Raw genomic sequence first — 115343 nt, forward strand, 5'->3', positions numbered from 1 at the left:
TATTTATTACAAACTGGCAGAAGGCTGTCCCAACAAAGAATTATTCTTTAAGGTACTGGATAATATACAGGGTTTGGGATTTATCTGAACCTGAATACTAAACTACCTTAACATATAGGGCCTGTAAAGTTTTAAAGACAAAAAGGAAGAACAGGGGATATCTATACCCGATTTTAATAGTAATTTTTACCATAATACCAAAAACAGATCTTTTTTAAGAATTCAACTCAAAAAAATATTTTTAAGTTCTTAAATCAGATGATTTTAGAGTTAAATAAAAGGAAAAATTTATTTTGTGGTTGCTATGAATAATTCAGGTTTATTGTTGTTTTGTGGTAAACTCATATCAGAATCTCCTTTTTGGTTTTGGTATGGTTTTTTGTCCTAAAAACATTTTACCATAAAACCAAGAGGAGATTCTATTTTTTTATTCAAAAAAATTTGAACTAGATTTACTGTTTAAAGACTATCATAACTGGATTCGGTATTTTTACTTGCCGAATTCAAGTTTAATATATATTATTAACATTAAAGTATTTTATTTATAATTAAAGTTTAATTTAAAATTTTTACTATTAATTAAACTCTCGATAAAAGAACCAAGAATTTAATTAATAGGGAGAAGCTTAAGCCTCTCCCTAAATGTATCTATTTATTCACCCATATAAAATTCAACATTGTCCTGAGTTACTAAGTTTACACCAGTATCAACATAATCAGGTAGTGGGTTAATTCCAGCTTCCTGCCAGTTTCCATTTTCAATTGGATTTAAAAGTCCTTCTTTTAAGTGGAAGAGGAACATTTGTCCCCAGTAACCCATATTCCAGGTTCCCTGAGCTAATGTTGCATCAATAACTCCTGATTCAACAAAATCAAGTGTACCAGGATCAGTATCAAAGCTTACAATGTCAATGTTATCTACCATATTAGCTTCTTCTACTGCAGTTGCTGCACCTACACCTGTAGAAGCTTCAGTTGTAAATACTCCTACTAAATCAGGATTAGCCTGAATCATTGAACCCATTGCTCTAGCAGAAGCAGCCTGATCTGATTGACCATCCTGTACTGAAACAACTTCCATGTTAGGATAATCATTAGCTATTGTTTCCTGGAAACCACGAGCTCTTTCTTCGTGATTTAACTGACCAGGGATAGTTATTAAACCAAGGTTACCTTCTTCATCATTAAGATCAGCTAGATAATTAGCTGCTTTTACACCAGCTTCATAGTTTGAAGTAGCTAAGAAAGAATAACGATTAGAATTAGGAGAATCAGCATCAAATGTTACTACAGGAATTCCCGCTTCCATTGCTCTGTTAATTGGACCTACAAGAGCATCAGGATTAATTGCTGTTAGAAGAATACCAGCTGGCTGCTGAGAAATAACCTGTTCTAAAACTGTAACCTGCTGATTAATATCATAATCAGTGGCACCAGTATAACGAGTGGATACTCCCAGATTTGCAGCTGCTTCTTCCATACCTCTGTAAGCAGGTTTCCAGTATTCAATACCAGAAACAAAAGTAACCATTACATACTCATCTTCCATACTACCCTGTAGTGGAGAATCGCCCTGTGCGGCTGCCATACCAACAAAACTGAGTGTTAAAGCAAAAACCATAACTAAAACTAATAATTTTTTCAAACTAAATCCCTCCATATTTTTATTTTATTTAAAATGTGTTTAAACACATTTAAATAATCTTATTTATTTACTGCCATGGACCTTCATATCTATTATTACAGCACTTAGAAGTACTAAACCAACAACTAACTGCTGCCAGTAAACAGATACACCTAAAAGAACCAGAGCATTATTAACCAGACCAACAAGTATAATCCCTAAAAAAGCACCAAGAACAGTTCCTTCTCCACCAGTAAGACTAGCTCCACCAATTACAGCACCAGCAATAGCTCTTAATTCAGCGCCAGTACCAACAGTAGGTGTAGCTACTCCAAAACGAGCCAGATTTAAAATCCCGGCAAAACCAGCTAAAGAAGAACATAAAATATAAACCATTATTTTAGTTTTATTTACATTTATTCCAGAAAATTTAGCTGCTTCTTCATTTGAACCTACATAATAAATTTTTCTAAAAGTTTTAGAATTCCTCATTAAGAAGTCCATTACTATAACTAAGAGTATTAAAATTAAGCCAGGATTTGGAATTCCAAAAGTCTTCCCCCCACCGATAAAATCAAAAGTTTCCGAAATCTGACCGATACTAACAGGTGAACCTTTGGTGATAATATAGGCCAAACCACGCCCAATAGACATCATACTTAAAGTTGTAATAAATGGGCTTAATTTTATTTTAGTAATAAATTGCGAAATACTGAAACCAATCAAAACGGATAAAACCATTGAAATTAAAACTGATAACCAGATATTCAAACCCAGAGTTACCATTGTCATTCCGGCAAGTACATTGGCAAAAGCCATAACAGAACCAACTGAAAGGTCAATTCCGCCAACAACTAAAACTAAAGTCATTCCTACTGCCAGGATTCCATCCATTGATAAACCAATCAAAGTAGTATTTATATTATAAGTACTTAAAAAACCTGGGGCCATGAAGCTTAATAAAGCCGCAAAAACTATAATTATAAGTGCAAGTGAAGCTTCTCGTAAACCAAATAACTTTTTTAGAACACTAGAATTCTGTGTGTTTTCCATTCCCTTATATCCCTCCATTTTTTAGTTTTCAAAATCATTTTTTCTACCAGAAGCATACATCATAACTTCTTCTTCGGTTGCTGTGTCAGCATCTAATTCTCCAACTAATTTACCTTGATGCATAATTAAAATTCTATCACTCAAACCTAAAATCTCAGGTAATTCAGAAGATATAAACATAACTGCATGACCATTATTAGACAACTCTCTTAAAGTTGTATGAATTTCAAATTTAGCTCCCACATCAATACCTCTGGTAGGTTCATCTAAAATTAAAACTCTTGGATCTACAGCTAACCATTTAGCAAGCAATACCTTTTGCTGATTCCCACCACTTAAACTCTTAACTGGCTGATCTAAACTTGCGTATTTTGTATTCATTATATCAACAAATTTACCACCAATATCTTTAACTTTTTTCTTTTTTACCAGTGAATTTTCAGATACCTGTTCTAAATCAGCAGCTACAACATTTGCATTCAAATCCATATCTAAAAATAGTCCCTGCTCTTTTCTGTCTTCGGTAATATAAATTAAACCCTGATCAATATTTTCGCGGGTATTATTAGCAGTTATATCTTTATCAAATAATTTAATCTTTCCACTGTCAGGCTGATTGATCCCAAAAACAGTCTGCATTGCTTCAGATCTTCCTGCACCAATCAAACCAAACAAACCAACAATTTCTTTTTCATTAACTTCAAAACTAATATTTTCAAATTCATCTTTTCTACTAATATTTTCAACAGTTAGAATATTTTGACCAACTTCAGTTCCTTTATCTGGATAAGCCTGGTCAAGCTCTCTCCCCACCATCATCCGAACAATATCATCAGGATCAACATCTGCTACTCTGCCATCTCCAACATGAACTCCATCTCGCAAAACAGTAAAGCTATCACATATCTGAAAAATTTCTTTAAGTCTATGACTTATAAAAAAGATTGCAATACCTTCTTTTTTCAATCTTAATAAATTATCAAATAAAATCTGCGACTCAGATTCTGTTAAAGAAGATGTTGGCTCATCAAGAATTAAAATTTTTGCATTGATTGATAATGCTTTAGCTATCTCAACCATTTGCTGTTCTGAAATTCCCAATTTACCCAGAGGCTGCTTAACATCGATATCAAGATTTAATCTTTTTAATACTTTTTCAGCCTCCTTACGCATTTCCTTAAAATTAACCATGCCTCTTTTTTTCTCCGGCACACGTCCCATAAAAATATTCTCGGCAACACTTACTTCTGGACAGAGACTCAATTCCTGGTGAACAATACTTATTCCTTTTTCCTGCGCTGTACGAGGGTCCAGGTTAGTTAATTTCTCACCTTCAAATATAATTTCTCCTTCATTTGGCTGCAAAATCCCGGTCATAATATTCATTAAAGTTGATTTACCGGCACCGTTTTCTCCACAAACTGCCTGAATCTCTCCGGGCTCAATTTTTATATTCACATCTTTTAGAGCCTGAGTTCCATAAAATGACTTACTAATTCCCTTCATTTCTAAAAGTTTGTCCATTTGAATTTAACTACCTCCTTCTTAGCTCTTTACATGAATCTCTAACTACCAGTTCTGGATCATATAAAAATCTTGGTTTTTCAACTCCAATTTCTATCATATTAAATAATAGTCTGGCTGCATGTCTACCTAAATCTTCTTTAGGATGTCGGACTGAAGTAAGCCTGACATTTGTTGCCGTGGCCAGAATTGAATCATCAAAAGAAACTACAGAGATGTCTTCCGGAACCTTTAGTCCTTTATCAATTATCGCCTTAACTACATCTACAGCAATCTCGTCATTATAACAGACAACCGCTGTTGGCTGATCCTGATGAGATAACATTTTATCCATCCAGTGATAGGGATAAGATGAAATTTGACTTGTTATATATGTTCCAACATCTGCTGATTCTGAATCAATACCATAATCATTTAAAGCCTTTTTAAAACCTTTAAGCCTAAAAACTCCCTGTAAATCATCCTCCTTAAAAATCCCAGCAATATTTTTATGCCCAAGCTGCAATAAATACTGAGTTGCTTTATAGCCACCCTTATAATCATTGACAATTGCGTAAGATGGGTTTAATTCTCTGTAATAAGCATTTAGCATAACAAATGGGATATTTTTTTCTTTTAATTCTCGATAGAGGTCCATGTTGTGAGTATCTATTGCACTTTTGGTGGGTTCAATAATTAATCCATCTACACCGTTGTCAATAACTTTTCTTAAGTGCTTTCTTTCTTTATTTGGATCATTATCAGTATTAGCAAGTGTCATCGTATAATATTTTGAACTTACTACCTCTTCAATACCTGAAATTATATTTGGAAAAATATAATTGGAAAGATAAGTAGTTATCACTGCAATCTTTTTCTCTTTAACTTTATTTTTAGAATCTTTATAAAAAGTACCTCGTCCCCGCTGACGGTAGACAACATCATCTTTTTCAAGCTGATCTAAAGCCCTTCTAACAGTATCTCTACTAAAATCAAATTTATTAGCAACTTTTGATTCTGATGGCAATAATTCTCCATCAGATAATTTATTTTCAGTAATATACTTTTTATAAAAATCCACAATTTGTTTATACTTTGCTCTAGCCATAGTACCACAACTTTCCCTACAATTAGTTTATTTGTATGTACCTTTAAATTTATTATATATTAATATTCTGAAAAAATCAATAATATTTTTAAAAAATATTAAATAATTTAATAAGGGAGCAGAATAAATATCCTACCCCCTTATATATTAGCAAACTTTAGTTATATGGAAGCTCATCATAGTTATATTCATCTACTATCATAGTTGGTGTCACAGTTAATTGTGGAAGTTCTTCTCCTTCCATATATTTTTTAATTGATCTCATTGTTATTCTTCCCATTTCTGTTGGGAATACTGCTAAAGTACCTGTTAAGTCCCCTTCACCAACATCTTCGATTGCATCTGGGTTTCCATCAATACCTATAGTAAACACCTTTTTATTCATGGACTTTGCGGCCTGAGAAGCTCCCTGAGCCATGGCATCACTCATGCCAAAAAATAGATCTACATTTGGTCTAGCCTGCAGTAAATTTTCTGCAACATTCATTCCCTTTTCTCTCTCCCAATCTGCTGGTTGAGAAGCAACAATTTCTATTTCTGGGAATTTATCTAGTATTTCCATAAATCCACCTTTACGTTCTGTATTGTGGAATCCAGGAACTCCTTCTAAAATGGCTATCTGTCCATCAAGTTCTCCATACTTTTCATGTAATAGTTCTACTGCTCTCATACCAACCTTACGGCCACCAGCGCGCTGATCATAACCAACATATGTTACAACATCTCCACTGGGGAGTTCTGTTAACGAGTTAAAAATAAATACTGGAATACCTGCTTCATTAGCTTTTTCTACAGCAGGAGCAACAGCTTTATTGTTAATAGCACATAGAGCAATTGCATCAACTTCACGCTGAATCATATCTTCTACCATACTAACCTGCTTCTGGAAATTAGTTTCTCGATCTGGAGCCATTTTATACAATTTCCAACCATATTCCTCCGCCATTTGAGTGGCGCCTTCATTTGTCGCTTTATAAAAAGTACTTGTTAAAGCTGGAGAAATCATAGCTACCTCAAAATCATCCTGGGCATAAACAGCAAAACTGAATAACATCACAAATAATAATGAAATTACTAATGTTTTTTTAATCAATTTAATTTCCTCCCTTTTTAATTTGAGTCAAACTAATAAAGAAAACACGCCAATATTTATTTATCACCCCCTTTTTCTAAATTAATTTATTTAAGATTTTAGACCAGCAAAAAATGAACTTAAAGTCCCATCTTGATCTTCAGAACTTTGTTTTCTCACAACATCTACCGTAACAGCCAATAAAATGATTAAACCAAGTATAACTCTCTGCCAGTGTGATGAAACAAGCAATAAATTCAGCCCATTTCGTACAACACCCATTATAAGAGCACCAATTAGAGAACCAATAATTTTACCTCTACCCCCACTTAGACTTGTTCCTCCAATTACGACAGCTGCAATAACATCAAGTTCAAAACCATCTCCTGCAACTGAAGTGGCAGCATCAAGACGAGCAGATAAAATCATGCCGGAAATAGAAGCAAATAAACCTGTAAGTGCATAAACAATAGTCTTATATTTTTTCGTATTAATCCCCGATAAAATAGCTGCTTCTTCATTTCCACCTAAGGCATATGCATAACGACCTACTTTTGTTTTATTTAAAAGAAAATAACTAATTAAATATATAATAACCATTAAAATAGCGGGGAATGGTATTGGCCCAATCATTCCAGCACCAAGATATTTAAATGACTCTGGCAACCCATAAATTGGGGCTCCATCAGTATAAACAAAGGATAAGCCACGGGCAACACCCATCATACCTAAAGTAGAAATGAATGGTGGTAGAGGAACTCGAGTAATTAAAACTCCATTTACAATACCTAAAATACCACCTGCAATTAAGCCTAAAAAAACTGCCAGCCAGACATTCCAACCTAAACTAACCATCATTCCAGCAGTTAAACAACTGGAAAGACTTAAAACTGAGCCAACAGATAAATCTATTCCTCCCGTAATTATAACAAAAGTCATACCGGCTGCTGCTATAGCAATTAGTGATGACTGTCTTAAAATATTCATTAAATTTGTTAAAGTTAAAAAATATGGAGTTGCAAAAGTCATTATAGCACCTAATAAAATTAAACCTGTTAAAGCTCCTAATTCTTTCCCTAATGAATCTTTTAATTTTTTTATTATATTCATCTACATCACTCCCTGGTAGCAAGACTTAATATATTTTCCTGGTTAGCATCTTCAATATCCATTTGACCAGCTATTTCACCATGGTTCATTACTATAATACGATCACTCATCCCTAAAATTTCTGGCAGCTCAGAAGACACCATTATTATACCTACACCCTCTTCTGCCAGCTGATTAATAAGTGAATAAACTTCTTTTTTAGCTCCAACATCAATTCCTCTGGTGGGTTCATCAAAAATTAAAATTTTAGTATTTCTAATTAGCCATTTAGCTAAAACAACTTTCTGTTGATTTCCCCCACTTAAAAATTGAACTTCCTGTTCTTCTCCAGGTGTTTTAATATTTAACTTTTCAATATACTCCTGTGCTAATTTCTTATCTTTATCATCTTTTAATATCATACCATTCATTACCTGAGATAAATCAGTTAATGATATGTTTTCTTTAACTGATCTAACTAAAACCAATCCCTGTTTTTTTCTATCTTCAGTAATAAATCCTATTCCAGATTCTATAGCACTGCGTGGATTCTCAATTTTCGCTTCTTTTTGATCAATTAATATTTTACCCGAATCCATTTTATCAGCCCCAAATATACAGCGCATCAGTTCAGTTCTACCCGATCCAACTAAACCAGCAAAACCAAGAACTTCTCCTTTTTTTAATGAAAATGAAATATCTTTTAATAGGTCGCCTCGATTTAGATTTTCTACTGCCAGAATTTCTTCGCCAATTTCCGCATCTCTTTCTGGAAATTGTTCTTTTAACTCTCTTCCGACCATTTCTGTGATCAGTAAATCCTTGTCTGTTTCAGAAATCGGATGAGTTGCAATATACTGGCCATCTCTAAAAACCGTTACTCTATCAGCTACCTGCCAGAGTTCTTTTAATCTATGAGATATATAAATAACTGAAATACCCTTTTCCTTTAAATTATCAATAGTTTTGAATAGTTCTTCTATCTCATTATCACCAAGAGCTGCTGTGGGTTCATCCATTATAATAATATCAGAATCCATAGATATTGCTTTAGCTATCTCAACCATCTGCTGCATCGCTACTCCAAGATCAGCAATCTGAGTATTTGGATCTATGTCTATCCCAAGATCTTGCAATATCTTTTTACTTTTTTGATACATCTCTTTTTTATCAATTATGGTCTGACCTTTCATATCTTCTCTACCTAAAAATATGTTTTCTGAAATCGAAAGATAAGGAACTAAATTAAATTCCTGATAAATAACACTAATTCCCAGTTTCCGAGAATGTTTAGGACCTTTTATATCAACACTCTGACCTTTAAATTTTATTTCCCCACCATCTTTTTTATGAACTCCAGATATAATTTTAATTAAAGTCGATTTCCCAGCACCATTTTCCCCAACAAGAGCATGTACCTCACCCTCTTTTAAATTAAAATCAACCTGGTCTAAAGCTAATACCCCAGGAAACTTTTTAGTTATTGAGGATAATTCAAGGATACTTTGATTACTACTCACTTTTAACCACCCCTTTAAATACCTCCTTTTTTAATAACATTTAATAATGACTTATAATCTTTAAATCATTATATACAATTTAACATACATTAGTTACAACTTGTATGTACCTTTATCAAATAAATTATACTACAATATTCTGAAAAAATCAAATATTTAATTAATACAATAGCTTAGATTTTTATTAATTTACAATCAAATTTTACCCATAAAAAAACCAGCACCTCTTTAAAATTAAAAAGGAACTGGTATTTTAAAAAAAAATTAACTTAAGTTAAATTATTTTAATTTTTAAGACTCTGCAGAGGGGCGGGAATTCTTCCACCTCGAGCAATAAAGTCAGTACTTGAATATTCACTTACTTTCATAATTGGAGCTCTTCCAAATAAACCTCCATAAACTACTTCTTCACCAACATCCTTACCAGGGACAGGAATTACCCTCACTGCTGTTGTTTTATGATTAACCATACCAATAGCTGCTTCATCAGCAATGATTGCAGAAATTGTTTCTGCAGTAGTTTTTCCGGGAACAGCAATCATATCAAGTCCAACCGAACAGACTGCTGTCATGGCTTCCAGTTTTTCCAGACTTAATGAACCTTTTTCAACAGCTTCAATCATACCTGCATCTTCACTAACAGGAATAAAGGCTCCACTTAATCCACCAACATGAGAAGAAGCCATTACACCACCTTTTTTTACTGCGTCATTTAGCAAGGCCAGAGCAGCTGTAGTTCCATGAGAACCAGCAACTTCTATTCCCATTTCTTCTAAAATACGAGCAACACTATCACCTACTGCTGGAGTTGGAGCCAGCGAAAGATCAACAATTCCTGCAGTAACTCCCAGCATTTCTGAAGCCTCTTTTGCAACTAACTGGCCCATCCTGGTAATTTTAAAAGCCGTCTTTTTAATAGTTTCTGCAACTAGATCAAAGGGTTCTCCTTTAACTTTAGTTAAAGCTGCTTTTACGGCCCCCGGGCCAGAAATACCTACATTTATCATACATTCACCTTCACCAACCCCGTGAAAAGCACCAGCCATAAAAGGATTATCCTCCGGCGCATTAGCAAAAACAACCAGTTTACTGGCTGCCACTCCACCATTATCGGCTGTAAGTTCGGCACATTTTTTTACTACTTCACCCATCTGAGCAACTGCATCCATATTCAAACCAGCTCTGGTAGTACCAATATTAACGGAAGAACAGACTCTTTCTGTCTGAGCCAGGGCCTCCGGAATTGAAGAAATCAACTTTTTATCAGCCTCTGTCATTCCCTTATGTACCAGGGCTGAAAAACCTCCAATAAAGTCAACTCCAACCTCTTTGGCTGCCCGGTCAAGAGTTTTAGCAAACTCTATATAATCCTGATCATTACTGGCAGCTGCCACAAGTGAAATTGGAGTCACTGAAATTCTTTTATTGATGATTGGAATATCATATTTCAGCTCAATTTCCTCTGCTGTTTTAACTAAATCACCCGCATATTTGACAATTTTATTATAAATTTTTTCTCTTGCTTTTGCTCCATCACTATCTGCACAGTCACTTAAGGAAATCCCCATAGTCACTGTCCTAATATCCAATTTTTCTTCCTCTAACATCCTAATTGTTTCCATGATCTCATATGTATTTATCATTTACTCACTTCCTCTCAAACTTAAATATTACTCTAATTTTAGCTACACTTAAATTCGATGCATAGAGCGAAAAATATCTTCATGCTGTAATTTAATTGAAACCCCTAATTTTTCGCCTTTTTGCTTTAATTTCTTTTTTAATTCCTCTAACGGGATTTCTAAAGAATCCAGCTCTACAAGCATAGTCATAGTAAAATAATCGTCCAGTATTGTCTGACTGATATCAAGAATATTTACTTTTTCTTCAGCCAGAAGTGTACTCACCTCAGCAATAATCCCAATTTGATCAACACCAATTACACTAATAATTGCTTTCACAAAAATCTTCCTTTCTCTTCTAGAATAATACTCCCAAACTCTCCTGCTCTAATTTAATAGCTTATAATTCTTATCACTTATCTTATCATTTATTTAATTTCTTTACAACAAAAACCACCGGCATAATTACCGGTGGCACCAATATCTCATATTATTTTTATATTTAGAATATAAATTATTTTAAGTCTTTAAATCTATCTTTTAAATCTCCATATAAATTCTGATAAATTTTATAGTTCTGATTATATTTATCAACATTTTCTGCTATTGGTTCAACTGTCTTAACTACATCCACTAAATCCTCTACAATTGATTCGAAATCAGAAAATACTCCTGCTCCTACCCCTGCTATTATTGCTGCTCCAAAAGCCGGTCCCTGTTCAATATTTAGAAGACTAATTGTTTCGCCAAAAATATCTGCTGTTATCTGCTGCCAGAGTTCACTTTTAGCTCCTCCACCAATTAAGCGAATCTCTTCAATTTCAACTCCACGTGCCTTGATCAACTCTAAAGAATCTCTTAAAGCAAAACTTACTCCTTCCATTACACTGCGGATAAAGTGGCCTCTTTTGTGTTTACCCGATATACCAAAGAATACTCCTCTCGCATCTGCATCAGCATGAGGTGTACGCTCACCATATAAATAGGGAAGAAATGTAAGTCCTTCACTGCCAGCTGCCACTGACTCAGCTTCTTGATTTAACTGCTCAAAACTAAGTTCATCATTAAAAAGCTCTTCTTTCATCCACTTAAATGACATTCCAGCCGAAAGCACAACCCCCATCATATAGTAACTTTCGGGCACTGCATGATTAAAGAGATGAATTCTGCCTTCTGGATCTGCTTCCGCCTGATCGGTCTGGGCTACAACTACCCCTGAGGACCCCAAACTGGCCATCACTCGCCCAGCTTTAATGATACCACTACCAACTGAACCACAGGCATTATCAGCTCCCCCAGCTACTATCTTAGTTGAAGTTGACAGGCCAGTCTTTTCTGCTGCTTCTGTTGTTACAGAACCAACTATATCAATCGATTTTAAAACAGGTGGCATAATGGAAGGGTTTAACTCCAGTCTATTTAAAATTTCTTCTGACCAGTCCTCTGCTTTAACATCACAGAGAAGTGTCCCAGCTGCATCAGATAAATCCATTCCCAGTTTGCCACTCAATTTATATCTTATGTAATCTTTGGGCAGCAATACTTTTTCCAATTTTTTATAGTTTTCCGGCTCATTGTTGCGAAGCCATAATATCTTTGGAGCTGTAAATCCTTCTAAAGCTGGATTGGAAACTAAACTGGCTAACTCTTTAATTCCACCAACCCGCTCATAAATTTCTTCACATTCAGCTGATGTTCTGGTATCACTCCAGAGTATTGCCGGTCTAATCACTTCCATATTTTCATCCAAAAAAACTGAACTGTGCATCTGACCAGAAAAACTAAGTGCTTTAATTTTTTTAGCTTTGATTTCGTTTTCTAAAATTAAATCTCTAATCACTTTTTGACTCGCCTGCCACCAGTCCTCCGGATTCTGTTCTGCCCAACCTGCCTGTGGGGTTGACAGAGGATATCCCTCACTGTTTTCGGCAATAATTTCACCATTTTGATTCATTAAAAGTGCCTTAACTGCACTGGTTCCAATATCTAAACCTAAAGTATACTGCAAAATAAACACCCCTCATTAAATATCCAAAAAAATCCTTTTTATCCTAATAAAATTAAGTCACAATCTCTACACTAAGATTAAATATCTGAGCTGCCAGACCATAAACAGTTGCCAAACCTTCCAACTCGGTAAACTTGAGATCTGCAAACTCACGTGAGATTTTCAAAGATTTTTGATCCACAATTTGATTAATATTTTCCATCAAATAACCTTCAGCCCTAATAATTCCTCCTCCAATTACTATGTGTTCAGGACTCAAACTATTGATTATATTTACCAGACCTATTCCGATATTGCAGCCGCTTCTTTTAATAATGCTTTTTAACTTTTCGTCTTTTTCAAAATCAAGCTGGTAAATCTGATCAATACTTAAATCTTTGCCCAAGTATCTGTTAACTTCATCACGTAAAAACGACTCAGAAGCCAGAGTTTCCCAGCAGCCATCATTTCCACAGTGACATTTGGGCCCATCACTATCAATGATTAAGTGACCAAATTCACCGGCATTACCACTGGCACCTGTATAAAGCTTTCCGTCAAGCAAAATTCCACAACCAATACCTTCATTAATTGAAACAAAGACTAAATTTTCAATATCTGGATAAACAAATTCCTTTTCTCCGATCACAGCTGCTTTTGCCTCATTTTCCAGCAGCACCGGAAAGTCAAAATAACGGGCATAAAATTTAGGTATCTCTAAATTATTCCAGCCCAAATTAGGAGCAAATTCCAGACTTTTATCTTCTCTATTAATTAAAGCTGGGACACCAACGCCTAAACCCAGAATTTTATCACGCTTAATCTGATGTTTTTCCAGTAAATTTTCAATTTCATCTTTAATTTTTAAAAGATTAGATTCTGCATCCTTTTGATGATCTATGGCAATATTCTTTCCTTCTAGAATTTCAAATGCCAGATCAAATAAATATAATTGACTGTGATTAACACCTATATTTAACGATATCATATAACCTTTTTTCGGATTCACTTTAATATAAACAGGCTTGCGCCCCCCATTAGAACTTCCCTTTTCAGTTTCAATGACATACTCGTCTGCAATTAATTTTTTCACATGATTGGTAATTGTAGCAGCACTATAACTAGTATTCTCTGCTAACTCTTTGCGAGTTATAGGTCCATGGCGATGGATAATTTTAAATATTGAACCCTGATTTAAATTGTGAATAAAAGTTGAATTTCCTACACGCTGTTTGTTCATAAATATCAATCCTTATCTCCTTATTAATTTAAGTTTTAATTTAAAGCTTAAATTATCTTCTGTATTATATATTCTCGCTTTTAAATAATATTCCTGCTTTTTAAGAAAATTTTTTAAAATTTAATTCAAATTAGTCCAAAAAATCTTCCCTTTGAGGCGTAAAAACATCAAGAATAACTGAATCTTTAAGCGCTTTAACTCCATGTTCCACATTTTCTCCTGCATAAAAGCTATCACCAGCAGTCAAAACTTTTTTCTCATCACCAACTTCTACTTCAAACTCACCTTCTAAAATATAACTGATCTGTTGATGCTTACTATGACTATGTTTTTCACCAATTCCACCTTTATTAAAATGAACTTCTACAGCCATCATTGAGCCACCACGACTCAGTATTTTTCTCTTAACTTTAGCTTCCAGCTCTTCAAATTCAATTTCACTATTTTTAACAATTATTTTTTCCACTCTTTCCTCTCCTCACCTTAAGCATTTAGTAATTACAATTATTATCTATATAATATTTTCTCATAAAATTTATTTTAAAGCAATATTTTAGCAGACATTAGTCTAATTATTTTAAGACTTAAATTTTTTTATTTAATTGAGTTGAATTAAAGGAGAAAAATAACTGATAGTGAATATATTAAATAAGAGAAAACTAATAACTTAATCACAAAAAGTGAAATTTGAAAAGGGAGTGAATAATAAATGAAAGTTTTATTTATTGGAGGTACAGGAACTATTAGTAAAGCAGTGTCAGAACTGGCTGTTAAAAAAGGAATAGACTTATATTTATTCAATCGAGGTAATAGTAATCATCTGGCTCCAGCAGAGGCAAATATTATTGAAGGGAATATCAGGAACCCGGAAGAAGCAAAACGAAAACTGCAAAATCACCACTTTGATGCTGTGGTTGACTGGGTTGCTTTTACTCCTGAACATATTAAAAATGATATTGAAATTTTTAGAAATAAGACAGATCAATATATTTTTATTAGCTCAGCATCTGCCTATCAAAAACCTCAGACAAGTTATTTAATCGATGAATCAACTCCACTTGCTAATCCATACTGGGAATATTCGCAGAATAAAATTGCCTGTGAAAATATTTTAATGGCTGAATACCGGAAACACGATTTTCCCATTACTATTATCCGGCCCTCTCATACTTACGGCAAACGCTCAATTCCGGCAGCTTTAAACAGTCATCAGGCTCCCTGGTCACTGGTTGACAGAATGCGCCGCGGTAAAAAAATTCTGGTTCATGGAGACGGCAGCTCACTCTGGACAATGACTCATAATACTGATTTTGCTAAAGCTTTTGTTCCCTTACTGGGAAATATGCAAACTCTTGGTCATGCTTTCCAGATTACTTCAGATGAAACACTAAATTGGAACCAGATATTTAAAGCTATTGCCAGAGCAGCAGGTGTAGATAATCTCGAGCTGGTTCATGTTGCTTCTGAAAAAATTGCAGAATATGATCAAAGCTTCAGAGGATCACTGCTTGGAGATAAGGCAGTGAGTGTTGTATTTGACAACTCTAAAATAAAACGTTTTGTACCCCAATTTAAAGCAACCGTACCGTTTGCAAAGGGAGTAAAAAAATCAATTAATTGGTTTGATAATCATCCAGAAGCACAACAGATTGATCAGGACTGGAATATATTAATGGATAAAATAATTACTGAAAATAGGAGGTAATATGCTTAAAAATAAGCTAATTAAAGAACTTGAGCAGTATTTTGCAGATGATCAAAAAAGAATCCAGCATGCTCTCAAAGTAACTGATTATGCAGAAAAACTAATAAAAGCTTTTAAGGAAAAGTATCCAGATAAAAATATAAATGAACAGGTAATTATCTATACTGCAGTTTTACATGATATTGGAATTAAAAATTCAGAAGTTAAATATGGAAGTAGTTCCGGGCACTATCAGGAAATTGAAGGGCCCCCGGTTGCCAGAAAGATAATGAAATCACATAATATTGATTTTGAAACGATGGATGAAGTTGCTGAAATTATTGCTCATCACCATACACCAGGTAAAGTAAGCAGCAATAATTTTAAATTACTTTACGATGCTGACTGGCTGGTCAATTTGCCAGAAGTTTATAATTTAAATAAAAAAAATACAACTGAAAAAGAAAATTTGATCGAGAAAATCTTTCTGACTTCGACAGGAAAAAAGATTGCCAGAAAAGAATTTTTAAATAATTACTAAACTGGTCCATAAGTAAAGCTCCCTGACTCAGGATTAAACCCGGGTGGGGAGCTTTTTTGATGGGTCAAAATCAGAATTTTGACTACTTCTTTATACTTGTAAAATTTTAAATATTACTGGATATCAATTAATACTAAAGAATAAAAAAAGACACTCCCGGGATAAGGAGCATCTTTTCTGCAAATATTAAACTAATAAGGAGATATTTGCTTTTAGTATCATCTAATACTTTGTATTACTTTATATTAAATATTATCCTTTTTTGGCTTATCCCATCAAAAAGTTGGGAAGCCAGAGGGTTAAAGCAGGGACAAAGGATAATAGTAATACCATAATTACGAGTACTGCATAAAATGGCATTAGTGACTTTGCTATTTTTTCTATTGGAGCATTTCCAATTGAACAACCCACAAATAAAGTTGAACCTACTGGAGGTGTTAAAAGACCTACCCCAAGATTAAGCATCATCACAACACCAAAGGTAATGGGATCCATTCCAATACTTTTTACAACCGGTAATAAAATAGGGGTTGCAATTAAGATCAGTGGAGCCATATCCATTATTGTACCAAGGAATAATAAAATTAAATTAACTAATAACATTATGATAATTGGATTATTTGATAAATTTAATAATGCATCTGTAATCATGCCAGGCACCTGTAGATAAGACATCATCCAGGCAAAGGCACTCGAAGTCGCAATAATTGCTACAACCATAGCTAGAGTACTCAATGAACTTCTTAAAATATCAACAAATCTGGAAATCGGTATATCTTTATAAACAAAGAAAGTTATAATAAAAGCATAAACTGCAGCTATAGCTGCTGATTCAGTGGCTGTAAAAATACCGGTAGTTACTCCACCAATGATGATAACAGCTGTTAAAAGACCAAGTACACTATCCCGAGTTATCCGTAATGCTTCTTTAAAAGAAACAGTTTCTTCTCTCGGATAATCTCTCTTAACGGCAATTGCATAACTTAAAATCATCAAAGCAATTCCCAGGAGAACTCCAGGAACTATACCTCCCAGAAACAATTTAGCTACTGAGATTCCACCGCCAGCGGCCAGAGAATAAATAATCATGTTGTGGCTGGGTGGAATAATAATACCCTGAACAGAAGAAGTAATGGTCACATTGATAGAATAATCTTTATCAAAACCTTTTTGCTCCATCATAGGAATCATAATTGAACCAATAGATGAAACATCAGCTACAGAAGAACCAGAAATTCCTCCAAAAAACATACTGGCCAGAATATTAACCATAGCCAGTCCACCGCGCATCCAGCCAATAATTACATTAGAAAATTTAATTAATCGATCTGAAATACCACCTTGACCCATTATTTCACCTGCAATAATGAAAAATGGAATTGCCATCAGGGAAAAGGAATTAATTCCTTTAACCATCTGCTGCATGACTACCATTGGTGGTAATCCAACATAAAAAGCTGTAAACATTGTTGAAAGTCCTAAACTGAAAGCAATGGGGATACGAATAAAAAGCATAAATAAAAAAGAACCTAATAATATTATTACCGCTGGATCCATTAATTTTCCCCCTTTGCTTTTTTATTTTTTTCTGTTTCAGACTGAATTGTAAGATGTTCCTCTCTCAAAATACCAAAAAATTTAGCAGCAGAATAAAGAATAATTAAAATTCCGGAAAGAGGTAACATAATGAACAAAAGCCCTCTTGTCCATTGTGTAGCGGGCAAAACTGTAGTTTTAGTAGCATTATAAAGTTCCCAGCCGTATTTTAACATAAAAAAACCAAAAATACCTACTAGAATATCCTCAATCTTATAAATATATTTTTGATATTTTTCTGGAAACAAACTCATAAAAAATTCAATACTTAAATGAACTGAATTTTTTACCCCCAGTGCCATACCTAAAAATCCAAACCAGATCATCATTAACAAGGCAACTTCGTCTGACCAGCGAAAAGTAAAATTAATTGTATATCTTGTAAAAACAGTTGTACTGACAATAACTATCATTGCAACCAAAAAAATCATAGCAATATAGCTGATGAATTTCTCAGTATTATCTAAAATTTTATTTAGAAACCCCTGTTTTTCTTTTTTTTCTTCCATAAAACTCACCCTTTTTTAAGAGGTGGAAGGAAAATTCCTTCCACCTTCATTTACAAATATTATTTAACTTAATTTAGTTTAAGTTAGATTAATATCAGTTTATTCTTCCATTTCAAAGTTTAAAATACTATTTAATAAATCTTCATATCCTTCACTGTACTTAGGATAAAGACCTTTAACTTTGTCCTGGAAAGCCTGCTTTTGTTCAGGAGTTAAAGTAGTAATTGTAGCGCCTTCTTCTACAGCTAATTTTTTAGCTTCTTCAGTACGCTTATCCCAGGCTTCACGCTGTACTTCAGTAGAATCTACAGCAGCCTGCTTAATAATTTTCTGATCTTCAGCACTTAACTTATCCCAGGTAATCTTACTCATGATTATTAATTCTGGAATACGGTTATGTTCATCTTCAACAAAATTAGGTGCAACTTCATGGTGACTGTTGTAATACCAACCAGGATAATTATTTTCACCAGCATCTACTACACCAGTCTGCAGTGCACTGTAAACCTCACCCCAGGCAATTGGAGTAGGTGAAGCACCAAGAGCCTCTACCATATCCATCATTAACTGACTTTCCTGAACACGAATTCTTAAACCTTCTAAATCTTCAGGACTTGTAACTTTTTTGTCAGCAGTATAAAAACTACGAGCACCAGCATCATACCATGTTAAACCTACAATACCAGCGTCTTTTAAACCTTCCAGGATACCTTCGCCAATTTCGCTCTGTAATACCTGGAACATATATTCTTCACTTGGATATAAATCTGGAAGAGATAAAACGTTCATCGCAGGCTCAAAGTTAGCCATAGGAGTAATTGATGTTCTAACAAAATCAATCGCACCAAACTGAACCTGTTCAATTGTAGAACTTTCGTCTCCTAAAATTCCACCAGGATAAACCTCAATCTTAATTCTGCCATCTGTTCTTTCTTCAACCAGACGAGCAAATTCTTTTGCACCAACAACTGTAGGATAACCTTCGGGCTGATTATCTGCCAGACGTAAGGTCATTTCCTGAGCTGAAACTGCAAATGAGAAAATCAAAAGACTAGCTAAAACTAACACTAAAACTTTTTTCATTGTTTTTCTTCCCCCTTAATTTATTTTCTATATTAATTGTATCAGGAGATATAGACAGAAACTATAGACTAACTTGTTATCTTATTCATTTCTTTGTTTGTTTTCAGAAAATTAAAGACATCAAATTAAATTATTGAAATTTGCCGGGAGAAATACCTGTATATTTTTTAAATGCACGACTAAAATAATTACGATCTGAATATCCAACTTCACAGGCAACAACTTTAATTTTTTCTCCTTCTTTTAATCTTTTCTTGGCCTCTTCCATTCTAACTTTGATTAAATAATCCTTATAATTAATTCCTTCCACTTCTTTAAACAACTTACTTAAATAATATTTGCTAAAAGAAATATAATCAGCTACATCATCCAAACTAATATCTTCTTTATAATTTTCGTCAATATAATCTTTGACAGTTTCTATAATCTGTACTTTCTGTTCTTTTGCATTATTACAAAGATCATCTACCAAATTTTCTATAATCTGCTCAAAATATATTTTTAATCCTTCCAGATTATCGATCAGTTCAATTTCATTTTCTAAACTCTGCATTTCTAAAAATGGCTGTTGTTCATTATAATATTCCATCAATCTTCGGTTTAAGAAAATTAAAAATCTCCTTAAAAATGATTTAATCCGGCTTAGATTATTTTTTTCTTCCTTTAATAAATAATTATATATTTTATTAAATTCTTTTCGAGCCAGTTTATAATTTTTATCAATTATCTTAGCAAAAACTTTCTTTTCACTCTGATAGGGGTAATTATTAATTGAAAATTGAGCATCAGCAGTAGATTCTTTTGTCTGATTGTAAATTTCACTAATTCTATTAAAATCCGAAGAAATACTGCTCTTATTTATCAGTATCTTTTCTTCTCTATTTTTAATCGAATTCTCAATTTTTTTATATGCAATTGATTTTAATTTTTTTTCCAGCTGATTATCAATAATTAAAAAGATGCTGTTAATTAATCCATTATAAGAAATAATAGCATCAAAATAATTTTTTAATTTTTTTCGAATGTAATTATATAAATCTGTATTAATTTTATGTTGATCCTGATAATTAAAAGTTATAAAAAGATAATTTTCAGCCTTAATACCAAGCAATCTGGTGTGTTTTAAAAAGTTATTTATGGAAGATTCTGTATTATAAATTATATTTAAAATTATTTCTTTTTCTAAAACTGGAGAAATATTTTTGATTTTTTCCAGCAGTTCTTTTTCTTTCTCATTTTCTTTTTTCTTAGCTTTAATTTTATTAAGAGCACTGTCAATAACTTCTTTAAAATCTGCTTCTACATATGGCTTAACAAGATAATCACTAACTCCGATTTTAATTGATTTTTGTGCATAATCAAACTCACTGTGAGCAGTTAATATAATAATCTCAATTCCTGGTATTTTTTCTTTTAGTTTTTCAGCTGCTTCCAGACCATTTAGTTTGGGCATTTTTATATCCATCAAAACCAGATCAACATCTTTTTCTAAAGCTTGAAAAAAAGCTTCTTCTCCATTACTAACCTCAGCAACTATTCTAATCTCTTCTTTATAAAGTTTATTTATAAAGAATTTTATTGCTTTTCTTTCCAGATGTTCATCTTCTGCTATCAATAACTTTATCATCTTTCCCTCCTTTTAAACTTAAAAAATCTTAATTAAAGTAAGTTATTTATGAATTTTTAATCGGTATCTCAATAACTACTTCAGTCCCCTGGTTAATTTTAGAATTTATTTTTAATAAATTTTTCCCATAATGAAGTTTTAATCTTTTAATTACATTTAAAATGCCCAGACTCTCTCTTTCCTCTTTTTTACTGTTCTGAGGCTCTTCATTTAATATTTTGCTTAGTTCTTCACTCTCTATACCAATTCCGTTATCTCTAATCTTAATTTCTACCTTTTTTGCAAATCTTTTAATTTCTATTAAAACTCTACCTTCCGAAGCTGTATCAGCAAGTCCATGAATAATTGAATTTTCGACAATAGGCTGAATTATCATCGGAGGTATTTTAATCTGTTCTAAATCCCCATCTGTATATATCTCAAAATCCATCTGTTCCTTAAATCTTGTTTCCTGAATAGTAAGATAAGCTTTTAAAACCTCGATTTCTTTTTCTAATTCAACTAACTTACCTTTGTGATCAAGGTTATAACGCATTATTTTAGAAATTGCAATTATTAAATTCTGTGTTTCTGCCGCATTTTCAAACATTGCAGTTCTGGAGACTGTATTTAAAGTGTTAAATAAAAAATGGGGATCCATCTGCATCTGCAGATTTAAAAGTTGGGATTCTTTTAACAGCCTCTCTTTTTCTATATTATCCATTTTTTCCTGATTTAATTTATTCTCAAGTTCTGATTTTTCCTTTAATTCTTTAATATAATTTCTAATATTGTTTTTCATCAAATTGAAAGTTTGTCCTAAAATATTAAGTTCCCGATAATTAATTTCTTTAATATCTTCAATCTCCCAGTGCCCTAGCGAAAGATAACGAGCAGCTGAGGATAATTTTTCAATTGTATTGAGAATACTATTTGACATTAAAACAGCAAAAATAAATACAGCTATACTAATTAAAATAACGACTGCATAAATAGTTTTTGTCCTGTTCTGAGTATCTACCAGCAAATTGACATAATTACTACTATGATAAGCAAGATAAGAATTTATTAAATTCTGAGTATGACTGCTCATATAAGAATATAGTGTATCAATATCAGTAAGCTTTTGATAGGTACTCTGATTTAAAACACGACTGTTAAATAAATCTGCAGCCAATTGATCATGATAATCAAGCATATTATTTAAGTTTCTATAAAAAGTCCTGCTTTTTGGATCACGACTAATTTCATCTTTTATTTCTTTCATCAGAGCTGTTATTTCATTCCGCGAATTTTGATATAACTCTCGATTTTCTTCATTTCTCTCCTGAAAAAATAGATCAAAATGACGCGAGTTTTCGGTGATTTTAAGTGAAAGTTGATTCAGTTTAAAATTAACATCAACGTTATTTTGATAAATCTCTATTTCCCTATCCCGTCTTATAAAGGAAAGAAAAAAAACTATATTTAAAATGACAATAATAATCATAAAAATACTTATTATTCTACTTCTTATTGATCTTTTTGGTTTTTTTACAAATTCAATAAATCTGGAAATTATAACTAACACCTCCCATATACAAAAATACATCAGCAAAAATCTTTCCCGAACTAACATTATAATACTACTTTAATAACCTGAGTGTCAAAACATAATTTTGCTAAAGAAAAAGACCAGCCAAATTAATGGTTGGTCCTATCATAATCATTCTATATAATAAATTATAAATGGTGAGGTTAGGCGGATTTGAACCGCCGGCCTACAGATTAGGAATCTGTTGCTCTATCCAGCTGAGCTATAACCCCGAAAGCTATTTCTATTTTATAATTAATTATTTGAAATATCAAGTTAAATTTTTACCAAAAAGAAGTTTAAAATTTTCTCTTAACCTGAACTTCAATGAGCTTTTTTAATTTATTTTTTGCCTTATTATCAGGCAATTGGGTCAGATATTTATTTACACGATCAATAAAAACCATTAAAATCTGACGACTCTCTGTAAGCACACCCGAATTTTTGACGTCAACAATAATCTCATTAACAATCTTATCATCAAGTACGGTTTTGTTATAATCAGCATACTTACTCCGATAGTGATCTTTATTTAACAATAAGATAACAGGTAGAGTAATAACTCCCTCTTTTAAGTCCTGGGCCAGCATTTTACCAGTAGCTTCCTCATCACCTTCAAAATCTAAGAGATCATCCTGTATCTGAAAAGCCATTCCTATTTCTAAGCCCAACTTATATAAAAGGTTAAGCTTTTTTCCTCTAATTCCACTTTCATGAGCTCCCAGATAACTGCTTAAAGCAAAAAGCAGAGCAGTTTTATGTCTTATTCGTCGATAGTAATCCCTAATCCCAATCTGAAAGTCAAATCGCTTTTCGGATTGCTCAATTTCTCCCTCACATAATAAGCGTACATTTTTATTCATTTTTCTTAAAACTTTTTTGTCCAGATAATTAAAGAAAATATCAAAAGTACGGGAAAGCAAAAAGTCTCCAATAAAAACCGCTTCTTTTTTACCAAATCTTCTCTGAGCAGTTTCCCTGCCCCGTCTGAGCTCAGCATTATCAATAATATCATCATGAACCAGTGAAGCCATATGCAGCAGTTCAATCCCACTACCTAACTGCAGCATCTTTTCTTTATCATAGTTACCAAATGAAGCAGCTAAAAACATTAAGAAAGGTCGTAATTTTTTACCCCCTCCATTGATCAAATCCTCAACTGACTGATTAATAATAGCACGTTTTGATTTTGTTATTTTTAAAATATTTTCATTTATTTCAGAACAAATTTTCCGGTATAATTTATCTTCAATCAGCAAAGTTTTCACCTTCAATTAAATTAAAATCTGAATCCTTTATTTCAACAATATCTTTTAGACCTGATGAAATGTAAACATCAAGATCCTCTGTGATAATCATAACATTAACATCTTCCATATTTTCAATAAATTTCATTCCTTTTTTGAGGCCCATTACGTAAACAGCTGTAGAAAGGGCATCTGCATCAAAAGAATTTTCACTGATTATACTAACACTTAAAAGATTATTCTCAGCAGGATAGCCAGTTTTAGGATCTATAATATGATGATAAATTTTCCCATCCTTCTCAAAATATCTTTCATAATTTCCAGAAGTAACAATGGTCTTATCGACAGCATCAACAATGGCCATCACATTTCCTCGATCTTTTCTGGGATCCTGAATCCCAATTTTCCAGGGAGTCCCATCAACTTTATCACCAATAACCAGCACGTTTCCACCTAAATTCACAAAAGCATGTTCAATACCATAGTTTTCAACAACTTTTTTTACTTCTTCAGCTGCAAATCCTTTAGCTATACCTCCCAGATCAACTTTTACACCTGGTCTGGTAATTTCTGCCGAACTATCATATAATTTTAGATATTGATAACCTGTATTTGACAAAGCCCGCTTAATTTCTGATTCTGAAGGAACTTCTGGATTTTTAGTTCCAATCCCCCAGAGCTCAACTAAGGCTCCAATAGTAGGATCAAAATTTCCATCAGTTTGCTCAGCATAATTAACAGCCTTTTTTAAAACTTTCATAGATTCCTGATTAATATCAATTTTCATTTCTGGGCTGTTGTTTAATTTATAAATATCACTTGTTTCGATGGTTTTACTCATTAAATTTTCAAGTTCTCTTATTCTCTCCATGCTTGCTTCAACTGCTTTTTCAGCATTTTCTCCATGAGCTCGCATCTGGACTAAAGTATCCATTAAAAAGGCACTGTCATCTGCCTGAGGTATTTTTTCTTCCTTATTACTACAGCCAGTTAAGGTTAATAATATGACTGCAATTATTGTAATTAAAATTATCTTTTTATTTTTTAACAAATTATCACTTCCTATTTTTATTAAATCCATTTTTCAATTAAATTAATTTTACAAAAAATTATATAAAATTTAATAATCCCGGGTAAATCACTTACATTTTATCATAAATGCTTAACTTTGCAAATGATTATTCTGGCTAAATTACTATTCTGAGTAAATCACTAAGAAATTTGCAATTTATTTTTATTGTGCTATAATTATAGTGTGAAAAAAATAACTCATGACTTACTTTTATAAAGCATGTGAAATTATAAATTTAATTCTAATATAAAATAGTCATGAAGGAAAGCTTTAATAAAAGTAAAAAAAAATAAAAATATCTAAGGGAGGTAAAAAAAATTGAGTAATAATATTATAGTACTTGGAGCAGGATATGGTGGAGTTACTGCTGCTCAGACTCTCCATAAGAAATTAAAAAAACATCCTGACTCTACAATTACTCTCATTGACAGGAATTCTTATCATACCCTGTTAACAGAATTACATGAGGTGGCAGGCAAAAGGATTGAAGAAGATGCACTTGAAATTGATTTAGAAAGGATCTTTTCTTCAACAAGGGTAAATGTAGTTAAAGACGAGATCAACAATATTGATTTCGAAAATCAAATTTTAAGTTCTGATGATCATCAATACAGCTATGATTATTTGATTATGGGTGCCGGCAGCAAGCCGAGCTACTGTGGAGTTGAAGGTGTAGCCGAACACGCCTTTACACTCTGGTCAATGGATGATTCTAAGTCTATCAGAAAACACATTGAAAATTGTCTGCAGGAAGCAAGAATGACAGATGATCCAGCCGAAAGAAAGGAACTGCTTTCCTTTGCAGTTGCTGGTGGAGGTTTTACCGGAGTTGAAATGGTTGGTGAATTAATTGAATGGCTTGATGATTACAGCAAAGAATATAATATCCCACGCGATGAAATGGAGATTTATAACTTTGAAGGCCTTGATCAAATACTTCCTAATCTCAGTGATGAACTGGTTAAAAAAGCAAGTAATTATATGAGAAAAAAAGGAGTAAATGTTAAGACCGGTGAGTTTGTTGATAGAATTGAAGAAAACAAACTGGTTTTAAATGATGGAATGGAAGTCGAAGCTCGAACCATCATCTGGACCTGTGGGGTGCAGGCAGCTGATTTCGCTGCAAATTCTGGTCTTGCTACTGATCGTGCAAATAGAATAAAGGTAAATAAATATCTGCAGACAGCAGATTATTCCAATGTTTATGCTATTGGTGACAACGCAGCAGCTCCCTGGAAAAATGATCAGATCCTTCCTGCCTTAGTTGAGTCTGCTCAGCAAACAGGTGAATGTGCAGCTAAAAATATTATCGCTGAAATTAAGGGAGGGTCTAAAGAAGAACTTGAGCCAAATTTACACGGAGTTATGGTTTCAGTTGGAAGCAGTTATGCTGTAGCTGAAGTAATGGGCCTATCTTTGACAGGAATTCCAGCTATGTTTATGAAACACTCTGTTAATATGTTCTACCGTTTTGAAATTGGTGGTTTAAAAGAAACATACAGTATGATTACTGAATATATGAAAGAACAGGCTTCTCATAAAGGATTACTACCACAATTATTTGGCTTTGTTAGTGAAACTTCGAGGTCGCTCTGGCTGGTCCCTTTACGTGTCTTTGTTGGAATTATGTGGCTTTATGAGGGTTATACTAAAGTTAGAGATGGCTGGTTAACAGCACCGGATTATTTAGTTTCTGGAGCTTCAGCATCTCCAATTGGTGACTATGCAGTTGGATGGTATGTCTGGTTAAATGAAGCTATTATTTTTAAGTTTCCACTTTTCTTCCAAACTGTAGTTACTTTAAGTATGATAGGAATCGGACTTTCCTTAATCTTTGGTTTATTTGCAAGCCTGGGTGCCCTGGGTTCTGCCGGTTTTTCAGTTAACTTTTTACTTGCCGGTCAGTATGCTCACTGGTCCAGTGACTGGCCTGGACACTTTAGTCCTCTTTTCTGGTTCCTCTTTGCCTCAATTGCTTTAATCGGTTCGGGACGTTCCTTCGGCCTGGATTATTATGTTCTACCCTGGCTGAAAAGTAAAATCTGGAGCAGACCAAAAGATAAGGATCAGGATCTGAGAAAAGTAGTTAAAAAAATAAAATAAATTAATAGACTATTAATTTAAAAATTAGGATAGCAAAAAGCAGGAGCTAAGAAAAGCTCCTGCTTTTTTTAATCAACTTTTAAACTGCAAAATTATATTAAAAAATTAAAATAAATATCTTAAGCTAACAAAAAAGTAATCTATTCTATTTTTGGTTCCATAATATAATTTTTTTAATTGGCCCTGATTTTGCTCTAGCCTCTTTTCATTTAGCGAAGCTGCAAAATAAAGGCGATCAGAATTATTTTTACCGCTGGCCAAACTAAAAGCATTGTAAACATCGACCGCTTTAAAACCACTTTTTTTAAGTAATCTGACAATAGTATCAATCTTATATCCCCGTTCACTATGTGTCTCCTCAAAACAAGGAAGTTGATCATTATCAGGACATATTTTGAGCTTAACCTGCCATAAATTTTCTTTTGCTTTAACAATATCCTCCCAAAAACACTGATAACTATCCCCTTCGATTACAAATGATTTTTCCTCAATAGTTTTAATTCTGCCAATTGAGTTCATATCAAAAATAAATAATCCATTCTCAGTTAAGGAAGCTGCTGCACTCTCAAAACAACTCTGAAGTTGATTCAGATCAGTTAAATAATTTAAACTATCAAAAAAAGAAACTATTAAATTAAATTTGTTTTCAAAATAAAAATCAGTCATATTCTGTTCCTTAAAATTAACTGTTAAGTTCTTACTGTTTTGCTGCAAATGATAGGTTGAGTTATTTTCCTCAATAGAATAATTAATAAATTTACGGGAATTAAATAATTCAGTTTCTAATTTTTCTGCAGCTCTGGCAAGCATTGCTGCAGATAAGTCAAGTGCAGTGACTCTCTTAACTGACTGCAAATTTATTATTTTCAAAGTCATATTAGAAGTTCCAGAAGCTAGTTCTAGAACTGAATTTGGCTTTAGTTTATAATATTTTAAAAGGTCCTTTAAATACCTGAACCAGTATTTATAAGGAACATTTTTCATTACATCATCATAAATTTCAGCAAAATATGTGGTATAACTATAATCCATTTTTAACCCCTATCTTTTGCCAGCTGCATTAAAAAATCAAGATATTCATAGACATCCTTACTTCCTTCCCCACTCTGAGCAGAAAAAAATGTAAAATTATCTTCTCTGGTTAAACTTAATTCTTTATAAATTAATTTTTTCTGTTTTGCTTTTTTATTATTAGATATCTTATCTACCTTTGTAGCAACAATTAGATAACTTAAACCACTGGCCTGCAGCCATTCGACCATCATTTTATCATCTTTGGTTGGTTTATGACGAGAGTCAATAATCTGAACAACTCCAATTAAATTTTCTCTGTAATTTAAGTAAGTATCTATTAGTTCTGCCCAGTCATCTTTTACTTTTTGCGGTACATTGGCGAAACCATAACCAGGCAAATCTACCAGATAAAACTTATCATCAATATTAAAATAATTAAGAGATTGGGTTCTTCCAGGAGTATTACTTGTTCTCGCCAGTTTTTTCTGTCTAGTAATTCTATTTATCAATGATGATTTTCCAACATTTGAGCGACCACTAAAGGCTACCTCAGGCTGCTGCAGCCTGGGGCAGTCTTCATATTTATATACACTTTTATAAAATTCGGCATTACTAATCTGCATGATTTTCATCCTCTAGCAATAAAATATCCATTACCTCATCCATGTGAGAGACAAATGTTACATTTAAGCCTCTGGTAATTTCTTTTTCAATTTCTTTAAATTTATTTTCATTTTTCTTTGGTAAAATAAAGTTATTTATCCCCGCTCTTCTTCCGGCAAGAATTTTAGTTTTTAAACCACCAATCGGCAGCACTCTACCTCTTAAGGAAATTTCTCCAGTCATTGCATAATCTCCACGTACTTTGCGACCTGTTAAAGCAGAGGCTAAAGCAATTGCAATTGTAATCCCTGCTGAAGGTCCATCTTTAGGAACAGCACCCTGAGGTACATGAATATGAATATCATATTTTTTATAAAACCCATCACTTAAGTTTAAGTCATTCTGTTTAGAGCGTACATAACTCAAAGCTGCCTGCGCAGATTCTTTCATTACATCTCCTAAAGAACCGGTAAGAGTTAACTCTCCTTTACCAGGAACTACTGCCACTTCTATATCCAGAATATCTCCTCCTGCCTGATTATAAGCAAGACCTGTAGCCACACCAATTCTGTCTTCAAGATCACTTTCCTGATGTTCATAATCTGCCAGTCCCAGATATTTTTCCACACTATTGACTGCAACTAGAGCTTTATGATCTCTGCCTTCCACAAATTCTTTAGCCACTTTACGTGCTATAGCAGCAAGCTTTCTTTCTAGATTTCTTACACCTGCTTCTCGGGTATATTCCCTGATAACCTTTAGAATAGCATTAGAAGAAATGTTAATCTGATCTTCTTTTAAACCATGATCTTCATATATCTTCGGTAAAAGATGACCTTCTGCAATTTTTAATTTCTCATCTTCAGTATAACCTGGGATTTCAATTAATTCCATCCGATCAAGAAGAGGCGCTGGTATTGTATGAGCTACATTAGCTGTTGTAACAAAAAGAACCTGGGAAAGATCAAATGGAACTTCAAGATAATGATCACCAAACTCTTTATTCTGCTCTGGGTCTAAAACTTCAAGTAAAGCAGACGCAGGATCTCCTCTAAAATCGGAGCTCATTTTATCAACTTCATCCAGTAAAAAGACCGGGTTTTTGCTGCCGGCATCCCGCATAGCATTTATAATCCTGCCGGGTCTGGAACCAATGTAAGTTCTGCGGTGCCCTCTAATTTCTGCCTCATCTCGTACTCCCCCCAGAGAAAGACGGACAAAGTCTCTGTCCAGTGCTCTGGCAATTGAACGACCAAGAGAAGTTTTACCAACACCCGGGGCACCTACAAGACAAAGAATAGGACTTTTCTTAGCTGGTGCCATTTTGCGAACAGCCAGATATTCTAAAATTCTCTCCTTAACATCTTTTAATCCATAGTGATCTGCTTCTAAAATCTGCTCAGAACTTTGTATGTCAATTTCCTCATCTTTTTCTTTATTCCAGGGAAGATCTAAAACACAATCAAGATAGTTGCGAATTACTGTAGCTTCGGGTGACATATTGGGAGTTCGATCAAGTTTTTCAATCTCCTCTTCAACCTTTTCAGCTACATTCTCTGGCAAATCTGCCTCTTCCAATTTTTGATAGTACTCATCAATCTCATCAGTTGAACTTTTGTCCTGATCTAGTTCATCCTGAATAACCTTCATTTTTTCTCTTAAATAATATTCTTTTTGGTTTTTTTCAACTTTCTTTTTTACTCGTTTATTTATATCCTGTTCAATTTTTAAAACTTCAATTTCATCCTGCAGCAAACTCAGCATTTTTTCCAGACGCTGAATTATATCAGTTGCTTCCAGTAATTCCTGTAACTGCTGATATTTCAATTCCACCTGTGATGATATAACATCGGCCAGTCGACCTGGTTCTTCAATATTGCTGGCTGACATAATTGTTTCCGCAGGCAAATTACGATTATATTTAATATATTCTTCAAACTCCTTAACTACAGTCCGCATTAAAGCCTTAACATCTGTAGTTACTTCAACTTTTTCTTCAGGACAGCTTTCTGCTTCAACCAGAAAATATTCTTCTGTATCAATATATTCAATGACCTCAGCTCTTTCCAAACCTTCGACTACAACTTTAATCATACCATTCGGAAGTTTAACCAGCTGTTTTACCTCGGCAATAGTTCCAAACTGATAAATATCATCTATTTCAGGCTCCTCTATTGTTTCATCCTTTTGTGCAGCTATAATAATTTTCTTTTCCTCCATCATCGCTTCCTCCAGAGCAGCTATAGATTTATCTCTGCCAACCAGAAGAGGAATCACCATATGTGGAAAAACAATCACACCCCGGGACGCAAGTAGAGGGAGTTCCATCATTTCTTTAACTTCATTATCTTCAGACATTAATTTTCACCTCTATCAATTATATTTAGATAAACAAATTCTTAAATTAATTATTCTACTTTAATAATTCTGGATTCTTAAGTTTTCCCCTCCAAAATTAATCAAAAAAACGAAAGAGATAATACCACTCACTCATCAGGAGTAATATTATCTCTAAATAATCTCTTACAGCTTAAAATTTTTAAACATTTTACCTTATTTAATCCTTAGCTGTTAAGCGCTTTCTTCCTCTTCTAGTCTCTGTTCTTCAATTTCTAGAATAGGATCAGCATTTTCTTCTATAACTTCCTTAGTAATAATACACTTTCTAATTTCAGGCCTTGAAGGTAAATCATACATGATATCTAAAACAGCATTTTCTACAACTGATCTCAGACCACGAGCACCTGTATCACGTTCTAATGCTTTTGCTGCAATAGCTTTTAAAGCTTCATCAGTAAACTCTAATTCTATATCATCCATAGCAAAGAACTTCTCATACTGTTTTACTAAAGCATTACGCGGTTCTTTCATAATTCGAACCATATCTTCTTCCTCAAGCTGATCTAAAGTAACCTGAACTGGCATTCTACCAATAAATTCTGGAATTAAACCATAGTGCAGTAAATCCTGAGGCTGGATATGCTTTAAAGTATCCCCGATATTCTTATCCTCTTCTTTAGTCTTGATATCAGCTCCAAAACCCATTACCTTTTCGCTAATCCGGGAATCAATTAACTTTTCCAGACCATCAAAGGCTCCACCAGCAATAAAGAGAATATTGGTTGTATCTATCTGAATAAATTCCTGATGAGGATGCTTTCTTCCACCCTGGGGTGGAACACTGGCAACAGTACCCTCTATAATCTTAAGCAGTGCCTGCTGTACACCTTCCCCAGATACATCTCTGGTAATTGATGTATTTTCTGATTTACGGGCAATTTTATCAATTTCATCCACATAAATTATACCTTTTTCTGCTTTTTCTACATCATAATCAGCAGCCTGAATCAGTTTAAGCAGAATATTTTCCACATCTTCTCCTACATAACCAGCTTCTGTTAATGATGTAGCATCTGTTATTGCAATTGGTACATCTATAATCTTGGCCAGAGTTTGAGCCATCAGAGTCTTACCACAACCGGTAGGACCTACCATCATAATATTACTCTTCTGCAACTCAACATCATCAACCATCATATTGGAGTTAACTCGTTTATAATGATTATAAACAGCAACTGACAGTGATTTTTTTGCTCTTTCCTGACCAATTACATATTGATCTAAATATTCTTTTATTTGTTTTGGTTTGGGAACACTTTCAAATTCAAGTTCCAGTTCCTCATCCAATTCTTCTTCTACAATTTCATTACAGAGTTCTATACATTCATCACAAATATAGACTCCTGGACCGGCAACAAGCTTCTTGACCTGGTCCTGGCTCTTACCACAGAAGGAACATTTTAGCTCCCCATCTTCGTGATCGTGATCGCCAAATTTGAACATTATATCACCTCTTGGGCTAAATTACTTTTCTTTTAATTCATTTCGGGTAATTACTTCATCAATTATTCCATAATCTACAGCTTCTTCTGCAGTCATAAAATAATCTTTTTCTACATCCTGAGCAATTTTCTCTGAATCCTGACCTGTGTGTTTGCTGAGAATATCATTTAATAATTCTCTAATCCTCATTAACTCTTTAATATGGATTTCAGCTTCAGTCGCCTTACCCTGAGCTCCACCGGCTGGCTGATGAATCATCACTCTTGCATATGGAAGAGCATAACGCTTCCCTTCTGCACCAGCAGCAAGCAGCAGTGCACCGGCACTAGCAGCCTGTCCCATACCAATTGTAACTACATCAGGCTTAATATACTGCATTGTATCATACATTGCCAGAGCAGCAGTTACTGAGCCACCCGGACTGTTAATATATAGATAAATATCTTTATCCGGATTATCTGCTTCTAAAAAGAGCAGTTGAGCAATAACAGTATTCGCAACATCATCTGTTACTGGAGAACCCAGAAATACAATTCTATCTTTTAAAAGTCGGGAATAAATATCATATGATCTTTCCCCACGATTTGTCTGTTCAACTACCATTGGAATAAGGCTCATCGTTTAAAACCTCCCTTTATTTTTTGGCACAGGGTATTCTCTAAATTTTACACCTGATACCTATATATAATTATATCTGATTTAATGATGAAAAACAGTTATTATTTAACAATCTAATCAAAATTTAATTATTTTCAATTAAGAAATCAATGGTTTTTTGTCTTCTAATATCTTCTGTAAGCTGTGAAAGCTGTCCCTGCATCTGCAAAATAGCTTTAATCTGTTCTGGATCCTGATCATGCATTTCTGCAATCTCATTTACCTCTTCTTCAATTTCTTCATCTGTAACTTCAATATCTTCTACTTCAGCAATAGCTTCCAGTACCAGCAGTTCTTTTGCCCGCTCTGATGCAGTTTCTTTGTTCTGTTCTCTCCAGCCTTCTTCGTCCATACCCATATAGCCCAGGTAATCTTCTACATCCATACCCTGCTGGGAAATAGACTGAGATAAACGCTGGAACATCTGGTCAAGCTGCTCATCTACAAGAGTATCAGTCATATTAACTTCAGCATTTTCACTTGCCTTTTTTATCAGTTCTTCTCTAAAGTTATTTTCAGCTGAATTTTCTTTCTGTTCAGCTAATTCTTCTTCAATACTAACTCTTAGTTCTTCCATTGTTTCAAAATCACTTGCTTCTTTAGCAAAATCATCATCTAGTTCTGGTCTTTCTTTAACTTTAATTTCTTTAAGAAGTACATCAAAAGAAGCATCTGCACCTGCAAGGTCATCTGCATGATAATCTTCCGGGAATGTTACTTCTACAGATTTTTCTTCTCCAACCTTCATTCCAATTAACTGCTCTTCAAAACCGGGAATAAAGCTTCCGGACCCTATTTCTAAGCTGTATTCTTCGGCAGAACCACCCGGGAATTCCTCTCCATCTACATAACCGGTAAAGTCAATAATTGCAAAATCGCCTTCCTGCAGTTCTTCGCGCTCGGCAGTAACCAGCTGACTGTGCTCATCCTGCATTTTTTCCAGACGCTGAACAATCTCCTCGTCTTTGACTGCAGTATCTTCTTTTTCAATACCTAAACCTTTGTAGTCACCCAGTTCAACTTCAGGCTTAACCTCTACAATTGCAGTAAAAGTAGCAGGCTCTCCTTTTGAAATATAAAAATCTTCTATATCTGGCTGATCAATGGGCTCAATATCAGCTTCTTCTACAGCTTCGCTGTATCCCTTTGGGATCAGAATATCGAGTGCATCTTTGTGTAGAACCTCTTCGCCAAATCTCTGTTCAATTATCTTGCGAGGAGCTTTCCCTTTTCTAAATCCAGGAATTTCTACATCCTTAACCACCTGACGATAAGCCTGCTCTAATGCTTCATCTACCCGATCACTTTCTATTTCAACTTCCAGCTTAACTTTATTACCTTCCAATACTTCCTTTTTTACTTCCATTAATATTCCTCCTAACTGATATTTAAATAAAACTTTAAAAAACTCTCTATATGTTAATAATCCCCGATCTGGCACCGGGCCAATATCGGGGGTCAATGACAGAATTATTAAATGGTGCGAAAGGTGGGACTCGAACCCACACGGGGATTGCCCACTAGATCCTAAATCTAGCGCGTCTGCCAATTCCGCCACTTTCGCATAGTAAATAATGCTGTGAGTGAAAACTTCTTTTTTCTTTTTCACAAAAAGCACATATAATGTTAGCATAGCTTTTTGCTCTTGTCAAGGATTTTTTAAAAATTATCATTTAATTCTTCTAATTTAATTTATAAATTGAATTAGAATCCCGACAGCAAAATTTTCATCTTTTCAATTATATAATAAATCAAAGAAAATTTCCAGTGAATCACCAAAATAATTTATTCTTTATCTATCTCAACGGTATTAGACTCAAGTTCTTTCCACCTACGAAAATGTTCTAACTCCTGTGAGAGCTGCCTAAAAGCAAGGATAAATGCTGCTGCATCATCAGTCAGACCAACTCCCGGCAAAAAATCAGGAATTAAATCTGTTGGTAAAATTAAATAGGCCAGTGTAGCTACAATCCAACCTACGGCTGCTTCATTGAGCTTAAAGTTGCCTTTTGAATACTCACTTAACATTTCCAGCAGTTCTGTTACCTTATCTATAAAAGGCAGCTTATAATTTTTCTTTTCAATAAAATCTCTACTCTTATCAAGAATTTTACTCACACTTTCATGGCCAGTACCCCATTTAGTAGCAAGACGACCCAGAAAAGCAAGTAAATCATCATTATTAAAATTCTTTTTCATATTTACACCACCAGTTTTAGTTAAAAAGTGAGAAAAGTGAATTATATTTATAATCCAACTAAGATTTTTCAGGTTTCATTAAAGATAGATCAACTTTTCTACCTTTTACATTTAAGGTTCGGTTTAATAACTCTTCTACTGCTGCAAATTTATCAACATACATTTCTTCGGTTGTAAATTTAGCATAATGTCGATGCAAAAAATTATCGATACCCATAAACAAAATTTCGGTTATCTCTTCCGGGTATTCAGTTTCAAATTCCCCTCTTTCAACCCCTTCTTTTACAATGGCTGTAAAAATAGGCATAAACTTATTCCAGAACTCCTTATTCCTCTCTTTCATAAATTTAGCATTTTCATCAATTTTAAAGAATTCATAAACTTTAAAATTACCACGTCTGCTAAAAATAAGGCGCAAAATAACCTTTTCCAGTTTTTCTAAAGAAGACATTTTTTTGTTTTCTAAAACATGTCTTGCCTTTTTTTCTGTCTTTCTATATCTTTTTTCTAAAAGAGAAGAAATAATATCTTCCTTTGTATCAAAATAGTAATAAAAAGTCCCCTTAGCTACACCTGCTCGAGCAGCTATATCTTTAACAGTAGTTTTTTCAAATCCCTCTTCAATAAATAGTTTTTCGGCCTCATTTAAAATTGTATTACGCCTTTTCAGCGATTTTTTTGTTTGTTTTGCCACTCTTATTAACCTCCACTTGTTTTTTTGACTCAAAGTCAGGACAGAGTGAGTATATTATAGCATAGAATTTCAATTAATTAAATCATAACCTAATATTAATTATATCCTTTCTAAAAGTTATTAGTCAAGATTATTGATAAGAAATAAATTTATTATTTTTAAAACAGTATTTAAAAATCTATTAATAATTGAATTATAAAATTTTGCATAAAAAAAATACATCTTAGATAGATGTATTAAATGGGGTGGATGATGGGGCTTGAACCCACGGCCTCGGGAGCCACAATCCCGCGCTCTAGCCAACTGAGCTACATCCACCATATTAGGTTGTTTAATTTGAAAATGGCGCGCCCGACAGGATTCGAACCTGTGGCCTACGGATTAGAAGTCCGTTGCTCTATCCGGGCTGAGCTACGGGCGCATAAAATGGAGCGGGAAACGAGACTCGAACTCGCGACCCTCAGCTTGGAAGGCTGATGCTCTAGCCAACTGAGCTACTCCCGCTTAAAAACTTGCTATAATCTAAAATGGTCGGAGCGAAAGGATTTGAACCTTCGACCCCCTGCTCCCAAAGCAGGTGCGCTACCAAACTGCGCCACGCTCCGACGTGTTTTGTGCCGCAAAAATTAATAACTTTTTTCGCGACGACAATTAATAGTATATAGTAAATGCCGCTTTCGGTCAAAGAGGAAAACGGCATTTATTGATGTTCAGATTAAATTAAATGCTAAATGCTGCTTTTTATTAATTATAGCTCTCTTTTATTTTCCTTTTCATTTTAATTAAAGCCCTACCTCGATGGCTAATTTTATTCTTTTCTTCCTGGCTAATCTGGGCCATTGTCTTCTTATATTCAGGTAAATAAAAGATAGGATCATAGCCAAAGCCATTTTCCCCAGCAGGCTCTTCAGCAATCAGTCCCTCACATCTTCCTTCAGCAGTAATTTCTATATTTTTAAAAGGATCTACCAGAGCAATAACTGAAACAAAAGCTGCCTTGCGATTGGACTCAGGCTGTCCTTTTAATATCTCTAATATTTTCAAATACTTATCTCGGTCATTTAAATCTTCTCCCCCAAAACGAGCCGAATAAATTCCAGGTGCTCCATCCAGATAGTCTACTGAAAGACCAGAATCATCTGCAAGTACAATCTCATTTAATTCTTTAGCACGCTGCCTTGCTTTTTTCAGAGCATTTTCTTTATAACTCTTACCATCTTCTATAACATCAGGCAGTTCCAGTTCTGGATCAAGGCCTTCAAAATCAAAATCCAGTTCAGCGAAAAAAGCCTTGATCTCCTCTATCTTATGCTGATTACCACTACCAATAATTATTTTTCTCATTTTACTCACCAACCAGTGAGAGTTTTTGTTCTTCTATTAACTCTAAGATACCTTTTTCTGCCAGGTCATATAACTGATCCAACTCTTCTCTACTAAAGGGATGTTCTTCTGCTGTACCCTGAATTTCAATGATTTCTCCCGCTTCAGTCATAGCAATATTCATATCAACCTGAGCTTTAAAGTCTTCTTCATAACATAAATCGAGCATTGGAGTTCCATTAACAATCCCAACACTGGTTGCTGCCATAAACCCCTGCAGAGGATTTTCGTCCAATTTACCCTCATTAAGCAAATAATTAATTGCATCTACAAGAGCCACATAAGCACCGGTGATTGAAGCAGTTCTGGTACCGCCATCAGCCTGCAGCACATCACAGTCAACCCAGATTGTACGCTCACCCATTTTGTCTAAATCAATAATCGCCCGTAAACTTCTACCAATCAGTCTCTGAATCTCCTGAGTTCTGCCACTCAATTTTCTTTTAGCTGCTTCTCTAATATTTCGATCCTGAGTTGCCCGGGGTAATAAAGAATATTCAGCAGTTAACCAGCCTTTATTCTGGCCTCTTAAAAAGTAAGGAACACTATCTTCTATAGACACATTACATAAAACCATAGTGTCACCAGTCTCAACTAAAACAGAGCCCTCAGCATATTTTGTATAATTCCTTGTTATTTCTACTTCTCTTAATTGATCTACTTTTCTTCCATCATTACGCATTATAAAATTTCCTCCCAGTTTAATTCTTAACTAAATATATTTTCTTCTTTAAAATTTAAAACTTCTAAACCTAAAAACCTGCGTCCATGTTCCAGAAAACGTCTGGATATCCGGCTCTTATCACTTACAATAAATTTATGCTCAGCATTTCCTGTTATATCTTTTTTTAAAAGTTCAATTTTTGTCAAAGTGTCTTTAACTTCAACTGCCATCTCATGAGCGGGGTTAATTAGCGTAACATCATCCCCCATTATCTCGGCTAACAAAGGACTCAAATACGGAAAATGTGTGCAGCCTAAAATTAAAGAATCAACTTTCGCTTCTTTTAAAGGCAAAAGATAATTTTGAGCAGTTCGCTCAACCTCAGCTCCATCAAACTTTCCTTCCTCAACCAGCTCAACAAATTTGGGACAGGCTTCCGCATAAAGATCAGCTCTACTATTAAATTTCAAAATTGCATTCTGATAAGCTAGACTATTAACTGTTCCCTCTGTACCAATAACTGCAATTTTTTGTCTATTACTTATTTTTACTGCTTTAGCAGCCGCACTTTTAATCATTCCAAAAATAGGTATCTCAAATTTATTTTGAACATAGTCAAGAGCGGCAGATGTAGCTGTATTACAGGCTATAACAACTGCTTTAACCTTTTTTTTATAGATTAAATAATTTATTATCTTTTCTACATACTCCCTGACTAAATCTAAATCTTTGGGGCCGTAAGGAAGATGTAGAGTATCTCCATAATAAATAATATCTTCTTCTGGCAGCAGCTTAAAAATTTCGCGAGCAACCGTCAGGCCTCCAACACCTGAATCCAGTAACCCAATTGCTCTCTTTGAATCTTCCAACAAAACCAACTCCTATTAATTTAGTTAACTTCCCTCAGTTAGTTTTTGATTGTACATCAAGGGTTGTGTTAAGTCAAGATGACCAACCAAACTTTCTACCTCTTTTCCTTCAATCAATATCCGGACAGTTTGAATTTCTTCCAGCGAGGTATAAGAATTCACGATAGAGTAAATTGTCAGTAATTCTCCTGTGCTACCACCCCAGTGATTATCTCTAAAAGCCTGATTGAAATTTAAAATTATCATTTTATCTTCAATTTGGTAATCCAGCAGTTGACTGCCTGCTGGAATTGTTGCAGTAAGTCCACTACTTTCCGGTCCAGATTTGAGTTCATCAAATATCTGAAAATATAAGTCGCTTTCCTGATTAATAGTCCTCTTTTCTGATTTCAAATAATTTGCATTTTCGGTAGAAAAATAAACTTTGATTTTATCATCCAAAAAATAATTATTATAGAAGAGGAAAAGTAAATAAAGTACTGCTGCTGTCAACAGTAAAACTCTCAAAACAAGCAGCATTTTTCTTTTTTGCTCAGGACTTAATTTAATCTTTTTAACAGCCATATTATTTTCCCCCATTCTCTTCCAGGTAATCAAGAATCCCTTCCGTAATCAGAGATGCGGCTTTTTTCTGGAATTTGGATGATTGAAGCATTTTTTCTTCTCCAGGATTACTTACAAATGCAACTTCTATCAGAGCAGAAGGCATTTTTGTATATTTTATAACATAAAAATTACTTTCCTTGATTCCTCGATCATAAATTCCAAGACCTCTCCCCAGTTTATCATGTATTTTTTCAGCAAGAAATCTATTCTGATTATTTTCATGCTGATTATAATAAGTCTCTACTCCACCTGTTTGAGGATTATTAAAGGAATTAGCATGAATACTGACAAATAAATCTGCATTTCTGGCATTAGCAAACTTGACTCGCTGCTGCAGTGAATGGAAACGATCAGAATTTCTAGTTAAAAGCACTGTCTGATCTTTATCAGCTAATTGACTGGCAATTTCTCTGGCAATTGCTAAATTAGAAACTTTTTCTTCCAGACCTGTCATTCCTATAGCACCCGGGTCAAAACCTCCATGCCCTGCATCAACTACTATCAGATGACTTTCAATTTCTCTATCTTCTTTCATTTGCTTATTTAAATAATCCTTAGCTAGAGCAATTTTAATCCCATGTTTATCCTGATATGTCTCAACTCGATGGCTGTAATAATCATTTAATTCAAAAACCAATCGGGTGACTTCTTCTCCCTCCAGTTGATAATTACTACTTCTAATATCTTTTATTAAAGAAGTCTTTTCAATGGTCTTAAATTCATCCAGGTTATTTAAAGTATTTTTAAAATCAACTACTATTCGGTGCGGATAATTAAACTTCTTAACCTCATATTCAGCTCTGCTGTCCATTAAAATGTCAAGATATTGATATTTATCATTATCCTCTGTCCTGATTTCTGCAAACTTATTTTTTAAATTAACTGTGTAATGATAGATACCATTTTTCTCTTCTTCTACCCAATCATAGCCAGTAAGCTCTTTTAGGTCGGCAACTATTCTAACAGTCTGTTCATCAAATCTTGCTGTCCTTAAATTTTTAATCAGAGAATTATTAACCTCTATTTTATCAAGAATCCCGGCTCCACGATTAACATGATAGAGATTCATAACCAGTCTTGGAGGGGTTTCCAGCAAAAATAGTTCAGGATTTAAGGCAGAAGAAGAATCAAAACTAAAACTTCCCGCTGCATAATCAAGATTTGTAATCTCCGAACGCTGTCCTGGCTTAAATGCCAGCAGACTATTTTTTTCTCTTTTTAACGGCTTAAATATATCCCCATTTACCATTGTGGCTTCTATCCTTAAAATTACCGGGTCCAGATCATGCTGGGTAACCTTAATGTCCTTAATCAGAGGATGATTTTCTATATCCAGATCAAAATTACCAATAACTACAGACGGTATATCAATAATCATTTTTTTGCTTTCAGAGATATATTTAGTTTTTGCATCAGGAATTTCACCGGTAGCTTCAACTTTCAAAATGTTATTTTTATCAATCCTTATATCTTTAAGCTGAGGCAGGAAACTGAGGACCAGTGAATCTTCATACTCATAAACTCCCCCATCAATCTGAAAGGGAATCGGAGTTCTACTTTTAATAATTAACCTTAATAAAGCTCTATCCGGAACATTAACAACACGCAAATAATAGTTATTATTTGAAATATTATCACTAAACTCCTGATCAATTACTGCCTTATCAATCTCTATAGTAATTTCTCTACCATCTTCACTATGTAAAATTCTATAAGGTGTAATCTCATCCATTTTAATCTGAAGTTGATTACCATCTTCCTGCCAGGATACATTGTTAATTGTTGTTTCTGGCTGAAAAATATACAGCTCCTCATTATCGCGCTGATATTCAAGCAGATATCCAAATGCCTCTATCGATTTTGCCAGCGGAATATATGCCTGATTATCTACCAGCTGCAGACCAGCTCTAGTTTTTAAAGCATCATTACCTATCTGAATATATCGACTATTGGCCATGATTTTAATTGTAACATTCTGGGACTTCATTTCCAGTGATTTAAGAGCTGGTCTCCAGGTTAAATCAGCATCCAGTAATTCTGCCAGGTCCCTTGCCTTAATCAGCAGTTCCCCTTCCCGGCTTACCGTTTCTATTTCCGAAGTAATATCTTTGCTATTAAAATAAATTGTATTTTGAGCTGCTGCTGTACTGCTCAGAATAAAAATTGATAAAATAAGCAGTAAAATTCTAATGCCAAATTTTCTGGGAACTGACAAGGTAACCCCTCCTTACTTTTAAATATAATTAATATCACTAAATTCTAACTCTACCTTATTTAATAGACTGTCTGCAGAATAACTTTCTGCAGCCAGAGTTCGCTCATCAATGGTTTCTGCAGGTAAATAAACACTAAATCTGCTGTAAACACCGTAAATACTGTCCAGTTCTATTTTTCCTCCATGCATCTCCACAATTGACTTAACTAGAGATAAACCAATCCCACTACCCTCTCTTTTTTTATTAAAACTCTGATCCACCTGTCTAAACTGTTCAAATATAATATCCTGATTTTCCTTTTTAATACCAATTCCAGTATCTCTTAAAGAAATTTTAATCCACTCTTTTTCTTTTTCAATTCTTAATAAAATTTCGTCTCCCTCTGCTGTAAATTTTACAGCATTTGAAATCAAATTCAAAATCACTCTCTCAATATTAAACGGGTCACAGGCTATTACTTCCGAATCCAGACTGCTTTCAAATCTAAAATTTCTATTTTTGGCTTCCAGATAGTCTCTAGTACTTGTTACAACCGATCTGATTAATTCTATAACATCAAAATTGGCCCGATGAAGCTGAAAAGTATTAACATCGATTTTAGTTATATCAATAAGGTTATTTACAAGTCTCAACAGTCTAAATCCATTATTTCGAATTGAAGCCAGATATTTATCAAAATGATTTATCTGTTCAAAATTAGTATTTTTAAGTTTATAATCTAAAAGCTGCAGACTGGAGAAAATCAAATTTAGAGGAGTCTTCAATTCATGCGAAATATTTGCAAAAAATTGAGTTCTCAGCTCACTATATTTTAATTCTTCTTTCTGATTTTCAATTCTTCTTTTTGTTTCTATCTTCTCACTAATATCTTGAGCAATCGAAATAATTTCCAGTATTTTATCGTTTTTATCTCTTATTAAGGCAGTATTCCATTCACAGTAAAGTTCACTGCCATCTTTAGCTATATTTTTATTAATGTTGTAACTCTTTTTCCCTTCAAAGACATTTTCAATAACCTCTGTTATTTCAGAATAAGAATCTTCGGCTACAATTAAATTAAAATTTTTATTAATAACCTCTTCTTTTTTCCAGCCAAAAATGTCTTCAGCCTTATCATTCCAATCAATAATGTTTGTTTCTCTATCAGAAACAACAAAAGCGAGTGGTGCTTTTTTAAAAATACTTCTGTATCGTTTTTTGTTTCTATAAAATCTTTTCTCTTTTTCCAGCTCTGCAGTAATATCTTCAGCCAGGCAGAGTAAATAATCAACTTTGCCCTGATTATTATGATGAGGTATTGTATCTACTTCAATTGTGTGAAGCTTTTTATTTATCTCAATTTCCATTTCAGCCTTTTTCCGCAGACCTTCGTTAAAAATATTTTGATTAAATCTTTTAACTGTTTCAATCTCTTTTTGATCCAAAATAACAGATACAGATTTCCCCTCCAGTTCTGAAACTTTACAGGAACAAAAATCAGCCATTTTCTGATTTACAGAACCAAAGTGAGTTGGATCTTTAAAAATATAGGCAATTTTATTTAAATTATTAAATAAAAAATCAAAATCAGGTGCAAGCTTCTGCATCCTATCTCCTCCGAGAATTAATTATTAAAATTATTAAAAACCTGCTGCAGATCTGCTTCAACCTTCTTTAGATCGAGCAGTTTAAATTTTGCAGCTACTCTCTCTGCCTTATTAAAAAGCTGCTGGTCAAAATTCAACTTCAAATTCAAAACTCCAGACTGCAGACTGTAATCATCTTTAGCAGCCAAAACACCTTCTAAAAACTTCTTGATTTCTTTTAAGTCAAGATCTGGATCAATTAAAAATTTGAGTTCCAGATACTTTTCCTGAAGCTTATTTTTAAATGCTGAAGGTCTGTTAACTGCCAGTACTTTTCCCTGATTAATAAAAGCCACTCTATCACAGAGCCGATCTGCTTCTTCCAGATAATGGGTACTCAAAATTACAGTTTTTCCTTCTTCTTTTAAGCTCAGAACTTTTTTACGAATAATTTCTGCCGAAATTGGATCAAGCCCTCCGGTAGCTTCATCTAAAATTAAGATTTCTGGCTCAGCAAGCAGTGCTCTGCAGATCATCAGCCTTTTTTTCATTCCCTTAGAAAAGTTTCTAACTTCTTTTTTAGCAGCATCCTGCAGCTTATATTCAGACAAAAGTTCAGCAATTCTAGCTTTGCTAACATTATTTATTCCGGCAAATAACTTAAGATTGTCAATAGCATTAAGTCTCAGATATAAATTGCTTTCTTCAAATACAACTCCGATTTTTGCCTTTAACCAGCCCGGAAGTTTTTTGTTGACAGATGATCCCATTATTTTTATACTTCCCTGATCAGCACTTAAAAGCCCGGTTAATATCTTAAGGGTGGTTGTTTTTCCGGCGCCATTAGGCCCTAGCAGCCCAATAATCTCTCCCCTATCAATTTGAAGATTAATACCTTTTAAAGCTTTAAAACCTGAAAAATTTTTTTCTAAATTTCTTATCTCAATAATTGGATTATTCATTTTTATCAGCCGGTTCTGCTGCTTCATCATTATTCAAAGCATTTTTATAATCCCAGAAAATTTGGAAGTCATCATTTATTTTTCTAATATAAACCTTCTTCTCAGACTTTTCTTCCCGACTGCCAAAATGTTTGAATTTTAATAAATAACTAACCTGAAGCTGATAATAACTGCCAAAATCATCAGCATAATCAAATTTATCTTTAATTGTCTTAAAATCTATTTCTTTGGCAGCAGAAACTTTAATTTCTGTATATTTCAATTGATATTTTTCAAAATTCTGCTGTTGAAATTCTGTATATTTATTTTCGGGTAATATCCTTTTTAATTCTGCAGCAAAATTATTATAGACCTCAGAAAAATCCCTTTCTGAATAACTATTATAAATATATTCTGTAAAAGCCTGCGGATTTTCGAATCCCTCAGCCTGAACTACTGGATTTATTAAAATAATAATAGAAATAACTGCTAACAAAAAATTATTTTTATTCAACAAGAGAATCAGCCTTTCTAGTATAAATAAGGATTATTAAATAAAAAATCAATGCAAATAAAATTAAAACTGCTAACTCTAAAGACAGATTTCTATTGCCTCCCTCATAAACCAGAACTTTATCTAAAGCCTGATATAAATAATGAGTTGGAAAAAATAATGCTAATCTCTGTGTTAAGGGAGAAACATCAGCAACAAGAGCAGGAAAAATAATTGGAAAATAGATAACTGTCGAAATTGACCTCGAAGAAGACTGTGATTTACTGAAAAGACTAATAATTAATCCCAGACCACTAAAAACAAATGAAGCAGCTGAAATAATAATAAAGGCAGATAATAATCTATTAAACCCAATTACTAAAACTCCATTTAAAGCTCCCATCAAAGTGGAAGTTATTAAAACTAAAATCCAGGCGAATAAACTTTTGGCTATTATCACCTGGTAAATATTTGCTTTTGTGACCAGTAAAGCGGCCAGAGTTTTATTATCCTTTTCTTCCGATAAAGAAGCAGATATTAACATTAAACCAATCATTGTAATTGTAACTGTTAACCAGACTGGTAAAATTGAACTGCTAACTTTTACTTCTGAAGCAGAATTAAAGTTAAATTGGGGACCACTATTTAGATTATGATAACTTGATAATAACTGAGAAATATTTTCTTTCAAAATAAAAAAATTAATTGTATCTCTACTATCTAAATATATCTGATAACGGTCTTCAATATTTTCTGGATCAGGATCATAATTTATAGCTGCATCAATAGATCCTGCCGCTGTAGCCTCTTTACCAGCCTTAATATTGGGATATTTTTCAATTTTAAAGTTTTTAAAATTACTGTTAATAAATGATACCAGTTCTTCGCTTTCAGGTCCACTTACTGCAAGTTCGAAATTTCGCACCAACTGCTGAGAACTAACAAGAGAAAACATCAGTGATGCAAAAAGAGGTAGCATGATAATCATTAAAGCAGTTCTATTTTTCAGTGATTCTTTTATATCTTTCTTAATTAGTAAAAATATAATCTTGATATCTTCTTTAAAATTAGGCATTATTACTCCTCTACTAATTTAAAATTTATGTCTGACTAATCATGGAAAGAAGGGAGAAATAAATACATTTCTCCCTCCAATTTTTTCTTATGGAGCCATTCTATCAAAAAAGTAAACGATAGCCCATACTATAACAACAATTCCTACGATTTCTGCCATAAGAAAAACCTCCTTTCACCTCAAAAATATAATCTTAAATGCAAGGCTATATATATTTATTCTCTAAAAAATTTTATTATCCTTTTTATTCCGCCTTTAAATAACATAATAAGAATATAATTTCGCCAATTTTTTCTTATTATGTTATAATATTAGCCGGAGGTTGAATAAATCGTGAAAAAATTACTCAAAATCTTTTTGATTTTTTTTAAAATTGGATCTTTCACCTTTGGTGGTGGTTATGCCATGCTGCCAATAATCAAACGGGAACTGGTTGATAATTTAAACTGGATTACCGAAAAAGATATCTATAATTATTATGCAATCGGCCAGAGCACTCCGGGTATTATAGCTGTTAATACGGCTACCATGACCGGTTACAGCCTTAAGGGTATTAAAGGAGCACTGGCAGCTACTACCGGTTTTATTATGCCCTCGCTTATTATTATAACGCTTATTGCTTCATTTTTTAAGCGTTTTCAGCAAATTGATCTTTTTCAGCATGCATTTGCTGCTATTCAAATTGCTGTAGTTGCTTTAATAATTGATATAGTAATCAAAATGTGGCAAAAATCTGATAAAACCAGAGCCAGTCTGCTTATATTTTTAATAGCTTTTTTATTGCTGGTAATTTTTAAGATATCCCCAGTTTTTGTTATTCTTGGCTCAGCAGCAGCCGGTATTATAATTCAATATCTCAGAGGTAATCTGGAGACTGCCTATTACGATTATCAAAATAAAGATCAGGGAAGTGATAAATAATGGTCTATCTAAGATTATTCCTGGAATTTTTTAAAGTTGGTCTTTTTGCCCTTGGAGGCGGACTGGCAGCTCTGCCCTTTCTGCAGGATTTAATTACAAAATACAGTTGGATGACTTCCAAAGAACTTTTAAATATGATTGCAATTTCCGAATCAACTCCCGGTGCCATTGGAATTAATACCGCAACTTTTATTGGTTTTAATACTGGAGGTATCCCGGGTGGAATTATTGCAACAGCAGGACTGGCAGCTCCTTCAATTATTATTATTACTATTATTGCTCATTATTTTAAGAAATTTAATCAGCATCCCCTTGTTGAATCAGCATTTAGTGGAATTAGACCTGCAGTCGCTGGTTTAATTGCTTCAGCAGCTTTTGAACTGGCTCAGGGTGGAATTTTAAACCTCCAATATCTGCAGTTAAATAAAAAGTTAATTAATTTTTTTGACTATAAATCTTTACTTTTACTGCTAATTGTCTTTACTGCAGTTCGAAAATTTAAAAAACATCCTATTATTTACATAACTGTTTCTGCACTGATCGGGATTATCTTTAAATTTTAAAATCAACTATTTAAAAATTATTATCTGTTTTTAACTTGCAGATAATAATTTTTTATCGTATAATTGGTATAGACCACATGTTGTATATTCCTTAAAAGGAGGCAGGTTTATGCAGGAAATTAATAAAAACAGTCCTCTTCCGCTTTATTACCAGCTTAAAGAAAGTATTTTAAATGCTGTTAAAAATAAAGAATTTGAAGTTGGAGAAAGACTGCCCTCAGAAAGAGAACTGGCTGAATATCACAATATTAGCCGCATGACTGTTAAAAAAGCAGTTGATATTCTGGTAGACAACGGCTATTTAATTAGAAAACAGGGAAGTGGTACCTTTGTCACAGACTATCAGCAGAGTTACAGCATCTCTCCACTTTTAAGCTTTACCAAAGAAATGGAAAAAAAGGGACTCAGTTACACCACTAAGATTCTTGCTTTTAATAAAATTAGAGATAAACAAGCTGCTAAAAAAATGAATTTAGACTCTAAAACAGAACTTTTCAAACTGGAAAGATTAAGATTAATTGAAAATAAGCCTTTTTTACTGGAAAACACCTATTTAGCTGCTCATAATTTTAAAGATCTAAAAAAGAATGAACTGGAAAATAGCTCCTTGTTTAAAATAATAAAAGACAAATATAATATTCAGCTGAGCAATGCTGAAGCAGAAGTTGAAGCAGTTATTTTTGATTCCAGTATTGCAGATAAGATGCAGGTTAAGGAAGGTATGCTGGGGCTATATTTTGAACAATTCAGTAAAAATGAAACTGATGACATTATTGAATATACTTCTGCCTATTATCGTAACGATAATTATAAATTTAAATTCACTTTTGATCTAGACTAAATTTTTAAAAGGATGTGTAAAAATGAGAATTATTGTAGAAAAAGATTATCATGCTATGAGCAAAAAGGCTGCTCTAATGGTTGCAAGTCAAATCACTTTAAAACCCGACAGCAATCTGGGACTGGCAACTGGTGGTACCCCCCTGGCAATGTATGATAAACTAATTGAAATGTATAGAGAAGATGAAGTTGATTTTAAAGAAGTACAAAGTTTTAATCTGGACGAATACTGTGGACTGGAAGCAGACCATCCTAACAGTTATCATTATTATATGAATGATAATTTTTTCAATGACATTAATATTAAAAAAGAAAATATCCATATCCCTGATGGAAGTGCAGAAGATTTTGCTGAGGAGTGCAGAAATTACGAAGAATCAATTAAAAATGCCCGGGGTATTGATCTACAGATTCTGGGAATAGGTTCTAATGGCCATATTGGTTTTAACGAACCTGCAGAAAATTTAAATGTCGCAACTGAAGTAGTAGATCTAACTGAAGAAACAATCGAAGCAAACAGCCGCTATTTTGACAGCAAAGATGAAGTTCCTAAAAAAGCAATTTCAATGGGTATGGCTACTATTTTAAAAGCTGATAGAATAATTTTGCTGGCCAGTGGTAAAAGTAAAGCAGAGGCAATAAAACGAACTGTAAGTGGAAAAATATCCACTCAGGTTCCAGCATCACTACTACAGACTCACCCCCAGATCACAGTTTTGCTTGACCGGGAAGCTGCTTCTTTAATTAATAAAGAAGAGCTTTCAGCTGATTGTCACTTCGAAGTCTGTAAGTAGAAATTCGGGAAAAGATTCAACAAAGTCAAGATATTTGTCCATGACACTCTGCAAATACTGATAATCACTTCCTACCAGTGCAACTCCCAGTACAGCAGTCTGGATATAATCCTGGGCATCTACCTCTGCTGCAGAAAGATTAAATTTGTTTTTGCTTTTCTGCAGCAGGCTTTTTATTATTCGCCGCTTATCTTTTAAGTTTGCTGCGCCTGGTAAATATAATTTGATTTCACAACTTGCAATTAACATCTTTTTAACTCCTTATTTCAATTTATTTTATCTTTATTAAAATTATTTTGATCTTCTTTATTTATACCTACAACTTTTTCAGATTTTTTATTTATTAACTCTGATGAAGCAAAGTGAATAGTCTGAGTTGGAAAAGCAAAACTAACTCCCAACTCCTCAAAATTTTCTTTTAGTTTAAAATTTATCTGCTGCTGAATGTCCATATATAATTTATAATCACTATCTGTAACATAATATACAACCTGAAAAAGCAGACTGGAGTCAGCATATTCTGCAAAATGAGCTCGATCAAATTCTGTCTTATCAATTGATTTAATTATATCTTCTACTATACCCGTCACTTTTTTTAGCTTTTCCAGAGGAGTATCATAAGTCACCCCAAAACTAAAATTAATTCTTCTCTGCCTCATCCGCTTATAGTTGTTAATTCTAGAATTGACAAGGTCTGTATTGGAAATAATAAGTTGTTCACCACTCAGACTTCTAATTCTGGTAGTTTTAACTCCTATATGCTCTATTGTGCCTTTATAGTCTCCTATAATAATAAAATCACCTATATCAAATGGTTTATCAAAAAAAATTGTAAAATAATTAAAAAGATCAGTTAAAACATTTTGAGCTGCAAAAGCTATTGCAATACCACCAATTCCAAGCCCAGTGATTAGGCCAGTAATCTGGATATTTAAATTGTCCAAAATAAATAAGAAAGCAATTATCCAGACAACAGTCTTGATAATAAAGAGTGTAATACTCAAAACTTTCTGCTGTTCCTCACTTCGATGTTTTTTAGACCAGTATTTTTTAAGACTGTAAGTAATTATATCCAGAACAGAAAGAACTATAAAAATAACTGATAAAATCATAAGAATTAAATTAATAAAATTATCAATCTGGCTGCTGGTTTTCAACTCATTAAAAGCTAAGAAAAGTGCCAGCAAATACAATAATGGATAAATACGTTTTTTTATTATTTTTTTTAATAAGACTGAAAAAGAGTGAGAAAACTTTTCTACAAACAAATCCATTTTCCCCAGTAATACTTTATCAAATATTCTTATTATAAAATAAACTGCAGATAAGAATAATAAAGCCAGAAGGTAATTTTCAATACTATTATTTAAGAGCATTGTTCCCAGACCAATTTCCTGCATTATCTTTCCTCCTTTTAATTTAAGTTTATCTATTTATCGTATGTTTTCAGCTGATTTAATCTTTTGCTTTTCCTTATACATAGCATTATCAGCTTCATTTATCAGTTGTTCTAAATCTTTTTGATAATCAGGACTGTATTCAGCTGCTCCATGACTGGCGGAAATTTTATAGTCTTTTTTATTAGCTTCTGTAGCTCGCCTAAATTCTTTTCTAATTCGCAGCCAAATCTTTTCAGCCTCTATTTGATTACTATGAGGTAAAACAAGTAAAAATTCATCTCCACCCAGTCTGACTACTCTATCATTTCTCCGAAGAGAGTGCTGTAAAATATCGCTAATTTTTTGCAGCAGTTCATCTCCTTCCTGATGACCAAAATTATCATTAACCAGCTTAAGATCATTAACATCAATAAAAATAATAGAAAGACTGTCCTGATTTTCTTCAGCCTTGTCCATTTCTTCTGCTTTTTTAACTTCAGCTGCAGTTATATCTAAATCCTGTTCATTATTATCTTCAATAAATATCTTGAAAATATCTGTACACTCTTTTCCTTTTGCTTGGGAAAGTGTCCAGCCAAGCATATCTTCAGCTTTCGAATTTAAATAAACAATAAGGTCATCCTGATCAGCAGTTATCACTCCTTCTGCTATGCTAGCAAGTGTAACACGATATTTTTCTTTTTCTGCTTTTAAAAGCAGATTTTGTTTGTTTAGTTTGCGCTGAAGATTTACTAATTCATTATTTAACCTGCTCATTTCATTATAAATTTGATCTTCAGATAAAAGCATTCCCTGATCAATCTTTTCCTTTAAATTTCGTCTCAAATTATTTACATAATTATTATTGATCCGCATTAATTCTTCATAATATTTAATAATCCCTTCAGATTGATTGGCAGCAATTAAAATACTACTGCTGTCAAGATTATTTAAAACTATCAAAATATATGATTCTGATTTTTCGCCCAGTTTAAGATTAATTTCTCTGCCAAAAACAACCTCTTTCTTTTTAACTTCCTTTAAAAGAGAAAAATATTTTTTAAGACTACCCTGGTCTACATATCTGCTGAAATTTTCATTTTCTAAATTTAGCGAGTTATTTAAAGAATTGAAAAGGACTTCCTGAACCTGACTGTCCTGATCAATTTTTATAATAAAACCTAAATTCTGCTGGTTTTTACTTATCATAATAACGAATCAGCCACCTTTACTGCTTCTTTTGCATCAGCGGCAAAAGCATCTGCTCCAATTTTTTGCCACAAATTGTTGTTTTCTAAAAACACTCTTCCACCAACAATAATTTTTAAACCTGACAATTTAGTATTTTCATTAATTTTAGTTATTAAATCCTGTGCTAACTCCAACTTATCTGGCAGAGTGAGCGAAATAGCAAGTAAATCAATTTCTTTTTCTACTAGCAGCTTTAAAATTTCAGCAGGAGGAGTGTTTGAACCAAGATGAATTGTATCCCAACCGGCTAATTCTAAAAGATCGGCTACCATTCTAACTCCCAGCTCATGTAACTCATCTCCAATACAGCCAGTTAAAACTTTTTTCCCTTTCTTATAGGAAGAAAAAATTTTAGGATATAATTGTGCCATTGCCAGCTGAGTTACAGAAGTCGCATAATGTTCCTGAGCTATACTTATCTGATTTAGCTGCCAGAGACGTCCAATTTCATACTGTACTTGTTGAAAAATATTTAAATAAATATCGTCTACTGCAGTTCCCTGATCAACCAAATCAAGAATTAGTTTAACTGCTCTTTCTCTTTCCATATTAATTATAAAATTAAGATAAATTTTTGCTTTTTCCTGCAAATAATTATTTTCATTGATGAAAGATTGATAATGATTCTCAGGATTTTGAATCTCCTTCTCAGCAGAATTTAAATAATTTTTAATTAAATTAAAATCTTTTTGCGTAAATTCAGAATATAAAACATTTTTTATTGCCTTTAGGTGTTTCTTAAGAACTTCAATTCCAATCCCCCGCTCTTTTAAAACCGTATAAAGCCAGCTGTAGTAATTAACAAAAATGTTTTTTTCACCAACAGCTAAAGCTTGAGCCAGATAATTTAAATTAGAAGAGGTATCACTTCTAACTTTCTCCATCATATTTGAATTATACCTGTTCATTTCTTGAGGTAACAAAAACTCCTGCTCATCCATAATTTTATTTATTAGATCATCTCTATTATCTAAAATATATTTTTTGATTTTTGTCCCGGTCATAAGGACACCTCATTTCTTCTACTAGTATATATATTAAACATTTGAGCCTTATTTCCTTCTATATAAAACAAAAAAGAACCCTTATATAATCAGGTTCTTGAATCAAAAATATTAAATTTAGTTATTATTTGGTGGAGGTGGTGGGAGTCGAACCCACGTACTGAATGGCTCACCCAGTAGTTTCTACGAGCGTAGTTCAGCTTTTAATCTCACAGTAAGCACTCCACTGAACAGGATTACTTACTGCCAGCCTGTTAAATGTCCCTTCTTCTTACAGACATCAGAAGAAGGTTAGTCTGCTTTTTATGGCACCTGAGGCGACTCCACAGACAGGACCCGCTCAGGCGTTAACTGCCTACGCGGCAGCTAAAGCGTAATTATTATCGTTTGCAGATAATTTTATAGTTCCCAGTGTTTTACGAGTGAAAGGAACTCCTCGACCCGCTTCTAAAGGATTCACCATCCAGGCGAAGCCAGAACACCCCCTGGATAGCTGTTTCTTTTCAGCATAATTATTATAACTCAAAGGTCAGGAAATGTCAAATTTATATCATATTCCAAGATCATCCTAAAAGCAAAATAGTAAAAAAAATTAACATTTAAGAGTTAATAATCTCCTTTTTGCTGACGTCTAAAAGCTTTTTCCATCTCTCTCTGAGCAGTTCTCTTAGCAATATCTCTTCTTTTATCATGCTGCTGCTTACCTTTAGCCACTGCAAGTTCAACTTTACATAGATTTTTCTTTAGATAAAGAGTAAGAGGTACCAGGGTATAACCTTTCTGAGTTGTATATCCGATTAGCTTTCTGATTTCATTTTTGTGAAGCAGAAGTTTTCTTTTTCTTTCCGGTTCATGATTATAACGATTTCCTTCTTTATAGGGACTGATATGCATATTATGCAGATAGACTTCCCCCTCTTCAACTAGAGCAAAACTATCTTTTAAATTCACCCGATGATTTCTAATGGATTTAATCTCTGTTCCTTTTAGTTTGATTCCTGCTTCATAAGTTTCCTCTATATAAAAATCATGTCTGGCTTTCTTATTTCTGGAGATAATTTCTATGTCTTTATCCTTGTTTTTAGCCATGACTATCACATCCTTATTCGTTTATTTCAGCTATTATAGCTTAATCTAATTTCTCAAGCAGTTCGAAATCCAACTGCCTCTCATCTCTATTAACTTTTGTGACCTTTATTTTTACCTGGTCCCCAATCCGATAAATCTTTTTGGTTCTCTCACCAATTAAATGGTATTTTTCTTCATCATAATGATAATAATCATCACGCAGATTTTTTATATGAACCAGGCCCTCAACAGTATTCTCCAGTTCAACAAAAATCCCAAAACCTGTTATTCCACTGATAATACCTTCGAATTCATCACCAATTTTATCTTCCATAAATTCAATCTTTTTAAGATCAACTGAATCTCTTTCCGCGTCCATTGCCCTTCTCTCCTGTAAGGAGCAGTGGTCTGCAATTTTAGGCAGCTCACTATCCAGCTCATCCTGACGTTCTTCACTTAAATATCCTTCAGTGATTGTTTCCTTAATGATTCGATGAGCTGTTAGATCAGGATATCGCCTAATGGGAGAAGTAAAATGACTGTAATGACTAATTCCAAGTCCAAAATGCCCTATGTTTTTATCAGAATAAACAGCTTTCTTAAGTGAACGAAGCATTACTGTTTCAATAATTTTTTCTTCCTTAGTACCCCTAACATCTTCTAAAATTTCCTGCAGTGCTCGGGGATGGACTCCATTTTTAACTCCTTTAAGACTGTAGCCAAAGTTATGAATAAATTCATTAAACTGCTGCATTCGATCAAGATCCGGTTCTTCATGAACTCGATAAATAAACGGCATATCTCGCCAGGACATTTCAGCAGCTACAATTCTATTAGCAGCAATCATAAATTCTTCAATTAACTGCTCTGCTTCCCGGTGACGTCTTTTCTTTAAATCAATTGGATGTCCTTCTTCATCAAGTTCTACCTTAACTTCTGTAAAATTAAAATCCATGCTTCCTTCCTCAAAGCGATGGCGCCTCAGTCTTCTTCTTAATTCATTCATCATTTCCAGCTCTTCAACAAAATCACTGTATTGCTGTCTCTCCTGACTTTCTTTGTCCTCTAAAATATTTTGTACTGCATCATAGGTCAGCCGGTGATTGGAATTTATCACAGATTTAGTAATATCATGATCTATAATCTCAATTCCATTTTTTCCCTGCAGCCTGTAGTCAATAAATACAGTCATAGTGAAACGATCAACACGAGGATTTAAGCTGCAAATACCATTCGAAAGTTTTTCGGGCAGCATTGGAATCACCCGATCAACCAGATAAATACTTGTAGCCCTCGAATAAGCTTCACTATCAAGCGGACTATCTTCGGTAACATAATGACTTACATCAGCAATATGAACTCCCAGTCGATAAACTTCACTATCGAGTTTTTCTATCGAAACTGCATCATCTAAATCTTTTGCATCTGCTCCATCAATTGTAACCAGTTTTAAATCTCTTAAATCTTTTCGTTCGTCATCCTTTTTTACTCTTGCCTCACTAACTTCATCCGGAATATTTTTAATCTGAGTTAAAACTTTATCCGGAAATTCTCCCGGTAGATCAAGCTGACGTATTATTGCCTCAATATCTACACCTGGATCATCCTTATCTCCAAGAATTTCAATAATTTCGCCTTCAGGATTTCTATTTTTTTCCGGCCAGCGGGTTATTTTAGCAACCACTTTTTGACCATTTTCCGCCTTATTTAAAGCTTCAGGTGGAATAAATACATCATTACAAATTCTATTATTATCCGGAATCAAAAATCCATAATTTTTATATTTCTCTAAATTACCAACTATCTTTTTGTTAACACGTTCTATAATTTCTGCAACTTCTCCTGCCTGACTTTTACCTCTATCAGAATGGACAGGTCTCACAAAAACTTTATCATTGTGCATTGCACCGTTCATATTTGCTGAAGCAATATAGATATCATCTTTTTCTGGGTCATCAGGTATTAAAAATGCATTTCCAGATGCTGTTTTCTCTATTCTCCCACCGATTAAATTAAATTTTTCAGGAACTCCATATAATCCCTGTGAGTTTTTAAAAATCTGTCCTGACTTAATTAAATCCTGCAGTAGATCTGAAAACATCTGCTGCTGATCCTTTGCTATCTCAAACTCCTCAAAAATTTCGTCCTTACTTAATGGACGATGCACATCTTCTCTTAAGCGTCTCAATAATTCACTTCTGGCACTCATTAATAATCATCCCCAATCTTTTGGTGATTCTGAGCTAAAATTTATTTAAAATTAAAGTCCTAAATCATCAGAAACATTCTGCATAGCTGCTAGAGACAGTTCAATAAATTCTTTTAATTCTAAATCCATCTCCTTACAGGAAGCAATTACATCCCGATCAGCTCCCTTGGCAAAAGAGTTGTCTCCATAACGATTTAAAACAAAATCTATATCCAGTGCATTTAGACTTTTTTCAGGATGGATCAATGCCGAAGCAACAATTAAACCGGTTAATGGATCAGCTGCATATAAAGCCTTTGCCATCAATGTTTTTCTGGGAAGTTGATGCATTCCATTGTGAGCTCTAACAGCCTCCACTATTTTTGCTTCCATTCCCATATCTGCCAGCATTTCTGCACCAAGCTGACTGTGCTTTTCGGGCTCATCTGCAGTATCTTCGTAATCAATATCATGCAGCAGCCCTGCCAGCCGCCATTTATCCTGATCTTTATCAAAATAATCAGCAAGCTCAGCCATTACTGCTTCCACTGCCAGACAATGTTTACGCAAATTCTTCTGTTTAATATTTTCTTTCATTAATTTAAGTGCTTCTTCTCTCTGCATTAGTATCCTCCCCTAAATATGATTTAATTGTTTGCAAGTTTTCGTTAATAATTAAGATTATCCTCAGGCCTCAATAAATTTGGCTCTGGCTTCAGCTTTTAAGTTTCCATTATTATCAATAATTTCTGCCCGGGCATAATAAACATTTGCAATAGATGACTTTTTAGAACTTTTATATTCACCAATAATTTCTAACTTTTTTCCAATCTCAATTGCTTTTCTGTACCGAATATTTAATTCAGCAGTATAAGCCTTAATTCCTTTAAAACCAAGTACATGTGCCATTGCCTCATCCAGTAAAGTAGCTGTTATACCTCCATGAATAATCCCCTTATATCCCTGGTGATATTCTCCAGGTATAAATTCAGCTTTAACTTTGTTTTCTTCAATTTTTTCAAATTTAAGAGCCAGAGAAATTGGATTTTCCTCACCACAGGCAAAGCACATTTCATCCTCTACTTCCGGCATTAAATCACTACCTTTCTAATTAAAAAACCCTCCCAGTAGTATTAACTACAAGGAGGGTGATTAAATCCTTTACTACTATATTAATTTTACATGAATAAAGGAGCAAATACAAGTGAAACAATGGTCATTAATTTGATTAAAATATTTAAGGATGGACCGGATGTATCCTTAAATGGATCACCAACTGTATCACCAACAACCGAAGCAGCATGAGTTTCTGTCCCTTTGCCACCAAAAGCTCCTGATTCAATATATTTTTTAGCATTATCCCAGGCACCACCGGAGTTAGCCATCATAATAGCCAGAAGAACACCGGAAGAAAGAGCACCACCTAAAAGACCACCAAGTGCCTGCACATTCCAGAGTCCAATAATTACTGGAACAACTACTGCTAATAATCCTGGTAAAATCATTTCTTTTAAAGCAGCTGTTGTAGAAATATCAACACATTTCCGGTGATCAGGTTTTTGAGTTCCTTCCATTATACCTGGCATTTCTTTAAATTGTCTTCTTACTTCTTCGATCATCTCTCCAGCAGCCTTACCTACAGCCTCCATAGTAATCGCTGAGAATAAAAATGGTAACATGGCTCCAATAAAGAGACCAATGATAACCTGCGGATTAGTTAGAGAAATTGAATCCAGGCCAACTGCCTGTGAGAAAGCTGCAAATAGTGAAAGAGCTGTTAAAGCAGCAGAACCAATTGCAAATCCCTTACCCATAGCAGCTGTTGTATTACCAACAGAGTCCAGTTTATCAGTAATATCTCTAACTGAAGAATCTAATTCTGCCATTTCGGCAATACCTCCTGCATTATCAGCAATAGGGCCATAGGCATCAACAGAAAGTGTAATTCCTGTAGTAGAAAGCATACCAACTGCTGCCATTGCAATACCATACAGACCGGCAAAATTATAAGCTAAATAAATAGCTACTGCAATAACTAAAATTGGAAGAGCTGTACTTCTCATTCCTACAGACAGACCACTGATTATGTTAGTTGCTGTACCAGTCTGTGACTGACGGGCAATATGTTTTACAGGCCCATAGTGTTCAGAAGTATAATACTCTGTAATTCTACCAATTAAAGTACCTGCAATTAAACCGGCGATAATTGCTATAAAAATTCCAACTTCTCCAGTCAGTGCTGTTACCAAAAAGTAAGCACCAACAATTGTAATTCCGGCAGCACTTAAAGTTCCCCTTTCCAAAGCTTTAGCAGGGTTGCCACCTTCTTTAGCTCTGACAAAACGAGTACCAATAATAGCAGCTACAATACCTAAAGCTGCAATTAACATTGGTAATAAAACATGATCTACACTCAGAGCAGCTCCTAAAGTCATAGCAGCTACTATTGAACCAACATATGATTCGAATAAGTCTGCTCCCATACCTGCAACATCACCAACATTATCACCAACATTATCAGCAATAACAGCAGGATTACGGGGATCATCTTCTGGAATTCCAGCTTCTACTTTACCAACTAAATCAGCACCAACATCAGCTGCTTTAGTATAAATACCTCCACCAACACGGGCAAAGAGGGCAATAGAACTGGCTCCAAAAGCAAAACCTCTAATAAATTGTACATTATGAGAAAAGAACATATATAAAATTCCAAGCCCCAGAGTACCTAAACCTACAACAGACATTCCCATTACTGTTCCTCCGGAAAAAGCAACTTTTAAAGCTGCATTCAAACCTGTCCGGGCAGCATTGGTTGTTCTAGCATTTGATTGGGTAGCAATTTGCATCCCGATAAATCCAGCCAGAGCAGAGAATAATGCTCCTAAAATAAAGGATACCGCGTACTGCCAGCCAAGACTGGGTACTACTGTCATTACAACTGCTACTACAGCAACAAATACTGCTAACATCTTGTATTCACGACCTAAAAAAGCCATAGCCCCTTCATTGATTGCATCTGACAGTTCAGCCATTCTATCTGTTCCCATACTTTCCTTTTTTACTTTTCCAGCAAGAATAAAAGCAAAAGCTAATGCGATTATTCCCGCCAGCGGTGTATAAAAATTCATGCACCAACCTCCTTATTAATTTTTTATCTGCTAATTTTTTCATAGCATCTTATCTGGTTTTTATTTCATTTTAAAAATTTACTATTTTCCCTGATTGAATATTAGATGATTATTATTAATAATATTTGCTTTATCATTAACTTATTATTACTTAATTATGAAGTTTAAAATATAGCAAGAATTAGAGAATTAAGCATAAATAATACTGCTGCTACAGTTGTTGCCTTACTTATTTTGTCTTCCATCTTCTTTCCTGACTTACCAAAAAAAGTTGTAGCACCACCATCAATTGCTCCAGATAAACCGGCACTTTTTCCTGACTGCAGTAAAACACCAACAATTACTCCAATTGCTATAATAAAGTGTAAAATCTTAAGTACAAACATCTAAATCTCACCTCCAGTAGTTAAGTAAAATATTGCTAGATATCCATAATTCAACACAGCTTTAATTTTAACATATTAATGATGAAAATACAATAACCTGAATGAGAAAAAATCCCTTTCAAACCCCGGAAAACAGTTTCCGAAGCTCTGAGAAAAAATTAAGAAGACATCTTTTGAATAATCAAACTTTATTATCCAATTATTTTAAGATGTCTCCTTAATTGATTATCTATCTATTAAATTTTTCCTTCCAATTCTGAACGATCAACACCCTTAATTTTTGCAAGTATAATCTCTCTAAATGATGTTAATAGAGAATAGAAAATTGGTATTATAAATAAAGTTAAGAAAGTGGCAAATGTTAAACCACTGATAACTACAACAGCAATTGGCTGAGCCAGTTCTCCTCCATCACCACGACCAAGGGCAAGTGGAATCAGACCCAGAATTGTTGTCAGAGCTGTCATCATAATTGGTCTTAGTCTTACTGAAGCAGCTTCAAGAATCGCTGCATTCTTTTCCTGTTTTTCTCGTCTCAAATGATTTATATAATCGACCATTACAATCGCATTATTTACAACAATACCGGCAAGAGTTATTAATCCAATTAAAGATGCTACAGATAAAGTACTATTTGTTATAAAGATACCCAGTATTACACCAATTACAGCAAGAGGTACAGTAAACATGATAATAAATGGATGGATTAACGATTCAAATTGTGAAGCCATTACCATGTAAACCAGAACTACAGCCAGAATAAAAGCAAAAGCTAAACTTCTAAATGAACTCTGCAAATCCTGGAACTGTCCTTCATAACTGAATTCGTAACCATCTGGCAGTTCAATATTTTCAGCCAGTCTATTTTGAATTCTCTCAACTGCTGTTCCCAGATCAATATTGTACAAATCAGAATTTATTTCTGCATACCTTTCCTGGTCTATACGCAGTATTTGATTCGGTCCTGTTTCCACCTCTAAATCAGCAAATCTCTTTAATGGCACCTGAACTCCACCCGGAGCTATAATATTTAGATTAGAAAGCTGGGAAACAGTATTTAAATCACTTTCCTGTAATTGAACCCTGATATCATATTCATCTCCAGCTACTTCGTAACGGGTAGTTACACTACCACTAACAGCTGTTCTGACAGTATTAGCAACCTGCCTGGCATTTAAACCAAACTGACTGGCCAGAGATCTATTGAGCTGTATCCTTAATTCGGGTCTTCCCTCTTCAAAACTATCACTTACATCTCTCAATCCATCGATATTTTCCATTTCCAGTCTTGCTTTAGTAGTATATTCTTTCAGAACTTCAAAATCATTACCCTTTAATTTTATATTAATTGGTTTGCCTCCACCCGGGCCACCAAAACCGGACTGAGTAGAAAGCTGAAAGTTTACATCAGGTAAAGATAGACGCTGTCTTACTTCTTCCATTATTTGATCAGTACTTCTAGTTCTCTGATCAAGTTCTTTCATTAAAACAATTATAGTTCCCGAATCACTACTGGTAGAAGTTCCCATCATATCTGCAGAACCAACTCGACTGAAAACAGTTTTTACTTCCGGAATGGAAGCAAGTACATCTTCTATATATTGAGCTACATTATCACTTTCAGCCAGAACAGTACTGGCCGGTAGATCATAATTAATTGTAAACATCCCCTGGTCAGAAGCCGGTAAGAACTCAGTTCCAATGGTAGGCACTAAAGCAATACTTCCCGCCAGTAAAACAACCAGAATCAAAACAATTATCCAGCGGTGATTTAAGGAAAACCCAAGCATTCTTTTATAATTTCGAGTAATAAAGCCCTGTTTACTCTCTCTATCTAAATCTTTCTGACTTACCTTCAAAAAGGTTGAAGAAAGCATGGGAATTAAAGTTAAAGCTACAGCCAGAGAAGCAAATAAAGAAAAACTAACTGTTAAAGCCAGTTCTTTAAATAATCTAGCAGCAAGGCCCTGCACAAAAAACACCGGCAGAAAAACAACTATTGTAGTCAGAGTTGAGGCTGTAATTGCCATTCCCACTTCTGAACTACCTTCTTTAGCAGCCTCTATCTTACCGACTCCCATACTTCGATAACGATAAATATTTTCCAGCACCACAATAGCATTATCCACCAGCATTCCAACACCTAATGCCAGGCCACCAAGAGAAATAATATTAATATTTAAATCAGCAAAATACATTAATACAAAGGTAGCTATAATAGAAACCGGAATTGCTGTCGCAATAACAATTGTACTTCTAATATTTCTTAAGAAGATAAATAAAATTAATACTGCTAAAAGTCCACCGACCAGAGCATTTCTCTGCACACTTTCAATAGCTTTTTGAATAAAATCTGACTGATCCATAGCAGTTATAATATTTAAATCATCATACTCATTTTTTATTTTCTCAATTTCATCTTTAACTGCATTAGCAGTCTGAACAGTATTGGCATCAGTCTGCTTTTGAATGGAAAGACCAATACTGGAATCACCATTAACCCTAGAAATTGTATTTCTATCTGCATAAGTATCACGTACTGTACCTAAATCAGACAGCTTTACTGTTGAACCATTTCCAGTTGGGATATTAATATTTCTAATATCATCCAGAGAATCAAATTTACCCATGGTTCTAATTAAGAGATTACGATCACCGCGCTGAATTTCACCAGCAGAAACATTAACATTCTCCTGAGCTAAAATACCGTTGACAGTAGAAAAATCAATACCATAATTATACAGTTTATCTCCTGCCAGAGAAATCATAATCTCTCTGGTTAAACCTCCTTCCAGATTAACCTGGGCAACTCCCGGTAATCTTTCCAGACGTGGAGCTATATTGTCTTCTACTTCGCTTTTTAAATCTGCCAGATTCTGTTCGCCAGTAATTCCATAACTTAAAATTGGAAACATCGCCGGGTCAAATTTAAAGATAAGCGTGTCATCAGCCTCATCAGGCAAAAAACTACTAATTAAGTCAATCTGCTGTCTTAAATCTAAAACAGCAAAATCCATATCTGTTCCCCATTCAAATTCAACTACTATAGTCGACTGTCCGGTATCTGAAGTCGAAGAAACAGATTTAACTCCAGTTACTGTAGAAACCGAACTTTCAATAGGTTTAGTTATCAGGTTTTCAATTTCTTCGGGACCAACACCGGAATAAGTTGTTACTATTGCTGCACCAGGAAAAGTGACATCAGGATAAAGGTCGACTTTTAATCGGCTAAAAGAAATTATTCCGATTAATACGACCAGTAAAACTAACATTGCCGTTGTAATCCGCCTGGAGATGGAAAAATTTGAGATTTTCATTAGTTAATCACCTCAACTTCTTCTCCATCACTTAGTCTATTCTGACCTTTAAGGATTATTTGATCATTTTCTTCTACACCGGAGACTAGTTCAACTAAATTATCTGACACGATTCCAATCTTAACTGCTTTTTTTACAGCTTTATTGTCTTCAACAATATAAACATGAGGTTCTGTTGAGTCAAAACCAACTATCGTTGAAATTGGAACAACCAGTGTATTTTCGGCAGACTGCACACTAAAAACTGCATCTGCAAACATTCCTGGCTTTATTTGATGAGCTGAATTATCAACGAGCATTTTTACCGGGAAATTTTTACTTGCCGGATCTGCTTCGGGACTAATTGTATCAATTTTTGCAGTTAGCTCTTCATTTTTAATTGCTTCAGGAATAATTCTAACCTGATCTCCCTCCTGTAATCTGCTCATTGTAGCTGCTGTAACTGAAACTTCCAGATAAAGCTGATCAATATCAATAACAGTAACTATCGGCTGTCCTGGAGAAATAATTTCTCCAGCTTCTGTTCTAACTGCTGAGACTACTCCCTTAATTGGGCTTTTAACTATAGAATTTTCCAGGCTGAGCTTAGCCTGCTCCAGACCTGCTTCTGCCTGTTTTACCTGGGCCAGGCTCGCATTTAACTGCTCTTGAGTAGCTCCCTTTTTAACCTGTTCCAAATTTGCTTCAGCAACTGCCAGACCTGCCTGGGCAGACTTAACCTGACTGCGAGCATTTTCCAGCTGCTGTTTTAACTGAGTCGGATTATTAAAAGTCTGTTCTGTTAATTTATAACTCTGTTGGGCAGTATTATATCCAATTTTAGCCTGTTCTAAACCTATCTGAGCAGTGTTTAATGAAGATTTAGCATTTTTATACTGACTTTCGGCACCTTCAAACTGCTTTTCAGTTATGACTTTTTCTTCATATAAATACTGCATTCTCTCATATTCTCGTTCAGCCTGTTCAAAATTAATTTCTGCCTGATTATATCTTTCGCGAGCACTTGCTAACTGCTGTTCTGCATTTGCCAGCTGACTCTCGGCAGATGTAAGCTGCTGCTTTAAACTAATTTTGTCTTCATATATTTCTTTCATTAATTCTAAATTCGACTTGGCCCCCTCCAGAGAAGCCTGAGCCTGATCATAAGAAGCCTGGGCTCTATTAATTTCTTCCTGGCTGGCTCCATTTTTAAGCTGCTGATAATTTGCTCTAGCAGCATCTAAAGCAGCCTCTGCCTGTTTGATTTGAATATTTAGTTTATCCTGGTTTAACTGTAATAATTTTTGATCCTGACTAACATCATCTCCCACACTTACTGTAATTTGATCTACAATCCCACCTATTTCAGCAGGTATATTTACTTTTTTGAAAGCAGAAAAATTACCTGTAATTGTATCTCTAACTGAAATCCCGGTTCTCTCAGGAGTAGTAACTTCTACCGGAGATTGTGCCATAACATTAAAGGAGAGGAAAATTAATAATAAAAGTATTATAATTGTTTTTCTCATTTATATCACATCCTTAAATAGTTCTTTAATTCTACCAGTATTGTAAAATAATTTATATAGATTTTTTTCATAATCATATTCAGCCTGCAGCAAAGCAATCTGGGCCTGTTTATAAGAAGTCTGGGCATTTATAACATCTATATTGGTGTTAATTCCAGCCTGATAGCTCTTATTTGTCAGTTCTAAGTTTTCTTCTGCGTTTTCTAAAGATAATTTCTCCAACTTAATCATTTCTTCTGAATGCTGCAGTGACAGCAGAGTATCTTCAATTTCAATTCTGATAGATTCTTTTAGATCTTTTGTTGAATTATCAAGATTATTTACTTCTATTTTCTTTTTTTCTTCATTTAAATTAGCCTTACCACCATCATATAAAGAAATTGAACCTGCAACCGTTACATTCCAGCTGCCATCACTAAATTCTAATTCTGATCCCTGCCAGCTATATGAACCATTTAAAGAAATCTGAGGTCGATAAGGATTACCTTCCAGATCTTTCTGCTTCTCCAGCATTTTTTGATTTACGGATAGTGACTTTAATTCAGCTCTATTTTCTAAAGCAAGGTTGATTAATTTATCCAGTTCAGTTGCCGGCTCCGGATTTTTTTGTGGTGTGGAAACCTGATACATAACACTGCTGTCACCAAGCAACTGGGCCAGCCTCTTTTTAGCAATCTGCAGCTGATTTTCAGCAGCAATTAAATCTTCTTCTGCTTTGCGCTGCTCAATTTGAGTCTGCAGCAAATCCTGTCTCAAACTCATTCCTGCTTCATTATTAACTTTTACAATTCTTAAATGTTCATTTACTACTTCCAGGGCATTTTCTCTAATCTCAACCATGCCCTGAGCCTGTAGGACACCATAGTAGGCCTGAACAAGATTGAAAATACTCTGATCCAGCTGTTTTTGATATTCAATTTTGCTCATCTCAAGCCCCAGTTTAGAAATATCTTTTCCAATCCGCACTCTGCCTCCCAGATAAAGTGGCTGCGAAAGTGATAGGGAAGTGCTGTAATTCTGATCTGGAGTTTCAGTCATTGGAAATCCATCTTGGAAAAAATTATAACTTGGATCAGATAATTGCTGAAAATCAATAGTCTGCTGACCTGATTCCAGCTTGGTATAGGAGGTCTGCAGATTGGCTGTTGGATAATAGCCTCTTCCGCTCAGCTCAACATCTTTTTGGGCCTTTTCTATATTCTGACGGCTGTTAATCAGCTGTCTGTTGTTTTCCATTAAAATCTTTACTGCTTGTGTCAGAGTGATTTCTGTTTCTTCAGCTGCAGCCACGTTAAATGAAGCAGTTAATAGACAGAATAATAAAATCAAAATGATATACTTAGTTTTCTTCATTTTTAACCTCCCTGGAGATTCCCTGCATAATAAAATTATAAATAAATTCCACATCTTTTTCTCTACTTTCAAAATTGTAAAATAATTCCTGAGGATGAGAATTGAAAATTAATACCATAATCATCACTGCGGTGTTGTGAGGATCATTAGTTTGCATACTTCCTTCTTTAATCCCCTGTTCAATTACAAGTTTAATAGCATTTAAGGCTGATTTATGTCTTTCAATCATTTTTTTCTGAAATTCACTGCTGATCAACTGAATATTATTTTTCAAAATATTTGCCATTTTAATATTATCCGCCAGCATACTAATACTAAAATCAACTATTTGGAATAACTTTTCCTCTGCATTTGAATCACTATTCTGGATTTCCTGATACTTTTCATGAAAATATTCTAAACCAACTAAAACTAATTCTCTAAATAAATCTTCCTTGCTGTCAAAATGCCAGTAAAGAGTTCCCTTACTCAGACCTGCTTCTTTGGCTATCATGGACATTGAGGTAGCATGATAATTATTTATTGAAAATAAGTTAAGTGCCGCTTTTAGTATTTCATCTCTTGTGTCTTTAGCCATATTATCCCCCTCTCGACTAACCGGTCAGTATAGAGTATATTATATTGAATCTGAGTAATAAAATCAAGTAAATAAGACTACAAAAATTAAAAAAATTAGTCTGCAGCTGATTTATTCTTTTTTTTTAATAATATAATATTATATAGCCCATTCCACCTATCAAAAGTTAGGTTTTAAGAATTCATAGCTTGAAATTTCAAAATAATATATTATTAAATAGTGCACTAGTTAACTGGTACACTGTTAGTATAATCTTATTTTTAAATTTTGTCAAGTGATTTTTTTAATAAACTTTGTTTTAGCTGCTTTTTTACTTTTATTTTTTTCTTTATAAATAAAAAAAGACCAAGTAGAGAATAAACCCTACTCGGCCCTTTATATTACTTACACTATTTAATTTAATAAATTTTACTTCAGATTAAAGAATGCTTCTTTACCTGCATACTGAGCTGCATCGCCCAGGCTTTCTTCAATTCTTAGCAGCTGGTTATACTTAGCAACTCTTTCTGAACGGGCAGGAGCACCAGTTTTAATCTGGCCAGTATTCATTGCAACTACAAGGTCAGCAATTGTTACATCTTCTGTTTCACCAGAGCGGTGAGATACAACAGAAGTAAATCCTGCTCTTGTAGCCATCTTAATAGTATCTAAAGTCTCAGTTAAGGAACCAATCTGATTAACCTTAATCAAGATTGAGTTAGCACTATCTTCTTCAATACCTCTCTCTAATCTTTCTACATTAGTTACAAAGAGATCATCTCCAACAATCTGCAGACGGTCACCTAAACGCTCTGTTAACTGAGCCCAACCGTCCCAGTCATCTTCGTCAAGACCATCTTCCAGTGAGATAATTGGATATTTATCAATTAATTCAGCATAGAAATCTACCATTTCTTCAGAAGTTTTTTCTACACCTTCTCCAGCAAGTACATACTTACCATCTTTATAAATTTCAGATGCTGCTGCATCAATAGCAAGGTAGAAGTCTTCTCCTGCTTCATAACCGGCAGCTTCAATAGCCTCTACAATCACCTGGAGAGCTTCTTCGTTGGAACCTAAGTCAGGTGCAAATCCACCTTCATCACCAACACCGGTACCTAAACCTTTTTCCTGCAGTACCTTTTTCAGATTATGATAAACTTCTGCTCCCATCTGTAGAGCTTCGCGGAAGCTTACTGCACCAACAGGCATGATCATAAACTCCTGCAGGTCCACATTGTTGTCAGCATGTTCTCCACCATTTAAAATGTTCATCATTGGCACAGGTAAAGTTTTAGCATTCATTCCCCCAATATAGTTATAAAGGAAAGTACCTGTAGCTTCTGCTGCTGCTTTAGCAACTGCCATTGATACACCTAAAATAGCATTAGCTCCTAATTTACCTTTGTTGTCAGTACCATCTAATTCGCGCATTAAGTTATCAATATCAATCTGCTCTCTTACATCATAACCGATTAGCTCAGGTGCAATTATTTCATTTACGTTTTCAATAGCATCTAAAACACCTTTACCTAGGTAACGGTCGCCACCATCTCTTAATTCCACAGCTTCGTATTCACCAGTTGAAGCTCCGGATGGAACAGCAGCTCTACCCATTACGCCATCTTCCAGTACTACTTCTACCTCTACAGTTGGGTTACCACGTGAATCTAAAATCTCGCGAGCATAAACATCTACAATTGTTGTGTTTAACATTATTAATTGACCTCCTTATAATTTTACAGCGAAACTAATTTAGATTTATTTTTGCAGAGACAGTTAAGACTGCCTCTACTTATTAATTAATTTAAGCTTGACTATTAATTATCAATAATCAGTGATTCACCAGTCATTAATTCTGGTTTTTCAATTCCTAAAATTTCTAACATTGTTGGAGCAAGATCAGCCAATTTCCCTGATGCAATACCTTTATTTTCTGGTCCACCTATATAATAAAGTGGAACTATATTAGCAGTATGAGCAGTAAATGGAGAACCATCTTCTTCTTTCATCTTCTCTCCATTACCATGGTCAGCTGTCAGTAAGGCCTGACCTCCCTTTTCTAAAATAGCAGGAACCAGTTTAGAAAGACATTCGTCCACTGTTTCTACAGCTTTAATAGCTGCATCCATATAACCTGTATGTCCTACCATATCAATATTAGCATAATTTAAGATAATCACATCATATTCATCAGTTTCAATTTTTTCTAAGAGCTTATCTGTTACTTCATAAGCACTCATTTCTGGCTGCATTTCATAGGTTGCAACCTGTGGTGAAGGAATTAAAATTCTGTCTTCACCTTCATTCGGCTCTTCAACTCCTCCATTAAAGAAAAATGTTACATGGGCATATTTTTCAGTTTCAGCAATTCTGAGCTGTTTTAAGCCTTCCCGGCTTAATACTTCTCCCAGTCCATCTTTAATTTCTACAGGTTCAAAAGCAACCGGCAGATCAAATTCTTCATCATATTCTGTCATGGTAACATAATATAAGTCTTTGGGATGTTCAGGAGCACGCTCAAAACCTTCAAAACCATCAATTGTTAAAGCCTGAGTTATCTGACGCGCTCTATCAGCTCTAAAGTTAAAGAAAATTACAGAATCATGATCCTTCATTTCACCTACAGGCTCACCGTTTTCAGTAATTACTGTTGGCACAACAAATTCATCTTCCACATCCTCTTTATAAGAAGCTTCTACAGCCTCAATGGCATCTTCTGCCTTATTTCCTTCTCCCAGCACTAACATATCATAGGCCTTTTTAGTTCTATCCCAGCGGTTGTCACGGTCCATTGTGTAGTAACGACCACTGACAGTTGCAATTTTACCGATTCCTACTTCGTCCAGTTCTGCCTGCAGTTGTTCTAAATAGCCTGTACCGCTGGCAGGAGGAGTATCTCTCCCATCAAGAATCGGATGAATATATACTTTCTCTAAACCGGCCCGATCAGCCATCTCAATCAGTCCAAAAAGATGTTTAATATGGCTGTGCACACCACCATCAGATAGAAGTCCAATTAAATGCAGTGCTCCATCATTTTCCTTGGCATGTTCTACTGCTTTTTTTAGAACTTCGTTCTCTAACAGATGTTTTTCTTCTACAGCTTTATTAATTCTTGTAAAATCCTGATAAACTATGCGGCCAGCACCAATATTTAAGTGTCCAACCTCAGAATTACCCATCTGACCTTCTGGTAAGCCAACAGCCTCTCCAGATGGTTTTAAGATTGAATGGGGATAATCTTGATTTAATTTATCTAAGAAAGGAGTATCTGCCTGATAAACAGCATTTCCTTCCGCATTTTCGTTTATTCCCAGCCCATCTGCAATAATCAGGGCCAGTGGTTTGGGTCTTGCCATAAATAATCCTCCTTATAATATATCTTATTTACTTATAGATTTCGGCAGTTTTTAAAATAATTTCAGAAAAAGAATCTGCTGCCAGGCTGGCTCCACCAACTAAAGCACCATCAATTTCTTCCTGAGCCATAATTTCTTCTACATTATGTGGTTTAACACTTCCACCATACTGAATTCTAATCTTATCAGCAGCTTCAGGATATTCTTTTCTAATGTTTTTTCTAATAATTCCAATTACACGATTAGCTTCTTCAGCAGAAGCAGTTTCTCCTGTACCAATAGCCCAGATTGGTTCATAGGCAATTACCACATCTTCTACCTCATCTTCACTTAGACCAGCAAGTGCAGAATCAACCTGAAAGTTAACTTTGGCTTCTATTTGATCTGCCTTTCTTTCTTCTAAAGTTTCTCCAACACAGACAATTGGCTTCACACCATGTTCAAGTGCAGAAAGAACCTTCTTATTTACTTCATAGTCACTTTCTCCAAAAATCTCTCTTCTTTCAGAGTGACCAACAATAGTATATTCAATATTACTATCAGCAAGCATCTTCGCAGATATTTCGCCAGTATAAGCACCTGAGTCTTTCCAGTAAATATTTTCGGCACCTGTTACAATATCACTGCCCTGAGCAGCTTCCTTAACAGTTGTTAAACAGAGAGCGGTTGGGCAAATACCCATTTCTACATTTTCTACACCTTTAACTTTATCTTTTAAAGCGGTTATCATTGCTTCAGCTTCTTCAACATTTTTATTCATTTTCCAGTTTCCACAAATAAATGGTTTACGCATTAATATTCCTCCTCAAACTCTGCCCAAATGCAAAGTTTTTGTTTAGAATTTTTTTGAATAATTAATCGTTATTCTTAGTTTATTCTACTAAATGAACTTAATAAAATTACTCAACATCGTCCAGTGCAGCAACACCAGGAAGTTCTTTACCTTCAAAGAACATCAGAGAAGCTCCACCACCGGTAGAAATATGACTCATCTTATCAGCCACTCCAGCCTGATTGATCGCTGCAGCAGAATCTCCTCCACCAATTACTGAATGAGCATCTGATTCAGCCAGAGCTTTTGCTAATTCCACTGTACCGTGAGCAAATTTCTCCATCTCAAATACTCCTAAAGGTCCATTCCAGATTACTGTTTTGGCATTTTTTATAATTTTCTTGTAGTTTTCTAAACTCTGAGGGCCACCACAGTCCAGAATCTGCCAGCCAGCAGGAACTTCTTTTACAGATACTGTTTTTGTATTAGCATCATTGGAAAAATCATCAGCAATTACTACATCAATTGGAAGCACAATTTCTACTCCCTTTTCTTCAGCTTCAGTCATTAATTCTTTAGCCAGATCAACTTTGTCAGCCTCAACTAAAGAATCTCCAACTTCATAACCTTTTGCCATCAGAAATGTATTGGCGATTCCCCCAGCAACAATTAATTGATCAACTTTATTGATCAGATTCTTAATCACATCAATTTTATCAGAAACTTTAGCGCCACCCATTATGGCAACAAAAGGACTTTCCGGATTTTCCATTACCTCACCCAGAGCATTTAATTCTCTCTGCATTAAGAAACCAGCAGCAGATGGTAAGTATTCTGTTACCCCAACTGTAGTGGCATGAGCTCTATGGGCAGCACCAAAAGCATCATTGACATAAAGGTCAGCAAGTGATGCTAATTCTTTCGCGAATTCTGGATCATTTTTCTTTTCACCTGCATGGAAACGGCTGTTTTCTAAGACTAAAACTTCACCGTTTTTAAGGCTGTCAGCTGCCTTTTTAACTTCGTCACCAATACAGTCATCAGCTTTTTTAACTTCTTTGTTTAATAAATTAGCCAGTTCTTTAGCAACTGGATCCATTCTTAACTCATCTTTTGGCTCTCCACCCGGGCGACCCAAATGAGAGATAAGTAATACTTTTGCTTCTTCTTTAATTAAATACTCAATTGTTGGCAGAGCTGCTTTAATTCTGGTCGTATCACCAACAACTCCATCTTTAAGAGGAACATTAAAATCTACTCTAACTAAAACTTTCTTTCCTTTAAAATCCATATCTTTAAGTGTTTTTTTCATTTTTAATACCTCCATATTAATTAGCAGTTACTAATTTTTTGACAGCTATCTTAAAAGGCTTAATATCTATCTCTAAAAATAAGGCAAAAAAATTTATTGAGAAAATTTCAGGGCAGGCAACTATGCCCCACCCTGAAATGATTTTTATATTTAAATTACAGCTTTAATGATAAATCTACGACTCTATTTGTATAACTTAATTCGTTGTCATACCAGGAAATAACTTTAACCATATTGCCATTAACTACCATAGTTGACTGAGCATCAATTTTAGAAGATTCGAACTGTCCCATAATATCTCTGGAAACTAATTCATCTTCAGTATAGCCTAAAATACCTTTCATTTCACCTTCTGCTTTTTCTTTAAACATTGCATTTACTTCTTCAGCAGTTACATCTTTCTCTAAAGTAAATACTCCATCAACACAGGAGCCATCAGGTACTGGAACACGAATAGCCATACCATCAATTTTACCATCTAACTCAGGCAGTACTTTTGTTGTTGCAATAGCAGCACCTGTAGTTGTAGGAATAATGTTTTCAGCAGCTGCTCTACCTCTTCTTGTTTTTCCAGCTGGCATATCTAGGATAGCCTGACTGGTTGTATAACCATGAACAGTTGTGATTAATCCTTTTTCGATTCCAAACTCATCGTTAAGAGCCTTAGCTAAAGGAGCTAAACAATTAGTTGTACAGGAAGCATTGGAAACAATTAAGTCATCATCGCTGAGATCGTCATCATTAACACCAAGTACAATAGTATTATCAATCTCATCTTTAGCAGGTACAGTTAAAAGAACTTTTTTCGCACCAGCTTCAATATGCTGCATTAACTGAGCTTTTTTGCGGAATACACCAGTAGATTCAATTACTACATCAATGTCATTTTCGCCCCATGGTAGTTCTTTAGGATCTTTAATAGCAGTAACTTTAATTGTTTTACCATTAACTACTAAGTTTCCAGCTTCAACCTCTACTGTACCATCAAAACGACCATGTACAGAGTCATATTTAAGTAAATAAGCTAAATTTTCAACATCAACTAAATCGTTAATTGCAACGATTTCAATGTCTTCTCCTCTTTTTTCAACTAATCTTAAGTAACCTCTACCAATACGTCCAAATCCATTAATTGCTACTTTTTTCATTATTTTATTCCTCCTTATAATATGTTGAACATTTACATAAATTAATTTACTAAACAAAGACTTAAAAAATTTGAAAGTTTATAACCTGCTGATTCTAATCTGCCAGCCTGTCTTCGGCCTCACCCCCCTTAAGAGAGATAATTTTTCGGGCTGTAATTTCATCAGTAATTAAAATATCCTGGTATTTAGGAGAAACTGCAGAAATAATAGCTTCTGCCTTATTTTCTCCACCTGCAACAACAATCACTTTATTTATTGCCTGCAGATCATCAAGATTCAAACCAACACTGGTAGTGGAATAGATAATCTCACCCCGGGAGTTAAAATAAAATCCAAAAGCCTCTCCCACGGCACCGGCATTAAGGAGATCATTGATTTCTTTTTCGTCCATCCCCCGTCGGCCTGCCATATCTTTAGCTGTTCCTACTCCGTGAATCAAAATATTGGCTCTTTTTAAAATTTCCAGAGTTTTTTTAATTGTTGGTTCTTTTGTTATATGATAAATATTTTCTTCAGCCATATTGTCCGGAATATGCAGGAGATGATAGCTGCCGCCTAGCTTTTTGGCAATTTCAGCAGCAATCGTATTAGCCTGTATTTCAACATCCTCACCCAGTCCACCTCGGCCGGGAACTACTGTCACATCCCTGGATTCAGCGCTGTAGGTCATCTCTGCTGCAACCTGGGCCAGGGTTGTCCCACCCGTCACAGCAAGAATGTCTCCATTTTTAATTTCCTGCTGTAAAAGCTGTGAGGCCATTCTACCAATCTCGGCCTTTAAATCTCCGGCCGGAACTGCGCCATTAACCAGCTTAACTTTTTTTATCCCCAGAATATTTTCCAGTCTATTTTCTAAATAACTGATATCTCGTAACTCTTTGATGTACTCATCTAATTCTATCAGAAATTCTTCTCCAATTCTAGTAATTTGAGTACCTGCCGGGGTAATAGTTATAAAGGCATTTTTTTCAAAAAACTCCAGATCATTACGAATTGTTCTTTCACTCAATCCTAATATCTTTGCTAGAGCTCGTCTTCCAATAGGCTGATTGTAATATATACCACGTAAAATATTATATCTTTGCTGGGCTGTCTTAACAATTTCCGGTACAATTTTCTGCTGAATTTTAAACAGTTTATTCATGTTTAACCTCCGAGCTGGAACGTTTTTGTCCAAATGGAACATAATTGTCCCGATACAGCCAAAAACAAAGCTGATTTTTAAATCAGCAGCAAGTTTGATTTATTTTTAACTTCCAAATGTATTATATCATCTCCTGAGATAATTTCAAGTTAAATTTTGGGCAATTTTTTTAATTCTTCGCAAACGATGATTAACTCCCGATTTACTGAGATCTAAAATTTCACCCAGCTCTTTTAAAGAGGCATAAGGATTTTCTCTTCTAACCTCAGCCATTTCCTGCAGACCGGGGCTCAATGACTCCAACCCTTCTTTGCGCTCTATAATATCTATATACTCCAGCTGATCCATAGCTGCAGAAACAGATTTCTCTAAATTTGCAGTTTCAAAATTCACCCGCCGATTAACATCATTTTTTAACTCTTTAACAATATGATCATTTTCCATTTTAAGCATTGCCTGATGAGCTCCAATAATATTTAAAACCTTAACTACTTCAGCATAGCTCTTAAAATAAATTACATGATAACCCTTGTGTTGAGTCTGATGAGCCTCTAATTCAAATTTAGCCAGTAAAATTTTCAAATCTTCAGCTACACTTTCACGCTCACAGCGAAATTCAAGGTGATATTCGCTCTGAGGTTTATTAACTGATCCCCCACCTAAAAATAAACCGCGTAAATAAGCCTGAGATAATTGGCGAGAATTCAAATATTCATCTTTAATATGAAAAACTAAACTATTATCCGGGGTTAGAAATCCCAGTTCCAGTAGAAATTCTCTCACACCTGGCTGTGGTGTAACAATAATATCGTAACTATGGCTTAAATTAAATCTTTTATCCTGTCTGACTCTGATCTCGATACTGAAACCAAACCGCTCCTTAATCAGGGAATAAATTCTGCGGGCTAAATTACCATGATAAAGAGTAATCTTAACAGCCAGATGTTTATTTGAGATTTGAATCGATCCATCTATCCTGATTAGAGCCGCCAGTTCGGCCAGCTGCTCAGAGTAATCATATTTATCTTTATGTGTTAATTCTTCCTTAACCTGATCAGTAAAAGACATTTTTATCACCTTTTAAATCTTAATTAATGAAATTAGTTTGTAATCTCCTGTTGTTAATTATATTTCTTATTTAAATCATAAATAAGTTCTGCCAGTGCATCCGGATCATGTCGCAGATAGCTGTCTTTTTTTAAGAGATCAGCTTCAATAACCTTTACTCCCAGTTTCTCTAACTGCTGATGATCTATCTTAACTGGGTAAGCACCTTCTGCTTCATATTTCTTTCTCAGTTTAGCTGTACCCTGACGATTGTTGACAACAATATAGTCAAAAACTCCACTACCACAGTGATCAATGATTGCTCGAGCATGATCAGCTGCTGTATAACCATCGGTTTCTCCAGGCTGAGTCATCACATTACAGATATATAGTTTTAAGGCACTACTATTTTTAATTTCTTCTGTAATTCCTTTCACCAGCAAATTGGGCAAAATACTGGTATAAAGACTACCCGGGCCAATCACTATTACATCTGCTTTTTGGATTGACTCTTTTACTTCTGGAGTAGTACTTGCATTTTCAGGATACAAAAAAACTTTATTGATTTCTTTATCATAGACTGGAATAGCAGATTCGCCCATTCTTTCTTCCTGATCGTGATAAACTGCCCCCAATTTAATATCTTCGTTAGTAGCAGGTAGAACTTTACCCCTAATAGCCAGAACTTTGCTGGAAGCTCTAACTGCTTCCTCAAAATCTCCTAAAACCTCAGTCATAGCAGCAATATATAAATTACCAAAGCTGTGACCTTCAAGCCCACCTTCAGATTCAAAGCGGTGTTGAAATAATTTCTCCATTAAAGGTTCTCTATCAGCCAGTGCAACCAGGCAGTTACGAATATCTCCAGGTGGTAAAATACCCATTTCATCTCTTAAACGACCTGAACTACCACCATCATCAGCCACTGTGACGACTGCTGTCAGATTGTCACTATTTTTTTTCAGGCCCCGCAGGAGATTTGATAAACCGGTACCACCACCAAAAGCAACAATTTCTGGTCCCTTATTTGACCTTCTTTTTTCATATAATAAATCAAGAATTTCTCCATTAGGAGTTATATGGGTATTAAATTCTGATTTGATTTTTAGCAGAGAATAATAAGTCAAACTAATCCCACTTAAAATCATAAACAAAGCAGTCAATTTAAGCACAAAACCGGCCTGATGACCAAATATATTGTTGAGCATTAAAAGCAGCTGATTTGTAACATAGACACTTATGTCAAAACCAAATAAAGGAGTTATTCCAATACTAATTAAAATAAATGCAAATATAATAACTAAAAACCACCGCTTAACACCCAGACCGGGAAAAAACCATTTTGGCAGGTTCATAATTACACTTCCTTATTTTTCGATATCCCGATGTTCAATATTTATATTAAAATCTTTATCCTTTAAAAATTCCGCTAACTTATTAACTGTAGTAACTGAGCGGTGCTTGCCACCAGTACAGCCAATTGCAATCGAAAGATGACTCTTTCCCTCTTTTTTATATTCAGGTAGTAAAAAATCAATTAAATCAAAAAATTTACTGTAAAACTTATCTGTTAATGGCCATTTTAAAACATAATTCTGAACTTCCTGATCATTACCCGTTTGCTCTCTTAAAGACTCAACATAATAAGGGTTGGGCAAAAATCTTACATCCATTACTAAATCTGCATCGCGTGGTATTCCATATTTAAAACCAAAAGATATTAAACTTAAATGTAGTAAATTTTTATCTTCTTCTCCCAAAAATAATTGATTTAATTCCTCCTGTAATTCTGAACTCTTCAATTCCCCGGTATCAATAATCTTTGTTGCTCTACCCCGGAGTTCTTCTAACATTTTTCTTTCTCTTTCAATAGCATCCAGAATTCTTCCCTCTTCATCCAGAGGATGACGTCTTCTACTCTCTTTATATCTTCTAATTAAAACATCATCAGAAGCCTCCAGAAAAAGAATATTATAATTTAAATTCATATCCTCTATCTTAGCCAGTTCTTCGAATAATTCGGTAAAAAATTCTCGCCCTCTAATATCACTAACCAGAGCAATTTTATCCAGATCAGACTGCAGACACAATTCCGCAAATTTGGAAATTAAAGCTGGCGGAAGGTTATCCACACAGAAATATCCCCTATCCTCAAAATAATTTAAGGCAAGAGACTTTCCCGCTCCAGACATACCAGTAATCAGTAAAAAATCCATTACATTTTTTCTCCTTTCTCAGCAAAATAAATCAAAGCAGCTAATCCTTTATCCGAGCTGCATGCTTAAAAAAATATTTTTCAGGAGACCGCATAATATTTAAAAAAGTCAATTTAGAAGTTTTAACAGGTTTATCTCCATAAAATACTTCCGGATTATTATTCAGCTTATCTAGAGTTGCAAGCCCAAGGGCATTATTAACTGCAAAAAACTTTTTATAGCCTTTAAGCTCATCCGGCAGTGCCTGATAATATTTTTTTAAAGCCGGAATATGGTTTTTTAAATCTAAAAGCATCTGCTCCAGAGCCTGCATAGCCTGCTCCCTACATTCTGGATCTGCCAGTTCTGCCTCACTAATCCCCAAATCTTTGAGCGGCCAAAAATGCTTATCTCTACTTTCTAAATCTTCTCTAATATCTCTAATCAAATTTACTTTCTGCAGAAAAAGCCCCGCCTGATTAAAATTATCCATTAGAAGCTTCTGGTTCTGTTGATCAATCTCAAATTTATAAATTATAGTTTCAGTCAAAAAACCACCAACTGTACCTGCAACATAATAACAGTATTCATCTAATTCGGCAAAGGTTTCGACTTCTTTTTTTAAGTATTTTTGCATTCCCTGATTCATTTCCTGCAGCCATTTGTGAGAAACCTGCTGAATTTTAGGTTCTAAACTCTGATAACCCTGATAGACTAAATCAACATTTCTGGTTAATTCCTGCAGTGATGAATCCTCAATTAAGCTGCTGTTTTTTTTAATAATTTCAAAATCAGAACTGCGGTCATAAACTACCGGCGAAAAAATTCTGCTGACTCGATCCATCAGATCCTTCTGTAATTTAAGATCGGGAGGATAAATTTCATCTTCAAAATTATCAAGTATCCTATCCTGCAGATAGGCCAGAAGAACCTCATCTTTTATTTGATCATCGAGCATAGGGATTGTTAAAGCAAAACTTCGAGATACCTTTTTTAAGATTTTCCTGGCATAATTCATTGGCTCGGCTGTCATTATTTCACCTCTTAAAAATTTAAATTTAATTATGATATTTAAACCTATAAATTACAAAAATTAATAAAAATATGTAAAACAAAAGAATGGAAACAGAAATTTTATTGATCGGTTTTAAATAATCTATTATTGTCGGCTCAACAGCAGCAATATCAGTATCAATCTCAAGATATGGTATTGCTGGTAATTCACCTTTTAATATCTCTTTTTGACTACCCCCCCCGGGAACCAGTATATCAAGAACTCTGGGTGCTTTAGTCAGAGATATCTCATTTTCAGAATAAATCTGCCAGTAACTTTTGCTTTTTGATAGTGAACGAAAATGATCATAACCAAATGGATCAAAACTTCCTACCATAACAACTATCTTGCTGTTATCCAGTGATTTTATTTCGCTTTTTGGCAGTATCAAAAAAATATCATTATCTTTCTTATTTAAACTAAAATTATTATTTACTCCTGGCTCATTAAGAGATAACTCGTTTATATTTAAAAGATTTTCTTTCTGACTGTCCGGATTAAAAGCTCTTATCCACCAGCCGCTAATTTTAATAAATTTATTCCAGTTAAAATCAGGATCAAAACTAACACCAGCCCCACTGTGGAAAAGTTGATTACTGCCAGTAGAATTATTATCTATGTATATTTCTAATAATGGTAAAGAAAAACCGTATTTTGCCCCCCAGGGATCAGTTAAATTAGAAAAAGAAAAGCGAATTTTATATTCGCTTTTAGATTCAAAAATAGTCATCGACTGAAGATCAAAAAGATTACCTTTGTTTTGAAATATATGATTCTGAGGATAAAGATAATTTCCCGGCCCATAGTCATCGCCAGCGGCATCGAGATGATTAAATATTACATTATAATTTTCTGCGTTAACTGCTGCAGTAAAAATAAAAAGACAGATAATGAATAATATGATTAGTTTTTTTCTCTTATCTTTAATTTTTTTTAAAACCATTTTTACACCTCTGCCAGAAGCATTCTTTATCTTTTCATTATATTCTCTGTAAAATCAACTGCAGCATTATAGCCCATTGATTTCATTCTATAATTCATAGCTGCAACCTCTAAAACTAGAGCCAGATTTCTCCCTGGTTTGACTGGAATCACTATTTCATCAATTTCAAGATCCATAATTTCTGTTTTACGACTGTCAATACCAAGTCTTTCATATTCCTCTCCCTCTTCCCATTTTTCTAATTTAATGGTTAAATTAATTGGAGAGTCATGTTTTACTGCTCCAGCCCCAAACAGAGTTTTTACATTGATAATACCAATACCTCTCATTTCAAGAAAGTAGCGCGAATTACTGGGAGCAGTACCACTAAGTCGCAGCTCACCAATTTTTTTAATTTCAATAATATCATCAGCAACCAGACGATGTCCTCTTTTAACCAGTTCGATAGCAGTCTCACTTTTACCAATTCCGCTCTGGCCTCTAATTAAAACACCAATACCATAAATATCTACTAAGACACCATGAATAACCTTAACAGGCGCCAATTTTTCTTCCAGATAGTTTAAAAGCATACTGCTAAATCTGGTTGTCGAAATTTCTGTGGAAAGAACTGGAATACCATTTTGATTTGCTTTTTCCAGTAAATAATCGGGAATATGCTCTCCTCTGGCAACTATAATACAGACTGGATTATAATCTACATATTCTTCAATTCTTTTTTTTAATATTTTTTCATCAAGCCCCCGCAAAAAAGACAATTCGGTTCTTCCTATCAAATTAACCCGCTCGGGGACAAAGTGCTTCCAGAAACCTGCAAGCTCAATTCCTGGTCTCTTAATATCACTTACTTTAACCTCTCTTTTAATGCCAGAGCGTCCGGCTTTAATTTCAAGATCAAAACGATTAAAAATATCAAGAACTAATACTTTATCTTCATCAATCATTTTTTACTAACCTATCTTCCATTGCTACAGCTATAGCTCCCATCAAACCAATATCAGATCCAAGTTCAGCTTCCTTAACTGTAACCATCTCCAGAGAACCCGCCAGAGCAATATCCTCCATAGTCTTTATTGCTTCATCTAAAAATAAATCGGAAGCCTTCATAACTCCACCACCGAGAATTATCATCTCTGTATTAAAAGTATTTACAACATTACCGAGTCCAATCCCAAGATGATAGCCTGCATTTTTAAAGATATCTCTAGCCACCTGATCTCCCTGATAAGCAGCCTGGGCACAGATTACCGCATCAATATCTTCAACTATATTATCTGCCAGTTCCAGCATTTCTTTGCTCTCACCAGCTGCCGCTGCTTCTTTAGCTCTCTTGCCAATCGATGTACCAGAAGAAAAAGCTTCCAGACAACCGTGGTTTCCACAGCCGCAGAGTGGACCATTAGGATCAATAACTGTATGTCCAATTTCACAGGCATTATCATTAACCCCTGTAAATAACTCTTTATTAATAATAGCTCCCCCACCTATACCGGTAGAGATAGTTATGTAGACCATATTTTCAACATTTCTCCCTGCTCCAAACCATTTTTCACCCAGAGCAGCAGCATTAGCATCATTCTGCAGTAGGGTTTTAATCCCCAACGCCGACTCCATTCTTTCAACCAGAGGCACATTTTTCCAGGGGAGGTTTGCATTTTCAATTATAATCCCTTTTTTCGAATCAAGCGGGCCCGGACTGCCAATACCCAGAGTTATAATCTGATCTTTGCTAACATCTGACTCTTCTAATACATCCTCTATAGTTGCTATCATATTTTCTATTATTTTATCTTCACCTAAATCAGCTTCTGTATCTCTGCGTGATCTGGTAATTATCTTTCCTTCACTATCAGCAAGACCTGTTAAAATTTTTGTTCCACCAAGATCAAGACCCAAATAATATTCTTTCATTAATTATTCCCCTCTCAATTTATAGCTTAAATTTATATTTTAATATTTTGCCAGCATTTCTTTTGTTCCCTGAAGAATCAGAATACCAATAATCCCAATAAATCCAGCTGGCAGACCAATACCTGTAACAAATAAAATTACACTAATTAAGAAAATTGCTAGAAACCAGAGCAGTGAAAATATAATGTTATCCAGACTGAGAATTACTGCATTTTTAAAAATGTCCTTTAATGGTCTCTCACCCTGAATAATTAAAAGTCCCCATAAATAAGCCTGATAAATTGAAAAATAGATCAATAAATAGGCAAATAAAAAAGCAAAAGCCAAAAGCCATATATTTTCCTGTCCTTTTAACAAAAAGAAGCGTAGATCAACCACAAAAATTATATATAAAATAACCGAGATTAAAAAAACTAAAAATCCACGCCAAAAATTATTTTTAAAATATGAAAAAAGTGCTTTAAGAGCAATACTTCCCTCTTCTAAAATCTGACTGGTCCCATAAAGTGAAGTCAAAAATACTGGTCCCAAAAAAACTAAGGGTAACAAAAGTATTAAATACCAGCCACTGGTCAGCCCAATAAAAACAGCAAATAAAAGTACTGAACTTATTACAAACCAGGCTACACTAAGCAAAACCAGTTTAAATAAGTCTTCATAAAAATCTTTAAATGTTGATTTTAAAATCGAAAAAATTTCCAAATAAATCCCTCCAAATTGCAACCAATATTAAAGTTAATCACTATCTTAAATTATAACATAAATAGTTGGAAAATGCATAATCTAAGGAGCAGCCTAATTATTTAAATCAAGATCAAGTTTAAAATGCTGTTTTAAATAGCGAGCTATTCCCAACTCATCGTGATCTGGTGCAGTATCATCAGCATGTTCCTGCAATTCGGGATGTGCATTCTGCATAGCCACACCTTTACCTACCCATTCGATCATTTTAAGATCATTTAAACCATCTCCAAAAGCCATAATTTCTTCCTGTTTAATATTGAAATCTGCTGCCAGTTTCTTAACCGGAACTGCTTTAGACATATCTTTTTTTGTTATTTCAATAAAAGAGGGATAGGACGAAGAAAGTTCAATCTCTTCAGCAAAATTTTCATTTAAAAAATGATTAATCTCAACCTGCTTATCTTCATCCTCTTCGATTATTAACATTTTGGTAGGTTCAGCCTCAAGAAAATCATCCAGACGACCAACAGCATTGGCTTTAATTCCAGAAATCTCTTCGTAACGATCTGTAAATTTATTTTCCTCTGCTACATAGAGCTTATCATCAATATATAGCTGCAGATGATAATTGTTTTCGACAACCATTTTTGTGATTTTTTTAGCAATTTCGAAAGGTATTGGGGCGTGGAAAATCTCTTTCTGGGTTGAAGGATCAACCACCAGCGCACCATTATATGTAATTATAGGATCTACAATCTCCAGTTTATCAGTATGTGGTTTAGCAGAACAATACATTCTACCGGTTGCAACCAGAGTTCTAATCCCCTTATTTCTAATCATTTTAACTGCCTCAATTGTTTTATTATGCAGCTGATGATCAATATCCAGTAAAGTTCCATCCAGATCAAATACTATCATTTTAATATCCATAATATCACCTTTTCTTATATTCTTATATTCTAAAAAAATGACCGGGTTTCCCCGGCCCATTAATTATTAGCTTATATATAATCTACTCCATAAACTGAGCAGAAAAAGCATGAACCTCTTTTTTCATTTCTTTTAATTTGTCTTCATTTTCAAGATTTTTTAAAGCATCAAAGATAAATTCTGCGATTTTTTTCATATCTTTTTCTTTCATACCCCTGGTTGTAACTGCCGGGGTTCCAATTCTAATTCCACTGGTAACAAAAGGACTTTTGGTCTCAAATGGAATTGTGTTTTTATTTACTGTAATTCCAACTTTATCTAAGGCTTCTTCTGCTTCTTTACCCGTGATTTCCATATTATTTAAATCAACCAGCATCATATGATTATCTGTGCCGCCAGAAACCAGTCTCATTCCATAACCCTTTAATTCTTCTGCCAGTGTATGTGCATTATCTATAATTTGCTGCTGATATTCCATAAAATCATCTGTCAGTGCTTCTTTAAAAGAAACGGCTTTAGCAGCAATAATATGCATCAGCGGACCTCCCTGCAGTCCAGGGAAAATTGCTTTATCAATATCTTTTGCATATTTTTCCTTGCAGAGAATCATACCACCCCTGGTTCCTCTTAAAGTTTTATGAGTAGTGGTTGTAACAAAGTCTGCAGTTTCTACTGGGTTGGGATGTAATCCAGCTGCTATTAAACCGGCAATATGGGCCATATCCACCATAAATAATGCGCCAACCGAATCGGCAATTTCTTTAAATGTTTTAAAGTTAATGACTCTGGGATAGGCACTGGCACCGGCTACAATTAAATCAGGTTGATGTTTTTCAGCAAGAGCTCTTACCTGATCATAATCAATAATTTCTTTTTCTCTGGTTACACCATAGTGAATAAAATCATAATACTTACCTGACATATTAACAGGACTACCGTGGGTTAAATGGCCACCGTGAGTAAGATCCATTGCCAGTATTGTGCCACCTTTTGGAACCTGAGAAAAATAAACTGCCTGATTTGCCTGTGAACCAGAATGAGGCTGTACATTAGCATGTTCAGCACCAAATAATTCTTTTGCTCTTTTTATCGCCAGTTCTTCTGCCTTATCAATTACCTCACAGCCACCATAATATCTTTTATGAGGATAACCTTCTGCATATTTGTTTGTTAAAACAGAACCAGCTGCCTCCATCACAGCAGAACTAACAAAATTCTCTGAAGCAATTAATTCAATATTTTGAGCCTGTCTCTTCTCTTCTTCTGAAATAATTTCTGCTATTTCCGGATCAATTTTCTTTAATTCCCGCATCCAAAGCTCATCTCCTTAATTTAATAGTTATAATCTACCTTTATGTATATTTCTCTAAAAGAGAATTAAATCCTGCTTAATTTCTAGCTTCTTTTTTAAATAAAATTAAAATTTTGATTTTTTAAAATGAAAAAGACCGGAGAATCCCCCCGGTTTTTTCAAAAATTTATAAACTTATGCCTGGCTGATAACATCTACTGGACAAACAGATACACAGGCTGCACAGTCGATGCATTCGTCAGCATCAATTTCATATTTTGTATCACCTTCACTGATACATTCTACAGGGCATTCTGGTGCACAGGCACCACACATAATACAACCATCTGCAATTACATGAGCCATTTAAACATTCACCTCCTGCTATTCAACTTTATTAAAATTATTTGTAAAAAGTTCACAAAACTATTATACCCAGCCAGTTGCTAAATGTCAACTACTTTACACTTCTGAAAATTCTTTTATCAATAATTTTTCTTGATTAAATACTATGAGGCTAAAATTACTCCATTTAGGCAGAAATTTTAGCCTTTTTTTAACTATAGGGAATTAAAACTTAACTTTTTAATTAAAAACTATAATGTAAAGAAATTGAACTGAAATCATTATCATCAAACTGACCAAAATCAGTATTTTGATCTCCATTAAATATTTTATGAGAAAATTTCATTACCAAATCCTGTTTTAACTCATATTCTACTGCATTTTCCAGAGAATAATCATGATCACTTAAGTTATAAACCCAGGTGATTTGAGGTATTATTTTTTCATTTTGATAGCTGTCTTCCAGTTTAACTACAGCTCTATTTGTCAAATAATCTCCATCTTGATTATACTGTAAATCTGCAGCATTATTGGCCTCAATCTGGCTGTCATCTAAAATTTTCTCACCTGTAAATTGAATATTTAGATTTAAATTACTGATTGGTAGATCTCTGTCTCCACCAATAACCCAGGCAACTTTATTATTTCTAATTGTTGGATCATTACCTGAACTGTCATCTGTATTATAATATGCCAGTTCAAAGCGACTATTAATACTGGCAATCACTCGGGCCATTTCAAAACCAAAAACATCAACCTGATCATAGTGAAGATCAGCAGCATCCAGTAGCTGACTAAATATATCTCTATTTTGCGCCGGGTTATTTGTAAATGGATTTGAACCTGTATTAAATGCCGCAGGATCATAACTTGGTTCTCTTAAATATCCGTGGTAGTAGCTGAAGCCATAATCTGTACCACCTCTGGTATCAGTAAAGCGCAGACCAAACTGCTGCTCTTCCTCTTTAACTGCAGCTTCTACCTGCCTAATAATTTCTGTTTCACTGTAGTTAGTAGCTGACTTAAGTGCAGAGATTGAAATCTTATCAGCAAAAGGATTGATTATCCAGTTGCCGAGTGGACTATCAGGATCTTCTGCCAGCCGGTGCCCCTCAAAATCTGGCGTGTAGATAAACTCAAGATTGGCATTGCCATTTCTAAAATATCTATCAATTTTAATCATTTCTTCCCCAATCTGACGATCTTTATAATCAGGGTTATAAAAATCACTTAAGTCTTCCGGATTTATATTATCTAAAACATGAAGTTGATCTCCTTTGCCCCAGATTACTCTGTGTTTTCCCAGCAATAAACTGTATTTATTGCCAAAATACTGATAGTTTAATTCGTTAAATTCAATTTCTTTAGCAGCCCCAATCTGAAAATCAGTTATAAGTTGAAAACTGTGTTTATTGCCAGGATAACTTATATCAAGGTTACCACTTAAATTTCTTTCTAAATCTCCATCATCAAAAACTCTAATTTCAGGTTTTAGATCACCAATAATTGTTGTTGCTGTCTCTTTTTGTTCAGCGTAAAAACTACCATCATCAAAGGCAATTACTGCTGTTGAGGAAAGAACGATAATTATTAATAAAATAAATGTAATCTTTTTAATATTTGTTAACATAATTTCACCTCTGTATCCAATTAAGTTTATTGTAAAAAATACTGATTAATTAAAACTTTCCTCACCTCCCTCCCCCGGAAAATGTAGTTAGTAAAACAAAGGTGAGGAAAAGTTAAAATATAAAGGAAAAATCATTCCTTTTTATCTGCCAGTTTTTAAGAACTGCTGAGTAAACATGCTGTCAGCTATATCTTTGTTATATTCTAAGAGATAATTATTATTTCTACTTTTAATATACAATCTTGTGCTGTGACCACTCTCTAAATTTTCCATTGTGGTTGAAAAAATAGACCAGATACCATTCACTTTTTCTATATTTTGTTCAACTGTCATTCTTTTAAACAGTTCTCCAGTCTTTTTATCATACATTTCTACCTTGACCGGGATAAAATGTTTTTTTGTAATCCAGGAAACTGTTTTTTTATACTGTTCATCTTCAGGGTTTTTAGGAGTTGCTTCAACAACATAAGTCTCGTAATCTCCCAATACTTCCTCCTTGAGAATTTTATAAGTAAAATTATCAATCTCTCTGGATTTCATATCATCATAGCTGAAATCTGACCCCATAAAGGAATCTCCACCCTGAGAAGCTGAAATACGTCTTACTCTACCCAGAGCCGGTAAATAAATCCACTGATCATCGTCAGCTTCCGTGTTCTGCACCTGTAAAAAACGAGTGTTTTTGACAGAGGAAGGCTCATGAAAAACCATTACTGTTTTATCAAGATCATCAGCTGGATTACCATATTTTTCTGACCAGACTTCAATTACTCGGGGACTAACTTCACCATTTTTATCAATTAGATCCATTCCCATTAGTGCATGTCTGCTCTCACCTGTATTCCTTTGATCAACTTTTTCCATTACCTCTCTACCGCTCATTGCCATCACACTACCACTTATAATAAATACAAGCAGAATAGTTGTTATTAAAATATTACTTTTTAATTTTTTCATTTTTAATTCCTCCTTTGATTTTGCTTTGGCTTATAATTTTTTTGAAATAAACTTGGGTTTAAATATTTTTAATATCAATGGTAAAATAGTCATAGAAGCCAGTGATGAAGTAAACATAGTCACTGCAATTAATAATCCTAAATATACCAGAGGATAGAAATTGGAAAATAATAAGACTAAAAATCCAGCAGCAACTGATAAAGCATTAAAGATTATTGCCTTACCGGTACTGATAAGTGTGTTTCTAGTTACCTGATGTAAATCATCAGTTTTTAATCTATTTTCGTGATATTTATCCAGAAAATGAATAGTGTAATCTACTCCAATACCTATAGCCACAGAAGCAACCATTGCTGTACCGATATCTAATTTTATACCTGTATATCCCATCAAAGCAAAGTTAATTAACAGAGAAAATGCCAGCGGTATAACACCATAAATACCTGCAATTATGGATCTATAAGCAAGAGCAACAATTATAAAGACAATTATAAAGGAAACTATTATACTATTTATCTGACTTCCTATAATTAACTCATTTGCTGCCAGAGACATATTAGCATGCCCGGCTACTGAAAGATTATAGTTTTCTGGAAAGTTTTCCTTACCATAATCTAAAATATCCTGTTTTATTCTAGCAGTAACAATATTACTGGGATTATTTAATTGAATCAGCATTCTAGCCTTATCAGGTTCCAGCTGATCATTAATCATATCATCCAGACTACCTGAATATAAAAGCAAATACTGAGAAACAAGATTTTTTAAACCCTGCCTGTTCTGAACCGGATATTTGCTTAAATCATAGGGTATTTCATTATATTTGGCCCCCTTATAATTTAATTTCTTATTTATTAGACCAACAAATTCTTCTGAACTTAGATTAAGACTATCAGCTTCCGCTAAAGCATTGTTTAAAAGTGAGACTAATTCATACTCACTTAAATTATTTTTTGTATCAGGACCTTTATTTTCAATCACAGCCTCAGAATTATTCTGTTCTGACTGTTTACTCTGATCCTCTTTGTAAAAACTCGAGCTGCTAGTTTCAGAACTGTTTTCTGACTCACTGTAGAAGCTTGAAGTACCAGCTGAGCTTTCTTTTTCTGAGTTGCTGTAAAAGCTTGAAATGCCAGACTCAGCATTATTATCAGATCCCTTATAAAAACTGGAACTTTCTCCATCAGAATTTTGTTGATCCTGCTTTTCTGTGCCAGCAGCTTCCTGATTATTCTCAGCTGCAGTTGAAGGATAATGCATAACCCTGTTCATTCTTTTAATAAAAGTACTAATTGAAGAAGCTTTACCAACTTCCTGATTATTTGCCATTAAATAATTCTGCATTTCTTCCATCGATTTTAAAATTTCAGGATTAGTTAAACTACCTTTTTCATTTCCTTCCACCAGAACAGTTAAAATTGATGAGCCAGCAAAATTATTATTAATAAATTTATCTGCCTGACGAATTTCTGTATTTTCTTTAAACATATTAATTAAAGGGCTATCAATAATTATTTTATCCATTCCAACCAGTGAAACAATAACTATCAGAAAAATTATTAGAAGTAAACTGATACTTTTTTGTGAATAAAAATTATGCAGTTTTATAATTAGCTTTTCAAAGTGTTTTACCTCAGAATAATTTCTATCATTAGAATTATTATTCCTTCTGTTAATAACCAGCAATAAAGCCGGAATCATTAAAATTGCTATTATAAAAGCTACTAAAATACCAAGAGCAGTAAATAAACCAAAATTCTTAATTGGAACTATCTTACTTGTAGCCAGCGAACCAAAACCGGCTACAGTTGTTAAACCTGCAAGTAAAACAGGTTTTCCCATACTGTCTACAGTCTTCATCACAATTTCCTGGCGCCTTTGAAGACTTATTTTTCCTTTTTCCGCTGCAAGATAATCATAATAATGACTCAAAATATGAATACCATAGGCACTGCCAACCGCCAGCAGCAAAACCGGTATGACAGTAGAAACAAGTGTCATTTTAATTCCCAGCATTGCCATTAATCCTACTGACCAGATCGTACTAATACTAACTGTCAGCATTATTAAGATAACAGGTAAAATTTTTCTAAAAAACAAAAATAAAGCAAGAAATAATATTAAGATTATAAAAGGGATCAAATATTTAACGTCTTCAATCATCTTATCGCCGAGAAGTACATTAATTGCAGATGTGCCAGCAATATAGGTTGTTAAATTTTCCTGCTCATATTTATTAGTAATTTCTTTTATATCATAATAAAGATTATCTTCCTGTTCAGCAGAAATACCATCTTTTAAACTAACTAATAGCTGTGTTGCTTTAAAATTATTAGAATAAAGATTATTTTTATAAAAATCCCAGGATAATAATCTTGATTTAAAATCTGTTATTTCAGATTCACTCTCCGGGATTTCTTTTACCAGCTCTTCAACAACCATCCCTTCAGAAGTTCCCTCTATATAGTCAGAATTACTAAAAGATGTAACTTCATCGACATTTTTAATCGCTTCTAATTCTTCAGTCATTTGATCAATCAGTTTGATATTTTTTGAAGTAAAGATATTTCCATTTCTAACTTTTACAGCCACTATCATATTTTCACTTGATCCAAAAATATCTTCCATTTTATTATTTACAATAACCGACTTATTACTATCCGGTAAAAAAGTCATAATATCATTATCAATTTCAATCTTCGGCAGCTGAAAAGCAAAAAATAAAGTTATTATTGCAATTATAGTAATTATTAGTCTGTCGTGTTTTAATATTTTTTTCATTATTTGGCCTCCTGTGCAAAAACAAAAATTATAAATGACAAAAATTAATTATCTCTATTTTTAACTATATAATACATTTTTTCTATATTATCTAAAACTCTTTTTGCCTCTCTTTCTCCAATTTCATCAATGAAAATTTGGAACCACTGCTGATAAATTCTATTTATTTCTTCCTGGACTGCATTAGCTTTTTCAGTTAAGTAGATTAAATTTACTCGACCATCCTCAGGCGAACTTTTCTTTTTTAAATATTTCTTATCAATCAGCGAATTAATAGCCCGAGAAATAGTAGCTTTATCTACAGCTAAATTATCCTTTAATTTACTCTGATTAATTCCATCACCATCCTTATATAAGTAAACCAGTAAATTCGCTTCACTATAATTTAATTTGTAATCTTCCAATAAATTATCTACATATTGATCATGATCTTTATATAATTTTGCTATCCATTTTCCGATTGGAGCATCTATCTTCATTTTCTCACCTCTTTTAAATTTAGTTGCGCTCTCAACTATCTTGCTAAAATTATAACAGAAATTAGTTGAGTATGCAACTAAATAAGATTAAAATTAGATTAAATTTTTATTTTTTTGACAAAAAAATAACCTCTCAACTTAAATGAGAGGTTAATAAAAATTAAATTTTCAACTAAACAACTTCGTTTTTGGCTCCTTTAACTTCTACATCCATTGCAAAATCAACTACACTGAATACAATTACTGCTGTAATAGTATTAACTGCTGCTGCTGGAATTACTACTGTCGAAAATAAAACCGTAAAGGGACCAGGCAATCCAACTAGCAATGCAGCTGTACCCAAGAATATACAACCACTCAAAAGAGTACCAAAAGCTGTAATAATACCTGTAGATAATTTTCTCGATGGTAATTTTACTATAATTGGTATTAAAGGATAAACTATCATAAATGTTAATAGTTTATCTACCATATTTGCTACCTGTCCACCAGGAAAACCTGTGGTCAAAGCAGTAAAAATACCAGTAGATACTGCAACTAAAAAGCCCAATTTAAAATCCTGTTTGATAATCAATAAAATAAACATCATTGCCAGAGCAAAGTCAGGCTTCATTCCCATCACTATTGGAGGGAAAAATGCATGTAAAATAAATCCAATCGCCACCAACAAAGCCGCCTGTGCTAAATCTTTTGTACTAATTCTCATCTCAACTCATCTCTCCTTTTTATTTTTTTACTAATCTCAACTAATTTTAAGCTAATCTCTATTAGCTTTTCTAATTACCTAATATTATACATCAGCCAGAATAAATTGTCAAAATATTTGATATCAATTCAGTTAAAAGTTAGGTGTTTTTAAGCTGCTCAACCAGAGCCTGATTAAGTTCAGCCAACATTCCCTGCTTTCCTGCCATCTGACTGTATTCTCGGTACAACATATCCGAAAAAACATCTTCTGCATAACCACCATCAAGCATTTTATCATCAGCAAGTGTTTTTTTCATTGAAGCAAACATTTTCTCAATGAAAATAGAACTGAACTCCTGAGCAGCTTTTTCCAGATTTTCTTCTTTTCCAGCAGAAGTTTTAATACTATTTTCTGACTTCAGATTCTGCTGTTTATTAAGCTGATACTGAGCCAGTTGATGATAATTACTATTGAGTTTAACCATTCTTACACCTCGTTTTCCTACCAGTTATTTTATTTCGACTATTTACTGAATTATTAATTCTGCATGCAGCGCCCCAGCAGCATCAATTTTCTGGATAATTGAAATAATATCCCGCGGAGTTGCACCAATAGCATTTAAAGCTGTCACAAGATCTTCAATAGTATTTTCCTGACTTACAACCATCATATTACCCTGTTGGCCTTCATCTACTTTAATCTTAACATCCTCAGTCACAGTAGTTTCTCCCGGGCTAAGTGGTGGTGGCTGCGATACATTTTCCTGAGTAGAAATACTAACTGAGAGATTACCATGAGCAACTGCTACAGTAGATATCTGAACATTATGACTGAAAACAACAGTACCAGTTTTTTCGTCAATTACAACTCTGGCTTCAACAGCAGGAGTCACTTTTAAGCTGTTCACCTGGGCAATAAAATTAACCATTCCCTGGTTAAAGTTTGCTGGTTTTGAAATTTGAATTGTTGAGTCATTCAATGCCCGGGCTGTACCCTGACCAAAATTATTATTAATTGTTGTTGTAATCTGACTGGCAGTTTTAAAATTTGGATTGGCAAGTACATAAGTCAGTTGATTTTTATCCAGGCTAGAATTAATTTCTTTTTCTACCAGAGCACCTCCAGGTATTCTGCCAACAGTAGGATGATTTTGCTGTTCTGAATTAGAACTACCGCCTACACTGTAACCACCGACAGAAAGTGGACCCTGAGCAGAAGCATAAACTTCACCATTTGGAGCCTGAAGAGGTGTTAATAATAATGTTCCTCCCTGTAAACTATCAGCATCACCAATCGAACTTACTGTAATATCAATTGGGTCACCATTATGAGCCACAGGTGGCAGCTCTGCAGTTACCATAACTGCAGCTATATTCTGGCTTGCAACCTGATTATCTGTTACATTAACACCAAAATTCTGCAGCATATTGGCAACACTCTGAACTGTAGCCTGACTTCTATTGGAATCACCACTTCCGTTTAATCCAACTACAATACCATAGCCAATTAACTGATTAACACGCTGTCCCTTAATCCTGGTTATATTACCAATTTCGACCTGAGGATCATTAACTGCTGCAGTCAGTGTCGAACTGATCAGCAGCAAAAAAATAGAAATAAATATAGTTCCAAAAGCTTTTGATTTCATTAAATTAAACAAACTATCCCTTCTTTCAAATACTAAAAAATAAAATTAAATAATCTAGTTAAAACTCCCGGGTCCTGTTTATCACCAACAACACCCTCCCCTTCATATTCTATATTTGCATTACTGACCCTTTTGGAAGAAACTTCATTATCAAAATTAATATCCTGTGGTCGAATTACTCCTTCTAAGATAATTGTCTGAATTTCACCATTAATTTTTACCCTTTTTGTTCCCTGAATTTTAAGATTACCATTTTCTCGTAATTCTACTACCTCAGTCGTTATGTCTGCCTCCAGAGTACCACTTCGTTGAGTCTGACCATCTGCGGATTCTGAATCTGAATAACTGAAATCAAAGAAAGGAAGAAAATCTAAAAATCCACTCCCTTCAGCATTGTAATCACTACCCTGACTCGCATCAGAATTAGCGCTCTGAATAGCACTAGCGTCTTCCTCAATTACTACAGTAATTATATCTCCCATTTCATACTCCGGATAATCCTGATACAAACCTTTAGAATTATCGCTCCAGAGTGATTCTGCAGCTGCAGCAGAAGTTGCCAGAAAAACTATTATAAGTACTATACTAATCAGTTTAAATTTACCTAAATAATACATATTTGCACCTCTCTTAATCTGAGATCATTTTAACCTCAGTTGGTGAAACTACTTCAACCTGAAATTGATAACCACTGTTTAAATTTTCAACCGTAATGATTTCACCAATTTTTCCTCTTTCTTTAGCCTCTACAAAGGTAGAAACTTTTATATTATTAACTTCAACTTTTAAATGTAATTTTTGTCCCCATTTTACTACATAGGGGGTCTTTAAATAATTTGACTTTAGTATTTCACCTTTTTTTAATCGCCTTGATAATTGAACATTATTGAAATCGACTTCTGACCAGCTCTGAATAACTTCTGTTGGATCACCTGAAATCTTTTGCTCTCGAATTGAAAAGTCCGATTTATTAATTTTTGAATTACTTTTTAAACTTTTATCTGCTGTCAGCACCTTAAGCAGCAGTTTGACTTTAACAGGATAAAAAAGACTTCGTATTTTTTTATCATTCTGCCATATTTCAAGCTTTAGATTAATATCCGGCAGAGATAAATTTTGGTTTTCAGCAACCTTTATTTGATAATCACCTGCTGCAATTTCAATATTATGGGTAGAACTTTTACTTTCAATTAATATATCTTCAGCCTTAAAGTCAAGCTCAGTTTTTAAATAATCTTTAACCAACCTAGAAATCTCATCCTCGGTAATCACCCTACTTCGACGGCGAACAATTACTGTTGCCGGCATCCGGAGTTTAAACTGTGATTTTTTATAGTCCAAATTTTGGATGCTTAAATCAACAAGAACTCGACTCAGCCTTTTTTGATATCCTGGACCGGGAGAAGATTTAAAAACTAAATTTTTGAGTTCACTCAGAGCAGAATCAGAGAGCTCTGGAGCTTTAATTTGAGCAATTTCGCCCAGATAAATCTCGGCAGAACTAACTTCTACTTCTTTTTGTATTTCAATTTCAAAAGCAGCAGTATTAGTAGTTATAATTATTGTTAAGATCACCGCTAAAAAAACAATTATTTTCTTCATAATTATGCACCTCTGGCCACTGCTTTATTCAATAGTTAGCAACTTATTATCTCTTCAGCTGATTGGCTGTCTGCAGCATCTCATCCGAAGCCTGAATAGCTTTTGAGTTAGTCTCATATGCTCTCTGAGCTGCAATCATATTTACCATTTCTTCTACTACTTTAACATTTGACATTTCTAAAAAGCCCTGAGTTACTGTACCAAAACCAGCTTCTCCAGGAACTCCCTGCATAGCCTGCCCGGAAGCAACTGTCTGTAAATAAAGATTCCTTCCTTCACTGGAAAGACCGGCTGGATTGGCAAAACGATATAACTGAATTTGACCCAGTTGTTGATTTTCACCATTCACTTTGGCATTTACTGTACCATCGGAAGTTATTGATATTTCTGTCGCTTCCTGTGGAATCTGAAATCCAGGATCTATCTGATAACCATCCGAAGTAACTATATTACCATTACTGTCCTGTTTAAAGGAACCATCTCTGGTATAAGCATAATTCCCATCTGGCAGCTGTATTCTAAAGAAGCCATCTCCTTCAATAACCATATCCAGGGGACTATCAGTATTTTGAATATTTCCCTGAGTAAATATTTTCTGGGTACTGTTAACTTTAGATCCATGACCAACCTCAATCCCGGTCGGAATTTCTGCTCCCTGAGCATTTGGTGTCCCGGATTCTCTCATATTTGTATAAATTAAATCCGCAAAATTAATTTTAGATTTTTTAAATCCACTTGTATTTACATTGGCCAGGTTATTAGAAATAACATCGATATTAGTCTGCTGTGAATTCATTCCTGTTGCTGATGTCCATAAAGCACTAATCATATTTTCCACCTCATTTATTTTTTTGGAAGTGGACAGACTGAAATAAATTTAATTGAAAACTGCTGTCTCTTTCAGTCAACAGCAGTAAGAGCTTCCTTTTCAGGTCCGGCTCTCAATCTAAAATATTTATGCCCGTCCAACTTCATTAATCACTTTGTTTAATGTCTCATCAATACTACTAATGACTTTCTGGTTTGATTCATAATGCCGGGTAGTCTTAATCATTTTTGCCATTTCTTCTACAATTTTAACATTAGAACCTTCTAAATACCCCTGAGCAATTCCAGCGTCAGTTTCAACAGCTACTGCCCCTTCCTGAGCTGCATAAAGATTATCACCCTGCTGCAGTAATTGGGACTCATCTTCAAAATTCATCAGTGCAATCTGTGCTCCCTGAAGACCATTATTAAAAGTGATCTGACCGTCAGCACTAACCCTAAAATCCTGGTCAGGAATAAGCTGAATTCTCTCTCCAGCACTATCCAGCACATAATTGCCGCTCTGGGTTACAAGCTCGGAATCAGAATTGATAGTAAAATTACCATCCCGAGTGTATCTGTTGCCTGCATCAGTTTCAATTACAAAAAATCCTTTCCCTTCAACAGCAAAATCTAAATAATTATCAGTGCGTTGAAAAACCCCCTGACTCATATCTTTAAAACTCTGCTCTACATAGGAACCTGTTGCCAACTCACCTATTTCCTTATCAGCTTTACCATTTTCAATCCTGCTTAAAAGCATTTCGGGAAAAGAAGCAGTGATAGCTTCTGATTTTTTAAAGCCGGCTGTATTAACATTGGCCAGATTATTGGAACGAATATTTGTCTTTTTCTCCAGCACATTCATCGAAGAAGCGGCAGTATATAAGCCTCTAATCATTTTAACACCTCCTTATACATTAGTTTTCTGTCTTAACTCCTTATTAACTTCAGTAAAGGCACATTTCGAAATTTTGTTGCGAATAATCATTTTATCCTTACTACTTAAAAGCTGTACTCCAGGGAAAATACAGTTATTAACTTTTATAACCGCCTCCTCAGATGCAGTTAACTGTTCTTCCAGTTCTTCAATTTCAGACTCAAGTTCTGATTTTCTTTCTTCCAGCTCATCTTTAGTAGCTTTTAATTTAGAAAACATTTCTCGCTTATTTGCTGGTAACTTGATTCCTTTTTCTTTCATTGATTTTAATAGATCTACACTTTTGATTACCTTATCCAGATTGTTCTCCACTGTCTCCAGCTCATCTTTGGCAGCTTTGAATTTCTTGCGCAGTTCTGGCTCCAGCCCAATCTCAATATATGTCTTTGTTGCCAGACTGGAGCCAATCATATTTGCTTCGATGATATTTTGGGCCATAACCCGCCCGCCAACAATTAAACCTTTACCTCCACTTACTATAACACTATTTTTAGCAGTAACATGACTGTGCATTATTGCCTCATGTACTCTTACATTATTGGCTTTAATTTCAGCATTTTCTACAAAACGAGCATTTACATCACCACTGGCATTAATTTCGCCTTTATTCCTGCCCAAAAAACCTTTTTTTATTAAAACACTACCTCCACTTTCAATTTTTGCAGCACCTACATTTCCTGCAATTTCTATATCTCCAGAAGCTTTAACAACAAAACCTTCTCTAACATTACCACTAATTTTAACACTACCAACAAAATCTATATTACCTTCTTCCAGGTCTACATCCCCTTTGACCTGATAAACAGGATTAATAGATATTTTTGTCCCATTACGCACTATCTGACCGTCTTTAGCAGCATAAATGCTGTTATTTTTTTTGACAGTGTTTTTGGCACGAGGTAATTTTACGGACTTAGGAACAGGAGCTTTAATTTCCTCTCCAAAAACATCTTTTCCTGGTTCACCTGCGGTTGGTTCTACCATTGTTACAATTTTTTCTCCCCGACGAACATTATTAATTAAATTTTTGGAATGAAAATCCATGGTTCCATCTTCTCGTAGAGTACCAATATTATTTTCCTTCTCTTCAAAATGATAAATTAGATATCCATCTTCTCCTGGTAAAGGTTCTTTCCCTTCAGCAATTACTTCTCTTTTTACCGGCTGTCTAATTTTTAAAACCTGTTTTATTTTTTCTTCTTTGATTCCATAGCTAATATTCTTATCTGCCAGCAGCTCTTTTAAATCTCCAAATTTAATTTCCTTCCCATCTCTACCCGGAGTAAAATCTAATAAAACTTTTAATCCTTCATTAGAAACTTCAATTTCTATTTTATCATCTTCGGAAGGCAAATTTATATTTTCAGCAATTTTAAACCATTCTTCCTGCTCATTACTTAGTGCTTTTTTAATTTTTTCATAATCTGCTTCCATAATATTATTTTCTACTAAAAAATCTTCAATCTCTAGTAAATCTGGATTATTATCCAACCTTAATTTCAATAATATTTCATCTTCTGTAAACTTAAGCAGACAATTCTGGTCTTTTCTATCAAACTGCTCTTTACTCACTTTTAATTACCTACCTCTCATTAGAAAAAATATTCTTTTGATCTACTCAGCATTCCCCGCAGGCGTCGAATTGCCTGACTATGCAGCTGAGAAACTCTTGCTGCAGACAACTCTAGCACTTCTGCTATTTCAACCTGAGTTAGTTCTTCATAGTAATATAAAGTTAAAACCAGTTTTTCGTTTTCAGAAAGCAAATCAATTTTTTTAGATAACAAATCAACAGCTTCCTGATCTGTTAATCTATCAACTGCCTGATCAAGATCAGCAGCAATTAATTCTATTAATTCAGCTCCATCAAATTCATGGGACAGTGAAATCCAATTAGCCAGCTGACTGTGTCTTTCAATAGTATTTAATCTATTTTCACTAATTCCTGTTAATTCTGCAAGTTCTTTTTGATCTGGCTCTCTGCCGGTTTTAGCCTTAAAATTTTCTCGCTGCTCTTCTACTCTTTTTAATTCTCTTCGCATATTATCCGGAAGCCAGTCCTTACTTCTTAAATAATCATAAATTTCTCCCTTAATCCTTGGCAGAGCAAAAGTAGAAAATTCAACTCCTCTTTGATAGTCAAATTTTTCTACTGCCTCAATCAAACCAATTATTCCATAACTTTCTAAATCTTCAGCTTCAATTTGATCAGGAAGCATAATAATAATTCTACCTACAGCATACCTTACCAGTCCCAGATGTTTTAAGATAATCTCTTCTCTAGCCTGCTGATTATTATTTAGCCTGTATTTTTTCCAGAGTAATTTATCTAAAGCCATAATAATCTCCCTTTAATTAGTTATTATCCTGCTGATAGTCAAATTCTTCTGGGTTAAAAGCTGAAAACTCCTGATTATCGAACTCATTTTCAACTGCAGATTCAGCAAATTCCTGCCCTGCTTCTGAGTCGGTAGCTGTTTCTCCCTGATCATTCAGTTCCGATTCAGAATTTAGCTGTCCATTTTCGTCTTCCGAATTTTCTATCTCAGTTGCAGCACCTGAATTATAATCTTTAATTAAATAATAACTGAGCTGCAGAAAAAAAGTCATCAGGGTTGAATAAACTAAAAATTTGAGCCCCAGAAAAAAAACCAACTCCAAACTTTGTCGTATAATTAAATTATAAATAACTGCAGCTGTATATGTAATTAGCCCTATAATAAGCGAGTTTACTAACATCTATCTCAAACCTTTTTTTCTGCTTTTACGCTGATAGGCAAAAATCCACTGTATTATCTGTTCTCGCTGCTCTTCTTCAATTTCTACAAACTGAACTCCATAGTTGTTGAGCTCATTATTTTCCCGCTGGATTCGAACAATTTTTGCTTTAATAAATTCTTTTGGTGGCAGAATATTTTTTAAACTGATTAGTATTTCTTCATTTTTTTTGAATTTCTTTTTTAACTGCATTTGAATCCCTCCACCACTTATATCCAGCAGTCTGGCTTCGGAAATTTTTTTTGGATATTTTTTGTCATCCATCATCTTATATATATCAACCGTACCGGTAACATCGAGTCTGAAATAATCACGCCTCTGAATTCGAGTTACCGAATCAGCTCTTTCAATTAAAAGTAATGGTATCGGTTTATTGGTTCTTTTTAAAATTTTAGATTTAAATTTATAAGCAGCCCGATCAGTAGTATAATAAACATTAATTGTCTGATCTAATCTAAGAGGAAGTGGTGCTCCCTCGCGATAGAGACCTGTAATTATAATTCCAGCCTCCAGAAAATCTGCTACTTTACTTAAATAGTTTCCCTGATAGGAACCTGATAAAACTTCTATTTCAAGTTTTTGATTAACCTCTAATTCCTTCATATTCTCAACTCCATCGACTATTTAACATGTTTATTAAAAAAACCAACCATTTTGTAAAAATAACTTTTTACACCTTTTGCCTGCTGTTCTTTTTCAGCACCGGTAATTTTTCTTGCCAGATTTTCAAAATCTCTGGCTGCTTTCCGATTAGAAAATAATTCAGAATAAGGTTTTTGTCTGCGCAGTGCAGCACTAATCTTTCGATCATGAGCTATACTGCCAATTAAAGTTAGATCTAAATCAAGATAATTTTTAACTGTCTTGATAATTCTTTTGGCAGTTTTTTGAGCATCCTTTTCGTCCTCAGTCTGGTTAATTACCATTTTGATCGGTTTATTATATTTGTGATTGGCCAGAATTTTAATTAAACTGTAACTATCCATAACAGAGGTTGGTTCTGTAGTTAAAAGAAGGATCAACTCTTCAGCAGCCAGGATTGTATTTACAATACTTTTTGCTGCCCCAGCCCCCAGATCAATTAAGAGATAATCATAATTTTTTTCAATCTGATCCCCCAGATCAATTAATTTTTGCATAGCATCATTTTGAATATCAATAAAACTATCATCACCGGTAATACCACTTAATAGTTTAATTCCAGCGGGACCTTCTATCACAGCATCTTCCAGACTGCATTCTCCCCGCAAAAGGTGTCCCATATCATAGTTAGGTTGTACTCCCAGCATAATATCGAGATTAGCCATCCCAATATCACTGTCAATAATTAGAACTTCTTTGTCCAGCTTGCTAAGATTATAGGCAAAATTAACTGTAAAGGTTGATTTGCCAACACCACCTTTACCACTGGCAATCGCTATGGTCCGGGTGGATGAAGTTTCAAATTCCTTTACCTCAACCTTTTCTTTTTTTTCCTGCATTATTTCTTTTAATTTTGCTGCCTGACTACGCATAAAAATCACCAAATAAATAACTGTATATCTGATCAGCTCCTGCTATTTCAAAATCTTCAGGAACATCCTGACCACAAGTTAAATAGGATAACGACAGGTTATAATTCTCTTTAATATTTATTATATCTCCATAACTACTTGTTTCGTCCAGTTTTGTCAGCAGAGCTCTGTCAGGTTTAAGTTTGGAAAACTCAGAGATAATACTGCGCAGATCACTGCTTTTAGTATTTAAACTTAATAATAAATGAACCTCATCTACCAGAGTGTGATCAACATAGTCTTTTAGTCGCCCTAACTGAATCTGATCTTTCCAGCTGCTGCCCGGAGTGTCAATCAAAACTAAATCACAATTTCTAAACTGTCCTGCAATCATTTCTTCCAGCTTAGAACTGCTGTAACAGACAGCAAATGGAATATCGATAATTTTACTATAAGTCTGCAGCTGTTCTACTGCAGCTATCCGATAGGTATCAGCTGTAATTAAACCAACATTTTTATTTTTATCTACTGCAAAGTGAGCAGCAATTTTTGCCATAGTAGTGGTTTTGCCGACTCCGGTTGGACCGATAAAAGAAACAACTTTTTGAGCTGAATCTAATTTTATTGCCTCATTTTCAGCAAAATAAATTCCTAAAAATTCTTTTAAACGACTCTCAAAGTTATTTTCACCTGCTGAAGCTGTTTTTATATCCATTTCTTTTAAAAACAGATTAACATTTCTGCTGTCTACTCCCTGCTCTAACAGATAATTATATAATTGATTACTATTATTTAAATTTTTATTTTTATTTCCTGGATTTTTTTGATCAAATTTATTCTGCAGTTTTTGAGCAGCTGTTAAATTCTGCTGATTTTTTAATTCTTTTTTAAAAGAGTTTTCCGGCTCTACAGTCTGATTGCTGGTTTTAGTTTGTTTCGGCTGCTCTGATTTTTTTTCTGTTACATCTACTTCAGATCCGGCAGCAGTTTTTAAATCATCTATAAATTCTTTAATTGCATTTTTATTTTCAGGATCTTTACTTGCAGTTTTCTGGATCTTAGTTCTCTCAACTTTCCTCGTTTTTCTTCCATAGTTTGAAATTTCAACAATATCATCATTATTATCTTCTTTTACTGTAGTCTCTGAATCAGACTCTTTACTATCCAAAGCAGCAACTACCTCAAAAACCTCTTTTCCGAAAAATCCGAAAAACCCACCCTGTTTCAATTTTCTTTTATTTACAATAACAGCCTCAGGTCCCAGATCAGCCTTAACCTGAAAAATTACATCCTGCATTGTTTCGCCAGTATATTTTTTTACTTTCATTTAATTAACAACCCCCTGAACCTGAAGTTCAACATCAGATTCCAACTCATTAAAAGAGAGTACTGTTAGATCAGAGAAAGTTCGATGTACCATTTCTTTAATTGGCCTTCTAATCATTGGTGAAGTCAATAAAATGGGCTCTCTTCCCTGTTCTAATAACTGCTTAGCCTGCTGAACTATACTATTAATTAAATTTTGTGCCTCAGCCGGCTGTAAAGATAAATAATTACCCTGATCAGACTGCTCCAGAGAATTTGCCAGTTTTTCCTCTTTCTGCGGATCAATAGTAAAAACATTTAAATTGTTATTCTCATCAGTAAACTGATTACTGATCTGTCGGGATAATCCCTGACGTACATATTCAGTCAAAATAGTCTGGTCTTTAGTTCGAGCAGCATGATCTGCCAGAGTTTCTAAAATTAAAACCAGATTTTTTATTGGAATATTTTCCCACAATAGATTCTGCAGTATTTTCTGAATTTCTCCCAGATTCATAAGATCCGGCATAAGTTCATCCACTACAGCCTGATTATCCTCTTTTACATTATCAATTAATTTTTTGACTTCTTCTCTGCCCAGCAATTCATAAGCATGAGATTTAATAATTTCAGTTAAATGAGTAGCCATGACTGAACCAGGATCTACTACTGTGTAATTTGCCATCTCAGCTCTTTCCCGCTGTTCAGCCTCAATCCAGATAGCAGGTGTACCGAAGGCGGGCTCTTCAGTATCTACTCCTTCTATATCTTCAAAAGTATCACCTGGATCCATAGCCAGATATTTATCAGCAAATAATTGGTATTCGCTTATTTCTACTCCCTGCAGCTTAATCTTATATGTGTTTGGCTGCAGCTGTAAGTTGTCCACAATTCTTACCGGTGGTAAAATAATACCCAGCTCCATAGCAATCTGCTTTCTGATATTGGCAACTCTATCTAAAAAGTCTCCACCCTGTTCGGGAAGAACAAGCGAAATTAGGTTATATCCAACTTCAATTTCAAGTTTATCAACTTTTATCAGCTGTTTTATTTCTTGTTCCTTCATCTCCTGTTTTTCTTCCGGGCTTAACTCCGCTTTTTCTTTTTTCTTTTCTCTCGGAGCTTCAACCTGAGCGGTCCTGATAATTAAATACGCCATAGTAGCAATAAATACTGCCAGCACTAAAAATGGAATTGTAGGTAAACCGGGAACAAAGCCAAGTACTAATAAAACTCCCGCAGCTATAAAAAGAGCTTTGGGCTGTTTTAAAAGCTGTTCCGTCATCTCATTACCCATATTATTATCAGAGGCAGCTCTGGTGACCACCATACCGGTAGCTGTAGAAATTAGAAGTGCAGGAAATTGAGAAACCAGACCATCACCAACAGTTAAAAGAATATATGTTTGAGAAGCTTCGCCAAAACCCATTCCCTGCTGTAACATTCCAATAACAAGTCCACCTATAATATTAATAAAAGTTATAATAATACCGGCAATAGCATCACCTTTTACAAATTTACTGGCACCATCCATTGCTCCATAAAAATCTGCTTCCTGTCTAATTTTTTCTCTTTCTCTTTTTGCTTCTCTTTCGTCAATAATACCTGCATTTAAATCAGCATCAATACTCATCTGTTTACCGGGCATTGCATCTAGAGTAAATCGAGCTGCTACTTCTGCAACTCGCTCTGCACCTTTAGTAATTACAACAAACTGTATAACTACCAAAATTAAAAAGATTATCAGACCAACAACATAATTTCCCCCGACCACAAAATCACCAAAACTCATTATGATTTCTCCAGCATAACCCTGACCTAAAATTAATCTGGTCGTAGAAACATTAAGCCCCAGTCTAAAAAGAGTTGCAAAAAGTAAAAGAGAGGGAAAAACTGAAAGGTCCAGTGGCTCTGTGGTATAAATACTCACCAGAATAACAACCATTGAAAAGGTTATATTGGCAGCCAGCAGCATATCCAAAAGCATAGTTGGTAAGGGAATAATAAACATTACAATTATTCCAACTACCATTAAAGCAAAAATTATATCCATATTTTTTGTTATATTTGTAAAAGCTGCAGTATTATCCACTAATAAAATTAACCTCCACCAGTATAAGTAAAAAATTTAAAACAAGTTGTTCTTATTATATCAACTATCAGACTAAATTAAAACAAAATATAGCAATTAATAAATTAATCTCTTTAATTTCTATTTTGAAATATTTTTGCCAGGATTTCAGCCACTGCCTGATAAAGCTCAACCGGAACCTGATCACCAATCTCCGTCATTTTATTTAAGGAACGAGCCAGTGGTTTGTTTTCAACTATTTCGACCTCTGCATCTCTTGCTCTTTCTTTTATTTTCTGAGCAATAAAATCTTCACCTTTAGCCACAACCACAGGAGCTTCCATATCCTCCAGATCATATTCCAGTGCTACAGCAATATGAGTAGGATTAGTGATTACTACATCAGCATCTTTGACAGAAGACATCATACGATTCATACTCATCTCTCGCTGTCTCTGCTTCCGCTGCTGCTGAATCATGGGATCCCCTTCCATCTCTTTTCGTTCCTGTTTTACTTCATATTTAGACATCTTAAGATCCTTATTGTGCTGCCATCTTTGATAAAGTAAATCTAGTACTCCCAAAATTACTAAAGCAGCAATAATTGCAAAAGCCATCCTGGTAATCAAACCAGCAATAGCAACCAGTGACTGATCCAGTCCCTGGTGGATACTATTTTCAAATATATTAAGATTATTCATTAAAAAACGATAAGCAATAACTGCAATCACAGCCAGCTTAAATAATGATTTTAATAATTCAACAAACCCCTTGAGGGAAAAAATGTTTTTTGCACCTTTAATCGGATCTATTTTTTTAAGATCAGGCACCAGGGGCTTGGTTGTAAAGAGAGCTCCAATCTGTAGAAAATTGACCAAAATCCCTGCTGCAGCAGTAACTATCATAATTGGATAAATAGTTTCTACCACTGAAAAAAAAGCATCATATAAAATATTAAAAGCCATATTAATTGTAAACGGTCTGACAATTAAGTTTTTAAAATAATACTGAAGTTGATTAAGTACACCAAAAAATATCTGCTGCATTAAAAAATAAAGAAACATAAAACTTGCCAGCAGCGTAAAAGCCTGACTTATTTCTTTTCCTTTGGCCACATTACCTTCTTCTCTGGCCTCTCTTTTCCGTTTGGGCGTGGCTTCTTCTGTTTTTTCACCAGTTCCATTATCCGCCATAATTTTATCTCCTTCAGTTCAATTTATAATAAGCTAAAAATATTATTAATCTAATATACTCCTTCAAATCACAGTAAAACTAGGGTGCAATCAATTTAAAGAGAGCCGGAATTTCATTAATGACATCCATTAATATTTCTGCATAATAGTGGTTTAAAACCGGCATTAAAACAAATATCAAAATCAAACCAGCCATAATTTTAATTGGTAGTCCAATTATAAATAAATTCATCTGTGGTACTGATCTTGCCAGAAAAGCAAGTATAATGTCAATAAAAAAGATAGCTCCAGCTATCGGCAGAGCAATCTTAACTGCAAGTAGAAACATATCAGCACTTCTTCTAAAAAAATACTGCCAGAGTTCTGAAGAAAAATTAACTCGCCCAGGAGGAATAATCTCAAATGACTGATATAGATGTTTGATTAAAAGCAAATGACCATTTAAAGCCAGAAAAATTAAAGTTACAAAAATATTTTTCAGCTGTCCAATCACCGGTGAATCTACTCCACTAAACGGATCAACAACATTGGCAATTCTGAAACCCATCCGCATATCAACAATTTGACCACCTAACTGGACTGCAGAAAAAACTAGAAAAACAGCCAGGCCCATAAAAAGGCCAATACTTGCTTCACTGATAATTTCAATAATCACCAGCAAATTACTGTCCGGATAAACTGCAGGATAATTCCCTACTACAAGTGGAAATGTAAGAACAGCCAGACTCACCGCTACTAAAATTTTAATCTGATATAATATTACTCGACTGCTAAATATGGGGGTTAAAAGCATCATTCCCAGATAGCGGCTCAAAATTAGAAAGAATAGGTAAATATGTTCGTTAATCATTAATCCATCTATCACTTATAATCAGCCCCTAACTAATATAGGTAGGAATATTCTGCAGAAGTTCCTGCACAAACTCTACAACAGTTGTCATTATCCAGGGACCAAAAAAAGCTATCGAAGCCAGTACAGCAAATATTTTGGGGACAAAGGCCAGTGTCTGTTCCTGAATCTGAGTTGTAGCCTGAAAAATAGCAACTAAAAGACCGGTAATCAAACCCGCTCCCAGAACTGGCAAAACAACAATAATAACAGTATATAAGGCCTGTCTTCCAATATCAAGAACTACTGCTTCTCCCATATGCTTCAACTCCCAAATTATTTAAAATTAGCAATTAAAAATAAGTTTTTTTAATTAATTAGAAAAAAGTTTCGATTAAAGAACCAATTAAAAGATGCCAGCCATCTGCCAGAACAAATAGTAAAATTTTAAACGGTAATGAGATAATAACCGGTGGTAACATCATCATACCCATCGACATTAAAATACTGGCTACAATCATATCTATCATCAAAAATGGAATATATAATAAAAATCCAATCTGAAAGGCTATTTTAATCTCATTAACTAAAAAAGCGGGAATTAAAACAAATGTTGGAAGGTCTTCCCTGGTCTCCGGTCGCTCAATCTCCGCAATGTTAGTGAATAGTGCCAGTGAACGTTCATCAACCTGATTAAACATAAATTCTCTAACTGGAGAAATAGTATTCTGATAAGCTTCTTCCAGACTTATTTCATCAGCAAGATAGGGCTGAAGAGCATTCTGATTTACCCCCTGCCAGACAGGAGACATAATAAATATAGTTAAAAATATTGCAATTCCAATTAAAACCTGGTTGGGCGGCATATTATTTAAAGCAAGTGCCCTCTTTAATATTGAAAAAACAATTATGATTCTGGTAAAAGATGTAAAAAGTATTATGATTGCCGGAGCAAGAGATAAAACTGTCAGCAGGAGTAAAATTTGAAGTGATAAAACTAAATCATCCCCCTGATTTTCAGCTCCCTCATCTCCAATTTGAAAAGAAATATTTGGAATATTAAAATCCTGAGCTGAAACAGAAAAACTGAAATTAAATAACAATAATATTACCAGAGCAATTAAAAATAATCTTTTAAACATCCTGATCACTGCTGTTAGAACTTTTATCTTTAGCCAGAATACTTTTTAGCTTATCTTTAAAATCTCCTTTTTTCCCTTTTTCTTTTCTCAAATCATTAAAATCAAAATCTAACTGATCGATCGGCCAGCTTCGCAAATAATTTAATTCTTCTTTACTACCACCAAGCATTACAATTTCGTTAAAAACCTTAACCAGATAAATTGTCTCTCCATTGGCCAACCGCATTGTATCAATTATTTCCATCTGCCTGGAATTGGTTAAATTAAATCTGTTTTTCAAAAGATAATAAATTGCTAAAATAAAGCCAATTACTAAAACAAGGTAAAAAGTAATCTTAAAGGTTTCCCAGAGATAATTCATTATATCACCAGCCTATATCTTTGATAGTCGTTCAGCGGGACTAATTATGTCTTTAACTCTAAAGCCAAAGTTTTCATCAATAACAACAACTTCTCCCTTTGCGACCAGCTTTCCGTTAACCAAAAGATCTACTGGTTCTCCAGCGAGCTTGTCAAGCTCAATTATAGAGCCATCCCCAAGATCAAGAATATCTCTAATTTTCATAACTGTTTTACCCAGCCTTACTGTAACTTCCAGCGGTACATCTTTAATTAATTCCATATTATTTGGTAAGGGCTGTGTAGATGACTGACTAAATTCGGGAAATTGTGCTGACTGAACATCAACTTTTTCTTCTCTTTCAATATTTCTATTTTGCGGTTCTCTTCTCTGCTGTGAAGACCGCCCGGCTTCACCAGTATTAGTCTGAGAAGCTGATTTGTTTTTTTGTCCCTGAGAGCTCTGAGAACCTTCTGTTTCCTGATATTCTTCTTTAACTGAAGTATCAACTTCTTCTTTTACTTCTTCTTCAATTTCTTCTTCATCAATAGTATTATCCATCAAACCTGTATTACCATGGAGCAGAGAATCAGCCAGATCCTTAACAAAATTATAAGAAGAAATCTGTTTAAAACTGCTATCAATTACATCTCCAACCTTCAGCTTAAAAGAAGTGACAACAATTTTTTCGTTCGGATCAAACCAGTCTCTTCCCTCTTCAATAACATCATCCAGATCTATAAATTCTGCTGTTGGAGGAGATATATTAACCAGTTCATCCAAAATATTTGACATTGCTGTAGAAGCAGCTCCCATCATCTGATTCATTGCTTCTCCAACTGCACTAATTGAAATTTCATTTAACATTTCCTGGTCCATACCTTCGAGACCATCTCCACCCATCATTAAATCAGCAATTACTGCAGCATCTTCTGTATCAATAACTAAAAGACTTAGACCCTCAATTCCTTCGACATATTCTACCTTAACTAAGACACAGGGTCTGTCATATTCTTCAATTAACTGCTGAAAAGTTTTAACATCAACTTCTGGGGTTGTTATATCTACTTTCTCATCAAGTAATGTGGAGAGCGCTGTAGCTGAAGAGCCCATAGCAATGTTATTAACTTCTCCAATAACATCAATTTCTTCTGAATTCAAATCAGAAGCATCTGGCCCACCTTTTTGACTATCTGCTACAGGTTCTTCGTCTTCCTGATCATTCATTAATGCATCTATTTCATCCTGTGATAAAAAATTACCATCATTCGTCATCGTCTTCACTCTCCTCTAACAAGTTTTCCGCTACACCAATAATTTGAATTGCTTTATGATTATTTTTATTTCCAACAACTGCTTCGTATTTTCTTCTGCTGCCAATTTTTAATTCAGCATTTTCTTCAACTTTTTTATCAAGTCTTACCACATCTCCGGGCTGGAGATAAAGGAAATCTTCAACTGTAATTTCTGTACTTCCTAAAACTGCATCAACTTCAACCAGAGCCTCATTTAATCTTTTGCGAAGTTTCGCTATATGTTCTGGAGTCTGTTTCTCTCTGGTACTCGAAAACCAGTATTGAGCATTTAGGTTACTTACAATTGGCTCCAGCATTATATATGGCAGACAAATATTCATTAATCCCTCACTGCCACCTATTCTCGCCGAAAGAGTAACAATTATTGTCATGTCACTGTCTGGAACAATCTGGGTAAATTGAGGATTTGATTCCAGTTCAAGCAGCTTTGGTTTTAACTGAGAAATATTTTCCCAGGCTTCACTAAACCCTTCCAGAAGCCAGCTCATAACTCTTTTAATTACTACCTGTTCAATATCTGTAAAAGAACGTACTTCATCTATTGGATTGCCGAAACCTCCAAAAAGTCTATCAATAATTGCAAAACCAATTTCTGGATTAATTTCAAAAATAAATTGTCCGTCAAGAGGATCCAAATTATTAATTCCAATAATAGTTGGTTCAGGTAGAGAGTGAATAAACTCTGAATAAGAAAGCTGTTCGATTGATGCAACTTCAAAATTAACCATACTGCGAAGTTTGGTAGATAAAGTTGTTGTAAATAGTCTTGAAAGATTTTCGTGAATCATCTGTAATGTTCGCATCTGCTCTTTAGAAAGCTTATCAGGTCTGCGAAAATCATAATCTTTAACTTCTTTTTCTTCTGATTGTTCTTTAGCTTCCTCCACATCAAGGCTGCCGTCACTAATTGCAGAGAGCAGAGAGTCTATTTCATTTTGATTTAGTACATCAGCCATCTTTTATCCTCCCTACTGTACAACCAGTTCTGTAAACCAGACATTTGTAATCTTTCCTGAAATCAATAACTCATTTATTTTATCTTTAACAATTTTTTTAATTGTATCTGAACCAGGCTCTTCTAAAATCTCCTGATTCTGAGCTCTTAGAGTAGAAATTACTCTGTCTCTAATCTGAGATGAGCGTTTGTCCAACTCTTTTGCCAGCTCAGCATTTTCAAGCTCAAAAACTATAGTTGCTCGAACAAAGCTAATCTGACTGTTATTTGAAATATTAACTGTATAACTCCCGGCATTATAAGTTGGCCGTATATCTTCTATACTCTTAACTTGTTCTTTATTTTGCTCATCACTGGAAACTGAAAAATAAGTAAAAAAAGTAAAACTTGCCACCCCGGTTATAATTACTACTAAAACTATAATTAAGGCCAGCATTTTAAAATTCATCTGTCCTTCTTCAGCCATCTATATTTCCTCCTTCCTCAGTATTTTCAGTTTGATTATTATTTAACAGATTTTTTGTATTTGCCTCAGCTGCAGACTCCTGATTACTAACTACAGGCTTGTCTTCAGCTTCAGCGCCATTATTAACTGTATACTGAGAATTTAATACAACTACTTCGACCCTTCTATTTTCAGCTCTTCCCTCAGCTGTAGTATTTTCTGCAACCGGGCGATATTCAGAATAACCTGCTGCAGAAAGTCTTGCCGGATCAAAGTTCCTTTCTTCTATCAAAAATTTTATCACATTAACAGCTCTGGCAGTTGACAACTCCCAGTTAGATGGGAATTCGTCTGTTCTAATCGGTAAATCATCTGTATGCCCTTCAATCATAATATCATTGGGAATATCTTTAAGAATATCAGAAATCATGGCCAGAACTTCTCTCCCCTGGTCTCTAATTTCAGCTCTACCAAGTTCATACAGAATTTCACCAGTTAAACTGATTACCAGTCCCTTTCTTTTGTTTTCAACATTAACTCTGTCACCCAGATTATTAGCTTCTATATAATTGTTTAATTCCCGCATTACCTGTCGAATGTTCTGGGGTGCCTGAGCATAATCTTCACCCAGGGTTCCGGCATCAATATTAGGATTGGGAGTAATAGTCTGTCCTCCCTCTAAAACACCTAATTGACTTTGAAGAGCAGAAATAAAACCCTTAAACTTTTCTACATCCATTGTCGAAAAAGAATATAGTAATACGAAAAAAACTAAAAGCAGAGTCATCATATCTCCAAAAGTTGTCATCCAGGCAGGTGAACCACCTTCATCTCCCCCGCCATTATTATTCTTTTTATTACGAGGCATTTTCTGCAGCACCCACCTCTCCTGCTTCTCCTATTCTGGCTTCTACTTCTTCTTTTTCTCCTTCGGAGAGAAAAGCATGTAATTTTTCTTTAACAATTCTTGGGTTCTCTCCAGCCTGGATTGAAAGAATCCCTTCAATGATAACCTCTTTTACATGAATCTCGTGGTTACTCTGAGTTTCTAAATTCTTAGAAAGAGGAATAAAAATCCAGTTTGCCAGCAGAGCACCATACAGAGTAGTTATTAGTGCTACTGCCATCCCGGATCCAAGCTGATTTGGATCATCAAGCTGACTCAACATTTGCACCAGACCAATTAAAGTACCAATCATTCCGAAAGCTGGTGCCAGCTGACCCATTGTAGCAAAAATACCTCTCCCCTTGGCATGCCTTTCCTGTAAAAAAGTAAGTTTTGTTTCCAGTATATTTCTAACCAGCTCTGGATCTGTTCCATCAACTACCAGCTGAATTCCTTTTTGTAAAAATTCATCATCCATTTCTGCTGCATCATCTTCTAAGGCCAAAAGCCCTTCTCTTCTCGCTTTTTCAGCAAAATTTACTAAATTTTCTATTACATGTTCTGACTCCATTTTGTCATCCTGAAATGAAACTCTTAAAAGATTGGGGATATTCTTTAAATCTTGGAAAGTATAACTGATCATTACACCGGCCAGGGTACCACCTAGAACTACCAGGGCGGACTGAACACTGACAAAGATTACTACATTGCCACCCAGCACCGCGACTAAACTAAATATTATTGCTCCTGCTACCATACCCACTATTGTTGCTAAATCCATTTAAGATCTCTCCCCTGTTCTAGAAATTCCAGCCATTATTTTCTGGCGATAAGTTACTACTTTTTTAATTATATCATCTGCTGAATCTTTGACAAGCAATTTCTTGCCATTGGTAAGAGTAATTACCGTATCTGGAGTCTCCTGTACTTCTTCTATCAGATCAGCATTTAATACAAATTCTTTTCCACTGGTTCTGGTCAATTTAATCATCATACACTTCCTTATTAAAGAACTTTATTATCTATCAGGCCGAAACCTGTGATAGGTCTCAGCCTGACAGTTTAATTAAAATTATCTTTTTAAATTAACTAATTCCTGCAGCATTTCATCTGAGGTTGTAATCAATTTGGAACTTGCCTGAAAACCTCTCTGAGCTGTAATCATATTTGTAAACTCCTGAGAAAGGTTGGCATTTGACATTTCAAGTGTTGCTGGAGCCAGAGAACCAAAACCACCCTGAGCCGCAGCACCTAATTCCGGATCACCGGAGTTACTTGTAGTCTGGAAAACTCCTTCCTGCCGCATCAATCCAGCCGGGTTAGAAAAGTTTGCTAATCCTAACTTAGCCAGAGTTTGTGTTAAACCATTACTATAAGAACCAACAACATCTCCTGTTTCTGTAAAGGAGAACGATTCTAATGCACCATCTTCATAACCATTAACATTGGTAAAATTAGCAGTCATAGATCCATCAAACTGAGTTACTGCACTAAAATCGAGTTCAACAGTTTGTTCCATATCAGGACCAGCAGGGGTAAAAGTTAATTCAACAGTTTCTCCACCATCAATATTACCATTTGCATCAAAGGTTATTGTATGGTCTCCACCCAAACTGGCAGTACCAGTAATACCATCTACAGAAAAATCTTCGTCACTATCACTTATCTGCCATTCATTATTAGCTGTTTTTTCAAGTGGAAGCACTACAGTATGTTTGCCGCCCTGACTATCAAAAACATCAACAGCAATGTTTCTTTTAGCTGTTTGTTCGAAGGCAAGATCAACATTTGCATCATTCACTCCTGTTGAGTTAGTAAAAATATTATTTACATCAGTTGATGATAGAGACAAAGTTTCATCGGGGTTAGTTCCGCTTGGGTCAACAATAGTTGTTACCAAAGGATTTGTCAACAAATCAACTTCAGTTGCTAATCCTTCATTTGTTTCAAAAGAAGTAATATTGCCATTATTATCTAATTTAATTTTACCTTTTAAAGTATCATCAAAAGTTTCTCCATTTGAACTAAATTCAGTTGATGAGTTACTCGCATTCAAAGTAAAATCCCAAACATTAAATTCTTCTGTTTCTTGTAGACTAAATGATAATTCTTCTCCATAACCAGATGCAGTTGATAATTCTAAATTCTGTTCTAAAATTTCTAGACTATTCATTGCTCCAGCATCAAGATTTTTCCCATACTTTACTTTGTCAGTCTCTTGAGCATTAATTTCCTGTTTTAATGTAATGTCATCAATATTTTGAGCATTAAAATCTCCATAGTCTCCATTGGCATCTGCCATCCAGCCCTGAACCAGCATTCCAGTACTGGATGAATATAACCTTCCGTTTTCATCGAAGTTTAAGTTTCCTGCTCTGGAATAAACCTGATTGTTGCCATCTCGTAAAACAAAGAATCCATCTCCCTGAATTGCAACATCAGAAGTCTTCCCTGTTGACTGCAGGTTACCGGAAGACATATCACTATCTATACTTCCAACTCCCACACCAAGTCCAACCTGCTGTGGATTGGTACCGGCCCGGTTAGCCTGTGGTGCAGAAGCACCCTGAATTGTCTGACTTAACATTTCTTTAAAAGTGACACGGCTGCTTTTAAAACCAATAGTATTTACATTGGAAATATTGTTACCTGTCACGTCCATCATCTGCTGATGTGCATTTAAACCTGACACACCGGCATACATCGATCTTAACATATAATTTTTCCTCCTTCAGTATTTATCGGAGTCCTGCTGTTATCGACAGCAGGACAGAGCTTCCTGAAAAAGGTCCAGCTCATATCCGATTTTAAGCTAGTTTTATTATTTTTAGCTTAAATTAAATCAATTAACTTTCCTAATCTCAAATATTATTTCACTTTTATTTCATAAAAACTGCACTATCTATATTTGTAAAGACATTATCATCCATACTTTCCTCATCAACTGCAGTAACTACAGTATTATTTTCCACACTCACAATATAAGCCACATTATTAACCATCACTAGAGAATCCCTTGCTCCTTTATCGCGAGCCTTTTCTACTCCATTATTAAGCTTATCAATTTCAGCTTTAGTAACTGGAATAGCACGGGAATTAATTCTTTTCTGTGCATGTTTCGAAAAAGAAAGTTTTTCTTTTCCTTTCATCTTTTCTCCCAGAACATCTTTAAAAGAAGGAGAATTGGTATTTTTCTTTTTCTGAGCAGTCTTATTTTGCTGCTGTGTTTTAGGTAGAGGTCGTATTGGTTGATTGATCTGTAGTCGATTATCCATTATTAACACCTCTTTTAGCTTTAAACTTCAACATTTTTAACCTGATTAATTTTATTGATTTCAATTTCAGATCCAGTATCAAGAACTGCTAAAACTTTATCCTTGGAAGATTTAACTGCCTCAACAACCCCTTTAAGTTCAACGCCTTCAACGCTGGCTGTAATTTCTTTTCCAATTAGATTACTGTTATCAATCACCTGGTTGGAACTCAGTTTGTTTTCCAGCAGAGAATAAAGTTTTTCAGTTTTTTCCAGTGAAGAAAACTCTGCCATCTGAGATATAAACTCACGATCCTGCATTGGATTAAGTGGATCCTGATTTTGAAGCTGGGTAATTAATAACTTAAAAAATGCATCCTGACCCAGACCATTGTCACCAGTTAGACTGCCTCTCTCCGTTTCCTGTTCATATTGAGTATTTTGAGCGGCTGTTACACCGGTAATATCAGACATTTAACTACCTCCTTTAGGCAAGCAAATTGAGCTTTTCATTAGAAAAAGCCGCTCTATTAATAATTTCCTGCTGCCTCATTACTAAACTATCATTATCTAAGTCAGGGCTACCATTATGTCTTCGAACATAATACTGTCCCTGAAAGAACTGACGCTGCTCATATTCCTGATTCTGACCTGTTTCCCCATCACTAAAACTGTTCTGTTGATCAAAGACAAAGTTTTCCTGTTTATCAACCTGCTGGGGGCCATTTTTCGCAGTTTCAATCTTAAACTGTTCAATATTGATTCCCTGTTTAAGCAGATCTGATTTTAGTCCTTTAAGACTATTTTCCAGCTGTGCCCTCACCAGCTCACTCTCAACCAGCATTTTACCTGTTAATTCTTGATTATCATAAGAAAGACTAATATCAATTTTACCAAGTGATTCTGGTTTTAGTTGAATCTGCATTTCTTTTGTTTCCGGGGAATATTCTCCTTTAAACTGCTCCACAACCTGTGATCTTAAATCAGCACTTTCAGCAAGTTGAGCTCTGTTCTCATTATTTAAACTAAACTGCTCTGTATTAACACTTCCGTTAAGATTTTGATTTTCCTGCCCAAAATTAAAAAGCAAATTAGAATTATCTAAATCAAAAAAATTATTTTGATTTTCTAATTTCCCTGCAGAATCAAAAACAGAAGACAGATCCGAGTTTAGAGAAAAAAGTTCTGAGTTAAGCAGATCAGTTTTAGCTGCTGAATTATTAGCAGAGCTTTGTGAGTCTTGCTGTTTAAGCATTTCTTCTAATTGAACACTTAATTCTGCAAATAATGACTCTCCATCACCAGAAGTAACCATATTGACCGATTCTGACAAAGCAGAATTATCCGGATCAAGTAAGCTGCTTAAAACAGGTGTTTCGAGATTTTCCAGCCTGGAAATTTGGTCCAGTGAATCACTTTCCAGATCAACTGATTTTAAAACAGAAATTAAATGCTCTAAACTACTATCATCATTGGCAGCTGCTTTAGTTTGATTTAAATCAGATTTTAATTTCCTACTATCCAGATTAGACAAAATTTGACTCAGTTTATTTATTTCACTCTTCAGTTCAGAATTTTCTTTTTCAGATAATTTAACCATCCCATTTTTCATTAAATAAGACAGCTTTTCTAAATCTTCAATATTCAATGACTGAAAAGACAGAGCCTTACTTCCTTCAGTTTCATTAAATAAATACTGCAGACTGGACTCTTCTAGATTTAATCTGTTACTGTTTTTTTCCAGTAATGACTTG

The 115343-nt window shown here is 34.4% G+C and carries 107 protein-coding genes, 6 tRNA genes and 1 other RNA gene (1 of these 114 running past the window's edge); 7 read left to right on the forward strand and 107 right to left on the reverse strand.

What is annotated here, in order from left to right; genetic code table 11:
- Positions 1 to 652: 652 nt before the first annotated feature.
- From BW929_RS05285 to BW929_RS05340, 12 genes are all read right to left on the reverse strand, one after another.
- Positions 653 to 1645 carry a substrate-binding domain-containing protein gene (locus BW929_RS05285; RefSeq protein ID WP_200805224.1) on the reverse strand — a complete coding sequence of 331 codons (993 nt, stop codon included), beginning with the start codon at positions 1643 to 1645 and terminating at the stop codon, positions 653 to 655.
- A 63-nt stretch (positions 1646 to 1708) separates the two neighbouring features.
- Positions 1709 to 2677 (reverse strand): ABC transporter permease, encoded by a 969-nt coding sequence (locus tag BW929_RS05290; protein WP_076544338.1) that lies wholly within the window; start codon positions 2675 to 2677, stop codon positions 1709 to 1711.
- A gap of 21 nt (positions 2678 to 2698) precedes the next feature.
- Positions 2699 to 4201 (reverse strand): sugar ABC transporter ATP-binding protein, encoded by a 1503-nt coding sequence (locus BW929_RS05295; protein WP_076544339.1) that lies wholly within the window; start codon positions 4199 to 4201, stop codon positions 2699 to 2701.
- 10 nt (positions 4202 to 4211) lie between these two features.
- A complete protein-coding gene (locus BW929_RS05300; RefSeq protein ID WP_076544340.1) occupies positions 4212 to 5288 on the reverse strand; it encodes a GntR family transcriptional regulator in 1077 nt (358 codons plus the stop codon).
- Positions 5289 to 5445: 157 nt separating this feature from the next.
- Positions 5446 to 6381 carry a sugar ABC transporter substrate-binding protein gene (locus tag BW929_RS05305; protein ID WP_076544341.1) on the reverse strand — a complete coding sequence of 312 codons (936 nt, stop codon included), beginning with the start codon at positions 6379 to 6381 and terminating at the stop codon, positions 5446 to 5448.
- Positions 6382 to 6471: 90 nt separating this feature from the next.
- A complete protein-coding gene (locus BW929_RS05310; RefSeq protein ID WP_076544342.1) occupies positions 6472 to 7470 on the reverse strand; it encodes an ABC transporter permease in 999 nt (332 codons plus the stop codon).
- A gap of 5 nt (positions 7471 to 7475) precedes the next feature.
- Positions 7476 to 8969: a sugar ABC transporter ATP-binding protein gene (locus BW929_RS05315; protein WP_076544343.1), complete on the reverse strand. Its 1494-nt coding sequence runs from the start codon at positions 8967 to 8969 to the stop codon at positions 7476 to 7478.
- 284 nt (positions 8970 to 9253) lie between these two features.
- Positions 9254 to 10612 carry a PFL family protein gene (locus tag BW929_RS05320; protein WP_084566104.1) on the reverse strand — a complete coding sequence of 453 codons (1359 nt, stop codon included), beginning with the start codon at positions 10610 to 10612 and terminating at the stop codon, positions 9254 to 9256.
- Between the two features lie 48 nt (positions 10613 to 10660).
- Positions 10661 to 10930, reverse strand: coding sequence for an ACT domain-containing protein (locus BW929_RS05325; RefSeq protein ID WP_076544344.1), 270 nt, complete (start codon positions 10928 to 10930; stop codon positions 10661 to 10663).
- 175 nt (positions 10931 to 11105) lie between these two features.
- Positions 11106 to 12599 (reverse strand): xylulokinase, encoded by a 1494-nt coding sequence (gene xylB / locus BW929_RS05330; RefSeq protein ID WP_076544345.1) that lies wholly within the window; start codon positions 12597 to 12599, stop codon positions 11106 to 11108.
- 52 nt (positions 12600 to 12651) lie between these two features.
- Positions 12652 to 13818 carry an ROK family transcriptional regulator gene (locus BW929_RS05335; RefSeq protein WP_143414015.1) on the reverse strand — a complete coding sequence of 389 codons (1167 nt, stop codon included), beginning with the start codon at positions 13816 to 13818 and terminating at the stop codon, positions 12652 to 12654.
- Positions 13819 to 13948: 130 nt separating this feature from the next.
- Positions 13949 to 14284: a cupin domain-containing protein gene (locus BW929_RS05340; protein WP_199505761.1), complete on the reverse strand. Its 336-nt coding sequence runs from the start codon at positions 14282 to 14284 to the stop codon at positions 13949 to 13951.
- A gap of 243 nt (positions 14285 to 14527) precedes the next feature.
- Between BW929_RS05340 and BW929_RS05345 the strand changes: the two genes are divergently transcribed.
- Both BW929_RS05345 and BW929_RS05350 read left to right on the forward strand, forming a co-directional pair.
- Complete coding sequence (locus BW929_RS05345) at positions 14528 to 15523, forward strand: SDR family oxidoreductase (protein WP_076544347.1); 996 nt, start codon at positions 14528 to 14530, stop codon at positions 15521 to 15523.
- Between the two features lies 1 nt (position 15524).
- The gene (locus BW929_RS05350) at positions 15525 to 16043 is read left to right on the forward strand and encodes an HD domain-containing protein (RefSeq protein WP_076544348.1); all 519 of its coding nucleotides are present in this window, start codon (positions 15525 to 15527) and stop codon (positions 16041 to 16043) included.
- 267 nt (positions 16044 to 16310) lie between these two features.
- On the opposite strand, the gene BW929_RS05355 is transcribed toward BW929_RS05350, so the two are convergent.
- From BW929_RS05355 to BW929_RS05390, 8 genes are all read right to left on the reverse strand, one after another.
- Entirely contained in the window at positions 16311 to 17600 is a 1290-nt protein-coding gene (locus BW929_RS05355; RefSeq protein ID WP_076544349.1) for a TRAP transporter large permease, read from the reverse strand.
- Positions 17600 to 18148: a TRAP transporter small permease gene (locus BW929_RS05360; RefSeq protein ID WP_076544350.1), complete on the reverse strand. Its 549-nt coding sequence runs from the start codon at positions 18146 to 18148 to the stop codon at positions 17600 to 17602. The genes BW929_RS05355 and BW929_RS05360 overlap by 1 nt, the downstream gene beginning before the upstream one ends.
- Before the next feature lie 99 nt (positions 18149 to 18247).
- A complete protein-coding gene (locus BW929_RS05365; protein ID WP_076544351.1) occupies positions 18248 to 19231 on the reverse strand; it encodes a TRAP transporter substrate-binding protein in 984 nt (327 codons plus the stop codon).
- A 130-nt stretch (positions 19232 to 19361) separates the two neighbouring features.
- Complete coding sequence (locus BW929_RS05370; RefSeq protein WP_076544352.1) at positions 19362 to 20858, reverse strand: response regulator transcription factor; 1497 nt, start codon at positions 20856 to 20858, stop codon at positions 19362 to 19364.
- A gap of 46 nt (positions 20859 to 20904) precedes the next feature.
- Positions 20905 to 22326: a sensor histidine kinase gene (locus BW929_RS05375; protein WP_158537739.1), complete on the reverse strand. Its 1422-nt coding sequence runs from the start codon at positions 22324 to 22326 to the stop codon at positions 20905 to 20907.
- Positions 22327 to 22566: 240 nt separating this feature from the next.
- Positions 22567 to 22643, reverse strand: a tRNA-Arg gene (locus tag BW929_RS05380).
- 66 nt (positions 22644 to 22709) lie between these two features.
- Positions 22710 to 23669 (reverse strand): polyprenyl synthetase family protein, encoded by a 960-nt coding sequence (locus BW929_RS05385; protein ID WP_076544354.1) that lies wholly within the window; start codon positions 23667 to 23669, stop codon positions 22710 to 22712.
- Positions 23659 to 24708: an FAD:protein FMN transferase gene (locus BW929_RS05390; protein ID WP_233493736.1), complete on the reverse strand. Its 1050-nt coding sequence runs from the start codon at positions 24706 to 24708 to the stop codon at positions 23659 to 23661. The genes BW929_RS05385 and BW929_RS05390 overlap by 11 nt, the downstream gene beginning before the upstream one ends.
- Positions 24709 to 25047: 339 nt before the next feature.
- Here BW929_RS05390 and BW929_RS05395 point away from each other — a divergent pair, with 339 nt between their 5' ends.
- A complete protein-coding gene (locus tag BW929_RS05395; RefSeq protein ID WP_076544356.1) occupies positions 25048 to 26832 on the forward strand; it encodes an FAD-dependent oxidoreductase in 1785 nt (594 codons plus the stop codon).
- 105 nt (positions 26833 to 26937) lie between these two features.
- Here BW929_RS05395 and BW929_RS05400 read toward each other — a convergent pair whose 3' ends face one another.
- The 22 genes from BW929_RS05400 to BW929_RS05505 form a co-directional block, all read right to left on the reverse strand.
- Complete coding sequence (locus BW929_RS05400; protein WP_076544357.1) at positions 26938 to 27864, reverse strand: class I SAM-dependent DNA methyltransferase; 927 nt, start codon at positions 27862 to 27864, stop codon at positions 26938 to 26940.
- A gap of 2 nt (positions 27865 to 27866) precedes the next feature.
- Positions 27867 to 28469 carry a ribosome biogenesis GTP-binding protein YihA/YsxC gene (gene yihA, locus BW929_RS05405; RefSeq protein ID WP_076544358.1) on the reverse strand — a complete coding sequence of 201 codons (603 nt, stop codon included), beginning with the start codon at positions 28467 to 28469 and terminating at the stop codon, positions 27867 to 27869.
- Positions 28459 to 30807, reverse strand: coding sequence for an endopeptidase La (lon, locus tag BW929_RS05410; RefSeq protein ID WP_076544359.1), 2349 nt, complete (start codon positions 30805 to 30807; stop codon positions 28459 to 28461). The genes yihA and lon overlap by 11 nt, the downstream gene beginning before the upstream one ends.
- Positions 30808 to 31020: 213 nt before the next feature.
- Positions 31021 to 32292 (reverse strand): ATP-dependent Clp protease ATP-binding subunit ClpX, encoded by a 1272-nt coding sequence (clpX, locus tag BW929_RS05415; RefSeq protein ID WP_076544360.1) that lies wholly within the window; start codon positions 32290 to 32292, stop codon positions 31021 to 31023.
- Between the two features lie 21 nt (positions 32293 to 32313).
- Positions 32314 to 32910, reverse strand: a complete 597-nt coding sequence (gene clpP / locus BW929_RS05420) for an ATP-dependent Clp endopeptidase proteolytic subunit ClpP (RefSeq protein ID WP_076544361.1) — start codon at positions 32908 to 32910, stop codon at positions 32314 to 32316.
- 124 nt (positions 32911 to 33034) lie between these two features.
- Entirely contained in the window at positions 33035 to 34315 is a 1281-nt protein-coding gene (tig, locus tag BW929_RS05425) for a trigger factor (protein WP_076544362.1), read from the reverse strand.
- Between the two features lie 112 nt (positions 34316 to 34427).
- Positions 34428 to 34513: transfer RNA gene (locus BW929_RS05430), tRNA-Leu, on the reverse strand.
- A 221-nt stretch (positions 34514 to 34734) separates the two neighbouring features.
- Positions 34735 to 35148: a YkvA family protein gene (locus BW929_RS05435; RefSeq protein WP_076544363.1), complete on the reverse strand. Its 414-nt coding sequence runs from the start codon at positions 35146 to 35148 to the stop codon at positions 34735 to 34737.
- 58 nt (positions 35149 to 35206) lie between these two features.
- Positions 35207 to 35842, reverse strand: a complete 636-nt coding sequence (locus BW929_RS05440) for a TetR/AcrR family transcriptional regulator (protein WP_076544364.1) — start codon at positions 35840 to 35842, stop codon at positions 35207 to 35209.
- 241 nt (positions 35843 to 36083) lie between these two features.
- Positions 36084 to 36160, reverse strand: a tRNA-His gene (locus tag BW929_RS05445).
- Between the two features lie 25 nt (positions 36161 to 36185).
- A tRNA-Arg gene (locus tag BW929_RS05450) sits at positions 36186 to 36263 on the reverse strand.
- A 6-nt stretch (positions 36264 to 36269) separates the two neighbouring features.
- A tRNA-Gly gene (locus BW929_RS05455) sits at positions 36270 to 36346 on the reverse strand.
- A 24-nt stretch (positions 36347 to 36370) separates the two neighbouring features.
- Positions 36371 to 36447 (reverse strand) — tRNA-Pro (locus BW929_RS05460).
- A gap of 139 nt (positions 36448 to 36586) precedes the next feature.
- Positions 36587 to 37186, reverse strand: coding sequence for an XTP/dITP diphosphatase (locus BW929_RS05465; RefSeq protein ID WP_076544365.1), 600 nt, complete (start codon positions 37184 to 37186; stop codon positions 36587 to 36589).
- A gap of 1 nt (position 37187) precedes the next feature.
- Positions 37188 to 37907 (reverse strand): ribonuclease PH, encoded by a 720-nt coding sequence (rph, locus tag BW929_RS05470; protein WP_076544366.1) that lies wholly within the window; start codon positions 37905 to 37907, stop codon positions 37188 to 37190.
- A gap of 26 nt (positions 37908 to 37933) precedes the next feature.
- A complete protein-coding gene (gene murI, locus BW929_RS05475) occupies positions 37934 to 38758 on the reverse strand; it encodes a glutamate racemase (RefSeq protein ID WP_076544367.1) in 825 nt (274 codons plus the stop codon).
- Between the two features lie 24 nt (positions 38759 to 38782).
- A complete protein-coding gene (locus tag BW929_RS05480) occupies positions 38783 to 39322 on the reverse strand; it encodes a GerMN domain-containing protein (RefSeq protein ID WP_076544368.1) in 540 nt (179 codons plus the stop codon).
- Position 39323: 1 nt separating this feature from the next.
- Positions 39324 to 41579, reverse strand: coding sequence for an N-acetylmuramoyl-L-alanine amidase family protein (locus BW929_RS05485; protein ID WP_076544369.1), 2256 nt, complete (start codon positions 41577 to 41579; stop codon positions 39324 to 39326).
- 18 nt (positions 41580 to 41597) lie between these two features.
- On the reverse strand, positions 41598 to 43166 hold the full coding sequence (locus BW929_RS05490; RefSeq protein ID WP_076544370.1) for a sensor histidine kinase: 1569 nt from the start codon (positions 43164 to 43166) through the stop codon (positions 41598 to 41600).
- A gap of 17 nt (positions 43167 to 43183) precedes the next feature.
- Entirely contained in the window at positions 43184 to 44107 is a 924-nt protein-coding gene (locus tag BW929_RS05495) for an ABC transporter ATP-binding protein (RefSeq protein WP_076544371.1), read from the reverse strand.
- The gene (locus BW929_RS05500; protein WP_233493739.1) at positions 44100 to 44600 is read right to left on the reverse strand and encodes a hypothetical protein; all 501 of its coding nucleotides are present in this window, start codon (positions 44598 to 44600) and stop codon (positions 44100 to 44102) included. Before BW929_RS05500 ends, BW929_RS05495 begins: the two co-directional genes overlap by 8 nt.
- Positions 44593 to 45654 (reverse strand): ABC transporter permease, encoded by a 1062-nt coding sequence (locus BW929_RS05505; RefSeq protein WP_076544373.1) that lies wholly within the window; start codon positions 45652 to 45654, stop codon positions 44593 to 44595. Before BW929_RS05505 ends, BW929_RS05500 begins: the two co-directional genes overlap by 8 nt.
- A gap of 333 nt (positions 45655 to 45987) precedes the next feature.
- Here BW929_RS05505 and BW929_RS05510 point away from each other — a divergent pair, with 333 nt between their 5' ends.
- The 4 genes from BW929_RS05510 (at position 45988) to nagB (ending at position 48772) form a co-directional block, all read left to right on the forward strand.
- Positions 45988 to 46575 carry a chromate transporter gene (locus tag BW929_RS05510; protein ID WP_076544374.1) on the forward strand — a complete coding sequence of 196 codons (588 nt, stop codon included), beginning with the start codon at positions 45988 to 45990 and terminating at the stop codon, positions 46573 to 46575.
- Positions 46575 to 47138: a chromate transporter gene (locus BW929_RS05515; RefSeq protein ID WP_076544375.1), complete on the forward strand. Its 564-nt coding sequence runs from the start codon at positions 46575 to 46577 to the stop codon at positions 47136 to 47138. Before BW929_RS05510 ends, BW929_RS05515 begins: the two co-directional genes overlap by 1 nt.
- A gap of 109 nt (positions 47139 to 47247) precedes the next feature.
- The gene (locus BW929_RS05520; protein WP_076544376.1) at positions 47248 to 47979 is read left to right on the forward strand and encodes a GntR family transcriptional regulator; all 732 of its coding nucleotides are present in this window, start codon (positions 47248 to 47250) and stop codon (positions 47977 to 47979) included.
- Positions 47980 to 48001: 22 nt separating this feature from the next.
- Entirely contained in the window at positions 48002 to 48772 is a 771-nt protein-coding gene (gene nagB / locus BW929_RS05525; RefSeq protein ID WP_076544377.1) for a glucosamine-6-phosphate deaminase, read from the forward strand.
- Here nagB and BW929_RS05530 read toward each other — a convergent pair.
- The 65 genes from BW929_RS05530 to BW929_RS05850 form a co-directional block, all read right to left on the reverse strand.
- Positions 48740 to 49021: a DUF503 domain-containing protein gene (locus BW929_RS05530; RefSeq protein ID WP_076544378.1), complete on the reverse strand. Its 282-nt coding sequence runs from the start codon at positions 49019 to 49021 to the stop codon at positions 48740 to 48742. The genes nagB and BW929_RS05530 overlap by 33 nt on opposite strands.
- Before the next feature lie 17 nt (positions 49022 to 49038).
- Positions 49039 to 50172, reverse strand: a complete 1134-nt coding sequence (locus BW929_RS05535) for a mechanosensitive ion channel family protein (RefSeq protein ID WP_076544379.1) — start codon at positions 50170 to 50172, stop codon at positions 49039 to 49041.
- Positions 50173 to 50205: 33 nt separating this feature from the next.
- Positions 50206 to 51360 carry a GGDEF domain-containing protein gene (locus BW929_RS05540; protein WP_076544380.1) on the reverse strand — a complete coding sequence of 385 codons (1155 nt, stop codon included), beginning with the start codon at positions 51358 to 51360 and terminating at the stop codon, positions 50206 to 50208.
- On the reverse strand, positions 51357 to 52406 hold the full coding sequence (locus tag BW929_RS05545; RefSeq protein WP_076544381.1) for a cobalamin B12-binding domain-containing protein: 1050 nt from the start codon (positions 52404 to 52406) through the stop codon (positions 51357 to 51359). The genes BW929_RS05540 and BW929_RS05545 overlap by 4 nt, the downstream gene beginning before the upstream one ends.
- Positions 52407 to 52535: 129 nt before the next feature.
- Positions 52536 to 52892: a transfer-messenger RNA gene (gene ssrA / locus BW929_RS05550) on the reverse strand.
- Between the two features lie 120 nt (positions 52893 to 53012).
- A complete protein-coding gene (gene smpB / locus BW929_RS05555; RefSeq protein ID WP_076544382.1) occupies positions 53013 to 53495 on the reverse strand; it encodes an SsrA-binding protein SmpB in 483 nt (160 codons plus the stop codon).
- A 40-nt stretch (positions 53496 to 53535) separates the two neighbouring features.
- Positions 53536 to 55683, reverse strand: a complete 2148-nt coding sequence (rnr, locus tag BW929_RS05560; protein ID WP_076544383.1) for a ribonuclease R — start codon at positions 55681 to 55683, stop codon at positions 53536 to 53538.
- Positions 55684 to 55734: 51 nt separating this feature from the next.
- Positions 55735 to 56286 carry an HDIG domain-containing metalloprotein gene (locus tag BW929_RS05565; RefSeq protein ID WP_076544384.1) on the reverse strand — a complete coding sequence of 184 codons (552 nt, stop codon included), beginning with the start codon at positions 56284 to 56286 and terminating at the stop codon, positions 55735 to 55737.
- A gap of 63 nt (positions 56287 to 56349) precedes the next feature.
- Positions 56350 to 56754, reverse strand: coding sequence for a PaaI family thioesterase (locus BW929_RS05570; RefSeq protein WP_076544385.1), 405 nt, complete (start codon positions 56752 to 56754; stop codon positions 56350 to 56352).
- Positions 56755 to 56840: 86 nt separating this feature from the next.
- Positions 56841 to 58793: a sodium-translocating pyrophosphatase gene (locus BW929_RS05575; RefSeq protein ID WP_076544386.1), complete on the reverse strand. Its 1953-nt coding sequence runs from the start codon at positions 58791 to 58793 to the stop codon at positions 56841 to 56843.
- A gap of 164 nt (positions 58794 to 58957) precedes the next feature.
- Positions 58958 to 59179: a preprotein translocase subunit SecG gene (gene secG, locus BW929_RS05580; protein ID WP_076544387.1), complete on the reverse strand. Its 222-nt coding sequence runs from the start codon at positions 59177 to 59179 to the stop codon at positions 58958 to 58960.
- A 236-nt stretch (positions 59180 to 59415) separates the two neighbouring features.
- On the reverse strand, positions 59416 to 62496 hold the full coding sequence (locus BW929_RS05585; protein WP_076544388.1) for an efflux RND transporter permease subunit: 3081 nt from the start codon (positions 62494 to 62496) through the stop codon (positions 59416 to 59418).
- Positions 62496 to 64004 carry an efflux RND transporter periplasmic adaptor subunit gene (locus tag BW929_RS05590; RefSeq protein ID WP_076544389.1) on the reverse strand — a complete coding sequence of 503 codons (1509 nt, stop codon included), beginning with the start codon at positions 64002 to 64004 and terminating at the stop codon, positions 62496 to 62498. The genes BW929_RS05585 and BW929_RS05590 overlap by 1 nt, the downstream gene beginning before the upstream one ends.
- Complete coding sequence (locus BW929_RS05595) at positions 64005 to 65357, reverse strand: TolC family protein (protein ID WP_076544390.1); 1353 nt, start codon at positions 65355 to 65357, stop codon at positions 64005 to 64007.
- A complete protein-coding gene (locus tag BW929_RS05600; protein WP_076544391.1) occupies positions 65344 to 65934 on the reverse strand; it encodes a TetR/AcrR family transcriptional regulator in 591 nt (196 codons plus the stop codon). Before BW929_RS05600 ends, BW929_RS05595 begins: the two co-directional genes overlap by 14 nt.
- Positions 65935 to 66342: 408 nt before the next feature.
- Positions 66343 to 67629 (reverse strand): phosphopyruvate hydratase, encoded by a 1287-nt coding sequence (gene eno, locus BW929_RS05605; RefSeq protein WP_076544392.1) that lies wholly within the window; start codon positions 67627 to 67629, stop codon positions 66343 to 66345.
- A 104-nt stretch (positions 67630 to 67733) separates the two neighbouring features.
- A complete protein-coding gene (gene gpmI, locus BW929_RS05610; RefSeq protein WP_076544393.1) occupies positions 67734 to 69275 on the reverse strand; it encodes a 2,3-bisphosphoglycerate-independent phosphoglycerate mutase in 1542 nt (513 codons plus the stop codon).
- Between the two features lie 28 nt (positions 69276 to 69303).
- Positions 69304 to 70068, reverse strand: a complete 765-nt coding sequence (tpiA, locus tag BW929_RS05615; RefSeq protein ID WP_076544394.1) for a triose-phosphate isomerase — start codon at positions 70066 to 70068, stop codon at positions 69304 to 69306.
- Between the two features lie 106 nt (positions 70069 to 70174).
- Positions 70175 to 71374 (reverse strand): phosphoglycerate kinase, encoded by a 1200-nt coding sequence (locus BW929_RS05620; RefSeq protein WP_199505782.1) that lies wholly within the window; start codon positions 71372 to 71374, stop codon positions 70175 to 70177.
- A 140-nt stretch (positions 71375 to 71514) separates the two neighbouring features.
- On the reverse strand, positions 71515 to 72510 hold the full coding sequence (gene gap / locus BW929_RS05625) for a type I glyceraldehyde-3-phosphate dehydrogenase (RefSeq protein WP_114489421.1): 996 nt from the start codon (positions 72508 to 72510) through the stop codon (positions 71515 to 71517).
- A gap of 91 nt (positions 72511 to 72601) precedes the next feature.
- Positions 72602 to 73651 (reverse strand): sugar-binding transcriptional regulator, encoded by a 1050-nt coding sequence (locus tag BW929_RS05630; RefSeq protein WP_076544397.1) that lies wholly within the window; start codon positions 73649 to 73651, stop codon positions 72602 to 72604.
- A 144-nt stretch (positions 73652 to 73795) separates the two neighbouring features.
- A complete protein-coding gene (gene whiA / locus BW929_RS05635; RefSeq protein WP_076544398.1) occupies positions 73796 to 74719 on the reverse strand; it encodes a DNA-binding protein WhiA in 924 nt (307 codons plus the stop codon).
- 53 nt (positions 74720 to 74772) lie between these two features.
- Positions 74773 to 76053 carry a gluconeogenesis factor YvcK family protein gene (gene yvcK, locus BW929_RS05640; protein ID WP_076544399.1) on the reverse strand — a complete coding sequence of 427 codons (1281 nt, stop codon included), beginning with the start codon at positions 76051 to 76053 and terminating at the stop codon, positions 74773 to 74775.
- Positions 76054 to 76065: 12 nt separating this feature from the next.
- On the reverse strand, positions 76066 to 76914 hold the full coding sequence (gene rapZ / locus BW929_RS05645; protein ID WP_076544400.1) for an RNase adapter RapZ: 849 nt from the start codon (positions 76912 to 76914) through the stop codon (positions 76066 to 76068).
- A 40-nt stretch (positions 76915 to 76954) separates the two neighbouring features.
- Positions 76955 to 77926, reverse strand: coding sequence for a squalene/phytoene synthase family protein (locus BW929_RS05650; protein WP_076544401.1), 972 nt, complete (start codon positions 77924 to 77926; stop codon positions 76955 to 76957).
- Between the two features lie 25 nt (positions 77927 to 77951).
- Positions 77952 to 78890, reverse strand: a complete 939-nt coding sequence (locus tag BW929_RS05655; protein WP_076544402.1) for a glucodextranase DOMON-like domain-containing protein — start codon at positions 78888 to 78890, stop codon at positions 77952 to 77954.
- 26 nt (positions 78891 to 78916) lie between these two features.
- Positions 78917 to 79834 carry an HPr(Ser) kinase/phosphatase gene (gene hprK, locus BW929_RS05660; RefSeq protein ID WP_076544403.1) on the reverse strand — a complete coding sequence of 306 codons (918 nt, stop codon included), beginning with the start codon at positions 79832 to 79834 and terminating at the stop codon, positions 78917 to 78919.
- Positions 79827 to 80801 (reverse strand): ROK family protein, encoded by a 975-nt coding sequence (locus tag BW929_RS05665; protein WP_076544404.1) that lies wholly within the window; start codon positions 80799 to 80801, stop codon positions 79827 to 79829. The genes hprK and BW929_RS05665 overlap by 8 nt, the downstream gene beginning before the upstream one ends.
- Before the next feature lie 39 nt (positions 80802 to 80840).
- Positions 80841 to 81503, reverse strand: a complete 663-nt coding sequence (locus BW929_RS05670; protein ID WP_076544405.1) for a YesL family protein — start codon at positions 81501 to 81503, stop codon at positions 80841 to 80843.
- A 93-nt stretch (positions 81504 to 81596) separates the two neighbouring features.
- On the reverse strand, positions 81597 to 82415 hold the full coding sequence (locus BW929_RS05675; protein ID WP_076544480.1) for a Cof-type HAD-IIB family hydrolase: 819 nt from the start codon (positions 82413 to 82415) through the stop codon (positions 81597 to 81599).
- 82 nt (positions 82416 to 82497) lie between these two features.
- A complete protein-coding gene (locus tag BW929_RS05680) occupies positions 82498 to 83727 on the reverse strand; it encodes a serine hydroxymethyltransferase (protein WP_076544406.1) in 1230 nt (409 codons plus the stop codon).
- Positions 83728 to 83901: 174 nt separating this feature from the next.
- The gene (locus BW929_RS05685) at positions 83902 to 84072 is read right to left on the reverse strand and encodes a DUF362 domain-containing protein (protein WP_076544407.1); all 171 of its coding nucleotides are present in this window, start codon (positions 84070 to 84072) and stop codon (positions 83902 to 83904) included.
- A 223-nt stretch (positions 84073 to 84295) separates the two neighbouring features.
- On the reverse strand, positions 84296 to 85681 hold the full coding sequence (locus BW929_RS05690; RefSeq protein WP_076544408.1) for a hypothetical protein: 1386 nt from the start codon (positions 85679 to 85681) through the stop codon (positions 84296 to 84298).
- Positions 85682 to 85822: 141 nt separating this feature from the next.
- On the reverse strand, positions 85823 to 86638 hold the full coding sequence (locus BW929_RS05695) for an outer membrane lipoprotein-sorting protein (protein WP_076544409.1): 816 nt from the start codon (positions 86636 to 86638) through the stop codon (positions 85823 to 85825).
- 30 nt (positions 86639 to 86668) lie between these two features.
- Positions 86669 to 89419, reverse strand: coding sequence for an efflux RND transporter permease subunit (locus BW929_RS05700; RefSeq protein WP_076544410.1), 2751 nt, complete (start codon positions 89417 to 89419; stop codon positions 86669 to 86671).
- A gap of 44 nt (positions 89420 to 89463) precedes the next feature.
- Positions 89464 to 89898: a MarR family winged helix-turn-helix transcriptional regulator gene (locus BW929_RS05705; RefSeq protein ID WP_076544411.1), complete on the reverse strand. Its 435-nt coding sequence runs from the start codon at positions 89896 to 89898 to the stop codon at positions 89464 to 89466.
- Positions 89899 to 90070: 172 nt separating this feature from the next.
- Positions 90071 to 90604: a tryptophan transporter gene (locus BW929_RS05710; protein ID WP_084566105.1), complete on the reverse strand. Its 534-nt coding sequence runs from the start codon at positions 90602 to 90604 to the stop codon at positions 90071 to 90073.
- A 139-nt stretch (positions 90605 to 90743) separates the two neighbouring features.
- Positions 90744 to 91070 carry a rod-binding protein gene (locus BW929_RS05715; RefSeq protein WP_076544412.1) on the reverse strand — a complete coding sequence of 109 codons (327 nt, stop codon included), beginning with the start codon at positions 91068 to 91070 and terminating at the stop codon, positions 90744 to 90746.
- A 42-nt stretch (positions 91071 to 91112) separates the two neighbouring features.
- The gene (locus tag BW929_RS05720; protein ID WP_234978067.1) at positions 91113 to 92246 is read right to left on the reverse strand and encodes a flagellar basal body P-ring protein FlgI; all 1134 of its coding nucleotides are present in this window, start codon (positions 92244 to 92246) and stop codon (positions 91113 to 91115) included.
- A gap of 20 nt (positions 92247 to 92266) precedes the next feature.
- A complete protein-coding gene (locus BW929_RS05725; RefSeq protein WP_076544413.1) occupies positions 92267 to 92851 on the reverse strand; it encodes a flagellar basal body L-ring protein FlgH in 585 nt (194 codons plus the stop codon).
- A 13-nt stretch (positions 92852 to 92864) separates the two neighbouring features.
- Positions 92865 to 93836 (reverse strand): flagellar basal body P-ring formation chaperone FlgA, encoded by a 972-nt coding sequence (gene flgA, locus BW929_RS05730; protein ID WP_076544414.1) that lies wholly within the window; start codon positions 93834 to 93836, stop codon positions 92865 to 92867.
- A 46-nt stretch (positions 93837 to 93882) separates the two neighbouring features.
- Complete coding sequence (gene flgG, locus BW929_RS05735; protein WP_076544415.1) at positions 93883 to 94665, reverse strand: flagellar basal-body rod protein FlgG; 783 nt, start codon at positions 94663 to 94665, stop codon at positions 93883 to 93885.
- A gap of 126 nt (positions 94666 to 94791) precedes the next feature.
- A complete protein-coding gene (flgF, locus tag BW929_RS05740) occupies positions 94792 to 95544 on the reverse strand; it encodes a flagellar basal-body rod protein FlgF (RefSeq protein WP_076544416.1) in 753 nt (250 codons plus the stop codon).
- Between the two features lie 12 nt (positions 95545 to 95556).
- Positions 95557 to 97155, reverse strand: coding sequence for a DUF342 domain-containing protein (locus tag BW929_RS05745; protein WP_076544417.1), 1599 nt, complete (start codon positions 97153 to 97155; stop codon positions 95557 to 95559).
- Between the two features lie 20 nt (positions 97156 to 97175).
- Entirely contained in the window at positions 97176 to 97922 is a 747-nt protein-coding gene (locus BW929_RS05750) for a sigma-70 family RNA polymerase sigma factor (RefSeq protein WP_076544418.1), read from the reverse strand.
- 16 nt (positions 97923 to 97938) lie between these two features.
- Positions 97939 to 98322, reverse strand: a complete 384-nt coding sequence (locus BW929_RS05755) for a hypothetical protein (protein WP_076544419.1) — start codon at positions 98320 to 98322, stop codon at positions 97939 to 97941.
- Positions 98323 to 98964 (reverse strand): flagellar brake protein, encoded by a 642-nt coding sequence (locus BW929_RS05760; RefSeq protein ID WP_076544420.1) that lies wholly within the window; start codon positions 98962 to 98964, stop codon positions 98323 to 98325.
- 17 nt (positions 98965 to 98981) lie between these two features.
- Positions 98982 to 99875 (reverse strand): MinD/ParA family protein, encoded by an 894-nt coding sequence (locus BW929_RS05765; protein ID WP_076544421.1) that lies wholly within the window; start codon positions 99873 to 99875, stop codon positions 98982 to 98984.
- Positions 99868 to 101181, reverse strand: coding sequence for a flagellar biosynthesis GTPase FlhF (gene flhF / locus BW929_RS05770; protein WP_076544422.1), 1314 nt, complete (start codon positions 101179 to 101181; stop codon positions 99868 to 99870). Before flhF ends, BW929_RS05765 begins: the two co-directional genes overlap by 8 nt.
- Complete coding sequence (flhA, locus tag BW929_RS05775; RefSeq protein WP_407645368.1) at positions 101182 to 103212, reverse strand: flagellar biosynthesis protein FlhA; 2031 nt, start codon at positions 103210 to 103212, stop codon at positions 101182 to 101184.
- A 152-nt stretch (positions 103213 to 103364) separates the two neighbouring features.
- Positions 103365 to 104423, reverse strand: a complete 1059-nt coding sequence (flhB, locus tag BW929_RS05780; RefSeq protein WP_076544424.1) for a flagellar biosynthesis protein FlhB — start codon at positions 104421 to 104423, stop codon at positions 103365 to 103367.
- A gap of 79 nt (positions 104424 to 104502) precedes the next feature.
- The gene (gene fliR, locus BW929_RS05785; protein ID WP_076544425.1) at positions 104503 to 105288 is read right to left on the reverse strand and encodes a flagellar biosynthetic protein FliR; all 786 of its coding nucleotides are present in this window, start codon (positions 105286 to 105288) and stop codon (positions 104503 to 104505) included.
- Between the two features lie 13 nt (positions 105289 to 105301).
- Positions 105302 to 105571 (reverse strand): flagellar biosynthesis protein FliQ, encoded by a 270-nt coding sequence (fliQ, locus tag BW929_RS05790; RefSeq protein WP_076544426.1) that lies wholly within the window; start codon positions 105569 to 105571, stop codon positions 105302 to 105304.
- Positions 105572 to 105629: 58 nt separating this feature from the next.
- Complete coding sequence (gene fliP, locus BW929_RS05795) at positions 105630 to 106394, reverse strand: flagellar type III secretion system pore protein FliP (RefSeq protein ID WP_076544427.1); 765 nt, start codon at positions 106392 to 106394, stop codon at positions 105630 to 105632.
- A complete protein-coding gene (locus tag BW929_RS05800) occupies positions 106387 to 106755 on the reverse strand; it encodes a flagellar biosynthetic protein FliO (protein ID WP_076544428.1) in 369 nt (122 codons plus the stop codon). The genes fliP and BW929_RS05800 overlap by 8 nt, the downstream gene beginning before the upstream one ends.
- A gap of 12 nt (positions 106756 to 106767) precedes the next feature.
- On the reverse strand, positions 106768 to 108009 hold the full coding sequence (gene fliY, locus BW929_RS05805) for a flagellar motor switch phosphatase FliY (protein WP_076544429.1): 1242 nt from the start codon (positions 108007 to 108009) through the stop codon (positions 106768 to 106770).
- Positions 107999 to 109006, reverse strand: coding sequence for a flagellar motor switch protein FliM (gene fliM, locus BW929_RS05810; RefSeq protein WP_076544430.1), 1008 nt, complete (start codon positions 109004 to 109006; stop codon positions 107999 to 108001). The genes fliY and fliM overlap by 11 nt, the downstream gene beginning before the upstream one ends.
- 12 nt (positions 109007 to 109018) lie before the next feature.
- A complete protein-coding gene (locus tag BW929_RS05815) occupies positions 109019 to 109471 on the reverse strand; it encodes a flagellar basal body-associated FliL family protein (protein ID WP_076544431.1) in 453 nt (150 codons plus the stop codon).
- On the reverse strand, positions 109464 to 110330 hold the full coding sequence (locus BW929_RS05820; protein ID WP_234978068.1) for a flagellar motor protein MotB: 867 nt from the start codon (positions 110328 to 110330) through the stop codon (positions 109464 to 109466). The genes BW929_RS05815 and BW929_RS05820 overlap by 8 nt, the downstream gene beginning before the upstream one ends.
- Positions 110308 to 111117 (reverse strand): motility protein A, encoded by an 810-nt coding sequence (locus BW929_RS05825; protein WP_076544432.1) that lies wholly within the window; start codon positions 111115 to 111117, stop codon positions 110308 to 110310. The genes BW929_RS05820 and BW929_RS05825 overlap by 23 nt, the downstream gene beginning before the upstream one ends.
- Positions 111118 to 111327 (reverse strand): flagellar FlbD family protein, encoded by a 210-nt coding sequence (locus BW929_RS05830; protein ID WP_076544433.1) that lies wholly within the window; start codon positions 111325 to 111327, stop codon positions 111118 to 111120.
- An 81-nt stretch (positions 111328 to 111408) separates the two neighbouring features.
- Positions 111409 to 113052, reverse strand: a complete 1644-nt coding sequence (locus BW929_RS05835) for a flagellar hook protein FlgE (protein WP_076544434.1) — start codon at positions 113050 to 113052, stop codon at positions 111409 to 111411.
- Positions 113053 to 113215: 163 nt separating this feature from the next.
- Positions 113216 to 113611, reverse strand: coding sequence for a TIGR02530 family flagellar biosynthesis protein (locus tag BW929_RS05840; RefSeq protein WP_076544435.1), 396 nt, complete (start codon positions 113609 to 113611; stop codon positions 113216 to 113218).
- Between the two features lie 20 nt (positions 113612 to 113631).
- Complete coding sequence (locus BW929_RS05845) at positions 113632 to 114063, reverse strand: flagellar hook capping FlgD N-terminal domain-containing protein (RefSeq protein ID WP_076544436.1); 432 nt, start codon at positions 114061 to 114063, stop codon at positions 113632 to 113634.
- A gap of 13 nt (positions 114064 to 114076) precedes the next feature.
- Positions 114077 to 115343, reverse strand: partial view of a flagellar hook-length control protein FliK gene (locus BW929_RS05850; protein WP_076544437.1) — the 3' portion only. The gene runs 368 nt beyond the window's last position; the window shows 1267 of its 1635 coding nt (coding positions 369-1635); its start codon lies beyond the right edge, outside the window — the gene reads right to left on this strand; it ends in the stop codon at positions 114077 to 114079.

This window comes from Halanaerobium kushneri, from assembly GCF_900156285.1.
Classification (GTDB): Bacteria; Bacillota; Halanaerobiia; order Halanaerobiales; family Halanaerobiaceae; genus Halanaerobium; species Halanaerobium kushneri.

Coding starts and splice junctions, on each gene's coding strand:
- BW929_RS05290 (WP_076544338.1), bottom strand. CDS start 2,677: ATGGAAAACACACAGAATTCTAGTGTTCTAAAAAAGTTATTTGGTTTA.
- BW929_RS05295 (WP_076544339.1), bottom strand. CDS start 4,201: ATGGACAAACTTTTAGAAATGAAGGGAATTAGTAAGTCATTTTATGGA.
- BW929_RS05300 (WP_076544340.1), bottom strand. CDS start 5,288: ATGGCTAGAGCAAAGTATAAACAAATTGTGGATTTTTATAAAAAGTAT.
- BW929_RS05310 (WP_076544342.1), bottom strand. CDS start 7,470: ATGAATATAATAAAAAAATTAAAAGATTCATTAGGGAAAGAATTAGGA.
- BW929_RS05320 (WP_084566104.1), bottom strand. CDS start 10,612: ATGATAAATACATATGAGATCATGGAAACAATTAGGATGTTAGAGGAA.
- BW929_RS05335 (WP_143414015.1), bottom strand. CDS start 13,818: ATGAACAAACAGCGTGTAGGAAATTCAACTTTTATTCACAATTTAAAT.
- BW929_RS05345 (WP_076544347.1), top strand. CDS start 14,528: ATGAAAGTTTTATTTATTGGAGGTACAGGAACTATTAGTAAAGCAGTG.
- BW929_RS05350 (WP_076544348.1), top strand. CDS start 15,525: ATGCTTAAAAATAAGCTAATTAAAGAACTTGAGCAGTATTTTGCAGAT.
- BW929_RS05355 (WP_076544349.1), bottom strand. CDS start 17,600: ATGGATCCAGCGGTAATAATATTATTAGGTTCTTTTTTATTTATGCTT.
- BW929_RS05360 (WP_076544350.1), bottom strand. CDS start 18,148: ATGGAAGAAAAAAAAGAAAAACAGGGGTTTCTAAATAAAATTTTAGAT.
- BW929_RS05365 (WP_076544351.1), bottom strand. CDS start 19,231: ATGAAAAAAGTTTTAGTGTTAGTTTTAGCTAGTCTTTTGATTTTCTCA.
- BW929_RS05370 (WP_076544352.1), bottom strand. CDS start 20,858: ATGATAAAGTTATTGATAGCAGAAGATGAACATCTGGAAAGAAAAGCA.
- BW929_RS05375 (WP_158537739.1), bottom strand. CDS start 22,326: ATGATTATTATTGTCATTTTAAATATAGTTTTTTTTCTTTCCTTTATA.
- BW929_RS05400 (WP_076544357.1), bottom strand. CDS start 27,864: ATGGATTATAGTTATACCACATATTTTGCTGAAATTTATGATGATGTA.
- yihA (WP_076544358.1), bottom strand. CDS start 28,469: ATGCAGATTAGTAATGCCGAATTTTATAAAAGTGTATATAAATATGAA.
- lon (WP_076544359.1), bottom strand. CDS start 30,807: ATGTCTGAAGATAATGAAGTTAAAGAAATGATGGAACTCCCTCTACTT.
- clpX (WP_076544360.1), bottom strand. CDS start 32,292: ATGTTCAAATTTGGCGATCACGATCACGAAGATGGGGAGCTAAAATGT.
- clpP (WP_076544361.1), bottom strand. CDS start 32,910: ATGAGCCTTATTCCAATGGTAGTTGAACAGACAAATCGTGGGGAAAGA.
- tig (WP_076544362.1), bottom strand. CDS start 34,315: ATGGAAGTAAAAAAGGAAGTATTGGAAGGTAATAAAGTTAAGCTGGAA.
- BW929_RS05435 (WP_076544363.1), bottom strand. CDS start 35,148: ATGAAAAAGAATTTTAATAATGATGATTTACTTGCTTTTCTGGGTCGT.
- BW929_RS05465 (WP_076544365.1), bottom strand. CDS start 37,186: ATGAGAAAAATAATTATTGGTAGTGGTAATCAGCATAAGATAGAGGAG.
- rph (WP_076544366.1), bottom strand. CDS start 37,907: ATGCGTAATGATGGAAGAAAAGTAGATCAATTAAGAGAAGTAGAAATA.
- BW929_RS05480 (WP_076544368.1), bottom strand. CDS start 39,322: ATGGCTGTTAAAAAGATTAAATTAAGTCCTGAGCAAAAAAGAAAAATG.
- BW929_RS05490 (WP_076544370.1), bottom strand. CDS start 43,166: ATGCAGAAGCTTGCACCTGATTTTGATTTTTTATTTAATAATTTAAAT.
- BW929_RS05495 (WP_076544371.1), bottom strand. CDS start 44,107: ATGAATAATCCAATTATTGAGATAAGAAATTTAGAAAAAAATTTTTCA.
- BW929_RS05505 (WP_076544373.1), bottom strand. CDS start 45,654: ATGCCTAATTTTAAAGAAGATATCAAGATTATATTTTTACTAATTAAG.
- BW929_RS05515 (WP_076544375.1), top strand. CDS start 46,575: ATGGTCTATCTAAGATTATTCCTGGAATTTTTTAAAGTTGGTCTTTTT.
- BW929_RS05520 (WP_076544376.1), top strand. CDS start 47,248: ATGCAGGAAATTAATAAAAACAGTCCTCTTCCGCTTTATTACCAGCTT.
- nagB (WP_076544377.1), top strand. CDS start 48,002: ATGAGAATTATTGTAGAAAAAGATTATCATGCTATGAGCAAAAAGGCT.
- BW929_RS05530 (WP_076544378.1), bottom strand. CDS start 49,021: ATGTTAATTGCAAGTTGTGAAATCAAATTATATTTACCAGGCGCAGCA.
- BW929_RS05535 (WP_076544379.1), bottom strand. CDS start 50,172: ATGCAGGAAATTGGTCTGGGAACAATGCTCTTAAATAATAGTATTGAA.
- BW929_RS05540 (WP_076544380.1), bottom strand. CDS start 51,360: ATGATAAGTAAAAACCAGCAGAATTTAGGTTTTATTATAAAAATTGAT.
- BW929_RS05545 (WP_076544381.1), bottom strand. CDS start 52,406: ATGACCGGGACAAAAATCAAAAAATATATTTTAGATAATAGAGATGAT.
- smpB (WP_076544382.1), bottom strand. CDS start 53,495: ATGGCTAAAAACAAGGATAAAGACATAGAAATTATCTCCAGAAATAAG.
- rnr (WP_076544383.1), bottom strand. CDS start 55,683: ATGAGTGCCAGAAGTGAATTATTGAGACGCTTAAGAGAAGATGTGCAT.
- BW929_RS05565 (WP_076544384.1), bottom strand. CDS start 56,286: ATGCAGAGAGAAGAAGCACTTAAATTAATGAAAGAAAATATTAAACAG.
- BW929_RS05570 (WP_076544385.1), bottom strand. CDS start 56,754: ATGCCGGAAGTAGAGGATGAAATGTGCTTTGCCTGTGGTGAGGAAAAT.
- BW929_RS05575 (WP_076544386.1), bottom strand. CDS start 58,793: ATGAATTTTTATACACCGCTGGCGGGAATAATCGCATTAGCTTTTGCT.
- secG (WP_076544387.1), bottom strand. CDS start 59,179: ATGTTTGTACTTAAGATTTTACACTTTATTATAGCAATTGGAGTAATT.
- BW929_RS05585 (WP_076544388.1), bottom strand. CDS start 62,496: ATGAAAATCTCAAATTTTTCCATCTCCAGGCGGATTACAACGGCAATG.
- BW929_RS05590 (WP_076544389.1), bottom strand. CDS start 64,004: ATGAGAAAAACAATTATAATACTTTTATTATTAATTTTCCTCTCCTTT.
- BW929_RS05595 (WP_076544390.1), bottom strand. CDS start 65,357: ATGAAGAAAACTAAGTATATCATTTTGATTTTATTATTCTGTCTATTA.
- BW929_RS05600 (WP_076544391.1), bottom strand. CDS start 65,934: ATGGCTAAAGACACAAGAGATGAAATACTAAAAGCGGCACTTAACTTA.
- eno (WP_076544392.1), bottom strand. CDS start 67,629: ATGTTAAACACAACAATTGTAGATGTTTATGCTCGCGAGATTTTAGAT.
- gpmI (WP_076544393.1), bottom strand. CDS start 69,275: ATGGCAAGACCCAAACCACTGGCCCTGATTATTGCAGATGGGCTGGGA.
- tpiA (WP_076544394.1), bottom strand. CDS start 70,068: ATGCGTAAACCATTTATTTGTGGAAACTGGAAAATGAATAAAAATGTT.
- BW929_RS05620 (WP_199505782.1), bottom strand. CDS start 71,374: ATGGAGGTATTAAAAATGAAAAAAACACTTAAAGATATGGATTTTAAA.
- BW929_RS05630 (WP_076544397.1), bottom strand. CDS start 73,651: ATGAATAAACTGTTTAAAATTCAGCAGAAAATTGTACCGGAAATTGTT.
- whiA (WP_076544398.1), bottom strand. CDS start 74,719: ATGTCTTTTACTGATCAGGTTAAGGAAGAATTAACACATAAAGATAAA.
- yvcK (WP_076544399.1), bottom strand. CDS start 76,053: ATGAACCTGCCAAAATGGTTTTTTCCCGGTCTGGGTGTTAAGCGGTGG.
- rapZ (WP_076544400.1), bottom strand. CDS start 76,914: ATGGATTTTTTACTGATTACTGGTATGTCTGGAGCGGGAAAGTCTCTT.
- BW929_RS05650 (WP_076544401.1), bottom strand. CDS start 77,926: ATGACAGCCGAGCCAATGAATTATGCCAGGAAAATCTTAAAAAAGGTA.
- BW929_RS05655 (WP_076544402.1), bottom strand. CDS start 78,890: ATGGTTTTAAAAAAAATTAAAGATAAGAGAAAAAAACTAATCATATTA.
- hprK (WP_076544403.1), bottom strand. CDS start 79,834: ATGATTGATGAAGATAAAGTATTAGTTCTTGATATTTTTAATCGTTTT.
- BW929_RS05665 (WP_076544404.1), bottom strand. CDS start 80,801: ATGAAAGAATATTATTTGGGTCTTGATCTTGGTGGAACAAAAATTTTA.
- BW929_RS05675 (WP_076544480.1), bottom strand. CDS start 82,415: ATGGATATTAAAATGATAGTATTTGATCTGGATGGAACTTTACTGGAT.
- BW929_RS05680 (WP_076544406.1), bottom strand. CDS start 83,727: ATGCGGGAATTAAAGAAAATTGATCCGGAAATAGCAGAAATTATTTCA.
- BW929_RS05685 (WP_076544407.1), bottom strand. CDS start 84,072: ATGGCTCATGTAATTGCAGATGGTTGTATTATGTGTGGTGCCTGTGCA.
- BW929_RS05690 (WP_076544408.1), bottom strand. CDS start 85,681: ATGTTAACAAATATTAAAAAGATTACATTTATTTTATTAATAATTATC.
- BW929_RS05695 (WP_076544409.1), bottom strand. CDS start 86,638: ATGAAAAAATTAAAAAGTAATATTTTAATAACAACTATTCTGCTTGTA.
- BW929_RS05700 (WP_076544410.1), bottom strand. CDS start 89,419: ATGAAAAAAATATTAAAACACGACAGACTAATAATTACTATAATTGCA.
- BW929_RS05705 (WP_076544411.1), bottom strand. CDS start 89,898: ATGAAGATAGATGCTCCAATCGGAAAATGGATAGCAAAATTATATAAA.
- BW929_RS05710 (WP_084566105.1), bottom strand. CDS start 90,604: ATGAGAATTAGTACAAAAGATTTAGCACAGGCGGCTTTGTTGGTGGCG.
- BW929_RS05715 (WP_076544412.1), bottom strand. CDS start 91,070: ATGGTTAAACTCAATAGTAATTATCATCAACTGGCTCAGTATCAGCTT.
- BW929_RS05725 (WP_076544413.1), bottom strand. CDS start 92,851: ATGTATTATTTAGGTAAATTTAAACTGATTAGTATAGTACTTATAATA.
- flgA (WP_076544414.1), bottom strand. CDS start 93,836: ATGAAGAAAATAATTGTTTTTTTAGCGGTGATCTTAACAATAATTATA.
- flgG (WP_076544415.1), bottom strand. CDS start 94,665: ATGATTAGTGCTTTATGGACATCAGCAACAGGAATGAATTCACAGCAG.
- flgF (WP_076544416.1), bottom strand. CDS start 95,544: ATGATTAGAGGCTTATATACTGCCGCTTCTTCGATGAATGTGCTGGAG.
- BW929_RS05750 (WP_076544418.1), bottom strand. CDS start 97,922: ATGGCTTTAGATAAATTACTCTGGAAAAAATACAGGCTAAATAATAAT.
- BW929_RS05755 (WP_076544419.1), bottom strand. CDS start 98,322: ATGTTAGTAAACTCGCTTATTATAGGGCTAATTACATATACAGCTGCA.
- BW929_RS05760 (WP_076544420.1), bottom strand. CDS start 98,964: ATGAAGGAATTAGAGGTTAATCAAAAACTTGAAATAGAAGTTTTATCA.
- BW929_RS05765 (WP_076544421.1), bottom strand. CDS start 99,875: ATGCGTAGTCAGGCAGCAAAATTAAAAGAAATAATGCAGGAAAAAAAA.
- flhF (WP_076544422.1), bottom strand. CDS start 101,181: ATGAAAGTAAAAAAATATACTGGCGAAACAATGCAGGATGTAATTTTT.
- flhA (WP_407645368.1), bottom strand. CDS start 103,212: ATGGATATAATTTTTGCTTTAATGGTAGTTGGAATAATTGTAATGTTT.
- flhB (WP_076544424.1), bottom strand. CDS start 104,423: ATGGCGGATAATGGAACTGGTGAAAAAACAGAAGAAGCCACGCCCAAA.
- fliQ (WP_076544426.1), bottom strand. CDS start 105,571: ATGGGAGAAGCAGTAGTTCTTGATATTGGAAGACAGGCCTTATATACT.
- fliP (WP_076544427.1), bottom strand. CDS start 106,394: ATGTTTAAAAGATTATTTTTAATTGCTCTGGTAATATTATTGTTATTT.
- BW929_RS05800 (WP_076544428.1), bottom strand. CDS start 106,755: ATGAATTATCTCTGGGAAACCTTTAAGATTACTTTTTACCTTGTTTTA.
- fliY (WP_076544429.1), bottom strand. CDS start 108,009: ATGACGAATGATGGTAATTTTTTATCACAGGATGAAATAGATGCATTA.
- fliM (WP_076544430.1), bottom strand. CDS start 109,006: ATGGCTGATGTACTAAATCAAAATGAAATAGACTCTCTGCTCTCTGCA.
- BW929_RS05815 (WP_076544431.1), bottom strand. CDS start 109,471: ATGGCTGAAGAAGGACAGATGAATTTTAAAATGCTGGCCTTAATTATA.
- BW929_RS05825 (WP_076544432.1), bottom strand. CDS start 111,117: ATGGATTTAGCAACAATAGTGGGTATGGTAGCAGGAGCAATAATATTT.
- BW929_RS05830 (WP_076544433.1), bottom strand. CDS start 111,327: ATGATTAAATTGACCAGAACCAGTGGAAAAGAATTTGTATTAAATGCT.
- BW929_RS05835 (WP_076544434.1), bottom strand. CDS start 113,052: ATGTTAAGATCGATGTATGCCGGTGTGTCAGGTTTAAATGCACATCAG.
- BW929_RS05840 (WP_076544435.1), bottom strand. CDS start 113,611: ATGGATAATCGACTACAGATCAATCAACCAATACGACCTCTACCTAAA.
- BW929_RS05845 (WP_076544436.1), bottom strand. CDS start 114,063: ATGTCTGATATTACCGGTGTAACAGCCGCTCAAAATACTCAATATGAA.